The sequence below is a fragment of the Sporosarcina contaminans genome (genome assembly GCF_042679045.1).
Classification (GTDB): domain Bacteria; phylum Bacillota; class Bacilli; order Bacillales_A; family Planococcaceae; genus Sporosarcina; species Sporosarcina contaminans.
Genome location: NZ_JBHTLT010000039.1, coordinates 1 through 96,188, shown reverse-complemented (window position 1 = coordinate 96,188; position 96,188 = coordinate 1). Strand labels below are relative to the sequence as shown.

The window sequence follows — 96,188 nt, the reverse complement described above, 5'->3', positions numbered from 1 at the left end:
AACGGAAAGCGACGGTTGTCAGGGGTTCCCCATTTATTCTCCAACCAGAAAGGGACTATCACAGAAAATCAGTTTTCACTGACTTTCTGGACAGCCCCTTTTTTTATTCACTTCATAGTCTTAGAGGTCTAATTAGTGCATTCTTGCAGGAGATTGGTGCATAACATCAAAACATTGATGCATTTCTACTGAAATAGGTGCGAAATCTCCTATCAACGGTGAATAGATCCTCAAAAACTTAGTCTCAATCTACTTACTCTTGCAAGTCTTCAATTGAATCGATGTCCATATATTCAGGTACGACAAGTCCGATTTTAACACCTTCCATACTAATGCCCAAGTCTTCGAATTTCCCTTCAAACTTGGATGCGTATGTTTCATGCGTTACAGGCAGCCATGCTGCAAGTGATGCATCTGCACTGCCATCAGCGATTGCTGTCCAAAGCGGACCTGCTTCAACCTGTGTCAATGTTACATCATATCCCATATCTTCAAGAACTAATTTCATAACGTTATGGCTTGCAATTTCACTGTCCCATGCAACGTAAACAAGGTTGATTTTATCGCCATCCACTTTATCTACACCATCGGTCCATTCAGCCACTTTATCCTCATTTGCATCAATCCAATTTTGAGCTGCTACCTCTTCTTTTTCTCCATCTTGGATTGCAACCATGATGTCACCCATATCTTGTTCTTCCCATTTGAAGTTGGATAGAATTTGGTGTGCCTCTGGAAGATCTTCAGCAAGCCCTGTTCTTGCGATTGTATGGATTTGCTCCTCACCGCCGTAAACGCCTTTCGGGTCATCCAAATATTTCAGATCAAATTTCGCAAACTTCCAGTGCGGTGTCCAGCCTGTCACGATGATCGGCTCTTCTTTGTCATATGCTTTTTTCAAAGCAGCGGTCATCGCAGCACCTGATCCAGTTGTAAGATCCCATTTATCTAATCCATACTCATTAATCGCTTCTTCAGTCGCCTCCATAATGCCAGCGCCAGGATCGATTCCAGTAATTTTATAATCCACAGACTCGCCGACTGATTTTGTCGAGCTACCGTCCGTTTTTCCTGTATCTTTATCTCCGTCATCATTTCCACAAGCAGCTAACCCAACGGATAGTAGTGCAACTGCTCCTATGCTTAACAATTTCTTTTTCATGTTCATTTTGCAATTCCCCCTTGTTTTTTCTTGCCTGCATGCTGCGTAATTCTGTCTAAGATGATTGCGACGATTACAATGGAGAGGCCTGTTTCAAAGCCGACACCTGTTTTCAGTTGGGTAACCGCCTTATACACTTGCTCGCCAAGACCCGGAGCCCCAACCATTGAAGCAATTACGACCATGGATAAAGAAAGCATAATGCTTTGGTTGACCCCGGCCATAATAGTCGGCTTGGCAAGTGGTATTTGCACTTTAATGAGCCGTTGCCACGTTGTCGAACCGAATGCTTCAGTCGCTTCAATCAAATCCTTTGGAACTTGTTCAATACCTAACATTGTTAATCTAATTGTCGGTGGCATAGAGAAAATAACCGACGCTACAACACCTGGAACGACCCCGATGTTGAAGAAGAAGATTGCTGGCAATAAGTAAACGAATGCAGGCATCGTTTGCATCAAATCCAAAATAGGACTGATCACTTTTTTCACTGACGGTTGCTGAGACCCCCATATGCCTAATGGAATCCCAATAACGAGTGCAATGACGACTGAAGTAATGACGAGAGCCAACATTTGCAGCATTGGATGCCAGTACCCCAAATAATCTATGAACAACAACCCGATCAGTGTAAAGAGTGCTATTTTGCGCGATGAAATAAGCCATGCCAACAATGCAAAAAGCACGGCAAGCACAATGGATGGTACCATATCCAACAACTCAACAGAACCTTCAACAGTTCCTTTCAAAAATCCTGAAATGCCATCGAACACTGAGCCGAAGCTGCTGACTAGCCAATCAATTCCCGTGTCAATCCAATCAGCAAACGGTAAACGTGGTAGCAATTCATTCATTGTGCACTCACCCCGCTTTCTTCCAATTCCACAACATCAATTCCCGGAACGGAAGCGGTGTCATCAAGTTGTTCACCATTATTAATAAATTGTCCATCGCCTGATAAAGCACCAATCAATGCGCCACGGATAATGATTCCCATCAAACGATCTCTCTCATCGACAACTGCAACAGGAATTGCCGTCGTCGACACTACATCAAACAAATCAGTTAAAACCGTATCTGCGGATGTCTTCGGAATGTCCAAAGTAAGAACTTCTTCCAATGACTTCCCTGATTCTGCAGCAGCCGATGCATCTTGTGCAGTTACGGCACCTAATAACCGGTTTCCTTTGTCTACAACATAAATAGAAGAAATCCGCAATCTCTTCATGAGGCGTAATGCTACCCGAGGTCCACGGTCAAGCTGTACAGTGTCTGCTTTTTTCACGATATGGCCTGCCGTTAGCACTTTCGACAAATCGACATCTTCTACAAATCGTTCTACATACTCGTTGGAAGGACTCATTAAAATCTCTTCCGGCGTTCCGATTTGGACAATGTCGCCATCTTTCATCAGTGCGATTCGATCCCCGATTCGCAACGCTTCATCTAAATCATGGGTAATAAATATAATCGTTTTCCCCATATCATGATGCAATTGCAACAATTCATCTTGCATATCTTTTCTAATCAATGGATCGAGCGCACTAAATGCCTCATCCATCAATAAAATATCGGGCCCGTTCGCAAGCGCTCTTGCTAACCCAACACGTTGTTGCATGCCTCCGCTTAATTGGCCGGGATATTGGTCTTCGTAACCTGCAAGGCCGACTAATCTCAATGACTCGCGTGCCTTCTCTTGACGTTCCGCCTTCGCAATCCCTTGGATTTCAAGACCGTATTCGGTATTCTCCAAGATTGTCTTATGCGGGAAAAGGGCAAAGTTTTGGAATACCATACCGATCTTTTTCCGTCTCACTTCACGAAGCTGCTCCTTATTCATCGTTACAATATCTTCGCCATCTAAGCGGATTGAGCCCGTCGTTGGGTCAATCAACCGATTCAACATGCGGACTAATGTCGACTTCCCACTTCCTGAAAGCCCCATAATGACAAAAATTTCACCATCATACACTTCGAAATTTGCATCTTTTACCCCGACTGTAGCGCCAGTCGCCTTCAAAATTTCCTGCTTTGTCTTGCCTTCCTTTAGCAACTGAGCCGCACGTTTGCTATGTTTACCAAAAATCTTACTTGTATTCTTCACTTCAATTTTAATCTTAGGATTATGATCCTCCATGTGTACACTCCTTCATTTTCTTAACCCTAACCTGTAAATTCACATCCTTACACTTTTCTTTGCTCACTCAATTTGCCCAATTCCTAACCAAATCAAGTAGGATCTTTTTAATAGGGTACTAAAACCTACGTTTATTAGTATAACGTAATGAGATTGTAATACAACCGTTTTTACAAAATAAATTGTTTGTACAGAAAAAACCGTACAAATCGATAAATTTCATTGCAATATGAAAATGGGTATAATACGCTTAGGCAAGTGACCGGTAAACACCGGGGCCCATACTTAATTCAGCCGGGGTTTCATTCCAATAAATCATTGACCATCTTTGATTCTGCCGCTAAGATGAAGACGTCCGCTGAATGAAGTTAATTTGAAGAAAGTAGTGGAGGGAACCTTCTATGGACGGTAAAGAAAAACTTGATAAGGCTCGCGAGCGAATCATCGAAACCATCGCGCAAAATATGCACCTATACGGCCTGACCCCTTCAGCTGGCAGACAGTACGGGACGATGTTCTTTCATAATAGACCGCTCACTTTGGATGATATGACAGAGGAACTTGGAATGAGCAAAACGAGTATGAGCACTTCTGTTAGAGCGCTGACTGATTTGAAATTAGTAGAACGCGCCTGGATACGCGGTGTCCGCAAAGATTTATATCAAGTGAGGGACGATTGGTATCAAAACTTCATCGATTTGTTTTCTATTAAATGGCGCCGTTCCATTTCACTCTATTCAGCGGCAATTAGAAAGTCTTTAAACGAGCTACAGAGATTGGAACAGGACCCTACTATAGACGATGAACTGAAAGAAGAAATTGCTATCGACATTGAAAAGCTCATTTATATTCGCGATTACTACGAATGGCTCGACCGCTTAGTCGATGCATTTGAGGATCATGAGATTTTTGATCTCGTCCCACGAAAAGATGAATCTAAAAACGAATAACCGATAGAAAATGAACACGTCATCAATTGGCGTGTTTTTTTGTTGAGGTCGGTCGCACGTCAAATAACCGTCAAGCTTACTCGCGACCATCAATTTACGCTTTCTTCACAAAACTCTCTATGTTTAAATGATAATAAAGAATCTCTAACCAAGAGAGGAGCGTCATTTCAACATGAACAGCAATCTATCAGCCCTTTTTCCATCAATTCAATTCTTTGACTGTTTACCAGAAGACTCACCTTCAGATGAATACATTTTTGAAAATAACAGTGACGGCTATTGGTTTCGAATAAAGAAAAGCGAGGTAACAAATCGGGATTATAATTTATTATCATCTTTATTCACCGAAGTGACTCCCTGTGCCACAAATGGGTCTATTTCCTCTCAATGGCTGCAGTTTCTGGAAGGGAAAGGTGCTGCACCGATTAAAAATGGTGAAAAAGTTCGGGTGATTCAACTTTTATTCGAAGCGAACAACGGAAAAAGAACAGACTTGTTAGAAGCATTCACCGCTTTTTTCGACACAGGGTTCCATTTTATACATATATCCCCAAGACAATCCTTGATTATTGAGTATGAAGCCGATTCTTCCACAGCCTTTCTACTGCGCGTTCATCTGTTCTATGCTGATCTGAAATAACGACTTAGCTCGTACATATTTCCCATTCAATCTCACTTGCAGCCCATTTAATCAATCTGCCCCTCTTATCAGCTATAAAAACGAACGCTCCTTCAATGCAGAGAAAGCTCCCATAAAAGGCAAATTAAATAAGACGTGATATAGTAAATACGTATATCATCAATCAAAAATGGAGGTCATCATAATGGTCAAAAAGCTACAAGATACAACGACTTTACACAATGGTGTAGAAATGCCTTGGCTCGGATTAGGTGTTTTCAAAGTTGAAGACGGTGCTGAAGCTGTCAATGCCGTTAAGGATGCTATCGTAAATGGATACCGCAGCATTGATACAGCTGCAGTTTATCAAAATGAAAAAGGCGTTGGCCAAGGGATTCGAGAAGGTCTTGAAGCAACTGGGCTTAAACGAGAAGATTTATTTGTCACTTCAAAAGTTTGGAATTCCGACTTAGGATACGAATCCACACTCGCGGCCTATGAAGCAAGCCTACAAAAGCTTGGCTTGGATTATTTGGACTTGTATTTGATCCATTGGCCAGTTGAAGGAAAATACAAAGACGCTTGGCGAGCGCTTGAAAAGCTTTACAATGACGGAAAAGTAAGAGCCATCGGCGTCAGCAATTTCCATATTCACCACCTTGAAGATCTGATGAAAGACGCAGAAATCAAACCGATGGTCGACCAAGTTGAATACCATCCGAATTTGACGCAAAAAGAACTTCACGCTTTCTGTAAAGAACAAGGAATCCAGCTTGAAGCTTGGTCACCGCTTATGCAAGGCAAACTTTTGGATCACCCTGTGCTATCGGAAATCGCAGATCGCCATAATAAAACGACTGCACAAGTTATCATCCGCTGGGACCTGCAAAATGGCGTTGTGACAATTCCGAAATCCATTAAAGAAGAGCGAATCAAATCAAACAGCGATGTTTTTGATTTTGAACTATCCAACGAAGAAATGGAAAAAATCGATAACTTGAATCAAAACCTCCGTTGCGGTCCAGATCCGGATAACTTTGATTTTTAATTTAAATACTTAAGATAAGCGAATGAGAACTTTTTGGTTCTCATTTGCTTTTTCAACTGTCTTCGGAAAGATGAAGAAAACTTTTCTTAGCTTTTTAATTGTGAATTATTCGACTTAGTTATGAGGCAATCCATAATTTATTCAGCCAAGACTGTATGTGACTTGCCAATCTATTATTCTGTGCTATAGTGTAGTTGAAAACTGAAAAAAGTTAACCACTGGGGGAGTCTTTGTGAAAGACTGAGACGTGTATCGATATGCGGACCCTTAGAACCTGATCTGGCTCATACCAGCGTAGGGAAGTGGATCGCACGTCTTCTAAAGGTTATCTTACGCCGATATGCGAGCCGCTTCTTCAACAATACGTTGAGTGAAGCGGCTTTTTTGGTTTTCTAAAACGGATAAGGAGTGGTTGGGATGACATTTTGTGAAGAGGTACGGAAAGAATGCAACAACGTTTGGGAGGCTAGTTTTCATCATCCATTTATTACCGCGCTTGCTAACGGTACATTGCCTGAGGATGTATTCAAATACTATGTACTGCAAGACTCGTATTACTTAAAGCACTTTGCAAAAGTGCATGCCATGGCTGCAGTGCAAGCGACAGATATGTTGACTGTACAAAGGTTTGCACAACATGCTGATCGTACTTGCGGTTCAGAAATTTCATTGCATGAAGGTTTCTTCGAACTATTGGACATTACAAATAAAGATCTCGAAAACTTTAAACCTGCGCCGACCGCATATGCCTATACATCACATTTATATCGAGCTGCAATGGAAGGCGACTTGGCAGCGACTTTATCCGCATTGTTACCTTGCTATTGGCTTTATTATGAAATTGGAGAACGGCTGAAAAATGCTAAACCAAATCATCCGATCTATGACAAATGGATTGCCACATACGGCTCTGAATGGTTCGAAAAAGCAACCCTTGAACAGATCGATCGTTTGAACAACTTGACGGAACATCTATCAGATCAAAAACGTGAACAATTGAAAGCACATTTTATGAAAAGCACTCACTACGAATTGCAGTTTTGGGAAATGGCATGGACGAAGCAACAGTGGGAGATTGAAGGAATGGAGGCGCATGCATAATGGCTCCATCTTCTTTGCTGCATGAATTGCGCAACCAAAGTCCGCTGATCCATTGCATTACAAATATTGTCGTAGCAAATTTCCAAGCAAACGGACTGCTGGCATTGGGTGCTTCCCCAATAATGGCCGATTCGATAGAAGAGGCAGCAGAGGTTTCTGCCCTATCTTCAAGCACATTACTTAATATCGGAACGTTGAATGCCAACACGGTCGAGTCGATGATTGCCGCTGGCGGAAGTGCGAATACGTATGGTCGCCCTGTCGTATTAGATCCTGTCGGGGCAGGGGCAACTGCTTTTCGCAAAAGAACGGTGACACGTCTATTAGACGAATTAGATATTGCGCTCATTCGAGGGAATGCGGGAGAAATTGCCGCCATCGCGGGAGTGGAATGGACAGCGAAGGGGGTCGATGCCGGAAACGGATCTGCCAATATTGCCGCTGCTGCAATGGACGTTGCCAATCGTCATCGCTGCCTCGTTGCCATTACTGGAGAAACTGACATTGTAACAGATGGTGACAAACTCATACGAGTTTCTGGAGGGCACCCTATAATGACCCACATTACAGGAATGGGTTGTCTGTTGAGCGCTGTTACAGCCGCCTTCCTTGCGGTTAATGTACACACTCCTATCGATGCTGTAGCATATAGTCTCGCCTTTTACAAAAAAGCTGGCGAAGTTGCGGCAGAACATGCAGCCGGGCCTGGAGATTTCGCTGTTCATTTCTTAAACGCTTTAGGCGGCATAGATGATGAAGCAATCGATGGTGGACAATTTTTTATCGAAGAGGGGGTTAAGGAATGACTTCCATCGCTCTAACAATTGCAGGTTCAGATAGTGGCGGCGGTGCAGGCATTCAAGCCGACTTGAAAACGTTCCAAGAACTTGGAACGTTTGGAACTTCAGCATTGACTGCTGTCACAGCTCAAAATACATTAGGGGTACATGCGGTACAGCCCATTGACACAAGTATTGTCATTGCTCAGCTTGAAGCAATATTGGATGACTTTACGATCGGAGCAGCAAAAACAGGCATGCTGTTTTCCGCTGAAATTATCGAAGCGATCAGCGATACGTTAAGTCGATATCCTACATTTCCTTTCGTCATTGATCCAGTCATGATTGCAAAAGGAGGTGCCTCTCTTCTCCAGCAAGCCGCAATTGTCGCTTTAAAGGAACGGTTAATTCCAATGGCCGCTCTTCTTACGCCAAATATTCCCGAAGCAGAAGTGTTAGCAGAAATGCCGATCACTTCATTATCACATATGGAGATAGCTGCGAAGCGATTATTGGAAATGGGTGCAGGAGCTGTCCTGCTAAAAGGAGGCCATCGGGAAGATACACCTTTCGCAGAGGATTTATTCGTATCAGCGGACGGCGAGCGCTTTATTATGAAAAGCAAACGGATCCAAACGAAAGACACTCATGGAACGGGATGCACATTCGCCGCTGCCATTACAGCGGAGCTTGCGAAAGGAGCACCAATGACGGAAGCAGTCATAACAGCCAAACATTTTATCCATGCTGCAATTGAAGATGGTTTGTCCATTGGCAACGGGCATGGACCTACAAACCATGCTGCCTACAGATTACGAGGCAATAGGGCACGGAAGGATGTGGAGTTGATTGAAAAACGTTGACTACAAGCTTTATTTCATTATGGGTTCTATAAATGCTACAGACCCGTTATCCGTTTTGGAGGACGCTTTGAAAGGCGGCATCACTTGTTTTCAGTTTCGTGAAAAAGGACCGAATGCACTTGCTCGAACGGAAAAGAAAGCATTTGCCCAAAGCTGCCAAAGACTATGTAAGCAATACGGTGTTCCGTTCATTGTCAACGATGACGTTGACCTATCGATTGAAATCGGTGCTGATGGGGTTCATGTCGGACAAGATGACACAGATGCGGCATTCGTTCGAGAAAAGATTGGGGCAGATAAAATAGTAGGAGTTTCCGTCCATTCAGTGGATGAGGCAAAAGCGGCTATTGCGGCCGGGGCAAATTATGTAGGTATCGGACCAGTCTACGAAACAGTATCGAAAGACGATGCAAAGCCTGTTGCTGGAACTGTTTTAATTGAAAAAGTCAGTACTCTTTTTCCTGAGTTGCCAATCGTAGGAATCGGCGGCATTACGGCAACTAATGCCGAACCGGTTTTTAAAGCTGGAGCTCACGGGATTTCCATCATTTCTTCGATTGCTTCCGCGGAGAACCCCGAAATAGCAGCAAAACAGCTAAAACATACGGCAAACCAATGGGCAGTTAAGAGAAGTGCTTTGCAATGACAACACGGAAGCTTGTTCTTATGACCGCCTTTACGGCAATTGCTATTGCAGGTTCCATTTTCGTCTCCTTTCCGGCAGGCATCGCACGCGCCTATCCGATTCAGCATGCTGTCAATGTGATCGCCGCCATACTGTTAGGACCCTTGCCTGCCGTCATTATCGCTTTTATGACTGGACTTGTGCGCGTTTTAACAGGCACTGGCTCCTTGCTCGCTTTCCCGGGAGGCATGATCGGAGCAGCGCTTGCAGGTTTGCTCTATAAACAATCGGGCAAGGCATTGCTTGCAGCATTAGGAGAAATTATCGGAACAGGAATTATTGCATCCCTTTTCGCAGTTCCTTACGCTGCTATTTTAATGGGAACGACCGTCACTGCATTTTTCTTCATGCCGCCTTTCCTCGTTTCAAGCATCAGCGGAGCGGCAATCGGCGTCGTCGTTGCATTACGGCTCCAACGTATGCCTGCAGTGAAAAGAATACAAAGTTACTAAGTTTTTGCCTAGTTGCCTGTATGAAGCATATGTTTCTTGGTAAAATACAGCAGGTAGCCAATTAAACGAAGAATGATTGGCTGCCTGCTTCTTTTTTATACGGTATCGTGTCTCACGCGAGCACTTATGTTCCACAATACGTTTGGTAGGGATCAGTTGAATTAGACGGCGCAATATATACTTCCTGCTTCTCCGAATACGAATAAGGGTCCGATAATGCTGCCAACAGTCTCTCCATCGCACGAAGGTCACCGTTTTCAACCGCAGATTCAAGTGCTTCTTCAACACGATGGTTGCGTGGAATGATTGCAGGGTTGCTTTCTTTCATTAATTGATAGGCTTCCTCTTCTGTTTCGGTTTGTCGAGAAAGCCTGTCTTTCCATTCCTTAAGCCATTGCTGAAATTCAGGGTGATCAAAGAAAGGAAGATTCTCGGCTTTATTTAAAGTGAACGCTCTAAACGTATTCGTATAATCCGCTTTCTGGTCTTGCATAATGCGCAGTAGTTTTTTCACAAGGAGCATATCCTCTTTCTCTTCATTGAAAATGCCTATCTTGCTTCGCATTCCGGCCATCCAATACCTATGAAAACGTTCAGCAAACCCGGAAATTGCTTCCTGTGCAATATTGACCGCCTCGTCTGTATCCTCATGCAATAATGGTAGCAGCGTTTCAGCAAAACGAGACAAATTCCATTCCGTAATGCCCGGCTGATTGCCGTAAGCATACCGTCCTTCCCTGTCAATTGAACTGAATACTGTAGAGGGATCATACGTATCCATAAATGCGCAAGGCCCGTAGTCAATCGTCTCTCCACTAATCGAAACATTGTCCGTATTCATAACGCCGTGGATGAAACCGACAAGCTGCCATTTTGCAACAAGCTCCGCCTGTCGCTCAATGACACTTTTTAAAAATGTATGGTATGGGTTCTTGTCATTTTCGATATGCGGATAATGTCGGTGAATCGCGTAATCGGCCAATGTCCGCAAATCATCAGTCTCCTGACGTGCTGCAGCATACTGAAACGTTCCAACCCGCAAATGGCTTAGCGCCACTCGAGTCAATATTGCACCTGGCAACACTTCCTCTCTATAGACCGGGGCTCCTGTAACTGTAACTGCAAGGCTTCGAGTCGTTGGAATTTTGAGCGCATGCATCGCTTCGCTAATCAAATATTCCCTCAGCATTGGACCAAGTGCCGCACGCCCATCCCCTCCTCGTGAAAAAGGTGTACGCCCCGATCCTTTTAATTGAATATCAACACGCTTGCCGTTAGGCATTATTTGTTCTCCTAATAAAACCGCGCGTCCATCGCCTAACATCGTAAAATGTCCGAACTGGTGGCCCGCATACGCCTGCGCAATCGATTTGCCTCCATCAGGGATCCGATTGCCTGCCAATATTGCAATGCCTTCTTCGCTGTTTAACATTTGCGGGTCCAACCCTAAATCCCCACATAATGATTCGTTCAACATCACAATTTGAGGTGATGGAGAATGCTCCGGTGATGTTTCAGTGAAAAAAGCTTCCGGGAGTTGTGCATAACTATTCTCCAAATGCCATCCATCATTATTTTTCGTCATCATGATCACATCCTTCTTGGTATTTTCGAGCAGTTGTAACAGCGTCTACACACATTTCGGGTCGATAGCTTCTACTCTCGGTCGGTTAAGAGCGAGCAGCTCAAGCTTTCTGGCTCCTCCACAACGGGCAAGCGAAAACGCTGCCTCTATCTTTCCTCTTCATATCCTCTCACGAATATCGCCCTTTATCCTATTTTTTTGCATCAATAAATACTTTTGCGGAATATTCAATCTTATAATTCTCACACTACGGATCTATTTTATAATTACGTAAGTGCCGATTTCGGCGTTTAACTTGCAGTACCAAAAGAATCATTTCCAACCTTTTCAATCCTCATTGAAACCTTTTCCACTTCTCTTTGTATATATTACAAACATATGGGAGGGATTTGTTTGAATAAAATATTGGTTCTTTTAGCGACGACCATTCTATTGACAGCGTGTTCAATACCGGAAAAGTCCACTGACATAGAGGAACAGTCGCAAATGGAGACCGAAACGGATATAGAAAAAAATAACGTTGAAAAGAAGGAAGTAGACGAAAAACAGGTAGAGACAATTGGAGAAGATGACGCGAATGATGGAGACATGTATATAAAAGCAGGGATTTTAACAGTTGGCATTCCGTCGGTCTATAATGATGAAGGCAATTTTGCCAAAAAACATACGATGACTGAATATATGAAAATGGCTGAGGAACAGGGGATTGTTCGCTTCGCAATGGATGACTTTCCGGTGCGGGCCATTGTAAGCGATGATCAGAAGGTCACGAATATAACAAACTTTGCAGATGCCTATATCGACATTACAAATAATGTTGCTTACCAAATCGATAAATCAGAAATTCCGTCGGTCTATAAGCTGTTTCTGTCCGCCCAGCCAGAAGATTTGATAGGAACGCCTGCATCAGACTATCGAACTTGGGAAGAGGCAACAAATTTGGAGAGAGGCATAATGCAAATCGTCATTCTTACAGCGCCGCTATTAAACGATATTGGCTATATTATAGAAAATGAGGAATGGGATCATCCTGTCCTAAACAACGTCCAAAATGATTTCTTTACTCTTGGATCTCCGACTGTTCTATTGCCAGCACCCCAATCAGTAACGGATATGGTGATGTACGACAATATGATGATGATCAGTTCGCTTTGGGAACGGATTGGGAGGTTTGAAAATATAGAAGAAAACAAAGAAGAATTCATTGAAGTGTATCAAAAGCTACGTAGTGAGACGAACAATTTATTTGCACGCATTAACTATGTGTTAACTCAATAATGGATTAAATTGACTATAGAGCTTTTATGGGGACACATTTACCTTCTTCCCTTTTCCGCAAAACAATGTTTTCCCATAGCTGCTCACGCTGTCCATAATAATCTTTCCCAAGTTTGACGCGCGCGTCTATAATAAACATAAGGAAGGGCGTGTATGAGATGGATATGAAAATCTTTATTGTAGAAGATGATCGGGCGATTTTTAATTCACTTAAAGAACGCCTCGGACAATGGTCGCTTCATGTGTCGGGACCAACGAATTTCCATGACGTAATGGGGGCTTTCATTGAAGATAAGCCCCATCTCATCATTTTGGACATTCAGTTGCCTGCATATGACGGATTCCATTGGTGCCGTGAGATTAGGGCTATTTCAAAAGTTCCGATTATCTTTCTGTCGTCGCGGGATCATCCAATGGATATGGTGATGGCCATGAATATGGGAGCAGATGATTATATCCAGAAACCGTTCCACACAGATGTTTTACTTGCAAAAATACAAGCAATACTTCGGAGAACTTATGCGTATACGGATGAAACAGCAGATGTATTAGAATGGAATGGCGCGATGATTGATATGAAGCGCGGCATAATTCGGCTTAATGGCAATGAAGTAGAATTGACGAAAAATGAATTTTTCATATTGGCTGTACTCGTCCAAGCGAAGGATGAGATCGTCTCTCGGGATGAATTAATCCGCAAGCTTTGGGACGATGAACGATTTGTCAACGACAATACACTTACGGTAAATGTGACAAGGCTTCGCCAAAAGCTATCGGATATCGGTCTTGGTGATGCGATTATTACAAAAAAAGGGATGGGCTATATGGCAGTCAGCTTATGAGGTGGAGACGATGTTCATTGCGTACATAAAAGATATGAAAAGCTGGATACTTCTATTTGTATTATCACTTTCATTTACGAATGTCCTTATTTGGATCGATAAAGGGCTTTCTATAAAAATAAGCTCTCTCATCTACTTGGATATGCTACTGATTGCCCTCTTCATTACATTCTTCATGTGGCGTTTTAAAAAAGAGACACAATATGTAAAGGAACTGTTGCATGCAGCAGAAATTCATTCACAAGATTGGCACGAAGGACTTCCTGAACCATTTTTCTCCCGCGACTATACGATCAATGAATTGCTGCGGCAAGTAGCGAATGATCAATTGGAGAAACTATCGGAAATAAAAGCTGCAAATCTTATGGAAAGTGATTATACAGCAGCATGGGTCCATGAAGTGAAAGCCCCGCTTACCTCCATGAAATTAACAATCGATGCAAACAGACAAGATCCTATAATCCGAAAAATCGAATCGGACTGGCTTCGCGTCCATTTGCTCATTGATCGCCAGCTCTATATTTCACGGTTGCCGTCACTTGGAACAGATTATTCATTAAATAAAACCGAAGTGGCACAATTGATTACCCCTGAAGTACGAGAACTTCAATCATGGTGCATTGAGAAAAATATTGGGGTGGATATTGAAGGAGAAGAAATGGAAGTTATTACGGACAGTAAATGGTGCCGATTCATCATCCGACAATTGTTGACAAATGCCGTGAAATATAGCCCCGACGGAGGGATCATTTCCATTAGAACGGATCGTACACAGAGCGGGCACGCCGTTTTATTAATAAAAGACGAAGGATCCGGAATTCCTGCCCATGACCTCCCCCGCATTTTTGACAAAGGTTTTACCGGAGAGACGGGAAGGCTTCATAATGCGGCGACAGGCTTAGGTTTATATATAGCACACCAAGTCGCCTCAAAAATTGGAGTTTCCCTATCGGCGCATTCCAAAATAAATGAAGGAACGACGATGGCAATCACCTTTTCTATTGAAAATGACTTTGATGCAACTCGAACATGACAACAATGTAATGTTGACCGACCTGTTTGTCACATAAATCGTACGACTATATACATGTCGTCATCTACTATAAGGATATAGCAAACAGGGAGGGAACAATGATGGACCAATATAAAACAGTGTTACATGCACAAAACATCCGGAAATCCTATGGCAGCCGGGGCAATGTTCAGCAAGTATTGAAAGGCATTGACCTGCGAGTAATGGAAGGCGAGTTTGTCGGAATCATGGGTGCATCGGGTGCCGGCAAAACGACGCTTTTAAACGTCCTTGCAACGATTGACCGTACGACAGAAGGCACAATCCTTATTGGAGATACGGATATTTCGAAGATGAAAGACCGTGAGTTATCTGCATTTAGGCGCGACCAATTGGGCTTCATCTTTCAAGACTACAATCTGTTAGATACGTTAACAGTGAAAGAGAATATTCTCTTGCCAGTTTCTCTTGGCAAAATGAAAAAGCGGGTTGCGGAAGATCAATTCAATTCAATTGTCGATATTTTAGGAATTAAGGACTTGGCGGATAAATATCCACATGAAATTTCTGGCGGGCAAAAACAACGTACATCCGCCGCAAGGGCTCTCATTAATAAACCATCAATGGTGTTTGCGGATGAACCGACCGGTGCACTGGACTCAAAATCAGCATCCTCCTTATTAGGGACTTTGGAAGACGTCAATAAACAGCGCGGCGTCACGATTATGATGGTGACACATGACCCTGTCGCATCAAGCTACTGTAGCCGAGTCGTTTTTTTGAAAGACGGCAACATCTACTCAGAGCTATATCGCGGCGACCAATCGAGACAAGCCTTCTTCCAGGAAATCCTGAAAGTCCAAGGCATCTTAGGCGGTGACAGCGTTGACGCTCTTTGATCTTGTTGTCCGCAGCATGCGGAAAAACATCAAACATTATTATTTATACTTTTTCGCGCTTATTTTCAGCGTCGTTTTATATTTTGTCTTTGCAACACTGCAACATGATCCATCGGTCGTGGCACAATCTGGCGGAAATATGGGGAAAGCATTTAAAGCTGCAGGTGTTTTGCTGTTATTCATTGCGGGCATCTTCGTCATTTATGCGAATGCGATATTTTTAAAGAGAAGAAGCAGGGAAATCGGACTCTATCAGTTGATCGGACTTACGAAGGGTGCCGTCGCACGGTTGTTAATTATTGAAAATACATTACTGAGCGCAGGTGCTTTAGCTTTCGGTATCGGCACAGGCATATTAGTTTCTCGGATCTTTTTAATGCTACTCATGAAATTAATCGGCTTTGATGGGTTTATCGAGTTATCATTCTCGACTGCTGCCGTTACTCAAACAATCATTGTCTTCTTGGCAATTATTGTCCTAACTTCAATTCAGATGCTCATTGCCGTCTATCGCAACACATTGTTGTCCTTATTCAATGCGGATAAAACCGGCGAGCATCCGAAAAAGCCAAAAGCCTTCCGTTCTGCGTTTTTAGCTCTATTGGGAATTGGCTTAATTGTCTTCGGCTATTGGCTGTCAGGTAATATGCTCAATGCACTGCTCTTCTTCAATATGCTAGCTGTTTTGGCTTCGACGATTCTCGGCACTTATTTATTGTTCCGAGTGACGATCAGTTGGTTGTTTTATCAAATTAGAAAGCAGAAACAAGGCCATCTTGGACTGTATAATAGTTTATCGTTAGCGCCAATCATGCACCGGATGAAAGGCAATGCGAATTCATTGACAATTATTACAGTATTGTCCGCGATGACGTTAACAATGTTAGCCGGAGCATATTCCCTCTATTATTCGACAGAAAAGGAAACCCGCCTAATCTATCCCGTCGATTTTTTGTTTACACCGAATGCAGAAGGAACGGGTGAATCAAAAGCAAAACAATTTATTGAACAACTTGAGCAACAAAAAATCGCATATCAATACTCTCCGATTGATGTATTAAACTTAGAGGGCGAATTTGACGAAAACAGCATCCCTAAATTGATAAACGGAACATTTGGGGTGAATATTGTAAATGAAAAGCAATTACAGCAGGTTGGCATGGATATCGATCTTCCTAAAAACAGAACAGCTTCTTTTTACGATGCATCTTTATATTGGATCATGCAGACTACTGAAGTCCCGGTAAACTTCAAATTGTTTACCCCCCATCAGGAAGTAGACATCTCCGTTTTAAAGATAGAGGAAGGAAATGTATTAAACCCACCGCGAGTTGGTTCTCATTTTGTAGTAAGCGAAGACTTTTATCGGGAAATAGAACAGCTTTCTGCAAATAAAAACGGAAAAAAACCTGTTACAACATACTTTGCAGTTCATATCATAGATAAAGAAAACCTGGCCAAGGCATCGGACATCTATTCAGAAATGACACACCCTAATCAGGCAAAATTTGATTATTATTCGAACTATATATCAAATATGCAAAACAATGGGTTGCTCATCTTCATCTCGGGATTCCTTGGTCTTGTATTCCTCATTTCAACAGGAAGCATTCTATACTTCAAGCAAATGACGGAAGCAGAACAAGAGAGAAATAGTTATATAACATTGCGCCAATTAGGATTTACTGTCCAAGATGTAATGCGTGGTATCGTCCGTAAACAAATATTTGTCTTCGGCTTGCCGCTACTTATCGGACTGTTGCATTCCATCTTTGCGATCAAATCCGCTTCCTTCATATTCATGTCGGATATTACTGTGCCCGCTTCAATTGCAATGGTTATTTACACATTGATCTACTTAATCTTTGCGGTGTTAACTATAAGGTATTATAGAAAGATTGTTCAATCGGCTTTATAAAACGTGGTTTCATCAACACAGATGCTACTTGTGGTTACATGCCACAAGTAGCTTTTTCTAACTAGATTACTTAACCGTCTGAACGAACATCGACAAATTGATTTTCTTTTTCCTCCTTCTCACTATGGTCACAACACCTAAAAAAGTTGGTATGATAAACATCATTGGCATTGCCAAAGTGGTTAATAAATCCATGCTATCGGGAAATCGATAATAGGTTCTGATCGTTCCGAATGCGTAAAGCATCGAGACAATCCCGAAAATAGAAGTTGTTATATATATAATAGATTTCTCCGATAATAAAATCGTAATGACAAATGTGAACGTAGTGCTAATTGTTAGTGCAACGTACACTTTCGCCTCAATCGGTGTATAGTGAATAGGTATTTCAGATGTAATGAAAACATGGTCTGTTAGCGTGAGAAAATACATAAAAACGCTGTAACATGAACTTGCAATGAATAGCACGAAATAGATGAGATCCCTTGTAGTCATAATTGCCTCCCGTTATTTATTGTATTTGTTAACCGTATGACTCCCCTTACTATACGCCACATTCTTTAGAACTCCTTCTGTCCCGCCAAGAACAGTCTATTACGCTACAAAAAAACTGAAACGAATTATTCCTGCTCCCGTATAGTTAATAGAAGACGGATTCCTTTCATTCTGTTACATTTGAATCGGCTATTCTTCATTCAGAAGGAATGGCTGGTTAAAGGAGGGTTTTATTTGAATAAGGAACAAAACGGATTAAAACCTTTTATACAATTAATTTTATCGACGAAAATCCCGAAAGGTGCTCTATTCATCGGGTTATCGGCAAGCATCATTACGACGCTCGCAGGGTTGGTCGTGCCTATATTGACAAAAAATTTGGTTGACGGCTTTTCTGTATCGTCTTTAAGCATGCCGTTGCTCATCGCAATTGGTGTAGCTTTTGTCGTTCAAGCGATTATAAGCGGGATTTCGATTTATTTGCTTGCTGCGGTCGGGCAGAAAATCGTTGCAAGTTTGCGGGAACGGATGTGGCTTAAGCTCGTGCGCTTGCCGGTCGGTTATTACGATCAGACGTCAAGCGGAGAAACCGTGAGCCGCGTCGTCAATGATACGAGTGTCGTTAAAGATTTAATTACCGATCATTTTCCACAATTCATCACCGGTATGATCTCCATCATCGGTGCCGTTACATTGCTCTTCATCATGGATTGGAAGATGACGCTGATCATGCTGATTGCAGTGCCGGTCACTTTAATTGTTATGATTCCATTAGGGAAAAGGATGGCGAAAATATCACGCGGTTTACAAGATGAAACAGCGGCGTTTACAGGAAGTGTTCAGCAAACACTTAGCGAAATCCGCCTTATGAAAGCGTCAACCGCGGAAAAGGATGAAGAAGCAAAAGGGTTGGAAGGCATTGGCAGACTTCTGAAATTCGGGTTGCGTGAAGCGAAAATTTTCGCGTTGGTTGCACCAATTATGCAGTTTGTTGTCATACTTGTCATCGTCATGATCATTGGCTACGGAGGAATGCGTGTTGCGAGCGGGGCGATGTCCACCGGAACGCTCGTCGCTTTCCTGCTTTATTTATTCCAAATCATTATGCCAATTACAACGTTTGCGATGTTCTTTACGCAGTTGCAAAAAGCGAAAGGTGCGACGGAACGGATTATTGAAATTATGGAACTACCGCTTGAAAGTGGGCAGGATGGCGTTGTGAAAGACATTGCCAATCAGCCAATTGTAGTGAAGGATGTATCGTTCTCTTACACAGAGGAAGAGCCGGTGTTGGATAGCATTTCATTCCAAGCGAATCCTGGTGAAATGATCGCTTTTGCAGGACCGAGTGGCGGCGGAAAAACGACTGTGTTTGGTCTAATGGAACGTTTCTATGAACCAACTACAGGAGAAATTCTCGTCGGAGATACACCAATCCAAAATGTTTCACTCGCTTCTTGGCGCAGCCAAATCGGATACGTTGCGCAAGAGAGCGCTATGATGGCTGGCACGATTCGGGAGAATTTGACATACGGTTTGGAAAATCCCCATGAAATAACAGATGACCAATTATGGAAAGTCGCCGAAATGGCGTATGCCGATCAGTTCATTCGTGATTTTCCGAAAGGACTTGATACGGAAGTCGGCGAACGTGGTGTGAAGCTATCCGGCGGTCAACGGCAACGGATCGCAATCGCAAGAGCCTTCCTGCGAGACCCTAAATTGCTCATGATGGACGAAGCGACCGCAAGCCTTGACAGTCAGTCAGAAGGCGTTGTCCAGCAGGCGCTAAGCCGCTTAATGGAAGGACGTACAACATTCGTCATTGCTCATAGATTATCGACGATCGTCCATGCAGATAAAATACTTTTTATCGAAAAAGGGCGCATTACCGGAAGCGGCACACATGAAGAATTGGCCGCAACACATCCGCTATACCGTGAGTTTGCTGAACAGCAATTGGCATAGCATTGTGCTGGTACGATATCGGTGCCTATCGGAATACAAATGGAAGTCCATTTAGTACGGATTGGTTGAGCCTCCATATTTCTTTTTTGTGCAATTGAAATGTATTTTCTGAATTAAACCTTGCACAGGCACCTATTTGTATGTTATTATAGGCCTACATTTTTCGAACGGAGGGTTTTCAAATGGCAACTATCAAATTCCGAGTTTCTTCTCGTAGCTAATTGAATAGCTTAGGAAGGCTTTGCATGTGTGCGAAGTGTTCGGAATCGGTCTGCCTTTTTGTCAAAAATCCATAAACAAACTAAGAGGGAGGTTATTCCCTCTTTTTTTATTTCCTGATAATTGGTTTCCCAATACAGGAATGCTCCTTTTCGTCCGCTTTCATACAAGAAAGCCTTCCTGCAAAACGGATCGTTGAAAGGAGTTTTTTGTTTGGAACAGAAACAATATGAATACCTAGCGGATAATCCAAATGTAAAAGTAATGCCGCTTATGTTATCGCTCATTATTGGAGCTTTCTTTGCAATTTTAAATGAAACATTATTAAATATTGCACTCCTTACTTTAATGGAGGAGTTCTCTATATCATTGCCAACGGTGCAATGGATGGCAACAGGCTTCATGCTTGTCATGGCAGTCGTCATTCCAATTTCAGCGCTGCTTCTGCAATGGTTTACGACTCGTCAACTGTTTTTAGGAACGATGACTGTCTTCACAATCGGAACCATTATTAGCGCCTGCGCACCTACGTTTTCAATTTTATTGGTCGGCCGATTGATTCAGGCTGTTGGAACTGGTTTATTGATGCCAATCATTTTCAACGTATTCTTGCTTATTTTCCCGCCGGAACGTCGAGGCAAAGTGATGGGGTTAGTTGGATTAGTGATCATGTTTGCGCCAGCACTTGGGCCAACGTTATCTGGTATCATTGTTGAATATTTGGGATGGCGTTATCTGTTTATCACAGTAATTCCGTTTGCCGTATTTTCACTCGCTTTTGCTTACAAATACTTAATTAACGTTTCTGAAGTGACAAAGCCAAAGATCGACGTAATCTCGTTAGTCTATTCTACAATTGGATTTGGGTCAATCGTCTACGGTTTTAGTGCGTTCGGTGAGAGCGCCAATGGATTTAGCAGCCCGAATGTATTCATATTTATCATTTTAGGTATCGTTGGGATTGTATTATTTGCGTTAAGGCAATTGAAGTTGGAAGAGCCTGTCATGGACTTACGCGTATTTAAATACCCAATGTACACACATGCGGTCATTATGTTTTTAATTATCATTATGGCCATGTTCGCTTCGGAAATCATCTTGCCGCTCTATATGCAAGGACCGCTCGCTCTTACTGCTGCAGCAGCTGGATTAGTGCTATTGCCCGGCAGTATTTTAAACGGTATCATGTCGCCATTTATGGGTCATCTTTTCGATAAATTTGGGCCGCGCGTGTTAATGATTCCGGCAACGCTCGTTTTAAGCGGAACGATGTTCATGATGAGTCGGTTGACGGTCGATACGCCAGTTTGGGTCGTTGTCGTTGGATACATTTTGATCATGCTTACTGTATCTGCCATTATGATGCCTGCCGAAACGAACGGACTGAATCAGCTTCCGAAGCGACTTTATCCTCATGGCACGGCGGTAATGTCAACGTTGCAGCCTGTCGCCGGAGCAATCGGTGTGTCCGTTTTCATTAGTATTTTAAATGCCAGGAAATTGCATTTCTTAGAAAACTCTGCGACGCCTGATGACCCTGTAACGAACAATTTGGCTATGGTAGCTGGTGTGGAGCTTGTTTATTTCATCTCCTTCGCCATATCCATCGTAGCAATCTTCCTTTCCTTCATTGTATATCGGGCAAAGCCGCAGGAAGATCAAGAAACGGCTACAGAAACTCAAGAATAAAGGAAACGCCGCCTGTAATAGGTGGCGTTCTTAGGTTGCCTTCCTTGACAAGCGTTTTCAAGCCAAGCTGGGCAAACACCTTTCTCATGACTACAAACCTTTAAATGACTGTAGACAAAGTGAAAAGATACTTTTTCTACAGTCTGAAACGCCACCCGCAAAAGGTGGCGTTTTTTATTGTGTCGGTACGTGTGCATGAAACATTTAGGCTGTTTTCTTCATTTTGAAGACGTTGCGCCAGCCAAGCAGAGTGACAGCTAATAGAAGGACGATGTAAATATAAATGCCCACTGTAAATGCACTTGCGATGAAATGCATGATGACAAACGCACCTGCAGCCAAACTAAGCAATATGACTGGGCCAGATCCTTCCGATTGTGCAAACTCGGCCGATTCCGTAAACGGGAATTTTCCCCCTCCAAGCCACTTATACGTCAGCAGCGTCTGTAAAACCGCACCCAATAACACTGCAAATAAATCTGGTGCAATCCGCCACGAGTAGATGGCCATGAGCGCGATGCAAAGCAGTACAAATATCGGTGCGTACAGCTTCACTAAAAACGCTTTCAGCGCGCCGCTATAGGCGATTGCTGGCTGCTCGATCGGCGTTGTTTTGAATAGGAAGCCGCCTTTGTAGTTCGCGGAATACTTCAACATGTTGATGATCGGTGGAATCATCATATTGGCAAAATAAATATACATGTACGATTTTCCTGTTGCGATTTCTGCCCAAGTCTTCGTTTGTAAATCCGTGAAAATGAAGATGAACGGAAATACGATCGAAAGACCGAGGGACGGATACACTTTCAACTTGAAATCTCGCTCCTGTTTCATCATCAAAGAAGCGAAACGGAAGAACATCTTCTCTTCTCGTGACCTGCAACATAGTTGCGCCCAGAAATTCACCCACCATTCCTTTTTTCGCGTCCTGTTTTTCGCGCTGGTCATGAGTTTATCCATATTGCTTTCAAAGGTCGGCATAAGCTTCGTATAGAGAAGCATGGACAGGACTGGCACAAGAACCGAAAGTACAGAGAATAGTATGATCTCCGGAGCATGGTTTTGATTTAAAATCAAATCGAACGGACCGCTAAACCACATCGGCGGAAGGAAAACATGCCACCAGCTAAATGTGTACGTCAGATCCATATCAACTACATTAAAGAGACGGATGACAATTTGGTATCCGATGATGATACCGATCGATAAAAGAATTTGCATATAATTTATGATGTCCCGCAATCTTTCGCCATCAAAAAAGCGTAGCACCGCAATATACAGTAATGTCGTGAAAACGACGATAAAAAGCATTGCAAGAAACAATGTGGCAATGAAGAGCAAAGTAAACAGTATGCCATTTCTAAACAAGCCGACTACAATCGGAACTGCGACGAAAGATCCGGCTATGAAAAACATGTAAATCATAATGTGGATCACTTTTGCTGTATTGACTGTCCTTGAACTGACCGGCTTCGTCTGTAAAATCGTCTTATCACGCACATCAAGCAACACCGAGGAAAAGTCGGAAATCATCGTAGTCGTTAAAATGAAAAGAACCATGCTATATATGATGCTCATTTGGAAAATTGCATTGTCGGCTCCGAAAAACAAGAATGGCACAAGCATGAGTCCATAGATTGCATAGACCCATAATGATTTGAGGAATTGATTGCCCTCTTTCTTTTTCTTCGTATCACTGAAGATCGTTGGTACCCTTCTGCCGTCCATCGTCAGCTTCATGCGCAATATCGTTTCCATCGCATCGTAATCGACGCCAGCCTTGTTGAAGAGCCTTTTGAATTTGGAAAGAAAGACAATCGAACGGAACTCACTCATTCATATCGCCATCCTCAACAATGGAAATGAATTTTGCCGCCCTGCTCTCATGATCCGTAAAGCCTGTCAATTGATTAAAGATATCCGATAGCGAACCTTTCTCGCTCATCGCCTGCAATTCTTCGAAACTGCCATCCGCCACGATGGATCCGTTAAAGAGCAATACGATCCGGTTGCTAATCTTCTCGACGATGTCCATAATATGCGAGGAATAAAAGATCGTTTTCCCTTGAGCGGCAAGCTGAGCAAGCATTTCCCGGATGATCATCATACTGTTGGCATCCAACCCACTAAGCGGCTCATCGTAAAATAACAGATCCGGATTATGCAGCAAGCTCGAAATGATAAGCACTTTCTGTTTCATTCCTTTTGAAAATGAAGAAAGACGTGAGTGCAACACATCCCCTAATTCAAATTCTTCCATAAGCTTTTTCGCTTTTTGTTCCGCAAACGAACGGTCAAGCCCATACAACTCTCCTGTAAATGTCAAATACTCCATCGCTGTCAAGTTATCATACACTTCCGCTTGCTCCGGCACATAGCCAATTCTCCGCTTGTAAGCAGGATTTCCAGATGAAATATCCTCTCCAAACAGGACCACTTGTCCTTTGTAATCTTGAAGTAGACCAAGCATAATCTTTACTGTAGTACTTTTCCCTGCTCCATTCGGACCGATATATCCGATAATTTCTCCATGCCCAACCTCAAGATTTATGCCGTTTAAGACCGTATGATTGCCATACGTCATCGTCAAATTCCTTAGTATCAAAATTTTTTCTTCATTTCCCATTCAAACACCCCATCTCTTCCTCTATTTTACCATTTCTATTTAGTAAAGTATGTATTATTCAGAAGATTTAGCTGTCCTAAAGAACTTATTGAGGATTCATCTAAATAAATCCCTATGACCATGCAGGCACCTTTTTCAAACAATCTGCCGTCCTATTCAGTAAGAATAGACTGAAAGAGTGGATGAGATGAAAAAGAAAATTGTCATAGCTGGAGGCACTGGTTTCATCGGCCAATATTTTGAAAAGAAATTCGTGGATTCAGGATATGAAGTAATTATGATTTCAAGAAATCCACAGCATATCAATTGGCGGAATCACGCGCGAATCGTGGAGGCATTGGAAGGCTCAGAAATGCTCATCAATCTTGCAGGAAAAACGGTCAATTGCCGTTACAACGAAAAGAACAAAAAGGAGATTATGCAATCAAGAACAGAAACTACCGAATTATTGGGGCATGCCCTATCTGTTTGCAGCACCCCTCCACCTCTGTGGATCAATTCAAGCACCGCTACGATTTACAGGCATGCGGAAGATCGTCCAATGACAGAGAGAGACGGAGAAATTGGAAGCGGCTTTTCAGTCGACGTCGCGAAAGCATGGGAGGCATCCCTTTTTGCATTTGACCTGCCGAAGACAAGAAAAGTCGCATTGCGGATCGCCATCGTTTTAGGAAAAGACGGCGGAGTCATGGAGCCTTATATGAATCTTGTCCGTTTCGGCTTGGGTGGCGTACAAGGCACCGGCAGCCAAATGTTCAGCTGGGTCCATATAGAAGATGTGTACCGAATCGTCTTATTTCTAAAGAAAAACGAGCAACTGCAGGGTGTCTTCAACTGTTCAGCGCCATATCCCATTACAAATCGGGAGCTCATGGCACAATTACGCAGCACAATGAATCGAAAGTTCGGCCTCCCCTCCCCTAAATGGATGCTCAAAATAGGCGCAGTTATAATACGTACTGAAACAGAACTAATTTTGAAAAGCCGCTGGGTTGTCCCTGATCGTTTGGAGAAGGAAGGATTTCAATTTAAATATGAGACGATTGATAAAGCTTTACAGCAAATCATACAGTAATGCATAGTAAGAATGCTCATTTACATGATGACAAATTAATATGGTTTAGGCTGCTGTTGCATTCGAGCGGTGAATTGTGAGTTTTTGAGCGGTTGGAGGCCATTTTCAAGCGTTCTGCTTACATATTCGAACGGGCGCGATACTACATCGAGCAATTTACTTCTGGCTTCAAGCGATTGCGAACTGCCTTCGAGCGGCGACGCACTTCTTTCTAGAGAAACAGCTTTTTCTTCGAGCGGTGCACACTTCAAGCGAATCAACTTTTAAGCTTAGCAACTGCATGAAAATCAATTCTGTATTCGTCAACATCCACCGCCATTAAAGTGATTCCATAATGACTGTGACAATTATGCCTAACACGGTTCCTACAAAAAACGTTGCGGTAAATAAAAGAACGCGTCTCAATGCCTCATCCTTTCTATTTATCATTGTTTCAATGTATTAAATCGACGGTGCAGTTATGCTGGACAGGATAAAAAAACACCTGTATCTACGCTTCTGATACAAGTGTTTTTGTTATGTTATAAGCGTTCCTTCGGATCAAGGCGCACTCCACTTAGACTCCAATTGGTCGAGTTGTTTTTCTCTAACTGACCATTGCGTCGAGGATCTTGCGCCATCATCTCTTTCAAACCGTCCGGGCCAATCTTGCTTTGCACTTTCCGAATTTCATCCTCGAAAAATAATGACATGACTTAAACCTCCTGCCCATATTTAGTCACGTCCATCCCTTCATTGTAGAATATGTCAACATCGTATGAGGACAAGAGGTATGCGCACAAATCTTGAAAACATTCTTTTATCCTACTAAAAATCCACCCAGATTTTAATAGCAGTTCCTAAAATGAGCGCTGCTAATAAACCAGTTAATATTTTCGTATTTGTTTTCTGTCCGATTTTTGCCCCGATCGGCGCAGCTACGATGCTTGCAACAACCATAATGAACGCAGGGCCATATAAAACTTGCCCTGTTGCAATCTTTCCAACCGTAGTTCCGATAGAAGAAATAAACGTAATGGCGAGCGAAGTTGCTATCGTCACCCGCGTTGGTATCTTTAAAATCACCAACATGATAGGCACTAAAATAAAAGCGCCCGCGGCCCCTACAATTCCTGCCGCTACCCCAACGACGAATGCCAAAACGGCGGCAAGCCATTTATTGAACGTCAATTGGTCAGCAGAAACATCGTTTAACTCCTTTTTCGGGATGAACATCATAATCGCTGCAACCGTAGCCAAAACCCCATAGATAAGATTGATGGTATTCTCGGAAAGCAAGTCCGATCCATATCCACCGATAAAACTGCCAGCTAAAATCGCTATTCCCATGTAAATGATAAGCGTCTTATTGATGTATCCGCTTTTGCGATACGCCCATACACCAGAAATTGTCGCAAAAAACACTTGGATAGCACTAATGCCAGACACTTCATGTGCAGTGAAGGCCGCCATTCCAAGCAGAGGTGGAATATAGAGCAGCATCGGATATTTAATGATCGATCCTCCGATTCCGACCATTCCAGATAGGAAGGAACCAACGAATCCGATAAGGAAAAGCGTTATTATGAATGCAACATCCATTTTCATCATCCTTTCAAATAAAGAAAGGCATCTAGTAAGATACCCTCAGACTGTAAACAAAGTATCTTTTCACTTTGTCTACAGTCTTTTTAAGGTTTTTAGTCATGAGATAGATGTTTGTCAGCTAAGCTTGAAAACGCTTCATGGAAGACAACTTAAGAACGCCACGTCCTAGAGGTGCCTTAATTTCTCCAAAGAACGTAGAAATTAAGGCAAATCGAACCCTTCGCCGTTCAATTCGCAGTATGCGAGCGTTTGTCAACAAGCTGAGGGCATCTAGTACGATACCCTGTTCATCATCAACCTTTTTGAATCCAAAACAGAAAGACACCATTTTCTTCTGTTTGCTTCAAAAGCTTGTGTCCACCAGATTTGGACCATGCTGCCATATCTGCAACCGACCCTTTATCAGTCGCGTGAATTTCTAAAATCTCTCCTGCTTCCAAGTCTTTCATTGCCTTTCTTGCCCGCACAACTGGCATAGGGCAAGCTAATCCTTTTGCATCCAGTACTTTTTTTACGTCCATTTCATTATCTCTCCTTTTTTATCGTACTGCGCAACGGTTCGGGCCAATTTCCATTTCGCGTTGCGTCTCTTCATCAGGGGTAATATGCCCCATATTCGTTTTCCGGATCTCTTGATAAGCATTTGGCTGCGGCGGCAAATTACCCGTGACCAACTGACGGAAATCCTCTTCCTTTTCAACATTTAGACCATGGTTATTCTTCAACAACACACTAAGTTTTTCGGCAACAGAACCGTTTTCATTCAACTCTTCCATCACCATGAAATGCGCAGGCAGAACGATTAAATCCTCTGATAGATTGCGATATCGTTCATAAAGCGTCTCTCTCAAGTCCCCTACCCAATCTTCTGCAAGACCCGCTAAATCTGGGCGACCTATTGAGTCGATGAACAATATATCGCCAGACATTAAATACGTATCATCAACTATGAAAGAGGTAGAGCCAATCGTATGCCCTGGGGAGTACAAAGGCTGAATTGCAATAACTGAATTTCCGACTGTTATCGTATCTCCATCATGAAGCGGTCTATAGGTGAAAGTCACTTCTTCCGCGTCTTTAGGCGGTAGCCAATACGTCCCGCCCACTTCTTCTGCAATATGTCGGCCACCAGAAATATGATCTGCATGGAGGTGGGTATCTAACACATTTGTAATCTTGACGTTCTTTTCATTCGCAAATTGAATAAAGACATCTGTCATTCTTGTCGCATCGACAATCGCTGCTTCACCATTTGAAATGATCATATAAGATAGACAGCCTTTACCGATACGAACGAACTGGTACAGCTCCCCACCGCCGGTCAAATCGCCAATTTTTATAGGTTCTAAATGCTCGCTCCACGCTTTCATGCCACCCGATAGATAATGAACATTACGCCCCTCTTCCGCTATCATTTCTGCAACCATTACAGAAGAACCTTCCTTCGCACAAACAACAACAATGTCGCGATCCTCTGGAAGTTGGTCCATAATCTCTTCAACTCCGTCCAATAAATCGAAATACGGAATATTAAGGTGTTCAATACTGACACCTTCCACTTTCCAATCCGCAAAAGCATCGGCATTGCGGACATCCAATACGAATAATGGCTTTCTCTCACGTATTTTTCTTGTTAATTCGCTTGCTGTTATTGCTTGTACAGTCATTTTGTTTCCTCCTCTATAGACTTTTCGGTTGGTCCGTTCCATTCACTCATCCCTGGCACAACATTTTTTACATTTGGAAAATCCGCTGCAGCTAATTGTTGGCACGCCATATCGCTTCGGTTTCCTGTCCTGCAAACGACATAAATCGCCTTTTCTTTATCAAGTTGCTCCATCTTGCTTTCCAAATCGCTAATCGGAATCGAAATGGCACCTTTTATATGTTCAAATGCATATTCTGCATATTCACGAACATCGATAATTTGAACATTTTCATCGTTTAAAGCCGTCAATAATTCATCATTTGAAACTACTTGCGGAAACTTTTTTTCACGCAATTCTTCCTCCCCCGATCTACGGATGTAATGTTTAAGCGTGCCATCTGCTTCAACTGTTCCTAAATATTGATTCCCCGAACTTTCTGCCCAAGCCTTCAAATCGGCAGTAGATCCTTTGTCGGTCGCTAACACTTCCAAAACAGTGCCTGGTTGCATTTCTTTTATTGCTTTTTTCGTCTTTATAATCGGCATTGGGCAACTTAGTCCCTTGGCATCAATAACGCGATCTGTTCGAATCAATTCAATCTCTCCTTTTACCCAGGCGGGTATATTTATAAGTAAAAAAATTTATATAAAGAGGTTCACATTGCTGTCTTGAGCATCACCAAGATAAGCTGCAACACCGGCATATTCAATCCCATCTAACAATTCCTCTTGTTGAAGCCCCAATAAATCCATCGTCATCGTGCATGCGACTAATTTAATATCTTGTTCTTCCGCCATCTCAATAAGTTGTGGCAAAGTCATCGCATTATGTTTTTTAATGACATGTTTAATCATTTTGGGACCCATACCTGCAAAGTTCATTTTGGAAATGCCCATTTTATCTGCACCTCGGGGCATCATTTTGCCAAACATTTTTTCCAACCACCCCTTTTTCGTTGGAATCAATTCTTCTTTCCGCAATGCGTTCAATCCCCAAAATGTATGGAATATCGTTACTTCGTGATCGTATGCCGCTGCCCCGTTCGCGATAATATACGCAGCCATTGCTTTATCGTAATCGCCACTAAAAAGAACAATGGTCGTTTTCTTCACCTCAGACATTCAAATCTTCCTTTCTTATTATTACCCTTGGGGGTATATTGTTGATTAAAAAGAAAAGGGCTAACAATTGTCGGCCGCTTTACTTAAATCAATAATATACCCAGGTGGGTAATTTGTCAACAGTGGAGCTTTGCTGTGGCAATGCCTCGTTTGCTCGGTGATGCATGAATTTCATCCCACATACGGTTTTTAGTAAAGTTTGAGGAAAGAAAATTGGCTGTTGTAACGAGGCTTTCCGGATAATCATACAAGTCCAGCAGTTTAATGGCGTTCCGTGTTTCAAAAGGGCCATTATGAATTTTGTAGTCAAAGTGAGTTTCTCCATTATTAATTGTTTCACGAAAATGATAGTTAGTATACAGATGCTATTCTATTTCAGTCAGCTCAATGTCATGTGACGCTATAATGCTCATTCCTTTATTGGCAGAGAGCCATTCCATCATCGCAGCGAAGCAGAATTTCGCTCAATTGTATTCGTACCTTTTAAAATCTCATCTATAAATGAAATACATGGCTTTCCTTGTTCAATCATCCTTGTAATCGGTGATGAAATAACTTTCTCCATCCAGTACATTGTCTTGCACCGCCTTGAAATGGCTATAAAGCTATGCAGTTGATGATCCCCGGTTATGCGATGTCATAATGGCTTTATGCGAGGTTAATTCGCATTATGCGACTTTGCAAATGACTTATGAGGGATTCATTGGCATTATGCAATTTTATTATGATTTATGCGTTTTCGAAGAAAAACCTCACGCGTTATTTGCGTGAGGTTTTGTCTATTCCCTTTTGAGCGGCATCGAGCAGCATCTAAAGGATCCCCCGGATTTAATAATTTCCGAGAAGTCTACTTCGATGACCTCAAATCCTTTGGCTCGCATGGCTTCATTTACTTTTTTGTTTTGCGGTAAGCTGAATACTTTCCGATTGCCAATCGATAATACATTCGTTCCCATTGTAAATTGTTCGTCTGCCGATACTTCGATAAGATCGTACTCGGCTGATAATTTGTCCACTATTTCCTTCGTCAGCGCCTCTGGGAAAATGAGACCGACAGTTGGCGACAAAATGTTAAAAACACAGTCCAAGTGTAAGTACTTTTCGTTGAAAGGAATGCGAATGATGTCGTATTCCGGCAAATCCTTTTGTAAATTGCGGACCGCTTTTTCAGATGTTCTGCTGCTAATGCCAACGTAAACCCGATTGCGGTCGACAATAACATCCCCACCCTCTACCCGATCTATTGTCGTTTGATAAGGAATCTCTTCGTCTTCCAAAAATTCTTCGAGTGCCTCTTCTTCCCCTTTTCGGATGTCGCTTGCCATTTCTGCGACGAACACATCCTCTCCAACTGTAAATCCGATGTCACGAGTAAAAACTTGCTCAGGAAATTGCTCAGAAGCGGGTAGTTTAATGACTTCTACACCATGTGCAATGAGCAGTTTTTCAAATTCCGCATGCTGTTTCATTGCAAGATCGATGTCAATATTCTCATCTTTATATTTTTTTTGAACATCGTTAATTACGTCTTCGATTGCCATAAATTCCGGTTGACATAGGATGACGCGTTTCAACGGTTCATATTCTGTATTACAATTTGTTTGTTGACTTTCTTCCATAGGAAATTTCACGAAATGGCCCCTCCAATTTTTTTCTTCCCGTCTCTTTACCCGTTTATCATTAAATGAAACAGGACGGAATTGTCTTAATGAATTCTCTATTCCAAAACAAACATTGTTATAATAAAATTAGATACTATAAGGGAATCTACATCATTGGAGGGATTCGTCATGAAGAAAATTAGCAGCATTAATAAAGATTATATTGCATCAGCGAATGATACAGAGAAGAAAGTGTTTCCGAAATATACAACGCAGTTAATCAATTTGGCGAATAGCAATGCGCATGGTACGAGACCGAAAGTCGTCGGCTCCATGGCGGATTATTTTCCGCTTTATCTCGAAGAGACAGATGATCCAACTGTAGAAGGATGGAAAAACTGGTATACAAACAAAGAACCTGAGGCAAAAGCACGTGCAAAAGCCCGGATTTTACCTCAGGTGGAACGATTGAAAGAAGCGATTGATTTAATTGATGAGCAGTTGATCGATCAATGGCTTGACGATATTTTGATTGATAAGACATTTAACGGCATGTACTTCCAAAAAGCGATTTTGCAAAAATTAAGCGAGCATTTTGAGCTTCCGTACCGTCCATCATCGGTTGAAGAAGAAAGCAAAGGGATTGACGGTTACATCGGCTCGACACCGATTTCGATTAAGCCAGAAACTTATGAACTGATGAAGCAGTTAGGAGAACAAATTGAAGCATCAATTGTTACATACCGAAAAAACTCAAGCGGTGGAGTTGATATTTTTATTGAAGAGGATTTAAATCCACATGCTTAACAATGATGCCATCCTCAGTTTGTTCAATCGAATCGATTAATGAGAGCTTAATATTCACTTCTTGTCGTGTCTTGACAGGTACGTTTAAATAGTCGTTATCGTACCATTTATCTTTGCCCGCAGCCATTTCTTGAATGACAAACTCCGCATGTCGTTCCACACGATCTGTTACGATTTTGTTTAAGTCGCTTTTCAATAGCAAGGCGTTTTCTGCTACGGTTTTCGATAACAGTGGATCGATTTCTACTCCAAAGCTGTTCCGCTCTGCACACATGGCGGCAAACATGGTCGTGCCAGTTCCGACAAACGGATCTAAAACATAGTCGCCTTTTGTCGAGTACATATTAATGAGCCGGTATGCCAACTCGAATGGATAGGCAGCACTACGCTCTCTTGTGCTAACGACGTTTTTAAATTTCTGTGTCTTCCCTTGAAATTCCCACAGGTCAGAGAACCATTTGTTGCGCTCTTCCCAAAAGAAAGCACTCTCCTGCCTGTTCGGAATTTCATCCTTTTTAAATACACGTTTCCCGCCTTTACGGAAAATTAAAATGTATTCATGCTCATATGTCACGTAAGCTCCTGAAGGCAACATCCCTGAGCCCATGAACTTATTCGGCGCATTTGTCGTTTTTCGCCAAATGATGTCCGGCAACACCGAATAACCCATCGAGACAAATTTCTCGATTATTTTCGAGTGATTCGAATACATTTGAAACTGGCCGTTGATCGTGCGGGTTGCATCCCCGATATTAATGCAAACAAAACCATGTGGTGCTACAGTGCGATCCACTTCCTCCCATATTTCATTCATAACGTCATGCATAAGGTTGAAAGCTTTATAAGACCTGCCTTCGTCTAAATGTGCTTTTATTTCGGGGCGAAGCTCTATGAAAAGCTCATCCCACATTTCAATCATTGGATACGGGGGTGAAGTGACAACCAACGCTACAGATTGGTCAGGTATCCCCTTTAAATCTTTCGCATTTTGATTTAACAGGCGATGCTGTGTCGTTTTCATTTATTCTCATCCTATCTTTATTGCAATACTTCTATTATGGGACTAAACTTTGCAACGTTCAATGGGATGTTTAAATAAAGAACATTGAAGGCACCAACAGCAAAAAGGCGGAATATTCATATTCTGCTTCTCAACTTGTTGACATTTGCTCGCACACCGCCTTGAGACCAGCAGGACACTGGTCGCGCAGTTAATCGAACAACGAATCGAACAACAAAGAGTTCGATTTGCCGTATTTCTGCACCCTCTACGGAAATTAAGGCACTACGATGTCCCGATCATAGACTGCAATCCACGCGGCAAGCGTTTTCAAGCCAAGCGGAAGAAATTCCTTTCTTATTACTTCAATCCCTAAAATGTCGATTTCCCGGGAAATAAATCGAATTATTTCTTGCCGATTCCGTAATACTGCTCCATTTCGGTTTCAGGAACCATACTGCCACCAGTTGCCCAAACGATATGAGTAGCATTTTTTGAATCTGCAAGCGGAGCCGCATGTTGAATCGTTTGAATAGGTCCTGTCATACCAGCCAATGCAGATGGTTCCAGTCGTATCGCCTCCGTGTCTGCAATCATTGTAAGCAAATTAAACATCGTTTCATCTGTAATGGTGAAGCACCCTGCAAGCAAAGACTCCATTTTCCTGCCGACAAAAGCCGATGGCCTTCCGACCGCAAGTCCGTCTGCAGCCGTATGATTGCTCAAACCAAAATCCGCTACGCTCACTGTATCATGCAATCCTGTCATCATTCCGATCACCATACATGGCGAATTAGTTGGCTCTGCAAAGAAGCAATGGACATGATTCCCGAATTGCAACTTCAATCCAAATGCCACTCCTCCAGGTCCACCGCCTACACCACATGGCAAATAGACAAAAAGAGGATGATCTTCATCGACGATTGTTCCCATCTCCTTCAATTGAGCAGCAAGGCGCTCGCCCGCTACCGCATAGCCTAAAAATAAATCCAGCGAGTTTTCATCATCAATAAAATGACAGAGTGGATCTGCTTCTGCTTGCTTTCTACCTTCCTCGACTGCTTTGCTATAATCATCCGCATATTCAATGACGGTTACGCCTTTCTTCCGAAGCAGCTCTTTTTTCCAAGCTTTCGCATCAGCAGACATATGGACGGTCACATTGAACCCTAATTTAGCACTCATAATGCCAATGCTCAATCCTAAATTCCCCGTCGAACCTACTGCTATCTTATGCTTGGCAAATAAATCCAGCATTGCCGGTTCAGCAAATTTTTCATAGTTTTCATCATATGTAATTCGTCCATCTTGGATCGCTAAAGTTTCCGCATGCTTCAAAACTTCATAAATTCCTCCACGTGCTTTTATCGACCCTGAAATCGGAAGTTCGTTATCTTGCTTTAATAATAATTTTCCGGGAATGTCTATGCCATATTCATTTGATAACGCCTCTTTCGCAAAAGGAATTGCTGTTAACGGAGATTCGATCATACCATTTGCAAATGCCGTTTCTGGAAATACTTTCTCAATGTACGGCGCAAATCTTGCCAATCGTTCACTCGCATCCCTCACATCGGCAGCAGTAATGCCCGACTGCTTGATCCCTTCTTCGCTATCCCCATTTCGCGGATTGACCCAAAAAACTTCTTGTTGACTTGTCACTTTTTTAAGTAATGGAAACTTTCTAAACCAATCTGCTCTTTCGTTTTGATTCACACTCTCCGCCCCCCCTTGCTATCTATTTTGAGTATAGCATGTGAGGCCAATCGAATTATTGGTTTAACACGTAGTGGTCAATTAATTTTCTTGTCAGTGCAAAACGCGGAGTATTCGTATCGCCGCCCTCTGCTTCGACGCCAATAACAACTGTAATAATCCTCTTGCCATTGAAAACTCCCGTGCTCGCAAAGCAGGACTCCGCAGCTTCCGTGTAGCCTGTCTTCAATCCATCCATTCCGTCCATTTCATCAGGCATGCCAGGTAACATATGATTCGTACTCCATAAACGGACACCATCACGAGTCGTCACATCGGTCATGCGCGTATAATCGATCACTTCCGGGTACTCCTCAATTAGTGAACGGGCGATCGCCGCCACATCGCGTGCTGTTGCCATATTTGTTTTTTCCTCATCCAATCCAGTGGAATTAACAAAATGAGTATTTTGTAAGCCGAATTTCTTTGCTTGCTCATTCATCCGCTTAACAAATGCCTTTTCACTCCCGCTCACTACCTCAGACAAAGCAATGGCCGCGTCATTTGCCGAAACAACCGTCATCGCTTCAAACAGCTCCCTGACCGTGTACGTTTGTTGCGGGTCCATCCCTAATGTAACGGCATACTTGCTCTGATTCATTGCATTTTCGGATGGCCTGTATTCACTGCCCCACGAAATTTCGCCATCCTTAATTGCTTTAAGAACAAGATATTGCGTCATCAGCTTCGACATACTCGCTATTGGGTATGCATTCCCGCTATTGCTTTCATATAAAATCTTGCCCGTTTCTGCTTCCATTACGAATGCAGCACGCGCTTCAGCTATAATAGGATCTGCCTCTTTCCTCGCATCTTTATCACGTATAATGAATAATACTGCTACACTCGCAATCAACAAGACTGCAACGCTTTTTTTAAACATTCCGCTCACACCTTTACCTTGATAACATCATTATCAACAAAAAAGATGAAGATTCATGCATGATGTTTCTGAAGAATTTATTAAGATGAGCAGAAGTAGGTTTCAAAAATGCTTTCTATAGAGCAATCTGCTTGCTTTACGCTCCAACACAAGCAAGGATTCATTCCACTTCTATTGCAAAGGCATAGAATGCATCACCATTTGATACATTTGCTTCCTTCTCATCCATCCACCAGACACCATAATCATAATAATAAACGCCACTTTGTGTAGGTGCGGTAAATTGATGATCGTCAACAACGATTTCCGTTTTCTCGCCATTAAACATTTGTGTAACATAAGATTTATTTGGCTTTGGTTCATAATCCATGACAAACTTAATCTCTTCACCCGGCTTAACTTTTATCGGTGTTTTTCCCGCCAAAAGCTCAATTGAACCAGCTGTATCAACACATTCACCTATACCGTTTTCCGACCAACAATACGTACCTAACTCAGTCCTATAATTTTCATCGCCAATCTTCACAAAAACTTCAGGCGGCTTCCCCACTTTCGTTTCAACATGATTACACCCCGTTAGAGCGATTATAAAAACTACTGCCGCTATTAATAAATACTTCCTCATGAACTATCCCTCCTCACTATTTGACGGATGTGATCTCATCAAGTTACTACATAAACCGTCCTGACACTGAAACGAACAATCCAAAAGTTTGCTCACGTTGCCGTACACACCCTAACAGACCACCCCGAATAAGATACGGTAAGAACATTTTCATGGTGGTGATCATGGGCATAGTATAGCGGGTCCTAATAAGGCGGGTAAGGAGGTGGTTGTCATCTTAGTGACAATATCTAACCTGTTGAAGGGGATGCGCTATTTTTATTTTGAATACATGCGAGGAAGGTGAACAGCTACTTGCAGCGGATGTATGTTATGCGGGAGATACGAAATGCGTGTTTAGGTTGAGGCAATGAGTCACAACGGTTCGGGGAGGGGTTCCTATTGTCGAGCGGCAAGTCATTCGACAGGTTCATTGCCGACCCGCCTGCATAAGGTGATTGATACGATTAAGAGAAACGCTTCGCCAATTTTTTTGGCGAAGCGTTTAATGCATGCGGCAAGGAAGATATGCGCGGATGAAATAGATTGATGCGACTGATCCAAAGCATTTTTAGCTTTAGAAACGCATAAATGCCGCGGACAAAGCATATACGCTTCTTAAGACGCATAATTCCCTTGAAAAGCGCATAATTAGCCGGGCACACGCATAACTACTTCAAAGAACGCATAAATAGATTGAACGGCGCATAACAGCTGAGGGACAAGCATATTTTTCGCTTAATGGTTGTTAGTGTTATGCGGAGTCGAGAAGGGTTTCGCGCGGATACGGGGCTTTATGCGGGATCCGCAATAGGTTATGTGGGGATGGGAATACGTTTTGCGGTTCTGCTGTACGTTATGCGCGGGCGGGGAAACCGTTTTGCGGTTCTGCAGTGGGTTATGCGCGGGAGGGAAACCGTTTTGCCGGGCTTGCAATGGGTTATGCGCGGGAGGGAAACGTTTTGCGGGCTTGCTGTACGTTATGCGCGGGCGGGGAAACGTTTTGCGGGCTTGCTGTACGTTATGCGCGGGCGGGGAAACCGTTTTGCGAGGTTGATGGGAATAATGAGTTTATGTTTGGTATTATGCTTGTTTATCGTGGTTTATGCGGAGTTTGATAACCGATATGCTTCTTCCGTTAGTTTTTTTGTGCGATCTTGAGGCATTTTATTAGTTTGATGATGCATTTGTAAACCTACCCCGCATTTACTGATGGATAATATATTCATAATTGTGTTAGATATGCATTTCAATAAAATAGAGCTGCCGCACGACAGCTCTTTTCTTCATAATTTTGTTCTGACATCCCACAGCTCAGGAAAGAAGCGGTGGTCTAAGACGGATTTTAAATAATTGACGCCGGAGGAGCCGCCAGTGCCCGTTTTGAAGCCGATGATTCGCTCAACGGTTTTCATATGGCGGAAGCGCCATTGCTGGTGGCTGTCTTCGATATCCACCAACTTCTCTGCCAACTGGTAAAGATCCCAATACTGGTCAACATTGCGGTACACTTCAAGCCAGGCAGCAGCCACAGTCGGATCGCCTTTATATGTAACAGAAAAATCGCGATTAAGGAGCTCCGGGTTAATTGGAAAGCTATTTTTATGTAGCGCATTGATGGCGACATCATAAATGCCTGGAGCATCGTAAGCTGCTTTTAACTCCTTGGCAAGCGCCGGATCCTTTTCATAGATTTTCATAATATGCGGCTGTTTGTAGCCTAAAGCAAATTCGATGAGTCGATTTTGATAGGATTGGAACCCCGATGCGCGTCCTAAATGATCCCGGAATTCCATATATTCCGCTGGCGTAAGTGTGGATAGGACATCCCAAGCCTGAATAATTTGCGTTTGTACTCTTGAAACGCGCGCTAACATTTTAAAGGCTTCTGGCAGTTCATCCTTATCGATCAAATCAATTGCCGTATTCAATTCATGCAATATAAGCTTCATCCACAGTTCACTTACTTGGTGTATGATGATAAACAACATCTCATCATGGTGGCCTGACAGACGCGTCTGGCTCGATAGCACTTGCTCCAAATTCAAATATTCACCATACGTCATATTGTTACGAAAATCAGTATGAATTCCTTTCTCAGTCACGTTGCCACCTCCGGATAACAGCACGCACAGGGCTCCCATCTCCACCCTCAATCGGAAGGGGCAATGCGATTAATTCATAATCCCCTTCTTCAATAGTATGCAAAACGATATTTTCCAAAATAAGCACACCATTATCGTTCAAAGCATGATGCGCTAACAATTCCTTGCTGTCCTCCGGATCGACGGATGGCGTATCAATACCGATCAATTTTACGCCACGCTCTTTCAATAAAGGACCGATATCCGGACTGAGCACCGTGAAGGTATCCGTAAATACTTTCGGATCCGTCCGGCTTTCCGTTTTGAATAAAATCCGTTCAGCTCCCCCGAAATCTAATTGCTCTAATTCCGCCCTTCCAATTGACTGTTTGCCAGTCATATCAATAACACGCGCTTTTCCTATATAAACATCGAGCGATAAATCATGAACCTTTTTGCCATTATTGTCGAAATGGAACGGCGCATCGATATGCGTTCCCATATGTGTACTCGTCGTCAATTTCCCAATATTGACCGACCCTGTATCCGCTTTCAAAAATCGTACTTCGTAGCTGAACGGCGTGTCCCCTGGCCATTCTGCAATATCATTTGTCAACGGCTGTGAAATATCAATCCATTTTTCAGTCATGCGACGACACCCCTTTTGTTTTCGAATTGTTCATATCGTTTCTCTTCCATGATGATGCGCAATTTCTCCACCGTTTGCCACACGTCAACAAATGAATTGTATAGCGCGACCGGTGCCAGACGTATCCCGTTTGGAGCACGGAAATCCGGTACGACACCATCCGCTTTTAATGCTTTGCAAATACGCGCAGCTTCCGGATGCTCCAACAGCAAATGCGCGCCGCGGGATTCATTATCAGGATTTCCGATTGTAAATCCATAATCTGATAGATGCTCACGAATCAATTCCATCATATAATCCGTCAGTTGAAAGGACTTGCTTCGAATTTGATTGATTCCGACTTCTTGGAGCATTTCAAGGGAGCCGATCAATGGCGCTAAGCTAAGCAAATGCGGTGTGCCAATTTGGTAAGCGCCTGCATCCCCTGCAACATCCATCGTATGATTCATGTCAAACTGCGATTGTTTGTTTGAACCAAACCATCCAGCAAGACCTGGCGTTTTTCCAAAATGCCTTTCGTGGATGAACAAACCACCGACAGACCCCGGTCCACCATTCAAGTGTTTATACGTACACCAAAACGCAAAATCAGCACCCCAATCATGTAAGGAATGCTCAATCGCACCAATTGAATGGCATAAATCGAATCCAATCGGTATGCTTCTCTCATTTGCAGCCTCAACCAAACGCTCCATATCCAAAACTTGGCCGCTTCGATATAACACAGCGGGTAAAACGATGAGCGCAACTTCATCCGTCATTGCGTCGATAATATCTGTTTCACGCAAATATCTGCCATCCGCGCTTTTCACTTGGATGAAATGCTCTGCAGGGTCATACCCCTTTAATTGCAGCTGACTTTTTAGCGCATAAATATCCGAAGGAAAATTCAATTCGTCTGCCAATATTTTCGTCTTCTTACCTTTCGGCTTGTAAAAAGTCGATGTCATTTGATGAAGATTTGTCGTTGTAGAACCTGTTGCAATGACTTCGCCTTTCATTCCCCCTACGAGCGGCGCCATCATCTCTCCAATTTGTTCGGACAAATAAAACCACGGACGCTCCCCTTCCGTCCATCCGTCTATGCCTAATACTTTCCAAGAATCCAATAGCTCGTATAGTGTCCGTTCCGCACGCTTAGACAGCAGCCCCAATGAATTGCCGTCCATATAGATTTTACCGTCTGGAATGTAAAACTCTTTCCGATAACCGGCAAGCGCATCGTTTCGGTCAAGCTCTTTTGCACGTAAATCCATCCCTATTTCCCCTTTCATTTTATTAATGAAAGCATAGCATAATTCACTTATGCCAGCCCTTCTCTTTAAAGCGAGAAATTGCCTCAATCCGATTGCCAACGCCTAACTTTTCAAGAATGGTAGAAATATAATTCCTTACAGTGCCCGGCGTCAAATAGAGCTCTCCCGCAATTTCCTTCGTGCTCTTCCCCTCAGCGACAAGCCCCAACACTTGGCTTTCTCGATCTGTCAACGGATTTTCTGTTTCGTCATCCGAGCCGTATGCAATATCCACTAACTCCGGCGCGTAAATTCTTCTTCCGTCTTGAATCGCATGGATGGATGTGACCAATTCCTCAATTGGGCTGTCCTTCAGCAAATATCCGCGCACTCCTGCACGTCTTGCCCGTTCAAAATAGCCAGCTCTTGCAAACGTTGTCAAAATGATTATTTTACAAGTCGATCCAATCAATTCTTCAGCTGCGTCAAGCCCCGTTTTGACCGGCATTTCTATATCCATAATGCAAATATCTGGCGACTGCTCTCGAACGAGCCGGACCGCCTCTTCCCCATTGCGGGCCATACCGACAACTTCCATATCGTCTTCCATATTCAGCAATGAACCAAGCGCGCCCAACATCATGCCTTGGTCCTCTGCAATGACAATCCGAATCATTGCAATCCCTCCTTAACTTTGATGGGTAATGACGACCGGCATCTCGATCGTCAGCTTTGTGCCATTGTCTTCATCTATCCGCAAAGTGCCGTTCACGAATTCAAGCCGTTCACGCATCCCTTTAAGTCCGCTTCCTGGAGCATTCATTCCTTTTAAGCCACTGCCATTATCATGAATAGCAATTGAAATTCTGTCTTCCGACTGTTCGATCGTCACATGACAAACCGTGGCGCCGCTATGCTTGACGACGTTCGTAACAGCCTCCTTGAAACACATTGCCAATACATTCTCGAAATTCGTCGGCACATGGGCAATCACAGATGATCCAGTTACCTTCAACTCAATTTCTGCAGCAGCTAAAATTTGCTGCGCACGCAATAATTCATCGGACAATTTAGTGGAGCGCATATCTGCCAATAGCTCACGCACTTCTTTTAACGCCGTACTTGCAGTTTTACGGATATCCAACAGCTCACGTTCCGCATCTTTCGGACTTTTTGCGATTAATTTTCTTGCCAAATCACTCTTTACACCGATCATTGACAGTTTTTGTCCCAATGTATCATGCAAATCACGCGCAATGCGCTCACGCTCCTCTAACAACTTCAATTCCGAAATCTTTTCCTTTGCGTCTTCTAATTGACCTTCCAAGTTCTCCCGCTTGCCCCGGTTGTACAAATTGAACGGCATTAAAATGACCCCAATTACCGTAATAATTACAAAATGGACTTGCGTCAAAAACAGGTGAATGTCGATGAAAAAACCTGCCACAATTGCCCCGATGGTCAACGCAATATGCAGCCCGTACAAAATAAAGAAGCCGACTGGATTCCGAATGTTGCCGATGAAGAAAGCCGTGAAAATAGAGAAATACACATAACCGAAGAGCAGTGTCATTACGACATTTATGACCATCTCAAAACTGACCCACATATAGACAAGTCCACTTTTAGAGCGGAACGAAAAGAAATAAGAAATGAAAAAGAGCAGAAGCAAACCGATGCCGACTGATATACCAATTGCCGACCATGATCGGAAAATAAAAAAGAAAGGCAGCAAACAAAATATAATCCAAGCGTAGATGCTCAACCAAGGGCTTTTAGGAAAAATACTATACCATTTCTGCATAATCGCCGACCTTTCAAACAGATTTATATTGATTGTATCATTTCAGAAGATTGTATTGGAAAGACTCTCACACTTTAAAGTTTGGCCCACCATTTCGCGGAGTGACGTACCTACCATTAAAGCTTTTCACCTACAAATGAAAAGAAGCCACCCGAAGATGGCCGCTGTCGTAATTATTTTCCTTCAAAGCTTGTGCGCTTCGGTTTTAGCTCTTTCAAATCCAATGTTGCTGTTTTACTAATGCGCTCTTTCACTTCTTTAAAGGTGATGAACGATTTCCGCGCCGGATCGTAAAGCTTGTAGCGCAATGATTCTAAGCTTGTTTTAATTGTAATTGTTGTCGCTTTTTGAAGCGGTGGAGTTGATTCATGGGCTAATTCCAAATTGTAGTTTGGAACGCGCGGCGCCAGATGGTGCACATGATGGAAGCCGATATTGCCCGTCGCCCATTGAAGCACTTTTGGTAGCTTATAATATGAACTTCCTTCCACCGCAGCTTTTACGTAATCCCACTCTGACTCGTCCTCAAAATAGGAGTCCTCGAATGTATGTTGAATGTAGAACAGCCAGATGCCAAGCGCAGCTGATACGAACATAATCGACGCTTGCACGATGAGGAATGCCTGCCACCCTACAAGATACGCCATGAACGCATACAATAATACGATAGCAACATTCGTCAAATACGTATTGAATCGCTCTTTTTTCCGTGCGTCTTTTCGATTAAAACGACCTGAAATCAGCACTAAATAGAGTGGTCCAAGTCCAAACATAACGAATGGGTTCCGATAAAATCGGTAAGCGAGCCGCTGCCATTTTGACGCCCCCATATACTCCTCGACTGTCATTACCCAAATGTCTCCTACACCACGTTTATCCAAATTCGAGCTCGTTGCATGGTGGATCGCATGCTCCCGCTTCCATTTTTCATAAGGAAACAAAGTCAAAATACCTGTAATCGTACCGACAATATTGTTTGCTTTCTTATTTTTGAAAAACGATCCATGCGTGCAATCATGAAAAATAATGAAGGTCCGAACGACGAATCCTGCTGCAACTATGGAAACTGCAAATGTGAGCCAAATTGAAACAGATAAACTCAAATACGCCAAGTACCATAAAATAAAAATAGGCGGCACCGTATTAATGAGCTGGATTATACTTTTCTTCAAATCCGATTTTGCGAAGGGAGCTACATTTTTATGTAGCTGTTTTGTTTTTTCTTTGCTTTCCATCTTGATCCTCCTTTTAAATATGACGATTATTTTTTCTTATACTCATCATAAAAGCAGGACCCATTTTGCAACAGACATGATTGTCATAACTTTTCGTATGATAAGTGTCATGTATTGTGAATGTATTCACAAATACATGAACAAAAACCCTCTTTCCAAATAAGAGAAAGAGGGTGAAAATTACTTTAACATACCGCCATCTACTTCCAATACAGTTCCATTGATGAAGTCAGCCTCCTCGGAGGAAAGGAAAAGATAGGCGCTTGCAATATCTTCCGGTTTGCCCATTCTTGCGGAGGGCGTCAACAGCTTCATTTGCTCCAATACTTTTTCTGGAATTGTTTCAATCATGTCTGTCTCAATAAAGCCTGGTGCTACGGCATTGACGTTGATGCCTTTGCGGCCATACTCTTTTGCCCAAGTCCTTGTCATTCCAATGACCCCCGCTTTTGCAGCCGAATAATTTGTTTGGCCGATATTGCCGCCAGTGCCAGCGATGGAGGATGTATTTACGATCTTACCTTTACCCGCCGCAAGCATCGTAGGGAGAAACGCTTGCGTACAATAAAATACGCCCGTTAGGTTTACGTCAACTACTTGCCGGAAATCATTTGCCTCCATTTTTACGAGCATAGCATCTTTTGTAATTCCTGCGTTGTTAATGAGCACGTCAACTTTTCCAAAATGTTCGAGCACTTTTTGCGCGGCTGACTGCACTTGCTCCTGATCCGCTACATTCGCTTTGAAGAATGCAGCTTCAATCCCTTCGCCATGCAAACTCTTTGCCGTTTCTTCCCCAGCTATCTCATTGAAGTCGATAATCGCAACTTGAGCACCCTCCTTGCCAAAAACGTTTGCAGCTACCGCCCCGATGCCGCTTCCCCCACCTGTAATGACAACAGTTTTGCCTTTCATTCTCACATGCTCTCCCCCAATTGTAAATTTTTAGATATTACTATTTTATCATAATGACAATATAGACACACTTACTGATTTGTGCTCCTAAGTCGCTCAGCAATGTTCTTCTACAGCAGATTTCATGCTTGATTTGCTTATGTCATAATGACTTGCGTACCAAACAGCTTCACCATCTTTTAGTAATAAAACCTGCGGTGTTTCATGACGAACATTGAGATCCTTCTCAATTTCATTGGAAATCGACCGGTTTTTCTGAACGATCAAGTAATACTTTGAAATTGATGTCTCATAATGTTCAAATACATGATGGCCCGAAGCACTAATGGGACATGTTGCGCTATGCTTTAATACAAAAATAGGCGCTTTCCTCGACTGTTCTACAATATTTTTCCATTCTTCCGACGTCTTGATTTCAATCATCTTCGTCAACTCCTTACATTTTTACTTTCTATTTCGCTATTGCCATGATGTCCTTCTTATGAGCAATGCAAATAAGAACGACCAGCAATAGCAGCATAGCAGCCTCATCAAGTCCTCTGCCTAACATCAAAATAGTAAACGGAATGGTTGCGATTGCAGCCAAACCAGCTACAGTAAAATTTTTTATTAGACTGATAAGCACTAAAAAGATGCCTGCCATTATTGCACAAATGAATGGTTCATAAAATAACACCCCACCGAGGAATGTAGAAATCCCTTTGCCTCCATGGAATTTATAAAACACTGGGAATATATGCCCTACTGTCGCTGCAAATAAACAAACCAATAGCATCGTGCCATCATATCCAGCCCAATGAGCAAGCATGACCGCAATTGCACCTTTCGCGCCGTCTCCTAAAAACGTCAAAATGAAGCCAATTTTTCCAAAAACCTTACCCGCATTGCGGGCGCCAGTATTCCCACTCCCTAAAGCACGTATATCCCTCTTGTAAAGCAACTTACCTACAATTACTGCTGTTAAAAAATTACCAATGGTATAACAAGCTATAATCAAAAAAGTCGTTTGCAAAACGATCACTCTTTCTGATAAAAGATGCAGATACATACGCTTTCCTGTAAAATGGAGCGCATGAAAGGGTGAAAATAAATGAGAGAACTTTCTTTGCGCCTGTCGTTTGCACTGCTTTTATGTATTGTATTCGCTGGCATCTTCGCGTATATTGCAACCGGCATCCAAAATGAAACAATTCATCGCTTTGACCATACAATCATTGATATTGTCCAAGGATGGGAAACGCCCGCTTTGACTCCGATTATGAAAGCATTTACATGGATTGGCTCTACAACAGTCGTCATCTGTCTAATTGTAATCGGGTTCGCTTTGCTATTTTGGGTATTTCGCAAACATTCGCAAGCCTACTTCTTTTTCTTTGTCCTTATTGGTACCGGTGCGCTCAACCAAATATTAAAATTCATCTTCCGACGAGAGCGTCCGGACTTTCACAGACTTGTCGACATTAGCGGCTACAGCTTCCCGAGCGGTCATACAATGATGGCATTCAGCTTATATGCTATTTCCGCCTTCATCGCCATAAGAAATTTGAAATCTATAGTGAGTAAAATAGTTGTTTCACTTTTAGCGATCATTATGTTTGCATCGATCGCGATTAGCCGCATCTATCTTGGCGTCCATTATCCGAGTGATGTTGTCGGCGGCATGGCGGCAAGTGCGTTTTGGTTAATAATCGCTACATCTGTCTATAGCTATTATCAAAAAAGGAAAAAGCAACAGCTTGATCGTCGCTTTTCAAGGCAATAAACGAGTTCAAGAGGAAGCGGAAGGTTTCATTCAAACTCCTTCGCCTCCTCTTCGGACAATACACGCGTTTTTAATCCGCCGACTTCCACGTACTCAACTCGATCATCCACAGCGATTTTGAAAATATAAGGATGGGTCGTCAATTTAATTGAATGAATTTCTGCTTTTTGCTCCTCATAAAAATTTTTAATATCCTGCTCAGCCCAAAATGGCAGATCATTATTATTATTTTGTTCTTTTTCCCATCTCTTCTTCGCTTGCTCTTCTTTCCACTTCTTTTCTGATTCGGGATGTAATCTGAAATAAATCTTCTGCAGCAAATCAATCACTTCACCGAATCCGATGACCAATACACCAGTTATGAGATGTGTTGCAATGATTCCAACTGCCCCTAAAAAGGATATACCGTTATACATATCTATATATTGGAGCTCTCCCCATTCATGCATTACATGTCCCTGAGATTGAAATCCAGTTATAAAAAAGAAAAAGGCTTGTAAAACGCCCCATCCGATTATGACAATACCCAAAATTTTAATAGTATACCCAATAATGCTTTGCTTTGAAAATACATCTTTCATTTGTGATCCTCTCCTTCTATTCTATTAGAGTATAGTCCCTTTACGAATATTCTCTCACAAACGTTTCAATTTTTCAGAAATAAAGCGGACCGCAGTTATGTGCGGTCCGCTTTCTACTCATTCAATCTTCGTCAATTCATCATCCGTTACCCATTTATGGTTGACAACTCTTTCTCCGCCATCTGTAGGCGTATAATCGATCATATAAACCGTTGTCTTTACCGCTGAATCAATTTTGCCGATAGCTCCTTTCATCCCTTCCATATGGTCCGCCTCGATCGTCACTTCATCGCCTGTTTGCAGCGGCTCATCATTTGTATCCTTAATCTCATCGTGGATGACCCACTTATGGTTTTCCACTTTCGGTCCTCCTGTTGTTGGTGTATACGAAACCTCATAGGCAGTAGTGTCATAAGCACCGACAATAGTTGCCTCAGCACCTTTCATGCCAGGCATATGATCTGTTTCTATAATCGCCTTGTCTCCAACCGCAAACTTCGGATTTGAAGCTTCTTTTAGATGTTTAGGCACGACACCTGAACGATTATGCTCCATCTCCTCATGTGGTGGCTGTTCGTTCTGCGCTTCGTTACTGGTATCTGTTTTATTGCCGCAGCCCCCAGCTAGTAAAATAGCTACTAATCCAATTGCTAATGAATAATGCTTCATCGTAACACTCCTTTTTATATCTCTTTAGAGTCTTCCCCGATGCCTATATGTATTAAACTTTGACGTACCACACTTTAGGAATAGAAGTATTTTGTGTAAGATGAAAACAATCAATTTCCTAAGAGGAGGATAAAACATTGCTTCCCTTTACAGAAAAAGCCGTCCAAATTATTAAAAACATCCCTGCAGGCTATGTCATGACATACGGCCAAGTTGCCAAAGCAGCAGGAAGCCCCCGCGGTGCAAGGCAAGTTGTAAGGATTCTTCACTCAATGAGCGAAAAACACCATTTGCCTTGGCACCGAATTATCAACGCACAAGGAGGCATCTCTACACCAAATGACCGTGATGAAAAAGGACATTTACAGCGTGATTTATTGGAAGCGGAAGGAGTGGAATTCGGACTTGACGGTAAAGTAGATCTGTCGAAGTATCGTTGGGATCCTACTATTGATCCGATAATTAGTGAACATTAAGTTGAATCATAGATTGCGATTTACTAAAATGAGAAAGAAAAGAATTAAAAATTATCCTGAAAGGGGGATTTCTACATGTGGAAAGATTTTAAGGAATTTGCGTTTAAAGGGAATGTGTTGGACCTCGCAATTGCAGTCGTAATCGGCGGAGCGTTCGGAAAAATCGTTTCATCCTTAGTTGAAAATATTATTACACCTATTATCGTCTTCTTAACAGGGAAAATTGAGTTATCCGATCTTCACCTTAAAATGGGCGGAGTAAACCTTACATACGGCGTTTTTTTACAATCCATCATAGATTTCATCATCATCTCGTTCTCCATCTTCTTATTCGTCCGTTTGCTTATGAAATTCAAACGCAAAAAAGAACCAGAAAAAGCAGAAACACCAGCTATTGATGCAAAAGAGGAACTGCTCAAAGAAATCCGAGATCTTTTAAAAGCGGAAAAGCAATAATCTCATCGCCGACTTGGTCGGCTTTTTTATTGTTACTACTACCCTGTATCGCGTTATGCACTAATCTCGTGGCAAATGCACGAAAGTTTGACGGTTAGGCACTGATCATGACCCAGAGTTAACCAATGTGCCTGCCTTCACTTTCACCCCGCCATTTTTCGACAGAGTCGTGTCGCCCGTTGCCTCGTCCAGCAACTGGTGCTACAATGAAAGATAGGATCATGACTAAAAGGAGTGGAGTCTTCATGTGGTTCATTTACATTATGTACGCGCTTTTCGCATTCATCCTTATTGGAACTGTATTCGGTCTTGTAAGCACTTTTAATCATCATAAATGAGAAGAAGCTGTCTCGAACAGAGACAGCTTTTTCTTATTTACGCAGTGACGTCACGTTTAATGAATGTTGTGTAGCTAATTGCTAAAAATACGACAATGTAAACAGCAACGACAGCGAGTGAAAACGTCAAACTAATACCTGGAATGAAATGCATACCCGTTTCGTATACAGTTAAATCCATATGTGTGAAAAGCAAATATTTAGCAACTTCATATTTTGATAGCATCATTGTAATCGTTGATCCTGTGAAGTAAATGAACAACGACAAACCGATTGCAAGTGAACTTGACCTGAAAACACTTCCTACTGCAAAAGCGAAAGACGCCGTGATGAACACACTTCCAAAAGACAATAGCAACATATATAAGCTTTTGCCCCATACAGAAACTTCCACAACTTCTTTCCCGTTCCAAGCCAATTCCTGACCAGCCCCTGATTTAAATAGGATCATACTAAGTGCAATATACAAGACGTATCCGACAAGGATTAGAAAGATACTAAATAAATTGACAGTAATAAATTTCGACGTAAGGATCTTCCATCTTTTCACTGGACGCGTCAGCAACATCTTAATCGTTCCTTGTGAAAATTCGGAAGCGACAATACCCGCTGCAACGATAACTGTCAATAATAATACTGTCCCGCTAATGCTTGACGGGTTCTTAATCAGTCCTTCTCGGCTGAATTCATCAATTGGTTCAATCGAATTAGCCAATCGATATTCAAGCACTTTTGCATTGCCTTCCAACTCTTTTCGTTCCACTTTTGAAAGGCCTTCTTCACTCAACCGGGCTTGTGTATAAGCCAAATCAGATTCTGCTGATTCCTTCCAACCGCTGTCATCTACGTCCACTTGCACGCTTATAGACGCATCACCTGGCTGGGCTTCCCAATTATTTCTTTGTGTATCAATCCACTTCATGAGGAACAACATCCCTGAAGTAAATATGATCATAAGTCCGACCATCACCCAAGTTCCTTTTTTGTTCCATAGCTTCATCCATTCATTTTGTATGAGATTGAGCAATTTGGCCACCTCCTGTCATTTCCAAAAACTCATCTTCCAATGTTTTCCGTTGCGGCTGAACGGCATACACTTGAAGCCCCTCTGCAATCAATGACTGCACGACGCCTGGGATTTGCTGTTGTTGCGCCTGAACTAAATAGCCCTCTTTCAATGGTGAAACTGCAAATCCTTCATTCACAAGAATCTGTTGCACCTGCTCTTTCGGCGTAGCTTCTATATAATAAAACGATTGCTCTGCGTCCGACATTTCGCGGATGCCGATCAATTTTCCATTTTGAATGACCGCAATCCGATCGCACATCAATTCAATTTCAGAAAGCATATGGCTTGAGACGAAAACGGATACTCCTTCATTTTCTGCAATCCGACGCAAGTAGTTACGGAATTCTCGGATGCCTGCGGGGTCAAGTCCATTCGTCGGTTCATCCAAAATCAAAAACTTCGGTCTGTGCAATAAAGCTTGAGCCAACCCTAATCGTTGGCGCATCCCTAATGAGTACGTACCGACTTTCTCATGAATCCGATTTTGCAACCCGACTTGCCGGACGACATCGTCAATCCGCTCCTTCGTTATACCTTTATGCATCCGCGAAAAATGCAACAAATTTTTATATCCCGACATAAACTTATACATCTCTGGATTCTCAACGATAACGCCAACCTTCGACAGACCCTCCTCAAAATTATCCCTCAAAGAAACACCATCAATAATGACATCACCGCCTGATTGCTTCATCAAGCCTACCATCATTCGGATCGTCGTGGTTTTACCTGCACCATTTGGACCTAAAAACCCTGTAATTTGCCCAGGATACAAAGACAGATTCAAGTCATCAATAATTTTCTTCTTGCCAATGGTCTTCGATAAGTTTTTCAATTCTACTACTGGCTTCATTTTTCCATCTCCCTTTTTGGGTGCTGATCCCGGAATAGCGACACCATATAACTCGTCGCATCCACTCCATATAAATCTCTAATTTCATCTACCGCTCTATGCGCAAGCACCGATCCGCCTTGCATAATGATCATTTCATCCAACAGAGGCTCTACTTCCCGGATCTCATGTGTTGACATAATGACTGTCTGGCGCTCTGGGTCTGTGAATCGGATAAGTCCTTTCGCAATGTCATCGCGCACCATTGGGTCAAGCCCAGAAAAAGGTTCATCAAGCAAATAAGCATCCGCTTCCCTCGCAAGCGTCACAGCAATTTTCACCCTTCCCCGGTTTCCTTTTGACAAGTTTTTCATTTTTGAATGAAGATCAACATTCAAAAACTGAATAATTTCCTTCGCTTTAATAACATCGAAATCTTCAAATTGCGAAGCATAGTAATCAATCAGTTGTTGCACTGTGAAATACAGGTAAAAGGAATCCGTATCGGACATATATGCAATTCGCGAAGCAACCCTCCGTGTAATTGGTTTCCCATCAAAAGTCACACTTCCAGCATTCACCGACACAAGACCAGCCATTATTTTCAGCATTGTCGATTTTCCGCTCCCATTTTCTCCGACTAGTCCAATCACTTTTCCTCTCGGAATGGACAATGTTACATTTTCCAACGCTTTTTTACTCCCATATTTCTTTCCAATATGCTTTAACTCAATCATTCTGTCCCCCCCTCTCTTGCAGACACTTTACTATTTCATCAGTTGTAAAGCCGAAAGCGGCCACGTTTTGAAGAAAGTTTGTCACTAACTGCTCCTTCATTTCATCTCGAAGCGCCGCAATCTTATCTTGATCCTCCGTAACGAACGATCCTTGCCCCCTCTTCGTTTCAGTGATCTCCATTTGCTCCAACTCCTTATATACGCGCTGCATCGTATTGGCATTCACGCCTACTTCCACTGCATATTCACGGACTGAAGGCAACTTCTCCCCAGCCGCTATCGTGCCACGCATAATATCTCCTAAAATCCGGTCGATGAGCTGCTGGTATATTGGCTTATCCGGTAGAAAATCTATGCTCATCGTCAGTACCTCACTTTCTTTTCAAGCAAGGTTGCCCCGCCTGCAAATAATACAATTGAAATAGTGATATACATAAAAGAACTAAATAGAATGCTCTTCGTATCATTAATAGCCGAAAGAATTCCCCACACAACCGATCCGGCAAAAATTAGGGGCATGACGACCAAAATTGCAAGATGGCTAATCTTATATGCTGTAATTTTGTAGATTACCCAAATGAACAGACTGAATGACATGATCAAACAGCTTGACATGAAAAATGTAATAAAAATATGCGTTGCTCCTGGAAGTCCAAACAAATTAAGCTTTACTTCAGAGGCTCCTGTCACGTACGCAACTCCTGCCGACAAGAGACAAATGAGAAGCGATGAACTGTTCAGCACAAATGCCATAACAACTTTAACGCCAAGAAGCTCCCAGATCGAAGCTGGCGAGTGAAACCAAATATCAGGCTGCTCAATATCTTTATGAAGGCTTTGTAGGAATAGGGCTGTGAAAAAAAACATATGTAAAATCAACCACATATTGACAAGACTGCTCATCTCTAACCGAATATTCCCAACCGAACCTACAACTGATGGCGCCAAACTGAACACACTAATTACCAAATTCGTCAATAGATAGCCAACAAACGACCACTTCATAAGCTGCCATTCTTTGCTTAACAACCCTCTATACGTTGTCATAGACGCACCCTCTTCTCAAACAAAGCAATTCCAGCAAGGAAAAGGCCAATAGTCAAAAGCATTGCAAACATAACTTCACCTACATATAAAACTGTTCCATTCAAAGCGAAATAACCATACTCTAATTCGATATGCGGATTTTTAAGTTTCATCAAATCAATTTTGCCAAACCGGACAAATCTCTCGAAGAATGGTGAACTTGTTATTTCACCGTACACCCTAACTGAAACGATAAATAACAGCAATGTGATAACAAGAGAAAACCCTTTTACAAAAGGCTTCAGCACTTGTTCAATTACAATAAAGAAAAAGCCATAAACCATAAACTGAATCGATGAAAGAAATATGATTGCAATTAACAAAGTTCCAAAGAACAACAGCTCATCAAACATGTCTACTGGATGAGATACTGCTGTTACATATCGAAATGCCACGACAATTACAGGCACGGCTATGCATGCAGCGCCCGAAAGAGTAGCCATTAACATTTTGGCCCCGACGAGCTCAGTAGTCGAAGCAGTTGAATGTAGCCATAAATCGGGACTTTTCATATCTTTGTTAAACATCATCAAAAAATGGATGACAGGCACTAAAATACATGCCCCAGCCGCTATAAAGCAAATTACCATCGTTATCTCAAACACCGAAACTTCTTCTACCGCTAACAACCTTGCAAAAGACGGCAAACCTATTAGTGCCGCAGCCATAAACACAATTATAATGAGCAACGATAACCGCCACTGCACCCATTCTTTCCACAGCAGTCCATTCCATTGTTTCATCAGTCTATCCCCTTCTGTACTGGTGTATTAGTTACATAATACACTGTAACTTGCATTAATGTAAAGCGATATATCTTCATGATTTGATGCTTAGATACCACGTTTCTCATGGAAAAGACTTTCACCATACGACGGTTTCACAGCCCTATCCATACACAATTGCCCCATTCAAATCCACTGTATAAAAAACTGAAACCACTTGCTGCCTATAGCCGTAAATAAGGAAAGGAGCGTGTGAGCAATGAGAACGGATATTCATGAACGACAAATGGAATTGACGATGCTTCGCAATGAACGGAATCGGATTAAAAGAAGATTAGAAGGGGCAGAAAGGCAATTATTAGAAGCGACCAAGCTCCGCGACCAGCTGAAAAACCAACTATCAAAAGAACAGCAAGACGTTGTAAAGTTAGGTAAGTTTTCATTTGCAAATAAACTAAAGGAATGGACGGGCAAATGGGACGCCGAAATGGAGAGGGAAATCAATGAGGTGACAGAGGCGGAGCTTAAATATAATGAGGCTGAAAAAACCGTTGCCGATTTAACGGCTGAAACAGAGCGGTTGAAAGAGAAGATGAACCAACCTGACTTTGCCTATATCGAAGAGGATTGGGCCGATTTTTTAAAAGAAAAGGAAGCGTGGATCCGCCAGCACGATACGGCAGCGAATCGTACGTTGCAGCAAATTGCTGATGATCGGGTAAGAGTACGTTCGATGATTCGTGAAATTGATGAAGCATATGAGGCTGGAGGAAAAGCATTGCGAACGCTGGATGCCGCATTGGATAAGTTAGGCAATGCAGAAGGATTGTCGATGTGGGATACGTTTTTAGGCGGAGGTTTGATCGTTTCGGCTCTAAAATATTCGGAAATGAACAGCTCAGATGACCTCGTACACCGTGCACAGCGAGCACTCCGTCATTACGAAACGGAATTGATGGATGTCCAAAGCCTAGCTTCGGAGTCTTTCAAAGTAAATCAAAATGATTTCTTTACGTTTACGGACATCTTTTTCGATAATATTTTCTCCGACTGGACAGTGCATTCCCGCATTACTGATGCAAAAAGCCAATTGAACACTGTTCATCAAGAAGTTCGAAAAACACAAGATCGCTTAAGGAGAAAAAAAGACGAGGCGCTAGAAGAACTGAAAAGATTGGATCAGCAGGAGCAAGATATTATTGTGTCATAATCGATTTCTCTCTGCTTAGGATTTACGATGTTGCTTGAAAAACTACCTTAATAATCTTTGATCTCTTTCCTTAAAATAGCAGTGTTTGGATTCCGCTGTAGTAGTTAAGGATGTTTGCATTTCGTAACTTGTGCACTTCTGCTACATTTAGATAACAGCGGCAAGACACGCATCATGTCTGCCGCTGTATTAATGCTTACACTATAAATATGAACTGCTATTGTTTAAGTCTCGTTTCAGTCAAATTCCAAAAACTCAATCCGATTGCCAAACGGGTCGAAGGTGAAAAAGCGTTCTCTTCCTGAAATCGGCGCCTCATTTGCTATTTCGTATCCTGCCTTCTCCAAGTCGTTCTTTAGCTCGGCAAGTGAACTAACAACAAATCCTGGATGTGCTTTTTTTGCTGGCATGAAACCTTTCTGAATTCCAATATGAACTTCCTGATTCCCACATTGGAACCAGCAGCCGCCCCTTGCTTTTAGATTTTCTGGCTTTGGGATTTCTTTCATTCCTAACAATTCCCCGTAAAAATGTCTTGCCTGTTCCTCCGAACTATCTGGTGCTGCAATCTGAATATGGTCGATCCCCTTAAGATAATCCATTCTGTCCATCACTCCTTCTATATTCAGTGTATCGGAAGTGACTCATAAGTACTATGACGATAATTCTATCAATTTCAATAAGTTTAACTTATACACTATTGGAGATTACCTACAAAGTTTGTCCATATAAAACATTCATGAGCCTCCTCTCCCAACTCACATGAAAACTTCTTTAAAACGCGCATATTCAAACCTTGTTTTCACAGAAAAAAGCCATCCGACATTATCGGACAGCTCCTTCAGAAACAAAATATCAGTGCTTGATCGATCTTCTTAAGCTACGATGCTCCCTCCGTGCCGGGCCCGTTTCAAACAGTCGCTTTTCGGCATCGGTTTCAGGATAAACACCTGGAACTGGTGTTGGCTTATTGTCTGGGCCCATCGCAACCATTGTCAAAAACGATTCAGTCGTTAGTTTTGATTCTCCTGTCAATAAATTCATCGAGCGCACTGTAACGAACACTTCCATAGACGTTCTTCCCGTAGAGCTGACGACCGCTTCAAGTTCCAAAACATCGCCTACTCTTGCAGAGGATAAAAAATCAACAGAGTCGATTGATGCTGTAACGACGGCTGTTTGGGAGTGCTTCATAGCAGTAATTGCCGCAATTTCATCTATATAAGAAAGCACTTGTCCTCCGAAAATCGTTTGTAAATGGTTTGTATCCGGCGGCAATACTAATTTCGTTTGGATAGTACGCGATTGGCTCATTGGTAATTCGTTCATTGTCATCTTCCTCTCTTTCCACCTTTAGTATACATCTAACTTCATGCAAATAACTTTTTCGCGTACTGATCTGTGAAAGAAAATTTCCCTTCCTGCTTTTTACTTTCATCAACAATTTGTCCAGACTTCATTACATATACTCGGTCACATAAATAATTCACGACCCGCAAATCATGTGAAATGAAAAGGATTGCCATCCCCGTATCCTCATTTAATTGGCGAATCATATCGACAATCTCCTTTTGAATTAACCGATCCAAATTTGATACAATTTCATCTCAAATAAGCAACTTAGGCTGCACTAAAATTGACCTTAATACGTTCACCCTTTGCCGTTCGCCTCCGCTTAATTCAGATGGGCGTCGACTAACATGCGATTTGCTCAATTGAACCTTGTCCAACATCTTGAAAATGTATGCATCGCGGTCAGTCCCTTTCATAGATCGAAGCGGTTCGCGCAAAATTTCCATCACTGTCCAAGAAGGATTCAAAGCGGAGGATGCATGCTGGAAAACGATTTGGCAATTCGAATAATACGAATACAAATCGACAGGTCGTTTTCCGTGGAATAAAATCTCCCCTTCATCGCAATGCTCCAATTGCATAATAATGCGGGCCAATGTACTTTTTCCGCTACCACTCTCTCCAACAATACCGACAAGTTCCCCATCGGCTACATTCAAAGATATTTTGCAAAGCACTTCCTTTTTATGTTTTCCACGGCCATAACTTTTTGAGAGTCTCTCAACTTGCAGCATCATCTCACCTCCGCTTTTCACTTTTTTCCATAACAGCCATTGTCAAAACCTGCTATTCAATAAACGCTTCGTATAGCTATCTTCCGGCCGCTCCAATACTTCACTCACAATGCCCGTTTCTACGACTTTCCCTTTATGCATAACGACCATATCATTTGCTGCATTTGCAACGATATCTAAATCATGAGTAATTAGCAGCACAGTCGTGCCATGTTTTTCATTTAATACGCGAAGCTCTTTTAGAAAGTCTTCCCGTACCTCCATATCTAAAGCAGAAGTCGGTTCATCGGCAATCAACAAATCCGGCTCAACGTATAATGCACAGGCAATCATACATCGTTGAAGCATGCCTCCGGATAACTCGTGCGGATATTGATTCAATACGTCATGCGGTAAACGAAGGTCATTCATAATCCTGCCCATTTTCTTCTTAAATTGAATGTTATTATCATTAATCCGCCCAGCGGAAAACGCATATAACTGCCGAGCCATCCTTATAGCTAATTTAAAACTGCTTGATGCGTCTTGAAATATTGTAAAAACTCGGCGCCTTCGCAGCTCTACTATTTCAGTATGAGAAGCCTCGAGCAAATTTTTACCTTCGAATAAAATCGTCCCTTCAACCCGAGCGGCAGGGGGCAATAGCCGTAAAATAGCAGCCACAGTCATACTTTTTCCACTGCCACTCTCACCAATTAGTGCCGTGATCTTTCCTTTGCGAATAAAAAATGAACTGTCCTTAACGATCGGCGTATTTCCAATTTTAATCGTAAGTCCACTCACTAGTTCAGCTTGACGCCTCGCGCTTTTCTTTTTAGCGCAAGCTCACCTGCCACATGCAACATTAACTTCTCCTGCTCAACCGGAGATAACTTCAATTCCATCCACCTCTTTTATATTTGTTTAAGACTTCGGACTAATCGAAATAAAAAAATGATCGTTACCGCCCGTTTTCTCCTACACAAAGAAGAACCAAGACAACTTCTGCTTTTATAAGCTGTTTTTGGAAATTTGATTGCATACGAAATAAAGTTAGGGCCTTGCTATTTTTCCCTAGCTGCTTCTGTTCTATTCACTTTTATATTATTTTAGCATTTTGCATGAACATGCATGTAATGGACAGGTGTCCGTTGATTGGGACCCGGCAAGAGCAGGTCGTTGTGGGGTTGTTGAGGTTTGCTGCTAAGTAATTATATGATATCTGAGATTCATTGGCAACCTCTTTGCAATAAACGAGTTATCTATGAATAAATATCCATCGGCTATATAATGAAGCTTTCTTTTAATTTGCTGAGGTTAACCAATTTATTCACTATAGTTCAAGAGTTGCTGAAACGAAAAATCGCAATAAATAAAGGCCGCCCCTTAGGACGACCCTACTGTTTCCCTCACAGCATCTTGCCGCTTCATCACTTTCTCATCATGCAAATGGCAGGCGACAAAATGTCCCTTCTCCTTCTCCAACCAATTCGGCTTCAACTCCGCACATACCGGCATGGCGTATGGACAACGGGTCCTGAACACACAGCCTGAAGGCGGATTAATAGGACTTGGCAATTCACCTTGCAACAATATCCGTTCACGTGATTCTTCAATGTCCGGATCTGGTATCGGGATTGCTGACAACAACGCTTCCGTATAAGGATGTAGCGGTTTCTCATACAACTGCGCACTAGAAGTAAGTTCTACCATATGTCCCAAATACATGACGCCGATCCGATTGGAAATATATTTTACCATCGACAAATCATGTGCTATGAATAAATATGTCAGCCCCTTTTCACGTTGCAAACGTTGCAGAAGCTTCACCACCTGAGCTTGTACAGACACATCCAAAGCAGAAATCGGCTCATCAGCGATAATAAAATCCGGATCTAATGCTAAGGAACGTGCGATGCCGATCCGTTGCCGCTGACCTCCTGAAAACTCGTGTGGATATCGGTTCGCATGATCTCTATTTAACCCGACATCCTCTAATAATTCATTAACCCTTGCACGCATTTCCTCCGCTGTCTTATACATGCCGTGTATTTGCATTGGCTCAGCAATAATTTCGTAAACCGTCGACCGTGGGTTTAAAGACGCATAAGGATCTTGAAAGATCATTTGCACTTTCTTCAAAAAACGTTGACGTTCCTTATCTGTCATATCATGTACGCTTTGCCCTTCATACAAAACATCGCCGTCCGTCTTATTATACAAACCTAAAATCGTCCGACCGGCAGTCGACTTCCCGCAACCCGACTCTCCAACAAGACCAAACGTCTCTCCACGAACAATATCAAAGCTGATCCCATCCACAGCTTTCAATGTCTGCTTCCGCCCGACTTCAAAATGCCTTTTTAAATCCTTTACGGATAAAATCACTTTATCTGACATATCAATTCCCCTCCGTTCCGTATCTACGAACGCCACAAAGCTCACGCTCCAACTTGGATCCAGCCAACTTCAGCAATTCAATGGACTGGCCTGTCGATGGGGAATGCAAAAGCAAACCATTTCCAAAGTAAAACCCAACATGCCGGACATTTCCTTTCCCTTCATCATTTGCAAAGAACAACAAATCCCCTGTTTCCCATTTCTCCGGCTGCGACAACGGTACCTCTTCCCCGCCCCTCGCTTGATCACCAGCATCACGGGGAATCCAATGCCCGCAAGCCTTTAGCATATTATAAGTGAAGCCTGAACAGTCATAGCCGTACGATGACATACCGCCCCAGAAATAGGGCAGGTCTAAAAATTTCATTCCTTCATAAACCGCATCAGCGGCCGTTTTTTTATCAAACTGATGGACAGAAGGGGCACGTTGTACATCCACTTTGCGAATAAGCGCTTCCCCATCTGGTGTTTCAACAATAAAATGTTCCTTTCTTTCATCTGTTAAAGGCAATATGGCGTTGAATGGAATGATAACTGTCGGATCTCCATCCATACTCCAAAGCTGCGCCTTACCTGATGAAACTCTTACAAATCCCCCAGCTTCCTTCAATTGCTTTGCGCTTTTCAGCTGTGTGAGTGGCACCCATCCCGGATATCCCCGTTCATCCTTTTTCGATGCTTGCCAAACCGCAATCACTTTCGCCCAATCACCAGCCACTTCATCGACGATAATCGGCTCTCCATACAACAGCTGTGTCTGAACTCTATTTCCATTGCATAAATCGAAACGTTCCTTATACGCCAACTTCTCAAGCCATTTCGACAAATGTACCGGATTCGATATACCTTCCGCATCAATTTTCCTCGGTGATTCCGGCGATGTCCAAATCGTCGCTACAGGAACTGCACATACATACATATTCACTGATGGCTCCGTCATTTCTTTGCCTCCTTCAACGCCTGATCCATTTCCTTCCCTATAAGGCCAAGCCCTGGCAAAGGAGAGAAACGGATTGATTTACCTTCGTATTGGATACCGCCCACCACGACATCTTTGGATAACATAAGTGGCGCATCAAAATCGAAACGTGTCACATTCGATTGGCTTGCTGCAAAATGAGCTGCTGCGGTAATGCCCAACTTTGTCTCAATCATGCTGCCAACCATGCATTCAACACCATTCGCTTCTGATAAAGCATTGATCTTCAAAGCTTCATGGATACCACCTGATTTCATCAACTTAATGTTCATCAAATCCGCCGCTCGCATTCCCAAAAGTCGAAGCGCATCTTTCGGGCTAAACACACTTTCATCAGCCATAATCGGCGTTAATGTCCGATCCGTTACATACTTTAGCCCCTCGAGATCATCCGCGGACACTGGCTGTTCAATCAATTCAATGTCAAGTCCTGCATCTTCCATCTTGCCAATCGCAAATACAGCCTCTTTCGGATGCCATCCTTGATTGGCATCAAGCCGAATTTTTACATCCTTGCCGACTTTATTACGAATTGCACGGATGCGGCCAATGTCTTCCGCAATCTCACCAATTCCCACTTTCACCTTCAGCACATCGAATCCTTGAGCGACATACCGCTCAGCATCCTCTGCCATTTCTACCGGATCATTCACACTGACTGTAAAGTCCGTTTCCAATTCGTGTCGATTGCCACCTAAGAACTGATACAGTGGCAAGCCTGCCACTTGGCCAATTAAATCATAAATGGCCATGTCGACAGCCGCCTTTGCACTCGTATTGCGGACGATCGACCTTTTCAATGTACGAAACAATGATTCCCGCTCCCGAATATCAATTCCGATCAGCTGAGGTCCAATTACCTCGGTAATCGCATATTCAATGCTTGCCAGCGTATCACCCGTAATGACATGAGTCGGCGGCGCCTCTCCCCACCCGACTCTGCCATCTTCGTCTGTCAATTTTACAAATACGGAATATGCTGTTGTCACGGTTCGTAAAGCCGTCTTGAAAGGTTTTATGAGCGGAACTGAGACGCGCATCGTTTCAACTTTCCGAATCCGCATCATTCCACCCCCGGCAACAATGTCAAGGAACGTTCGTCAGCATTTAACCGAGCTTCCGCACCTAACGGAATGGCAAAATGCGGTTCGCAATGGCCTATCTTAAACCCTTTCACAACTGGCTTGCCTAATCGGCCTACATAATGATCGAACACCTCATCCAATGTCAACGACTCTTTCCGCTTCTTCGGCTCTGCATCCGAAAAATCACCGATAATGATGCCTGCTGCATCCGTCAATTTATCGGCCATCCGCAGTTGATTCAACAAACCATCCACACGATAAGGTTCTTCACCGACATCTTCAATGAACAGCAATTTCCCTTTTGTCTCCACTTCGTATCTTGTTCCAATTGTATTCGCAAGCAATGATAGATTGCCGCCGACAATTTCCCCCGTAACCACGCCGCCCGATAACGATTCAAGCGGAGAAATGCGTTCATCATAATGGAGCTCCATCGGCTCAAACAACTGCTCAAACATTTTAGCGGATAAAGGGTGAAAGGATTCCTTTCCGACACAGGATGCCAACATTGGCCCATGAAACGTTATAAGATTTGTATAGCGTCCAATCGCCGTATGCAAAAATGTAATATCGCTAAACCCCCAAAATATTTTCGGATTGTCACGAATTAAATCAAAATCAAGTTTGTCCGTATATCGTGCTGAGCCATAGCCACCGCCCGCACAAATAATACCTTTCACTTCTGGATCGGCAAACATAGCATGCAAATCGTCTAAGCGTTCATCATCCTTTCCAGCCAAGTAACCATATTGATCCTTCACATGCTCGCCGAACTTCCACTTCAGTCCAAGGCCCTCCAAAAATGTTAAAGATCGCTCAAGGCTCTCTTGATTGGGCGGGCTTGAAGGCGACACAATCCCAATCATATCTCCACTTCGCAACCTCTCTGGCCGTATCTTCATCTCCCCATCTCCTTAAAACGCATAAATAAAATCCGCATAAATCAAGATAGCATTGCAAAATTGAACTTAAAAACGCATTATTCCATCGAACAAGCGCATAAACTTATAAGAAAACTTATCTACTCCCCCCTCCACGCTTAAACCGACTCAACAACGCATATAAATCCACTTTCCAGCACTTATTAGCGAAACTGTTAATCTATCAAAGGTACCAAGTCGGCACCGTACCAATCCTCCAAACTTGCAAACGATCGGTGACTAAAACTGAAAAAATCGCGGCGCCATGACGGACACCGCGACTGTTCATCAGTTCTTATCAGCGTATTTCAAATCGACATAGCCGACAGGATGACGCAGAATACCGGTTACACCCGGTTTTTCAAGTGTTGTCTGGTTGTAAAAGTATAGTGGGAACACTGGCATTTCTTCCATAAGTAGACGGTCTGCCTCTTGCAACAATTCCCAACGCTTGTTTTCATCTGTTTCATTTTTAATATCCGCAATTAACTTATCGTATTCCGCGTTCGACCAAGTCGTACGGTTCATAGAAGAGTCAGTTATGAAACTCTCAAGCGCATTGACAGGGTCTGCATAGTCATGCAAGAAGGACGAACGGGACATTTGATATTTGAACTCTTTCTGTTCGGATAGGAATACCCCTGCCTCTACATTTTGCAACTCCACATCAACACCTAACACTTCTTTAAATTTTGATTGAAGTGCTATTGCAATGTTTTGGTGCGATTCGCTTGTAGAATACGTAATCGTCACTTTTGGAAGTTCCGTATAACCTTCTTCTTTCATTCCTTCTTCTAACAGCTTTTTCGCTTCATCGGGATTATAGGAAACGAGATCTCCAACCGTGTCACGGAATTCCTTGCCATCAGGGCCTATGAAACCATATGTGACAAAACCATGTGCAGGTTTCTCTCCATTTTTCGTTACATATTCAACAATCTCTTCTTGATTTACCGCAAGACCAAACGCTCTGCGAATCTTCTTATTCGTGAAAGGCTCCATCGAAGTATTGAAGCGGTAGAAATACAAACCTGCTTCATCATCTACGCGCAGCTCATCACTATCTTTCAATTGTTCGGCAATCTCAGCCGGAACTCCTGAAACATCCAACTCATCGGATTGATACATTTGGTATTCAGTAGTTGTATCATTTACCATTGCCCAATGGACTTTATCCAATTTCACAGCGTCTGCATCCCAGTAATGTTCGTTTTTCTCAAATTCGAAACTGACATCGTGATCCCAAGCAGTCAACTTAAATGGTCCATTGCCAACAAACGTCGCTGCATTTGTATGCCAAGTCGGATCTGCTGAAGCGACCTTCTCATTGATCGGGAAGAAGCTTGGATTCGTAATGATGTTCAAGAACGCTTCGTTTGGAGAAGTGAGCTTCACAACAAAAGTTTTTTCATCCGGCGCTTCAATTGCAATATCATCTGCAGATCCCTCACCGTTATTGTACGCCTCAGCTCCTTCGATAAAGTATGCTAAAAACGCTGCCGGAGAAGCTGTTTCCGGATCTAACATATGCTTCCATGCGTAAACGAAATCACCTGCAACGACCGGATCGCCATTCGACCATTTAGCGCTATCACGGATTGTAAAAGTGTACGTTAAACCATCATCGGATACATCAATTTTTTCTGCAGTTGCTTCTACAGCCTGATGATTTTCATCCAAGCGCGTAAGGCCTTCCATAATATTGTTCAATGGACTCCAAGAAACTGCGTTAAATCCAATGGATGGGTCAAACGAAGTCGGTTCCTCTCCATTGTTCAAGTACAAAATCTTTTCTCCAGATGTTGCCTCTCCTGCAGCTTCATCATCTTTTTCCTCATCTGATGGCGTTGCAGAGTCAGTATTCGTGTCTGCTGGCTCCTTCCCTGCATCTTTGTTCGCCGTACATGCCGCCAAGAATAGCGCCAACATTCCAACAACTAAAAAGATCAGCCACTTTTTCAATTCAAAATCCCCCTTTTTTGAACCGCTATTGTGAAAAGCACTTTCGTGCGACAAACCTACAAATAACCCATTCCTCTTCTATACATATGCTCCGAAAAGCTTCTTAGCTCTTTCGTCTTGCAGCCAACAATCCACTTGATGTGTAATTGACAGACTTGTCGTCGCAGGGTAGACTCGTTCGCAAACTTCCATCGCGAAAGGGCATCTAGCAGTAAATGGACAGCCAACAGGTGGAGCAAACAGATCTGGAGGTGTCCCTTCAATCGGTTGCAGCTCCTCTTCTTTTAAATCAAGCCGTGGTACCGAAGAGAGCAGCCCTTTTGTATAAGGATGTTGAGGAGAATAAAATACTTCCCGCTTCTCTCCGATCTCAATGACCTTCCCTGCATACATGACCGCAATTCGATCCGCAATTTTTGCGACAACACCTAAATCATGAGTTATCAAAATGATCGATACACCTGTTCTTTCTTGAATTTCCTCAAATAATTCAAGGATTTGTGCCTGTATCGTAACGTCCAACGCTGTCGTCGGCTCATCTGCAATTAATAGCTCCGGCTCGCATATGAGCGCGATTGCAATAACAATTCGCTGACGCATCCCTCCAGAAAATTGGTGCGGGTATTGTTTCATACGCTCCTCGGGATTTGGAATCCCAACAAAATTCAGCAATTCAATCGCTTTCTTTTTCGCTTCCGTCTTGCTTATTTTTTTATGTGTACGCAACCCTTCCGTCAATTGCTCTCCAATTTTTATAGTCGGATTGAGTGCGGTCATCGGATCTTGGAAAATCATTGATATATCCACGCCTTGCACTTGCCGCATTTCCGATTTTGAAAGACGCGTTAAATCTCTCTCTTTAAATTGAACTTTCCCTTTGTGGATACGAGCTGCTGGTTGGGGGAGTAATCCCATGATCGTATTGGCAGTGACACTTTTTCCACATCCCGATTCCCCAACAATAGCTAATGTCTCCCCTTTAAACAAATCAAATGAAACGCCACGCAGCGCCTGCACTTCACCACCGAACGTCTTGAACGACACGTGCAAATCTTGAACAGATAGAATTATTTCGGAAAACACTTTTCTCCTTTTTTTCGACTTTGCTAACCTCGGATTCGTCGCTATTGCCGTTCCGCCTTGCCCCTCATCCCTCGATGTTCTATTTTGTCCATTCAATTCATTCACCCCCTCAGTTTCGGATCAAGTGCATCCTGCATACCGTCACCGAGGACGTTGAATGCAAACATCGTCATGGAAATAAAAAATGCCGGGAAGAATAAACGCCACCAATGGCCCGATAAGATGACAGGGATGGCATCATTTGCCATTACACCCCAGCTCGCTACCGGAGCTTGAATACCCAATCCTAAGAAACTCAAAAAGGCTTCCGCAAAAATTGCACTCGGAACGGTCAATGTCATTTGGACAATGATCGGTCCCATCGTATTCGGCAATAAATTCTTCCGAATAATCCTCGGTGTCTTTGCACCGAAAGACTTCGATGCCGTTACAAATTCATAGTTTTTTATTTGCAATACTTGTCCCCTGACAATACGAGCCATTCCGACCCAACCGGTAATCGTCAATGCTACGATAATTGTCGTCAAGCTTGGCCCCATTAACACCATCAATAAAATAACTACTAACAAATGAGGAAGACCATAAAGAATTTCGATGATTCTCATCATGACCGTATCTGTTCTTCCACCTTTATAGCCGCTAATGCCTCCATAAATAATACCGATGAAAAAGTCAATTAAGGCTGCCGCTACCCCGACAAATAAAGAAACTCTCGCGCCGTACCAAGTCCGTGTAAAGACGTCCCATCCTTTTTCATCCGTACCGAACCAGTGTTTGGCGCTTGGCGGCTGATTTTGGTTTGCATATTGTGTAACCGTTATATCATGAGGTGAAAAGATTGGTGCGAAAATGGCAAACATCGTCAAGATGATTAAAAATACCAATCCGCTCATCGCCAATTTATTTTTCCGAAGCCTCCTCCAAGCGTCTTTCCAATAAGAAAGCGATGGACGGACAACCGTTTCTGCTTGCTTCCTGCTTTTCTCCTTCGGCTTAAACCACTCATCTGGAACAGGAGTTGGTGACTGATGAGCTACCATCACGCATCCCCCTCCTTCCGATGAAGCTTAATGCGTGGATCAAGGAACCCATACACAATATCAACGAGAAATAACATAAATACTAAAAATGCGCTATAAAAAACTGTCGATCCCATAATGACTGGATAATCTCGGTTATTGATGCTTTCAACGAAATATTTCCCCATACCTGGGATGGCAAAAATCCTTTCAATTACGAATGTACCCGTTAAGATACCTGCAAGCATCGTTCCCATAATTGTCACGACCGGCATGAGAGCATTCCGCAATGCATGACGGACGACAATCCGAAATGGCGATAAACCTTTCGCCCTTGCCATCTTCATATAATCTTGAGTGAGCACTTCCAACATGCTCGACCTTGTCAAACGCGCGATAATCGCTGTCGGGCCAGTTGCCAAAGCCAATGTAGGCAAAATCATATGGAGTGGACTACTCCAAGTTGCTGGTGGCAGCCATTTCAAATTGACAGCAATTTGTTGGATTAACAGAGTTGCCAATACAAAGTTCGGAATCGATATTCCAACGACCGCGAAAGCCATAGCTGAATAATCAAGAATGCCATTATGGCGCAAAGCAGCTAACGTACCTAATACAATGCCGGAAATGACCGCGACCAAAATGGTCACCATTCCTAACTCAAATGAAATCGGAAATCCTCTTGCAAGCAATGTATTTACTGATTCATTCGGTTTTTTAATCGATGGGCCAAAATCAAACGTAACGATTGATTTTAAATAATGAATATATTGAATATGCATTGGCTCATCCAATTTATAAAACTTCTCCAAATTGGCTTGGATCGTTGGATTGGAAGTCCGCTCTTCGTCAAAAGGAGAACCTGGTATTGCGTGCATTAAGAAAAAAGTCAATGTCGCAATAATGAGGATTGTCGCGATCATCATGAAGAATCGTTTTAATATGTAAATCGCCAAGCGCTTTTCCCCCTAACAGTATTTCGTCTGCATTGCCAATTCCACCATGACGAGCATAGCTCGATACGCCTCCAAGATGTCTTTCGCTTCAAATTTTACAATGGTCGTCCCGGGCTCTATTTTGCAACCCGGCATCAGCGCTGCCCATTCTGCCTGACCGTAGTTTGTAAATTCAATTCGCAAAGTCGGATTTTCCGGCGGCAACAAAGGTTGAATGGAATCCCTTTTTGCAATCGCCTCAGCAGTTTTCTCTTCAATTAATGCGTGTGCCTTTGAAGGGTGCAATGTCTTCACAGCCGACCGAGAAATGGTTTCCTTCACAGCTGCAGTTACAATTCCGGGAATCAATTCTTCCGCTTCTTTACAAGCACAATCATCCCCCGCAACCATTATGACCGGTACACCGTAATAGCCCGCTACATACGCATTGAACCCCAATTCCCCGATTTCTACATCATTGATATACATTGTCCGTACGCCAAACGTCATCGAATGGCTCATCACACCAAACTGGCCTGCTCGCGCATGATACCCTGCAAAAATCGCCCCATTAAATGAATCATCGAGCGCTTGAACCATAGAAAACGCTTTCAAATCTCCCGTTATTAAATCTGCAGCTGGATGCAATTCCTCAACTAATAAGTTGTTCATCTTCGAATGGCTATCATTAATCAGCACCTCTTTTGCCCCGTGTCCGATAGCCGCTCGAACAATCGCATTCGCTTCCTCTGTCATAATACGTCGCGCCCGCTCATAATTATGCCTCGATGAATCTACAAACGTATAATCCGGTAACCCCGTAATCCCTTCCATATCAACGGAAACGTAAATTTTCACACCGCACTCCCCCATAATATAACTCTATTAATTGATTAGTAGGTAATTTCAATCCTATCAAATTTTTATGAATATTACAATGTGAAATTAATAAATATACAGTTAACTGCCATAATTGAGACGAGTATCAATGATAATAAAACCACTGCCCAATTAAGGACAGTGGTTATGAAACATTTTTCCAATCTAATTCAATAATACTGATAGCATTACTCAGAAACTGCCCACTTCCACGGACGTGCATTTTCTGAACCTGGTTCTTCTGAATAGTTAACAACACGCTTGTTAACACCTGTTAAGTAGTAACGGTACACAGTAGGTGCAACCGGAACCTCATCAGCCATTAATGCTTGCCATTGCTTGTAAATATCTTTACGGTACTCTGGATCAAATGCTTTTTCAGATGTTCCTGCAGCTAACAGTTCGTCGTTCTTCTCGCTTGTGAAACGTGAATAGTTGAACGCCGATGTTCTGCCATAGATACCTGATGGATCAGGGTCGGAAGCAACGCTCCAAGCACCTTGGAAGATATCAATCTTAGGTTCATCTGCTTTTACCATATCATAGAACGAGTTAAATTCATGTAAACGGCCGTCAAGAAGTTGGACTTTAATACCAACATCTGCCCAGTTTTGCATGTAGTATTGTGCAATCGGTTGAGCTGTTTCTCCACCTGACATTGAAGCGAAGTTTAATACGAATTCATTGCCATCTGGATCTTCACGGAATCCATCACCATCAACATCAACAAATCCTGCTTCATCTAACAAAGCTTTTGCTTTTTCTGGATCATATGATGGCGTTTCAAGATCTGCATCATGGAAGCTTTCAAATACAGGAATAATCAGAGATGTCGCTGGGTAACGTAGACCGTGGTATAGTTCTTTACCAATTGTTTCGTTATCCATTGCGTACCACATTGCTTGACGTACACGTTTGTCAGCAAATTTTGAATTTGGATCCATAATATTTTCTTTCTTTTCCTCATCCCACTTACCAAGCTTAAATCCAATATATGTGTAAGCATAATCAATAGCACCCAAAATCTCGATATTGTCAATGTCTTTCGCATTTAAATATTGATCTGTTGGGATTGAAGCTAGATCTACATCGCCTTTTTTAAGCGATTCAAGAACTGTAGCTGTGCTTACCACTTTCAGAACGATTGACTTAAGAGCCGGCTTGCCTCTCCAATAATCTTCATTTCGTTCGAACAAAACTGATTCACCCGGTACAATTTTTGCAACCTTGTAAGGGCCGAAACCAATTGGATTCATACGGATCTTATCGGAGGATTCAATTTCTTCTATAGTCGTTTCACCAGTCATGATATCTCCTACATAATGTCGTGGAACTGGGTAAGCCCAAATCCCAGACATCAATGAAGGAGTTGCCTCTGTATAAGTAATTGTAATTTCTTTATCATCGTCTGAAACTGTAATCCCGGAAATTTCAGTAGTTTCTCCTGCATGGTACTCAGGCATACCTTCAACGTTTTGAATTAAGAAAGTGTATCTCTCACCGACATAATCAGGGTGTCCAAGCAACTGGTAAGCATACAAAAGGTCACTTGCCTTTACCGGCTCGCCGTCATGCCAGTTAACCCCATCACGGATTTTAATTGTAATTGTTTTCTTGTCATCGGAAAGTTTGTATTCAGCAGCACCTTCGTTTGTGATCAAATAGTCACCGTCAGATGCAAGTAGTCTCTCATCGAAATACTGTAAAATCTCCGCATCATATACACCAGAATAGAAAACACGGTTAAGTGTACCTTCAAATGGAGTATCCGTCACCATTCCAACAGTCATTTCTCCGTCTTCGATAGGCTCCGCATTATTGGAAACCTCTAACGGAAAATCGATATTAGTTGACGACTCTTCCGCCTCTTCTTCGTCCTCCCCTTTTGTTTCTTCTTGCTCTTTTTCCGGTTCTTTGCCCGGTTCTTTTTCTCCGGAGCCTTCTTTGTCTTTGCCGGAGCATGCAGCCAAGAATACGCTGAGAACAAGCAACAGACTAGCTAGTAGCATAAACTGCTTCTTTGCCATTGTAATACCTCCCCTTATTTTTTAGGCTAATCTCTGCCTCGCATCGGACGCACGTTTTACCGCTTGGCCGATATAATTTATACACAACATCATTACTAAAATTAGTAATGCTGCAGGTAACCAAACCCACCACTTATTTTGCACCAAATCAGGATTTCTTGCGAAGCCAATGAGTGTTCCAAGAGATGGCGTTCCATCCGGCAAACCGAAACCTAAGAAAGTAAGCCCTGTTTCCAAGCCGATATTTCCTGCTAATGTAAGTGTCATATTTACAATAACCAACGAACTTATATTTGGAAACATTTCAAAAAGCATGATCTTCCAACTTGGTGTTCCTAAAGTTCTTGAAGCATTAATATAATCAAGCTCTCTTTCTTGTATAGCCCTTGAACGAACTAATCTTGCCTTACCAAACCAATAGAGTAGACTCATAATTAATACAAAAGATAGTACATTATAGTTTGGAATAATCACAACTAATACTATGACAATCATCAAAGTTGGTAAAACCATCAAGAACTCAAGAATACGCATCATAATATTATCGACAACACCACCGAAGTAACCGGAGATCAATCCATATGTGAGCCCGATGGAACCAGCAAATAAAGTTACTAACAGACCGATTGTAAATGAGTTGCGTGTACCTAATAACATTAATGAGAAAACATCCCGACCACCGTCATCCGTTCCTAACCAGTTCTCTGCGGAAGGCGGTTTCCAGTTATTAAAGAAGTTGACCCTTTTCATTTCCACTTGGTCGATAAATAATGGAGATGAATAGGCGACAATCAAAATCACAGTTAAAATGCATAATGAAATTAATGCTACTTTATCGTGGATAATTTCTCTCCAGACCGTCTTGGCAAAGGACGGGTTATTCTTTTTTTCTTGGGCAATGAGCTGTTTACTATCAATAGTAGTTTTTGTAGCCATGTTCTTTTCTCCTTTCCATCTTTATCATTCAATGCGAATACGCGGATCAACGATGCTCAAAATAATATCAGACAACATCGTACCGACAATTATCGCAATTCCCGAAAGCATGACAATCGCGGTAACTACCTGATAGTCACGCAATAAAATGGAATCTAAGAAAAGTCGCCCAAGCCCTGGATAACTATAGATCGATTCGACAAAAATCGAACCGCCAATCAATCCTGTAATTTCAAGACCTAAGAATGCAGCAATCGGCAAAAGTGAATTTCTGAAAATATGGCGTGTATAAACTTTACCTTCTGGAACTCCTTTAGCTCTTGCCGTTTTTACATAATCTTTTACTTTTTGATCAATAATATCATTTCGCAAATATTGAATGGTAGAATATGTGGCAAGTAAAGCAGTTGACATGACAGGCAAAAATAAATGTTTAGCCCTACTTACAATATATTCCCAAGTTCCTGCTTCTATCTTAATATCAACACTTCCCCCTGAAGGGAACCAGTTCAATATAAAACTAAAACAAAATAGCATTAATAGAGCGAAAACGAACAAAGGTGTAGCAAATGAAACATAGTTATAAGTAACAATTAGCTTATCCGCCCATGAATCTGTCCATCGCCCTGCTATGATACCTAACGGCAATGCAATAATGTAAGTTACAATCAAAACGAAGAAATTTAATAAAATTGTGTTTTCTAATCTTCCTGCAATAACGGTAGTTACCGGTTGTTTATGCGTATAAGATTTGCCAAAATCCCCAGTGACCGCGTTTCCAATCCATCGTCCATATTGAACATACCATGGATCGTTTAACCCGTATTTCTCTCTAATCTCTTCCATACGCTCAGGAGTAACATCAGGATTTCCCATAAATGCCCCAGTGACTGCGTCTCCAGGCATTGCCTTCGCAAGCACGAAGATGATCAGGCTCAAAAGAATAAGCTGGGGAATCATGAGCAACGTCCTACGTAAAATGAATTTTAGCATTTCTCATTCTCCCCCTTACTGCATGGCTACGGAATGTGTGTCTGAAAGCTTTTTCAAATCAAACATCCGTCCATCTTTATCGAAATAAGTGTTATATTCTTTTTGATATTCCTGATTGATCGCTTGACGAAGATGCATCTTCTCAAACCGTTTTTCAGGATTCATTTCTGGGATTGCCGCGATCAACCTTTTCGTATAAACATGCTGTGGATTATTGTAAATCTCATCCGCAGTACCTTCCTCTACAAAACGTCCTCGATACATAATGCCAATCCGATCGCACATATGTTGAATAATGCCTAAGTCATGCGAGATGAATAGATAGGTCAAATTAAAATCCTCTTGAATCTCTTGCATGAAGTTCAGTACTTGAGCTTGTACAGAAACGTCAAGCGCTGAAACCGGTTCATCGGCGATGATCAGTTTCGGCCTCAACGCAAGCGCTCTAGCAATGCCGATACGCTGACGCTGCCCTCCGGAAAATTGATGCGGATATTTATAGATAGATTCAGGGCTTAGTCCGACCCTTTCAACTAATTCTTGCACTTTAATAAGCTCTTCTTTGGCTGATAGTCTTTCAAAATTTCTCAGTGGTTCGGCAATAATACTCAAGACATTCTTTCTTCCATTTAAAGAAGAGTATGGATCTTGGAAAATCATTTGAATATCTTTCGTATATTTGCGCCGCTCCGCACGTCTCATTTTGGCAAGGTCTTTGCCTTCAAATAGCATTTCACCAGAGGTTGCTTTATTCAGCCCGATAATCGCTCTCCCCGAAGTTGTTTTGCCGCATCCTGATTCACCGACAAGGCCATACGTCTCGCCAGGTTGCAGTTCGAAACTGATTCCGTCGACCGCCCTTACACTGTCGACGACCCTGCGAAAAAAACCGCCACGGATCGGATAATGTACTTTTAAATCATTAACTTTCAGTAGTGACATATTCTCTCTCTCCTACTCTGTCCTCAGGGAAATAGAACGTTTTGTAGCATGTGCAACGAACGAAATGGTTCGGTTCTGCCTCATGCATTTCCGGTTGTTCTTCATGATCTTGTTCTGGAATCCAATTGATCCGTGGTGCAAAGCGGCATCCTGTCCGATCAAGATTTTGAATTGAAGGGACAATACCGTCAATAACGTGCAGTTTTTCTTTTGCTTCTAAGTTTGAAGGGATTGAATTTAGCAAGGACCTTGTATAAGGGTGCAACGGATTTTGGAATAATTCCTGTACCTCAGCAATTTCCACTACTTCACCCGCATACATGACGACAACACGATCCGCCATTTCAGCAACAACCCCTAAATCATGTGTGATCAGAATGATTCCAGTCTTCATCTGATTTTGCAATTCTTTCATCAGATCCATAATTTGTGCTTGGATCGTGACGTCCAAGGCCGTCGTTGGCTCATCCGCTAAAAGCAAGACCGGGTCGCAAGAAAGCGCAATGGCGATGACGACACGCTGCCTCATCCCTCCCGATAATTCATGCGGATATTGCCCATAGACGCGTTGTTCGTTTTTAATACCGACTCTTCTAAGCAATTCGAGTGTTCGTCTCTTCTTTTCAGCTGCTGACAGCTTCGTATGATAATCCATTGGCTCTTCAATTTGCCTTCCAATCGTCGCAAGAGGGTTTAACGCAGTCATCGGATCTTGAAAAATCATTCCGATATCCTTCCCTCTCACTTTGTTAAGTTTAGAAGGGGAAAGTGTTAATAAATTTTGCCCTCCAAAATTTACCTGCCCCTCCAATTTAGTGTTTTTTAGGTTGTGTAATCCCATGATGGAAAGAGCCAATGCACTTTTACCACAACCCGATTCCCCTACAATAGCGACTACCTCATTTTCATAGACTGTCAAGGATACTCCATCAACCGCAGCATAATAGTCTCCTTTAATACTAAATGAGGTGCGTAGATCCTTGATCTCCAAAACCGGGTTTTTCAATTGAACGTTCCCCCTTATGTATCTCTCTTTAAACGAACACTTTTCAGAATTTGATTAAAGTTCTTGAAATCAATATACTACACAACCTTAACTCTGACAATACTGTTTTTTTAGAATATCTTAATATTAACTTATTTCTAATATGACAAACATATTACAAACGTTGATTTGAAAGCGTTTGCAAATTTACAGAAACGTAAAGAATTTTTCGTTTGATCAACGAATAAAAAAACAGAACTGCTTACCGATTTCCCGGTTCGCACTTCTGTTCGCCTTCATTTTATTTATTAATTATTAGTAGAACTTGTTGTAGAAGATGCTACAAATGCAGCCATTGTAGCTGCCATAACAGCTTGTTGCGCTTGAAGGATCATTTCAACAGATGTAGCAAGACTTACACTGACTTGCCCCGTACTATCATCAGTCAAATGATAGAGCACATAACCGATGGCCACTGACAAAGCCATTTCCCGATTCCACTTGAACGGCTTTGAATGCTCTAACTGCTTTGTTAATTGTACAATGTCATCAATTTTTTCATTATCTACTTGAAAAATGGCAAGAAATCCAACCATTGGATAATGTACTTGCGTCGCCTTCGTTTCCCGCTTTAGCTGCTTAAAAATTTCATCCGCTCTTTCTACATACTGTTCATTATATTCTACATCGATATAAGTCATAATTTGCGACAGCCACTGCAGCTCATTACCTGAACGATAACGTTTCTCCCGGAAAGCATCATAGTATTTCCGCATATTGGCTGCATGCCTTTCAGGGTTTTCACCATTTTTGCTAAGCAGTACAGCATATGCATAATCGTCATCTGAGGTTAAAAAATAATGCTGTTTTTTCATCGCATCGAATAGCATTTTCGCCTTGCGGGCTTCATCCGTATATTCCGATGGATTATCCGTCATAAGAAAAGCCGCCAAAAAGGAATGAATCGTATTGCGAAATCCTTCTCCACGCAAAACCTTTTGCTTTTCAAACAAACGGTCCACCTCTTCATCGATTTTTCTATCGGAATGAGCTAAAAAAGCAGCAATCACTGGCATGAGCTGCCCTCGTATAGGAGAAAACCAACCGGTCCGCGATTTTAATGTTTCCATCGCCCTGTTAAACGCTGCTGCGTCAAATTCCCTTTCAGCGGTGAGATAATATGATGCAATCGTTAAAACGACATTTTTATCGACACTCCACCCTGCCAATGACTTTACTTTTTCATATGTTGTCTCAACGTCATGCCTAATCATATCTGTTCTCATTCCGCACCTCTCCTTTCTTATATGTACGAACGGAGAAGGCAAAAAGTTTCAATAGTTGGACCGTTGAATGGATGCATTGACTAACTGTTGAATCATCCTCCGGTCTTCGCGATAGAAAGCATCCACAATCGCACTACCGACAATCACACCATCTGCTGAATGATTCAATTGCTCAATATGTTCAGGGAAAGATACTCCGAAGCCAGCCAATACGGGGACTGGACTATTTTGCTTAATCCGCTCTAAATAACTGGATAGGTCGCTATCAAAGCCTTTTCGGATTCCCGTAATCCCCTTTACCGTAACCGCGTATATGAATCCTTCCGCATTCTCGGCGATCCGTTTAATTCTCTCGGTAGAGCTTGTCAACGACACCAATTGGATAAGCGCAATATCTTTCTCCTCAAGAACTGCTGCTAATAAAGCCGACTCCTCTAACGGTAAATCCGGAACGATCAAACCGCTTACTCCACTTGCTTGGCATATTTCAACGAACTCTGTTGCACCAATAGAGAGAATCGGGTTTAAATAACTCATGATAATAACAGGAACATGGACTTCCTCTTTGAATGAAGAAAGGGTATATAGCACTTTTCGCAACGTTGTTCCTAAAGCGATAGAACGCTCTCCCGCCTTTTGAATCACTTCTCCATCCGCTACCGGATCTGAAAAAGGAATGCCAATTTCAATTGCCGTTACGCCGATCTCTTGCAAGAAAAGAATCTTTTCGTGTAAACTATCCAACCCTCCATCCCCGGCCATAATATAAGGGATAAAAGCTTTTTTTCCGTCTTCAATACAGCGCCTAATCTCTTGTTCCAATGTTTTCATTTCCCAACACCTCCCAATGCATCGCGAACCGTTTGAACATCCTTATCCCCGCGTCCCGACAAACAAATTACAACAATTTCATCGTGGCTCATTTTCTCAGCCAATTCTGCAGCAAACTGTACTGCATGCGCACTTTCAAGCGCTGGGATAATTCCTTCTGTCTTAGATAGCAATTGTAAGCCGGAGAGCGCCCCTTCATCCGTCACGGATGTATAGTGAACCCTTCCAATCTCATGTAAATGGCAATGCTCGGGACCAACCGCAGGATAATCAAGGCCAGCAGAAATCGACTGGGCTTCCTCTATCATTCCATCTGAATCTTGCAGAACATACATATAGGCACCGTGCAATACTCCTTCTTTTCCTCCGGCAATTGCCGCTGCATGCAATCCGCTTTCAATTCCACTTCCGGCTGCTTCCACCCCGTATAGAGCAACCTGTTCATCTTCAAGAAATGGGTGGAACATACCAATCGCATTGCTTCCGCCACCGATACAGGCTACAACTGCATTAGGCAACCGTCCCTCTTTCTCCAAAATTTGAAGCCTTGTTTCTGCGCCAATTATTCGTTGAAAATCCCTGACGATTTTCGGAAACGGATGGGGCCCTAATGCCGAGCCTAAGATGTAATGCGTATCATCCACATTGGCCACCCAATAGCGTAAAGCTTCGTTTACAGCATCTTTCAATGTGCCGGATCCCTTTTCAACCGAAACAACTTTCGCTCCTAATAACTCCATCCGAAACACATTCAACTCCTGCCTCCGAATGTCTTCCTTTCCCATGAATATTACACATTCCAATCCGAACAAAGCACAAGCTGTAGCAGTCGCCACCCCGTGCTGGCCTGCTCCCGTTTCTGCCACAATCTTTTTTTTGCCCATCCGTACGGCAAGCAAAGCCTGACCGATAGAATTGTTAATCTTATGTGCACCTGTATGATTCAAATCTTCTCGCTTCAAATAAATTTTCGCTCCGCCGATCATCTTCGTTAGACGTTCTGCAAAATACAATGGATTCTCCCGTCCAACATAATCCTTCAAATAATATGAAAGCTCATCTTGAAAAACTGTATCGTTCGTCGCTTCCTCATAAGCCTCCTCTAACTCAATCAATGCTGACATCAACGTTTCAGGCACATATTGGCCACCAAACTTTCCGTATCTCCCCTTGCTCAACTCAACTGCCATCACTCATCTCTCCTGTTCTTTTACTGTTTTGATGAACTCCCGGATTAAATTTGTATCCTTCCTTCGATTTACTTCGACTCCGCTCGACACATCCACCATATACGGATTCACTTGTCTGATTGCCTGCAGGACATTCCCTGTGTGCAGCCCGCCCGCTAATATGAGGCGATTTTTTATAGGGATATCCTCAATAACGCTCCAATCAAACGTTTTTCCGCTTCCACCACGAAAATCGATTCCAGGTGTATCAAATAAAACATAATCCGATTTAAAACAGGTAGTTTTTTTTATTTCTTCATCACCTCGAACTGATACTACTTTAATAGAAGGAAGTGAAATCTTTTGAATAAAATCATCCGTTTCCTCTCCATGATATTGTACGTAATCGAGTGGCACTTCCCGAAATGCATGCAACAAATCCTTCTGCGTTGCATTTACGAAGACTCCAATTTTCAACACATGGGAAGGAACCTCACTGGCAAGTTCCCGTGCCTGCTCCACCGTCACCCGCCGTCTGCTCGGAGCAAATACAAAGCCGACTGCATCCACTCCGGCATCCACTGCCGCTCGAATGTGCTCCTTCTCCATTAGCCCGCATATTTTTACTTTCGTCATACACGAGCACCCACCTTTCGAACTTGCAGCGATCGAATTGCCTCTCCTGCATCACCGCTTCGCATGAGCGATTCACCTACAAGAACAGCCTCTGCCCCATAAGCGGCAACACGCCTCGCGTCATCTGGATGCCAAATGCCGCTCTCGCTAATCAATACATGTTGATCGCCAAACGGAAAACGGCTTGCTATCTCTTCCGTACGCCTTAAATCCACTTCAAATGTCCTTAAATCCCGATTGTTTACACCAACTATTCGAGCGCCAACAGTAATCGCTTGCTCCATTTCATTTCTATCATGCACTTCGACGATCACTTCAAGCCCGAGACGCATTGCATATCTATAAAGCCGTAAAAGTGACTCAGCATTCAATGCCGCAACGATTAGTAAAATAACGGAAGCACCTGCAGCCTTAGCCCTGTCGATTTGCACTTCATGAATGATGAAATCCTTGCACAGTATTGGAATTTGAACCGTTTTAGCTACTGCTGAAAGATCTGCAAATGAGCCTTTGAAAAAAGGTGCGTCTGTTAATACAGAAATGCAAGCCGCCCCGGATTTTTCGTAAATTTGTGCTTGAACGGATGGGTCTACGCCGAAAGCGATCTCTCCTTTCGAAGGAGAGGCTCGTTTAATTTCAGAAATGACTTGTAGTTGTTCTGCGTTTTTCAATGCAGCAAATAAAGTCGGTCTTTCGACAAATGTTTCACGGGAAACATTTTCCACATTCATTAACATTTGCTTCACTTCAAGCCGTTTCGACAACAAAATACGTTCTAAAATTGTCATTTTACTACCACCTCTGCTTCCTTCCGATCACTGAATGCTACAACTGCCTCCAACTTTTCCATTGCATTTCCTGATAAGATGCTTTCAATGGCCATTTCCACGCCTTCCCGAAACGTAACCGCTGCACCTTCCGCAAATAAGGCAATTCCTGCATTGAATACAACAGTATCAAAACGAGGACCTCGTTCTCCACGCAATACCGATCGGACGATTTCAGCATTTTCCTTTGCATTCCCACCACGAATGGCTGATAGTGGTGCATAGGGCAAACCGACATCCTCAGCAGTCAGTGAGAAAGGGATGAAATCTCCTCTATCAATTAATACAAAAGCATTCTGTCCAGCAAGTGATGCCTCATCCATCCCTCCAGCACCAGATACAACGACCGCCCGCTCTCTACCAATCATCCGCAAAACTAATGCATAATCCATAATAAAATCCCTTCTGCTTATCCCAGTGAACTGCGCTTGCAATGGCAAAGGGTTCGTCAAAGGACCAACTAAATTGAAAACGGTCGGTTTGCCGATAAGCTTTCTTGCTTCTCCAATATTCGCCATCTTTGGGTGAAGAGTTGGGGCAAATAAAAATGTTATTCCTACCTCCTCCAACAATTCCATCATTTCCTCTGATGTAAATGTGGAACGAATACCAAGCGCATCTAAAACGTCTTGACTGCCAGCAACACTCGAAATTTTTCGATTGCCATGTTTAGCTACCTTCAATCCTGCTCCAGCTAATACAAAAGCAGCTGTCGTACTAATGTTGAAGGAACCCGAGCCATCCCCTCCAGTGCCGCAATTGTCTATATACCGACCGTCAGGCACTTGCAATGTCGCTGCGTATGACTTCATAACAGATGAAAGAGCCGCAACCTCATATGCCGTCTCCCCTTTTTCCGAAAGTGCAATAAGAAGTTCTGCTATCTCCCGATGATCCGCTTCATCTGAAAACATCTGACGAGCAGCTTCAGTCATCTCCTCATACAACAAATGATGGCCTTGCCTAATTTTTTCAATAAATTGTTTCATCACTCATCTCTCCTCTGCTCTTCTCATCTTTCTCTCTTAAAGTTCTAATAAAGAACGTGCTTTGTTTACCGTCTCTTTAAATTCCAAAGCAGGTACTGAATCCTTTACAATCCCTGCTCCAGCCTGGACATAAGCCTTTTCGTCCTTTACGCACATCGTTCGAATTGCCAAAGCAAAATCAATGTTGCCATTCATCCCTATATATCCAATTGCACCGCCGTAAACTCCACGAGGTTCGTCCTCTAATGACGAAATAATATTCATTGCTGCCTTTTTCGGTGACCCTGTCACTGTTCCAGCGGGCAACGTAGCCCGTATTGCGTCCAATGCATGCATATTTGGCCGTAGCGCTCCTTCCACTTCTGAAACGAGATGCATGACATGCTCATATCGAACCGTTTCCATATCACGCTTTAAACGAATTGACTCTATTTCACAAAATTCGCGAAGCTCCATGCAGCTTAACTTCACTAACATTTCGTGTTCCATCAGCTCTTTTGGATCATTCCGTAATTCTGTCTCTAACTTCGCGTCTTCCGCCTTATCACGGCCTCTTCTACGTGTACCTGCTATTGGATTTGCTATTGCCACACCATTCGTAACTCGCACAAGGCTTTCCGGAGAAGCACCTAACACGGTATGCCCGTCAAATTCCATATAATACATATATGGGGAAGGATTTCGCTTCCTCAATTTTCTGTAAAGTGCAAATGGATCTCCTTTAAAATCAGCGACAAGCCTCCTCGACAAAACAACTTGCTCTACAATTCCTCTTTCAATAAATGCTTGTGCCTGAAGAACACGTTTTTCAAATGCCTCTTGTGATAGGGCACAGTGGTAAGCTGAAACTTCCGCCTTGCCATCTTCTTCGGCCTCTCCCTCCGTAATCATCCGCAAAAGTGCATCTAAATCCGGCTTTCCCCGCTCCGCATCCATCTCAACATGTGTGACAATCACCTCATGTAACAAATGGTCAAAAATAATAACCGTATCATACACATTGAAATACACGTCTGGAAGCTCTTGCCCAATAGAATTAACACGAGCAGCACCATACCCGATATATCCGACAGCCCCGCCCATGAATGGGTAATCTCCTACCTCTGCAATTTGTGGCATCACCCGTTTCAATACAGAAAAAAGCTCTCCCTCATGAATATACGTCTTTCCCGTCGCAAACACATATTCCTCAAGCCGTCGGGCACTTCCCCGATACGCTTTCACCGGGTTCACGCCAATAAACGAATATCGCCCAGCCCCCTCATGCATCACTGAACTCTCCAATAGAAAACGAGAATGGCCGACAAGACGCCTAAAAATCAAAATTGGCGTCAACGAATCCCCCTCAAGCTTCCTCACCGTAACTCTCAAACTCGTCTGTTCCATAAAACCACTCTCCTCTTCTCATCTTTGCAACCATAAAAGAGCATAAACCCTTCGCACCAACGCATGAACACCACGGTATCGTATAAAATACTTTGAAAACGAATAAATTACTTCGAAAAAGCATAATTTTGGATACAGACGCATAAATAATGCCGACAGCGCAGAAATTGGATTGTGAACGCATAAGTCACGATAGCAACGAATAAATCATTTCAAACACGCATAATATCAATCCAAAACGCATACAACAATTCAACAATCCATAAATTCACAGCACCCACGCAAGAAAAGCGTTAATTGGTCAAAAGCATCTACTGCGACGTTTGATTTCCTTCGAATTATTCAGACGTCCCCGATACAGGGTAAGCTGCAAAACGTAAAGATGACGCATCAAAACATAGAACATCCGCAACACAACGTAAACCCGACGCTTCAAAACGTAGAACGGACGCATCCCATCGATCACACTCACAACAAAAAAGCCCTCTGCAAAAGGACAGTAAAGTCCAGTTGCAGAGGACGAAGATCCATTTTATAGGGATCACGCGTTGCCACCTCTATTTGAAGCCACACGAAAACAGCTTCCACTCGGCGCGTCTGAAAAGACGCTTCCCATAACGCGGGAAAAACGTCCGCCTAAAAAGGCAGCTCTCATAAGTCCATTCACATCGGTCGCGAACCAGTTTCCACCACCCACTGACTCTCTATCATCGCTTATCCGATGCTACTATTCTTACTCTACAATTTCTCAGCTATGCTCTTCTTAACTCAGCTCATCTGTTCTTGGGCGGTACCGCTCCCGGCACCTCTACCCGATCCGAACAAAAAAGTTGTACCAACCTTACTATGGATTCGATCAATTGTCAACCTTTCGATAATATATGAAATCACTCATTTTTGTATAACCTTCTTTCAAGCTGTACAATAAAGAAAAGAAATCCCGAAAAAGGTGACATTCAATGCGAATTAATAAATTTTTAAGTGAAGCTGGCATCGTCTCCCGACGCGGCGCTGATAAGTGGATCGAAGATGGCCGCGTTACAATCAACGGACAATTAGCGGAATTAGGCAGTAAAGTTGAACACGGTGATGAAGTTCGCGTTGACGGTAAACCCGTAAAGACCGAGGAACAGCTTGTCTACATCGCACTCAATAAGCCCGTCGGCATTACAAGCACGACGGAACGCCATATCGAAGGCAATGTCGTCGATTTCGTCAACCATCCGCTGCGCATCTTCCATATTGGACGGCTTGACAAAGACTCCGACGGATTGCTGCTTCTTACGAACGACGGCGACATCGTCAATGAAATTCTGCGGGAAGAGCATGGCCATGAAAAGGAATACATTGTTACTGTTGACCGCCCCATTACGAAAGAATTCGTTCAAAACATGGAATCTGGCGTTGAAATTCTCGATACGATAACGAAACCATGCAAAGTGAAACCATTAGGTCCACGAAAATTCAACATTACATTGACACAAGGGTTAAACCGCCAAATCCGCCGCATGTGCTCAGCGTTAGGTTACAATGTAAGACGTCTTCAGCGCACACGGATCATGAACATCCATCTTGGCAATTTGCCGATTGGCCATTGGCGCGACTTAACGGAAAAGGAATTGCATGAAATGTTTCAAATGCTTGATTATAGACCGAAAAGATAACCCTTCAGAAAGTCTAGGCTCCTATCATCAATCATTCAAGGTTAAATTAATAAACCACTCGGTTGTAGCCGAGTGGTCAGAATAATTAAGGCATTATCGATTTACATTACCCATTCGACACGGGCGCCGAATTGAAGGATGGGTAATTTCTTTTTTCTTCGCGAGATTTCTTTTCAAATTTTAATAAACCGCTGATGATGCACACCTATAGCGTTCATAGAATTGCTGTAACCGACTTTCCTTTCTTCACGGCCCTCAGTCTCTAACCCAATCCAGCATAAGCAATTGCTATTAGCAACTCTCCTGATCCAAGCAACATTACGCATTCGGCATATATGCCAATCGCTGGATTGTTCCAACGCTTTCCATAAATTGTGCTCTGCCAATGAAAGATCACTGTTGCCATATTGTTCAGGCTGTCAAATTGCTTTTTCTGCTCTTTCGTTAATCGGTTTCCCGGTCCAACGGCATAAGTTCCGAGTATAGTCGATCAGTTTTCATTGCGCTCATCTGAAGGTGCTCTTCAGCTCAAACTTCAACAAGCTCATCGGCCTTTGCCTCTGTAAAAATCTTACGGTAGCGTTCCTCTGTTCCGAACACTTTCTTTTCAATATCGTCAATGACAATTTTCTCATGCTCTAATATTTTCAAAACCTGGTCCAAAGCTACATCGCGGCGGTAAATATGCAAGTGTCTATCAACTTGTTCCACAGGAACACCCGCTGCAGCAAGCGCCTTTACAGCCTTTTCCGTCTGATCTACAGCAATTTGGTAACGCACTTGCTCAAACTCCGCCATATTTTCTTTTATTAAATTCCCTTTCTTCAGGAATAGGATTGACGATGTCACCCGGTCAATTTCTGCCAAATTATGTGAAGACAATAAGATTGTCGTTCCTTCATCGCGCAGCGCAAGGAGCAACTCACGCACACGAATCGCACTTGTCGGATCGAGACCGTTGAGCGGCTCATCCAAAATCATTAGCTTCGGCTTATTCACGACAGCCATTGCAAGCAGCAAATGCTGTTTCATTCCGAGCGAGTAATTTTTTACCTTTTTATTCAAATAACTCGTAATACCGATACGGTCTGCAGTATTCAACAACTGTTTCTTTGATAATCCTTGCACATCGCAAATGAACTGCAAATGATCGTACCCTGTCAAATATTCGTATAGCACCGTATTATCCTGCATAAATGAAATTTCCCGAAAAATATTCGGGTCATGGTTGTTCTTCCCAAGAACCGTTACTTTCCCTTTATCCGCAGGCAACAAATTCGTAATGATATTGAGCAAAGTTGACTTCCCTGACCCATTCGGCCCAACAAGCGCAATGATCTGAGGCTCCTCGATCTCAAACGTAATTCCCTTCAACACCTGTTCCTTGCCATATGATTTGTACACATCTGTTACGGATAAAATCATGTTTACAACTCCCCCTATCGTTTCATAAAATCCAATTATCTCCATTCTACTATAGTTACAACATAATTTGTTTAAAAATTTTATTTATTTCACAAATTAAAAATCCACCTTACCATCCGCTGTTAAGGTGGATTTTTGATTCAATTCAACTCGATTTTAATAAGTGTTGTGCATACATACAATCCATCAATTCTTTCACAGCGACTTCTCCTGCATGGATCCATCTGTTTTTATCAATAATTTTGCCATCCTGATCAATCGGTTGCTGAAATTGACTGAATCCGGTTGCATCCAATAGTGAACTTTCATCACGGTCAAGGCCAATATGAACAACATGCTTGATAATATACGGTGTACCAAATTTGATGGAAGCTTCATAATGATCAAGCATACCTTCAGTTACGACAAAAGGAATTCGGATATAGATTGTTTCTCCACCTTCCCGACATAAAATGTGATCGAAGCACCCTTGATCATAATCCCAGTTTCCACCCATATGATAACCTAATTCCCGGATGCAATCGCTCACAACACCGAATGAAGCAGTTTGGCCCTCCAGCCCAGTCTCTAATTTCAACATACTTTCTCCTCCTTTAGATTAATTCGCTATACAGCATTCTCAATAGAAGAGAAAGACATACAATCGAAAGTAGCAGATTACCACTCCTTCCGTACGGCTATACTTTGTATAACATCTACATTGGAGGGGAACTGTTTGACGACGATACATAATACGCAAGCACATTCAAATAACAGGGGGACATTTGCGCGTCGAAACCTTTGGTCAGGTATTTTGTTCGGATTAGGCTTTGTTGCATTTCTCGATGAGGCATTATTTCATCAACTTTTACACTGGCATAAGTTTTATGATAAATCGACTGTCGCCGTAGGTCTCATTTCAGATGGCCTGTTTCATGCATTCAGCTATTTTGCAACTGTTGGAGCGTTATTCTTAGTTGCCGACCTACGAAGGCGAAACGCATTGTGGCATAAGATGTGGTGGGGAGGAAAATTGTTAGGTGCCGGAGCTTTTCAGCTTTATGATGGAACAGTCCAGCATAAGATCATGCGCATCCACCAAATTCGATACAATGTCGATCTTTTACCGTATGATCTAGTGTGGAATATTTCTGCAGCGGTCATGATATTGGTCGGTATTGGTTTGGTTGTTAATGCGAGACGTGACCAGCGTGAAGGGAGAGGAGCGTTTGCTAATGCATGATGCTCATTTTCTATTGACTGATCTGCTTTTTGGTAGTTCAGCTCTGCTTGCAATTGGGCTATACATCGGGGCTGTAGTCATTACAAACAGAAGGAGACGACTTCGAAAATGGCCTATGCTCCGGTCAATTTCATTTATAGCAGGTGTGCTCGTTGCTGCGATGGCAATTGTTGGCCCACTCTCACGCCTATCTCATTCCGATTTCACAGCCCATATGGCAGGACATTTACTGTTAGGCATGCTCGCTCCGCTTCTCATTGCAATCGCTGCACCTATGACACTAGTATTGCGCACACTCAACGTACATTTAGCAAGGAAGCTTAGCAGATTGCTGCAAAGTTCGTTTGTTGGATTCTACACCCACCCGATTGTCGCTTCCCTTTTAAACATCGGTGGGTTATGGCTTCTTTATACGACCGATTTATATACAGCGATGCATGCAAACATCTATCTCCACATCATCATTCACATACATGTTTTCCTATCCGGCTATTTATTCACAATCTCTTTGGTTTATATCGATCCAGTCTCCAATCGTTTCAGTTATAAATACAGGACGATTGTCTTCATTATTGCGCTTGCCGGTCATGGGATTCTGTCAAAATTCATCTATGCATATCCACCAGCGGGCGTCCCGGAGGAACAGGCAAGGATCGGTGCCATGCTAATGTATTATGGCGGCGATGCTGTTGATCTATTGTTGATTTTTATCTTATTCAAGCATTGGTATCAATCCGTTCGTCATCGAAAGCTTGTTTCCGTGGTGGGGCGGGGATAGTATTTTTGATTCTAAACGTTTTTTATCAAAAAAGGGTACAGTAAAGGCTATTTTTTAGATCAAATGAAAATGATGACTCTTTATAGTCAAGAATCGCCGACTGTAAATAAGCTCTTTTGAAATGTATGTAGAAATTCCATATTCGAAGCCGATTGTATCAATTGCCTTTACCGAAAGTAAAAGTGTCTATAACTTAAAATTACTTAGCAACGCTTAATAAGTTTTTGGGCATATGTAAGCTTGCTACTTTTTCCACGATCAAGGATAGAATGGATAAGTGTTGGTTACGCTCAAATTCATTCATTTTATACAAACGATGTAATGTAAACACCAAAAAAGTGCATTCAAAAAGGCAGCCCTTCCCAGCTCATTCGGGAAATGGTTGCCTTATGATAATAAGTTTCGGCTTTTCCAATACAAGCTAAAAAGGTCTGTTCTGTTTAGAGCGTAGCCAATATTTCTTTCTTTTTTCGCACCCTATACCTTGACCGCAAATGCAACACTCCATAACCAACACCAACCAATAATACCGATACACCTACAAGCATCAAACACCCATTCAACACCGACACACCTGGATTATTCAATACCGTTGACACTTCCCCATTGATGATCCGGCCGATATCTAAATAGGTGAACGGGGAAAACTGCGCGTAATCGCCTAACTTGTCGCTTAGAATATAACCAAATCCGCAAATTAACCCCGCAAAGCCATATACAACGAACGCCCGTGGAATGAAAATCCCTAACAGATGCACAAGGGCAATCAAAAACAGGAAAATGCAAACGGTTAGCGCCACTCCGCTCAACACATAGTCACCTAACGGCATGAAATCAAAGCCGCCCTCAAGTGCCCTCATTCCCGTATATCCTTCAGCCTCCACCACCTTTTTACTGTTGTAATGAAAGATCGGATAATACCAGTCTCCGAAGCGATTGAATAATGTGCTGACGAGTAGAACGAATGCAAAGATGCCAACTAAGCCGGAAACGCCCACCAAGACCCCCGTAATCACTTTCCCGAAGAAAATTGACCGCATCATAACCGGCTGTGTCTGCAACGTTTGGATTGTTGGACGCTTCCCTTTCTCTCCCGCAAATCCTGCACCTGTGACAACGAGCAACAACAGCACCGGGATGAAATAGACATAGTTGTCAAAGTAGAAATGGAGCGAAAACAGACCGCTGTTATCGACCTTGCGATTCTTCTCAATATGCCATTTTTTCATTTCCTTGTCCGGCCAGCTCTCATACATCGTCGGGATTTCATCACCGGAAATGATCGGTTGAACATTATGCTTCATCAACCATTCCTTCTCAGCCTTGCTTGCTTCCAGCAAGACATAGCTGCGTGGTCCAATTCTCCAGCTCATATATTCATTATGAAATTCCCCGTTTTCCTCCCTGTTGTTAAATAACTGATATCGGTAAAAGGATTGCCAATCACCTTTCTCATATGCTTGTTTACCCATTTCATAATTGGCAAGGATGTCGCCGTAATACGCCATCATCATTTGCCACTGTTTCGGCGCATCCTCCTTGTAATACCTAATCAATGCTTCGTCTCCTGACTTCTCAGCCTCTTTCAGGTCTTCATCAATCGAAGCAAGCCTTTGCTCAGAATCGAGCATGAAATTTTTGTACATTGCTATGCTTTCATCGACCCCTGCAAAATACTCTACTTCCTTCTTCTGTGAAATCTGCCCAAGCAAAAAGAAACCGATCATAGCAAATAGGACCAGAACAACGGCGGACTGTCGCAACAATCCTTGCCGCTTCACCTTCCTCCATTCGAACAGGCTGCTATTCCGCACCCCCCATACATGTAGGGTTTTCCCATTATTAAAGGGCTTTTTCACATCTGACGCGCCTAACAAGCCCCTTTCGCCTTCCGGCAATGCGATGGCTATTGCCAGGATGAGAACACTCCAAACAATGGCACCGGCAGGAAAGACCCAAAATGAGCCACCCACCGTTTCAGCGACGATTTCTGGGATGTTCAATACATAAAAAGGATTCCAGAAAACATGCAAACTTTCATTCATCAGCGTCATCGAATATCCGACCGATCCGACGAATCCCGTTAATACCAAAACTGAAAAAGAGCTTTTTAGTTGCGTGCTCAATAATATGATGAAACTGAATACCAACGCACCTGCGGCAAAAAACAGCACAAAGCTTCGAGCCAAATAAGCCGATGTCGAGATGAATGAGAACACCTCTCCGGATTGGACAAGCTGCGGATAATCAAAACGCCAAGCTTGCTCACCGAACAGATAAGGAATGAGCAAACCGATACAGGCGACCAAGAGAATAAACACAAGTATGACGAAGAGCTTCCCCGCAAACTTCATTAAAATCCGCTGCCTTCTTGGAATCGGCTGCGTTTTCAAGGTAAGCCACGTCTGCTGCTCTTTTTCAGCTGTCAGTGCATTGCCAAAGAACAGCACTAAGAACACAATCGCTCCAGCGCTTAAAAGAATATCCGTACTTTGCTTAAGGACAAGTGCAGGCGCAAGGGGAAATTCGTCGTCCACATAAGGAAGGTCATGCGCAAGAAGCCACTCGTTCTTTTGGATGGCCTTCTCCCTTTCCAGTCCATACAGCGAACTGAACCCGCCCTCCACTTCCTCAAACGCTTCCACGCTTTTCAAAAATTCCTGTTCAATGGAAGGGATCTCATCCCACTTTTCACTGTGAACAATTCCTTTCCAGCGAAAGATGATCGTTCCCATTTCAATAACATGCACTTGCTGTTGCTTCATCTCTTCGTCCAGTCTATCCTTTAATTCGCCATCCTTATAGAAATTATAAAGGCCGTCCACCTCCTCAGAATAAGGTCGGATCACCTCCGAATACCTTTCTTGCATAGCCTCCTTTTTAGAAAAGTTCTGATTAAAGACAAAACCCACACCTAACAGGACAACGACCAGCAACCAAATCAGCTTCTTCTGCCGAAAGATCTTTTTTAGTTCAAATTTTAGTAAACCCATATAACCACACCTTCTTTTAGGTTGTTGCTTCAACTGATTTTCCCTTTCTTCACATACACTCTATTAAGAACCATGATCAAAAAAATAGCTTACAAGTCCTAAGTAACCTTCATACCCGTCATCACTACTATAAAAGTAAAGTCTCGGTGGAATCACCACAAATCGAAGTTCCTCAGTTACCTGCTTACTCTTTTGATAAAGCTCAATCTCCTGCTGGCCTTCGCTCGCCAAAACGAACTGATTTTGAACACCTACAGTTACCGAAAACACTGCAATGAGACTTATAATAAACATGAACGTTTTTCTTCTCATTTTTACACTTCTCGCATATTTAAGAATATAGGCCGATGATTCCGATAATCTAACCAATCCATATTCCACCATGTTTTGCTATTGCATTTTTTATATAATCAAACAATCAAGTTATTGATTAATACAGATTCATCTATGAGTTGCGCAAGTATTGGATGAATTTACCAAAAAACATAAATTAGTATTAAAGACCTTCACTGAAGCAAAAAAACTAATTGGCAAAATTGATTTTAGCAAGCTATTTGATGCTCTGGATGCTTCTATCAAAGCCATTGAGGCCCAATACATTTACATTGTTTTCGCCAACACCTCATTCCCTTTTCTCGTGCCAACCCTAGACCGCAAAATCAACACACCATATCCAACTCCAACTAATAAAACCGCCGCACCTAGAAGCACGAAACACCCATTCAACACCGACACACCCGGATTATTCAGCACTGTCGATACTTCCCCATTGACGATTCGGCCGATATCCAAATAGGTGAACGGGGAAAACTGCGCGTAATCGCCTAGTCCGTCACTCAAGAAATACCCAACTCCACTGATTAACGCGACACTGCTATATACTACAAATGCGCGTGGCATGAAAAGCCCGGCTACATGTACCATCGCAATCAAAAACAGGAAGATGCAGATGGATAGCGCCACTCCGCCCAGCACATATTCACCTAACGGCATAAAATCAAAACCGCCTTCAAACGCCCTCATCCCCGTGTAGCCTTCAGCTTCCACTACCTTTTTGCTGTTGTAATGGAAGATCGGATAATACCAGTCACCGAAGCGATTGAACAGCGTGCCGACGAGTAGGACGAATGCAAAGATGCCAACTAACACGGAAATCCCTACTAAAACCGCCGTAGTCACTTTGCCAAAGAAAACCGACCGCATAGCAACCGGCTGCGTCTGCAGCGTTTGAATCGTAGGACGCTTCCCTTTCTCACCTGCAAATCCTGCACCCAACACGAATAGCAAAGGCACTATTGGAATGAAATAGACATAGTTATCAAAGTACAGATAAAGTGAAAACAGTCCGCTGTTATCGATCTTTCGATTTTGCTCAACATGCGCCTTTTTCTTTTCCTTGTCTGGCCAAATTTCATAAATCGTCGGGATTTCATCACCTGATATGATCGGTTGGACATCATGTTTCATTAGCCATTCCTTCTCTGCTTTGCTCGCTTCGAATATGACATAGCTGTATGGCCCAAGTTCCCAGTGGATACCTTCTGGGACTAATTCCCCGCTCGTCACCATATTATTGAAAAGTTGATATTCATAAAATGATTGCCAATTTCCCTGCTCGTAAGATCTTTTGCCCATTTCATTATTCAATAGAACGTTTTGGTAGAAATTCAGAACTTCTTCTCCTCGCTTAACATCCTCCTTGGAAAATAATATTGTAAGCTCATCGCCTGTAGCTTCGGCTTCTTTCAATTTCTCTTCAGATAATGCAACCCACGTTTCCGCTTCTGGCACTACTACATCTCTATAGCTCACTATTTTTTCATCTAATGCCTTTATATACTCAGCCTCTTTCTTCTGCGAAATCTGCCCAAGCAAAAAGAAACCGATTACGACAAAAAGCACCACCACAATAACGGCCTGCCTCAACAACCCGTGCCGCTTCAACTTCCGCCACTCAAACAAGNCGCCGAATAATCCCCTCTCCCCTTCAGGCAACACCATAGCCGCCACTAACAAAAGCGCACTCCAACAGACCGCCGCTAGTGGATATAGCCAAAATAACGAGCCATCCACCGTTTCAGAGACAATCGTCGTCATGCTCAGTAAATGAAAAGGATTCCAAAACGCCTGCATTCCTTCATTCACCAACGTTGCCGAATAACCTACAGCACCAACAAACCCCGTCAACACCAAAACGGCAAATGTGCTTCTGAAATGCGTACTCAACAGCATGACGAAACTGAAAACCAATGCGCCCACACAGAAAAACAACAAAAAAATCCGAGCCAAAAACACACTTGTTGAAATAAATGTGAATTCCTCTCCATATTGGATAAGTTGCGGATAAGTGAAGTTCCATGCCTGCTCACCGAATGCATAAGGGATCAATAGTCCGACAGATAAAACCATCAATAGAAAAGCAAAAAGTACAATGAGCACCCCTACATACTTCGCCAAGATGCGCTTCCATCTGGCAATCGGCTGTGTTTTCAGCATCAACCAAGTCTGCTGTTCTTTTTCAGACGTCACAACATTTCCAAAGAAAAGGACGAGAAGCAAAATTCCGCCAACACTTAATAAAAGGGTTGAACTTTCCTTTGCTACAAGAGCCGGTGAAAGGGGGTATTCTTCATCCACATAAGGAAGCTCATGCCCAAGAAGCCAATTATTTTTCTGTATGAATTTCTCCCGTTCCAACCCATACAGCGAACCAAATCCACCTTCTGCCTGTTCAAATAACGCTACAGCCTCCACGAAATCTTGTTCAATGACTGGAATTTCACTCCATCCCCCGTTTTGGATGGCCCCTTTCCAACGAAAGAAGATTGTTCCTAATTCAACAATGTGCTCTTGTTGCTTCCGCATCGCTTCATCTTATCTTCGTATTCGAGTCCTTTATAAAAATGGTACCGAGCGTCAACCTCCTCCGAGTACGGGTGAATTGTTTCCAAGGCTCTTTCTTTCACGGACTCCCGCTCGGAAAAGTTCTGAAAAAAGATACCCCCGATACTTAAAAACACGACCAATAACAACCAAACAAGCTTCTTTTGCCGCCAAATCTTCTTCATTTCAAATTTCAATAAACCCTTAACGCTACATCCCTCACATCAGCGTTCATGCCGTTGCTCAATTATTAGGTTCAGTTCTGACAGTACAGTTTCTGAAAACATACAGATTAATATAGCAAAGCCCTTCCCCTTAGCATATTAAAGGAAGGGCACATTCTTACTCGGTTTGCTCGATCAGTTGCCTAGTAGAAGGCATTGGGTAAGGGAGGTCATATCGGTATAGTGTACCAGAGTATCTGTTGAGTCCTGGTTCAACGGAGTAATCAAATTGTAAACATCCCCGGTACGTAACTCCTAAATATTTTGTTTCAAAATATTTGTACGGCATAGCAAAACCGACATCAACTACTGCGTGAGCAATCATTCGTGGATAGTCTTCGACACTATTCGGTTGGAAGTTTGTCGCACCTTAATCCACCGATACCTGACTACCTTGAGCAAAAATCGCAATTGCCATCACCAAACTAAGAAACGCCAACTTTACTAATCTGTCCGTAGTTCCATATTCTTTTTATTTTTACGCTCCTTGTAGCATATTTAAGAATATCGGCGGACAATTCTTATAATTTAATCATTCCATATTCCACCATGTTTGTCCATAACTATTTTTTGCACAAATCAAACAATTAAACTATTGATTAATACTTATTTTCAGTAGTGAGTTGCGCAAATTTCAGACAAACTCCCCCGAAAACTAAAATTAGTAGTAAAAACCATTAATTAAGCAAAAAATAAATTGCTAAGTCATCCTCATTTTATTTAACCTTATCGAACAAATTCGCATCCATAAAACATATTTTACGCAAGCGTAAACCAAGCATAAGAGAGAAAAATATTACGCTTATACAGAGCCTTCAATTTCTTCTAACATTCTTGGCAGCTCTTCGTTACCCTCATTACTTGCTTTGATATCAATTTGATTCGATAAGACAAACACGATTACCAGTAACCCAATACACCACCCCCTCACTCAACTATCTGTCGATAATACTCAACTGCTTTTTTGTACTTACGCTTAGATGCATAGAACTCCGCTAATCTCTTAGAGTAGTGCTTTGTCTGGTTCTTATCCTTCCTTTTCTGAAAATAGCGAACTGCAGTTAAAAGGGACACTTCAATCCGTTCATCATTTTCTTCATATAATGCTTGATACACATCAAATTGAGTTTCAAATCTTTTGCGCATTGGTGCACTCAATTTAGGGAGGATGCGATATCCTTCTTCAAGCCAATGACGAATATCTTTCCGATTCCCTAATTTGGCATGCTCATTTAGAAGAGAAAGCATGGAATAAACTTGCTGCTCCGGTTGCTTTTTGCACGTAATTGCCTGCAGGAAATGCGATATGGCCAAGTCCGTATGGTTGATAGCCGAATATACAGCCCCTATATTTTGATAAATCACTCCAAGGAAAGTTTGCAAATCAAACTGGCGACTCACCTTTTCAGCTAGCTGAAACGTTTCAAGAGCACGATCCATTTGTCCGATCTGTTTATAGGCAACTCCACTAACCAGATAACATTCCACTACTCTACGGCCTACCATTATTGACTGAAAAAAATTCAATGCTTCCTTTGCTTTTTCTAATGCCTCAAATTTCTGCCCATCAGCCATTAATGCAATCGATAAAACATAATAAAAATCGGCTCGTTCAAAATTAGAGAGCGGAAGAATCCCCATTAAGTTTAGTGCTTCTGAAAAACAGTCCAGACACACTTTCAATTCACCCACTCCATAACTAGCCATTCCTTTAATTTGTTGAACGCGGAATGCTTGGATTGGTGTTAAGTCAGTTTCAGTGAACTTGGCTAACGCTTGTAGTATATTTTCTTCTTGCTTATGCAGGACTGATTGCGCTCTTATGAGCATCAACTCCAAGTCAATTCGTAACGCCACTTCAACGGGCACTTTAAGCAACAACATATTTAACTCTTCCATTAGCTGTGCTGCGCCTTTTTGATCCCGTAAATTAATGATTGTTTCGAGACGTTCTTGCAGATGCTCTATTTCCACGTTTTTACTTTCATCATCAACTATCGGCACACCGAGTCTCTCCGAAAGCTTCCGCAATAACTCCTTGCTTGGATCGATTTTCCCGTTTTCAATTCTGCTCAAGTGAGAAATCGAACATATTTCTTTCGCCAAAGTTTCCTGCTTCATATTTTTCCGAAGGCGCTCTGTTTTGATAATCGTTCCGATAGTCATTTGTATCACCCACTTTATATATTTTGTTCTATTCTATCATTTTCAAAAATTTAATAAACTGTTATTCTTTGTAATATATGACAAATAGAATGATGCCTATCTATTATTTCCGTAATTCCGCCCAGACCAATCAAGCTGCTGAAAAGGATTGCAGGTCAAAACAGAACACGCCATCTTTTCACCCCACTCATTCTTTGTAATTGGATATAGAAAAACGGTGATATGTTTAACCTATCACCGTTTCAATAATCATGATTCATTTAAACAAATAAAACTGTAGACAAGTAGACAACAAACGTAACCGTAATTGCGCTTAGAATTGTTGAAAACAAAACAGTTTGCGCAGCCAAGTCCGGGCATATATCATATTCCAAAGCTAGCGTAGAACTATTCCTTGATGTCGGGAAGGAGCTTGCGATGAACAACGATTGAGCAACAACGCCATCGATCCCAAATAGGAAAATAAGTAGTAACGAAACGGCAGGACCAATGATTAACCTTCCGACACTACTTAAAATAATCGTTCGGTTCACAATCGTTTGAAGTTCTATTTGCGCGAGCTGTGCGCCCAATAAAATGAGTGCAATTGCCAAGAAAGCATCAGAAAGATGGCTTATTGGCGCATAGATTGGACCTGGAATCGGTACATGCAGCCAATTCAACAAGGCACCAAGCAGCATGGCGTGTATAATCGGCATTTTTAACAGAGATTTCAATATTTCCAGTCCCGACTTCGTCGCGGAAATTAAATTATATAACCCATATGTATACGTTAAAATATTTTGGAATACCATCACTATAATTTGGATGGATATGCCTAAAGGATTTGCCTGAAACAGCAGTTGACTCACCGGGATGCCGTAGTTCCCTGAATTGATAAGCGAAATGCTGTTTTTAAAGATTGCTGATTCCCCTTTGTCTAACTTGAGCAGCTTTCCCAATAAAATGGTTACAGCAATTAATAATAGGCTGAAGACAATTAAATATCCGATGATTTCCAAAAGGACTTGGACGTCAATTTCTGTCTCATAAAGATTGATAAAAACAGCAGCTGGCATAAGACAATATGTAATCAAATTCGAAATCGCCCGTAAGTTAAATGAAAACTTTCTTTGCAATACTGCTCCGATCATAATCAGAATTAATATTGGTATGATGACATTTAAAAATATTGTTCCTATAAACATAGTGACCTCCCCCTGTTAATAGGTTCATATTCCAACCCTTCTACTCGAGTATACAGGAAAAAATCATCATCGTTACCACAAAAAACGGCAAGATGTTTTGCACAACGATTCATTGTGCGACCACATCGCGCCGTCAATTATGCTCTTATTCATTCTTCAATAGCTTTGTTAAAAATTCCTTGTCACCTTGGTACGTTATTTTTGCAATCCCTTCTGGGCGGACAATCGCAATTCCTTTGATTTCTCCTTCAAGCTTTTCTTCTCCGCCCTTTTCATACTCAACAGTAGCAGTGAAGTTGTAGTTCGTCGGTGTATCTTCGTTTTGTTTGATTTCTATTTTCTTTATGGCTGTTTCGTAGCCATGTTCCTCAGCCGCGAGATGGAACTGTGACACCTGACCTGTTGTCTTGAAATGTTCCAAGCCGCTTTCCGTTAAATAGGTTCCATACGTTTCTTTTAAGAACGATTCATATTCCTCACTTGGCGTCCCATCATCATTTATCTCCAACCATTTCCAAAGCTCATCGTTCGCTTGTATCGCCTCTTCATTCGGTGCAATCAAGTCATACTCTAAAAACGATTCGATCAGCTCGATGTTTTGATCTTTCTGTTCCTCTTGAGAACACCCCACTATTAACATACTTAAAACAATTAATGATAGAGCAATACTTTTCTTTCCATAAAAAACTTTTTTGATAAAAATTGCTATCCCCCGTTGATAATCATTTTCTTTTTACCAATAGCCTCCCTTTCTTCTCCTTCTTATCTTATAGAGGGAAGACAAATATTGAGTTTCAATTTTCAAACAGCCTAAATACCCCTTCAATCCTTCATGCACTTTTTATAAAGCTGATGATAGTCTAAATTTAGGACTCATTGAATTGGGAGAGTTATAATAAACTTATCCAATTGAGCGGAGTGAAAAAGATGAAACGACAATATGATAAAGAATTTAAAATGGATGCAGCTAAGTTAGTTGTGGAAACAGGAAAAACGGCGGCCCAAGTGGCAAGGGACATGGGAATCGCAGAACAGACGC

At 42.4% G+C, this 96,188-nt stretch carries 94 protein-coding genes, 1 pseudogene, 1 riboswitch and 1 other annotated feature; of the genes and pseudogenes, 25 read left to right on the top strand and 70 right to left on the bottom strand.

Annotated features, from left to right (window positions below; genetic code table 11):
• Window positions 1-253: 253 nt before the first annotated feature.
• The 3 genes from ACFQ38_RS08535 to ACFQ38_RS08525 are packed head-to-tail and all read right to left on the bottom strand — an operon-like array spanning window position 254 to window position 3,299.
• Window positions 254-1,162 carry a glycine betaine ABC transporter substrate-binding protein gene (locus ACFQ38_RS08535; protein WP_336825617.1) on the bottom strand — a complete coding sequence of 303 codons (909 nt, stop codon included), beginning with the start codon at window positions 1,160-1,162 and terminating at the stop codon, window positions 254-256.
• A 2-nt stretch (window positions 1,163-1,164) separates the two neighbouring features.
• A complete protein-coding gene (locus ACFQ38_RS08530; RefSeq protein ID WP_336825613.1) occupies window positions 1,165-2,016 on the bottom strand; it encodes an ABC transporter permease in 852 nt (283 codons plus the stop codon).
• Entirely contained in the window at window positions 2,013-3,299 is a 1,287-nt protein-coding gene (locus ACFQ38_RS08525) for a quaternary amine ABC transporter ATP-binding protein (RefSeq protein WP_336825611.1), read from the bottom strand. Before ACFQ38_RS08525 ends, ACFQ38_RS08530 begins: the two co-directional genes overlap by 4 nt.
• Window positions 3,300-3,700: 401 nt before the next feature.
• Here ACFQ38_RS08525 and ACFQ38_RS08520 point away from each other — a divergent pair, with 401 nt between their 5' ends.
• The 8 genes from ACFQ38_RS08520 to thiW all read left to right on the top strand — a co-directional run bounded on the left by ACFQ38_RS08520 (window position 3,701) and on the right by thiW (window position 9,796).
• A complete protein-coding gene (locus ACFQ38_RS08520) occupies window positions 3,701-4,249 on the top strand; it encodes a GbsR/MarR family transcriptional regulator (RefSeq protein WP_336825609.1) in 549 nt (182 codons plus the stop codon).
• A 172-nt stretch (window positions 4,250-4,421) separates the two neighbouring features.
• Window positions 4,422-4,889, top strand: a complete 468-nt coding sequence (locus tag ACFQ38_RS08515; RefSeq protein ID WP_336825607.1) for a hypothetical protein — start codon at window positions 4,422-4,424, stop codon at window positions 4,887-4,889.
• Window positions 4,890-5,073: 184 nt separating this feature from the next.
• Window positions 5,074-5,916, top strand: a complete 843-nt coding sequence (locus ACFQ38_RS08510) for an aldo/keto reductase (RefSeq protein ID WP_381480377.1) — start codon at window positions 5,074-5,076, stop codon at window positions 5,914-5,916.
• Between the two features lie 210 nt (window positions 5,917-6,126).
• Window positions 6,127-6,234: riboswitch (TPP riboswitch) on the top strand.
• 99 nt (window positions 6,235-6,333) lie between these two features.
• Entirely contained in the window at window positions 6,334-7,017 is a 684-nt protein-coding gene (tenA, locus tag ACFQ38_RS08505; protein WP_336824038.1) for a thiaminase II, read from the top strand.
• The gene (gene thiM / locus ACFQ38_RS08500; protein WP_381480376.1) at window positions 7,017-7,823 is read left to right on the top strand and encodes a hydroxyethylthiazole kinase; all 807 of its coding nucleotides are present in this window, start codon (window positions 7,017-7,019) and stop codon (window positions 7,821-7,823) included. Before tenA ends, thiM begins: the two co-directional genes overlap by 1 nt.
• Window positions 7,820-8,659, top strand: coding sequence for a bifunctional hydroxymethylpyrimidine kinase/phosphomethylpyrimidine kinase (gene thiD / locus ACFQ38_RS08495; RefSeq protein WP_336824040.1), 840 nt, complete (start codon window positions 7,820-7,822; stop codon window positions 8,657-8,659). Before thiM ends, thiD begins: the two co-directional genes overlap by 4 nt.
• A complete protein-coding gene (thiE, locus tag ACFQ38_RS08490) occupies window positions 8,646-9,305 on the top strand; it encodes a thiamine phosphate synthase (RefSeq protein WP_381480375.1) in 660 nt (219 codons plus the stop codon). The genes thiD and thiE overlap by 14 nt, the downstream gene beginning before the upstream one ends.
• Window positions 9,302-9,796: an energy coupling factor transporter S component ThiW gene (gene thiW / locus ACFQ38_RS08485; RefSeq protein WP_336824042.1), complete on the top strand. Its 495-nt coding sequence runs from the start codon at window positions 9,302-9,304 to the stop codon at window positions 9,794-9,796. The genes thiE and thiW overlap by 4 nt, the downstream gene beginning before the upstream one ends.
• Window positions 9,797-9,920: 124 nt before the next feature.
• Here the strand turns inward: thiW and ACFQ38_RS08480 are convergent, their stop codons facing one another.
• Window positions 9,921-11,381 (bottom strand): protein adenylyltransferase SelO, encoded by a 1,461-nt coding sequence (locus ACFQ38_RS08480; protein ID WP_336824043.1) that lies wholly within the window; start codon window positions 11,379-11,381, stop codon window positions 9,921-9,923.
• A gap of 393 nt (window positions 11,382-11,774) precedes the next feature.
• On the opposite strand from ACFQ38_RS08480, the gene ACFQ38_RS08475 reads away from it, so the two are divergent.
• The 5 genes from ACFQ38_RS08475 (at window position 11,775) to ACFQ38_RS08455 (ending at window position 17,330) form a co-directional block, all read left to right on the top strand.
• Window positions 11,775-12,659 (top strand): hypothetical protein, encoded by an 885-nt coding sequence (locus ACFQ38_RS08475; RefSeq protein WP_381480374.1) that lies wholly within the window; start codon window positions 11,775-11,777, stop codon window positions 12,657-12,659.
• Between the two features lie 158 nt (window positions 12,660-12,817).
• Window positions 12,818-13,501 (top strand): response regulator transcription factor, encoded by a 684-nt coding sequence (locus ACFQ38_RS08470; protein ID WP_408020204.1) that lies wholly within the window; start codon window positions 12,818-12,820, stop codon window positions 13,499-13,501.
• Between the two features lie 10 nt (window positions 13,502-13,511).
• The gene (locus ACFQ38_RS08465) at window positions 13,512-14,534 is read left to right on the top strand and encodes a sensor histidine kinase (RefSeq protein WP_336824046.1); all 1,023 of its coding nucleotides are present in this window, start codon (window positions 13,512-13,514) and stop codon (window positions 14,532-14,534) included.
• A 101-nt stretch (window positions 14,535-14,635) separates the two neighbouring features.
• Window positions 14,636-15,412 carry an ABC transporter ATP-binding protein gene (locus ACFQ38_RS08460; protein WP_336824047.1) on the top strand — a complete coding sequence of 259 codons (777 nt, stop codon included), beginning with the start codon at window positions 14,636-14,638 and terminating at the stop codon, window positions 15,410-15,412.
• Window positions 15,390-17,330 carry an FtsX-like permease family protein gene (locus ACFQ38_RS08455; RefSeq protein WP_381480372.1) on the top strand — a complete coding sequence of 647 codons (1,941 nt, stop codon included), beginning with the start codon at window positions 15,390-15,392 and terminating at the stop codon, window positions 17,328-17,330. The genes ACFQ38_RS08460 and ACFQ38_RS08455 overlap by 23 nt, the downstream gene beginning before the upstream one ends.
• Before the next feature lie 66 nt (window positions 17,331-17,396).
• On the opposite strand, the gene ACFQ38_RS08450 is transcribed toward ACFQ38_RS08455, so the two are convergent.
• On the bottom strand, window positions 17,397-17,825 hold the full coding sequence (locus ACFQ38_RS08450) for a hypothetical protein (protein WP_381480371.1): 429 nt from the start codon (window positions 17,823-17,825) through the stop codon (window positions 17,397-17,399).
• Between the two features lie 234 nt (window positions 17,826-18,059).
• Between ACFQ38_RS08450 and ACFQ38_RS08445 the strand changes: the two genes are divergently transcribed.
• Together ACFQ38_RS08445 and ACFQ38_RS08440 are read left to right on the top strand one after the other, a co-directional pair.
• Window positions 18,060-19,793 carry an ABC transporter ATP-binding protein gene (locus ACFQ38_RS08445; protein ID WP_381480369.1) on the top strand — a complete coding sequence of 578 codons (1,734 nt, stop codon included), beginning with the start codon at window positions 18,060-18,062 and terminating at the stop codon, window positions 19,791-19,793.
• 483 nt (window positions 19,794-20,276) lie between these two features.
• On the top strand, window positions 20,277-21,701 hold the full coding sequence (locus tag ACFQ38_RS08440) for an MDR family MFS transporter (RefSeq protein ID WP_336824099.1): 1,425 nt from the start codon (window positions 20,277-20,279) through the stop codon (window positions 21,699-21,701).
• Window positions 21,702-21,905: 204 nt separating this feature from the next.
• Here ACFQ38_RS08440 and ACFQ38_RS08435 read toward each other — a convergent pair whose 3' ends face one another.
• The gene (locus tag ACFQ38_RS08435) at window positions 21,906-23,537 is read right to left on the bottom strand and encodes a hypothetical protein (protein WP_381480368.1); all 1,632 of its coding nucleotides are present in this window, start codon (window positions 23,535-23,537) and stop codon (window positions 21,906-21,908) included.
• Window positions 23,530-24,327: an ABC transporter ATP-binding protein gene (locus ACFQ38_RS08430; protein ID WP_381480367.1), complete on the bottom strand. Its 798-nt coding sequence runs from the start codon at window positions 24,325-24,327 to the stop codon at window positions 23,530-23,532. The genes ACFQ38_RS08435 and ACFQ38_RS08430 overlap by 8 nt, the downstream gene beginning before the upstream one ends.
• Before the next feature lie 187 nt (window positions 24,328-24,514).
• Between ACFQ38_RS08430 and ACFQ38_RS08425 the strand changes: the two genes are divergently transcribed.
• On the top strand, window positions 24,515-25,402 hold the full coding sequence (locus ACFQ38_RS08425) for a TIGR01777 family oxidoreductase (protein WP_336824053.1): 888 nt from the start codon (window positions 24,515-24,517) through the stop codon (window positions 25,400-25,402).
• Window positions 25,403-25,923: 521 nt separating this feature from the next.
• Here ACFQ38_RS08425 and ACFQ38_RS08420 read toward each other — a convergent pair.
• The 8 genes from ACFQ38_RS08420 to ACFQ38_RS08385 form a co-directional block, all read right to left on the bottom strand.
• The gene (locus ACFQ38_RS08420) at window positions 25,924-26,094 is read right to left on the bottom strand and encodes a hypothetical protein (protein WP_336824054.1); all 171 of its coding nucleotides are present in this window, start codon (window positions 26,092-26,094) and stop codon (window positions 25,924-25,926) included.
• A 115-nt stretch (window positions 26,095-26,209) separates the two neighbouring features.
• Window positions 26,210-26,983 carry a sulfite exporter TauE/SafE family protein gene (locus ACFQ38_RS08415; protein ID WP_336824055.1) on the bottom strand — a complete coding sequence of 258 codons (774 nt, stop codon included), beginning with the start codon at window positions 26,981-26,983 and terminating at the stop codon, window positions 26,210-26,212.
• 299 nt (window positions 26,984-27,282) lie between these two features.
• The gene (locus tag ACFQ38_RS08410; RefSeq protein ID WP_336824056.1) at window positions 27,283-27,510 is read right to left on the bottom strand and encodes a sulfurtransferase TusA family protein; all 228 of its coding nucleotides are present in this window, start codon (window positions 27,508-27,510) and stop codon (window positions 27,283-27,285) included.
• Between the two features lie 18 nt (window positions 27,511-27,528).
• Complete coding sequence (locus ACFQ38_RS08405) at window positions 27,529-28,656, bottom strand: MBL fold metallo-hydrolase (RefSeq protein ID WP_381480366.1); 1,128 nt, start codon at window positions 28,654-28,656, stop codon at window positions 27,529-27,531.
• A complete protein-coding gene (locus ACFQ38_RS08400; protein ID WP_336824058.1) occupies window positions 28,653-29,231 on the bottom strand; it encodes a sulfurtransferase TusA family protein in 579 nt (192 codons plus the stop codon). Before ACFQ38_RS08400 ends, ACFQ38_RS08405 begins: the two co-directional genes overlap by 4 nt.
• Before the next feature lie 48 nt (window positions 29,232-29,279).
• Entirely contained in the window at window positions 29,280-29,759 is a 480-nt protein-coding gene (locus tag ACFQ38_RS08395) for a DsrE/DsrF/DrsH-like family protein (protein ID WP_381480365.1), read from the bottom strand.
• 439 nt (window positions 29,760-30,198) lie between these two features.
• Window positions 30,199-30,333 (bottom strand): hypothetical protein, encoded by a 135-nt coding sequence (locus tag ACFQ38_RS08390; RefSeq protein WP_381480364.1) that lies wholly within the window; start codon window positions 30,331-30,333, stop codon window positions 30,199-30,201.
• Between the two features lie 205 nt (window positions 30,334-30,538).
• A complete protein-coding gene (locus ACFQ38_RS08385) occupies window positions 30,539-31,378 on the bottom strand; it encodes a dimethylarginine dimethylaminohydrolase family protein (RefSeq protein ID WP_336824100.1) in 840 nt (279 codons plus the stop codon).
• A gap of 171 nt (window positions 31,379-31,549) precedes the next feature.
• Here ACFQ38_RS08385 and ACFQ38_RS08380 point away from each other — a divergent pair, with 171 nt between their 5' ends.
• Window positions 31,550-32,167 carry an MjaI family restriction endonuclease gene (locus ACFQ38_RS08380; RefSeq protein WP_336824061.1) on the top strand — a complete coding sequence of 206 codons (618 nt, stop codon included), beginning with the start codon at window positions 31,550-31,552 and terminating at the stop codon, window positions 32,165-32,167.
• Here the strand turns inward: ACFQ38_RS08380 and ACFQ38_RS08375 are convergent.
• The 13 genes from ACFQ38_RS08375 to ACFQ38_RS08315 form a co-directional block, all read right to left on the bottom strand.
• Entirely contained in the window at window positions 32,136-33,188 is a 1,053-nt protein-coding gene (locus ACFQ38_RS08375; protein ID WP_336824062.1) for a DNA-methyltransferase, read from the bottom strand. The two genes, ACFQ38_RS08380 and ACFQ38_RS08375, sit on opposite strands and share 32 nt — an antisense overlap.
• A gap of 384 nt (window positions 33,189-33,572) precedes the next feature.
• Window positions 33,573-34,883 carry a D-serine ammonia-lyase gene (locus ACFQ38_RS08370; RefSeq protein WP_381480363.1) on the bottom strand — a complete coding sequence of 437 codons (1,311 nt, stop codon included), beginning with the start codon at window positions 34,881-34,883 and terminating at the stop codon, window positions 33,573-33,575.
• A gap of 55 nt (window positions 34,884-34,938) precedes the next feature.
• On the bottom strand, window positions 34,939-35,805 hold the full coding sequence (locus ACFQ38_RS08365; RefSeq protein WP_381480362.1) for a D-alanyl-D-alanine carboxypeptidase family protein: 867 nt from the start codon (window positions 35,803-35,805) through the stop codon (window positions 34,939-34,941).
• 160 nt (window positions 35,806-35,965) lie between these two features.
• Window positions 35,966-36,430, bottom strand: a complete 465-nt coding sequence (locus ACFQ38_RS08360) for a hypothetical protein (RefSeq protein ID WP_336824065.1) — start codon at window positions 36,428-36,430, stop codon at window positions 35,966-35,968.
• Between the two features lie 1,265 nt (window positions 36,431-37,695).
• Window positions 37,696-38,553, bottom strand: a complete 858-nt coding sequence (gene kynA, locus ACFQ38_RS08355; RefSeq protein ID WP_381480361.1) for a tryptophan 2,3-dioxygenase — start codon at window positions 38,551-38,553, stop codon at window positions 37,696-37,698.
• Window positions 38,507-39,142 carry an arylformamidase gene (gene kynB / locus ACFQ38_RS08350; RefSeq protein WP_336824067.1) on the bottom strand — a complete coding sequence of 212 codons (636 nt, stop codon included), beginning with the start codon at window positions 39,140-39,142 and terminating at the stop codon, window positions 38,507-38,509. Before kynB ends, kynA begins: the two co-directional genes overlap by 47 nt.
• A complete protein-coding gene (gene kynU, locus ACFQ38_RS08345) occupies window positions 39,139-40,398 on the bottom strand; it encodes a kynureninase (RefSeq protein ID WP_381480360.1) in 1,260 nt (419 codons plus the stop codon). Before kynU ends, kynB begins: the two co-directional genes overlap by 4 nt.
• A 43-nt stretch (window positions 40,399-40,441) precedes the next feature.
• The gene (locus tag ACFQ38_RS08340) at window positions 40,442-41,053 is read right to left on the bottom strand and encodes a response regulator transcription factor (RefSeq protein ID WP_336824069.1); all 612 of its coding nucleotides are present in this window, start codon (window positions 41,051-41,053) and stop codon (window positions 40,442-40,444) included.
• A gap of 12 nt (window positions 41,054-41,065) precedes the next feature.
• The gene (locus ACFQ38_RS08335; protein ID WP_336824070.1) at window positions 41,066-42,181 is read right to left on the bottom strand and encodes a sensor histidine kinase; all 1,116 of its coding nucleotides are present in this window, start codon (window positions 42,179-42,181) and stop codon (window positions 41,066-41,068) included.
• Between the two features lie 173 nt (window positions 42,182-42,354).
• Window positions 42,355-43,416: a fatty acid desaturase gene (locus tag ACFQ38_RS08330; RefSeq protein WP_336824071.1), complete on the bottom strand. Its 1,062-nt coding sequence runs from the start codon at window positions 43,414-43,416 to the stop codon at window positions 42,355-42,357.
• 180 nt (window positions 43,417-43,596) lie between these two features.
• Window positions 43,597-44,337: a 3-oxoacyl-ACP reductase FabG gene (fabG, locus tag ACFQ38_RS08325; protein ID WP_336824072.1), complete on the bottom strand. Its 741-nt coding sequence runs from the start codon at window positions 44,335-44,337 to the stop codon at window positions 43,597-43,599.
• Window positions 44,338-44,427: 90 nt separating this feature from the next.
• The gene (gene ytxJ, locus ACFQ38_RS08320) at window positions 44,428-44,754 is read right to left on the bottom strand and encodes a bacillithiol system redox-active protein YtxJ (RefSeq protein WP_381480359.1); all 327 of its coding nucleotides are present in this window, start codon (window positions 44,752-44,754) and stop codon (window positions 44,428-44,430) included.
• Between the two features lie 28 nt (window positions 44,755-44,782).
• Window positions 44,783-45,343 (bottom strand): glycerol-3-phosphate acyltransferase, encoded by a 561-nt coding sequence (locus ACFQ38_RS08315; RefSeq protein WP_381480358.1) that lies wholly within the window; start codon window positions 45,341-45,343, stop codon window positions 44,783-44,785.
• Between the two features lie 78 nt (window positions 45,344-45,421).
• Here ACFQ38_RS08315 and ACFQ38_RS08310 point away from each other — a divergent pair, with 78 nt between their 5' ends.
• Window positions 45,422-46,093 (top strand): phosphatase PAP2 family protein, encoded by a 672-nt coding sequence (locus ACFQ38_RS08310; protein ID WP_336824075.1) that lies wholly within the window; start codon window positions 45,422-45,424, stop codon window positions 46,091-46,093.
• A 26-nt stretch (window positions 46,094-46,119) separates the two neighbouring features.
• Here ACFQ38_RS08310 and ACFQ38_RS08305 read toward each other — a convergent pair whose 3' ends face one another.
• Both ACFQ38_RS08305 and ACFQ38_RS08300 read right to left on the bottom strand, forming a co-directional pair.
• Window positions 46,120-46,674: a hypothetical protein gene (locus ACFQ38_RS08305; RefSeq protein WP_381480357.1), complete on the bottom strand. Its 555-nt coding sequence runs from the start codon at window positions 46,672-46,674 to the stop codon at window positions 46,120-46,122.
• Window positions 46,675-46,791: 117 nt separating this feature from the next.
• Window positions 46,792-47,343 carry a YdhK family protein gene (locus tag ACFQ38_RS08300; protein ID WP_336824077.1) on the bottom strand — a complete coding sequence of 184 codons (552 nt, stop codon included), beginning with the start codon at window positions 47,341-47,343 and terminating at the stop codon, window positions 46,792-46,794.
• Window positions 47,344-47,480: 137 nt separating this feature from the next.
• Here ACFQ38_RS08300 and ACFQ38_RS08295 point away from each other — a divergent pair, with 137 nt between their 5' ends.
• Window positions 47,481-47,819: an MGMT family protein gene (locus tag ACFQ38_RS08295; RefSeq protein ID WP_381480356.1), complete on the top strand. Its 339-nt coding sequence runs from the start codon at window positions 47,481-47,483 to the stop codon at window positions 47,817-47,819.
• 75 nt (window positions 47,820-47,894) lie between these two features.
• Complete coding sequence (gene mscL / locus ACFQ38_RS08290; RefSeq protein ID WP_336824079.1) at window positions 47,895-48,275, top strand: large conductance mechanosensitive channel protein MscL; 381 nt, start codon at window positions 47,895-47,897, stop codon at window positions 48,273-48,275.
• Between the two features lie 375 nt (window positions 48,276-48,650).
• On the opposite strand, the gene ACFQ38_RS08285 is transcribed toward mscL, so the two are convergent.
• Genes ACFQ38_RS08285 through ACFQ38_RS08260 form a run of 6 tightly spaced genes read right to left on the bottom strand, consistent with a single transcriptional unit; the run spans window position 48,651 to window position 53,080 of the window.
• Entirely contained in the window at window positions 48,651-49,649 is a 999-nt protein-coding gene (locus ACFQ38_RS08285) for an ABC transporter permease (RefSeq protein WP_381480355.1), read from the bottom strand.
• Window positions 49,618-50,535: an ABC transporter ATP-binding protein gene (locus ACFQ38_RS08280; RefSeq protein WP_381480354.1), complete on the bottom strand. Its 918-nt coding sequence runs from the start codon at window positions 50,533-50,535 to the stop codon at window positions 49,618-49,620. The genes ACFQ38_RS08285 and ACFQ38_RS08280 overlap by 32 nt, the downstream gene beginning before the upstream one ends.
• Window positions 50,532-51,251 carry an ABC transporter ATP-binding protein gene (locus tag ACFQ38_RS08275; protein ID WP_381480353.1) on the bottom strand — a complete coding sequence of 240 codons (720 nt, stop codon included), beginning with the start codon at window positions 51,249-51,251 and terminating at the stop codon, window positions 50,532-50,534. Before ACFQ38_RS08275 ends, ACFQ38_RS08280 begins: the two co-directional genes overlap by 4 nt.
• Complete coding sequence (locus ACFQ38_RS08270) at window positions 51,244-51,612, bottom strand: GntR family transcriptional regulator (protein ID WP_336824083.1); 369 nt, start codon at window positions 51,610-51,612, stop codon at window positions 51,244-51,246. The genes ACFQ38_RS08275 and ACFQ38_RS08270 overlap by 8 nt, the downstream gene beginning before the upstream one ends.
• A gap of 2 nt (window positions 51,613-51,614) precedes the next feature.
• Window positions 51,615-52,298 (bottom strand): hypothetical protein, encoded by a 684-nt coding sequence (locus ACFQ38_RS08265; protein WP_381480352.1) that lies wholly within the window; start codon window positions 52,296-52,298, stop codon window positions 51,615-51,617.
• A complete protein-coding gene (locus ACFQ38_RS08260; RefSeq protein WP_336824085.1) occupies window positions 52,295-53,080 on the bottom strand; it encodes a hypothetical protein in 786 nt (261 codons plus the stop codon). Before ACFQ38_RS08260 ends, ACFQ38_RS08265 begins: the two co-directional genes overlap by 4 nt.
• Before the next feature lie 241 nt (window positions 53,081-53,321).
• On the opposite strand from ACFQ38_RS08260, the gene ACFQ38_RS08255 reads away from it, so the two are divergent.
• Window positions 53,322-54,272, top strand: a complete 951-nt coding sequence (locus tag ACFQ38_RS08255; protein WP_336824086.1) for a hypothetical protein — start codon at window positions 53,322-53,324, stop codon at window positions 54,270-54,272.
• 236 nt (window positions 54,273-54,508) lie between these two features.
• Here ACFQ38_RS08255 and ACFQ38_RS08250 read toward each other — a convergent pair whose 3' ends face one another.
• The 27 genes and pseudogenes from ACFQ38_RS08250 to ACFQ38_RS08120 form a co-directional block, all read right to left on the bottom strand.
• Complete coding sequence (locus ACFQ38_RS08250) at window positions 54,509-54,874, bottom strand: VOC family protein (protein WP_381480351.1); 366 nt, start codon at window positions 54,872-54,874, stop codon at window positions 54,509-54,511.
• 253 nt (window positions 54,875-55,127) lie between these two features.
• The gene (locus ACFQ38_RS08245; protein ID WP_336824088.1) at window positions 55,128-55,607 is read right to left on the bottom strand and encodes an acyl-CoA thioesterase; all 480 of its coding nucleotides are present in this window, start codon (window positions 55,605-55,607) and stop codon (window positions 55,128-55,130) included.
• 35 nt (window positions 55,608-55,642) lie between these two features.
• Entirely contained in the window at window positions 55,643-55,828 is a 186-nt protein-coding gene (locus ACFQ38_RS08240; RefSeq protein WP_381480350.1) for an ATP-binding cassette domain-containing protein, read from the bottom strand.
• Between the two features lie 51 nt (window positions 55,829-55,879).
• Window positions 55,880-56,359 carry an ABC transporter ATP-binding protein gene (locus ACFQ38_RS08235; protein ID WP_381480349.1) on the bottom strand — a complete coding sequence of 160 codons (480 nt, stop codon included), beginning with the start codon at window positions 56,357-56,359 and terminating at the stop codon, window positions 55,880-55,882.
• A gap of 42 nt (window positions 56,360-56,401) precedes the next feature.
• On the bottom strand, window positions 56,402-57,142 hold the full coding sequence (locus tag ACFQ38_RS08230; RefSeq protein WP_381480348.1) for an ATP-binding cassette domain-containing protein: 741 nt from the start codon (window positions 57,140-57,142) through the stop codon (window positions 56,402-56,404).
• Window positions 57,143-57,144: 2 nt separating this feature from the next.
• Window positions 57,145-57,237: pseudogene (locus ACFQ38_RS08225) on the bottom strand (urease subunit gamma); the annotation flags it as partial.
• A 487-nt stretch (window positions 57,238-57,724) separates the two neighbouring features.
• On the bottom strand, window positions 57,725-58,738 hold the full coding sequence (locus ACFQ38_RS08220) for an ABC transporter ATP-binding protein (protein WP_381480347.1): 1,014 nt from the start codon (window positions 58,736-58,738) through the stop codon (window positions 57,725-57,727).
• Between the two features lies 1 nt (window position 58,739).
• Entirely contained in the window at window positions 58,740-59,678 is a 939-nt protein-coding gene (locus tag ACFQ38_RS08215) for a C40 family peptidase (RefSeq protein WP_336824092.1), read from the bottom strand.
• Window positions 59,675-60,781 carry a mandelate racemase/muconate lactonizing enzyme family protein gene (locus tag ACFQ38_RS08210; protein WP_381480346.1) on the bottom strand — a complete coding sequence of 369 codons (1,107 nt, stop codon included), beginning with the start codon at window positions 60,779-60,781 and terminating at the stop codon, window positions 59,675-59,677. Before ACFQ38_RS08210 ends, ACFQ38_RS08215 begins: the two co-directional genes overlap by 4 nt.
• Window positions 60,781-61,704: a S66 peptidase family protein gene (locus tag ACFQ38_RS08205; RefSeq protein ID WP_381480345.1), complete on the bottom strand. Its 924-nt coding sequence runs from the start codon at window positions 61,702-61,704 to the stop codon at window positions 60,781-60,783. The genes ACFQ38_RS08210 and ACFQ38_RS08205 overlap by 1 nt, the downstream gene beginning before the upstream one ends.
• 306 nt (window positions 61,705-62,010) lie before the next feature.
• Entirely contained in the window at window positions 62,011-63,684 is a 1,674-nt protein-coding gene (locus tag ACFQ38_RS08200) for a peptide ABC transporter substrate-binding protein (protein WP_381480344.1), read from the bottom strand.
• A 78-nt stretch (window positions 63,685-63,762) separates the two neighbouring features.
• Window positions 63,763-64,767, bottom strand: coding sequence for an ABC transporter ATP-binding protein (locus ACFQ38_RS08195; protein ID WP_381480380.1), 1,005 nt, complete (start codon window positions 64,765-64,767; stop codon window positions 63,763-63,765).
• A gap of 101 nt (window positions 64,768-64,868) precedes the next feature.
• On the bottom strand, window positions 64,869-65,807 hold the full coding sequence (locus tag ACFQ38_RS08190) for an ABC transporter permease (protein WP_381480343.1): 939 nt from the start codon (window positions 65,805-65,807) through the stop codon (window positions 64,869-64,871).
• Window positions 65,807-66,742: an ABC transporter permease gene (locus tag ACFQ38_RS08185; protein WP_336824097.1), complete on the bottom strand. Its 936-nt coding sequence runs from the start codon at window positions 66,740-66,742 to the stop codon at window positions 65,807-65,809. Before ACFQ38_RS08185 ends, ACFQ38_RS08190 begins: the two co-directional genes overlap by 1 nt.
• 12 nt (window positions 66,743-66,754) lie before the next feature.
• Window positions 66,755-67,579 (bottom strand): M55 family metallopeptidase, encoded by an 825-nt coding sequence (locus ACFQ38_RS08180; protein ID WP_381480342.1) that lies wholly within the window; start codon window positions 67,577-67,579, stop codon window positions 66,755-66,757.
• Between the two features lie 209 nt (window positions 67,580-67,788).
• On the bottom strand, window positions 67,789-69,627 hold the full coding sequence (opp4A, locus tag ACFQ38_RS08175; protein WP_381480341.1) for an oligopeptide ABC transporter substrate-binding protein: 1,839 nt from the start codon (window positions 69,625-69,627) through the stop codon (window positions 67,789-67,791).
• 21 nt (window positions 69,628-69,648) lie between these two features.
• Entirely contained in the window at window positions 69,649-70,563 is a 915-nt protein-coding gene (locus ACFQ38_RS08170) for an ABC transporter permease (RefSeq protein WP_381480340.1), read from the bottom strand.
• 24 nt (window positions 70,564-70,587) lie between these two features.
• Window positions 70,588-71,556 carry an oligopeptide ABC transporter permease gene (gene opp4B, locus ACFQ38_RS08165; RefSeq protein ID WP_381480339.1) on the bottom strand — a complete coding sequence of 323 codons (969 nt, stop codon included), beginning with the start codon at window positions 71,554-71,556 and terminating at the stop codon, window positions 70,588-70,590.
• A gap of 15 nt (window positions 71,557-71,571) precedes the next feature.
• Window positions 71,572-72,498, bottom strand: a complete 927-nt coding sequence (locus tag ACFQ38_RS08160; protein ID WP_381480338.1) for an ABC transporter ATP-binding protein — start codon at window positions 72,496-72,498, stop codon at window positions 71,572-71,574.
• Window positions 72,479-73,504 carry an ABC transporter ATP-binding protein gene (locus ACFQ38_RS08155; RefSeq protein WP_336824910.1) on the bottom strand — a complete coding sequence of 342 codons (1,026 nt, stop codon included), beginning with the start codon at window positions 73,502-73,504 and terminating at the stop codon, window positions 72,479-72,481. Before ACFQ38_RS08155 ends, ACFQ38_RS08160 begins: the two co-directional genes overlap by 20 nt.
• Window positions 73,505-73,791: 287 nt before the next feature.
• Window positions 73,792-74,769, bottom strand: a complete 978-nt coding sequence (locus ACFQ38_RS08150; RefSeq protein ID WP_381480337.1) for a DUF4003 family protein — start codon at window positions 74,767-74,769, stop codon at window positions 73,792-73,794.
• A gap of 48 nt (window positions 74,770-74,817) precedes the next feature.
• Complete coding sequence (trpA, locus tag ACFQ38_RS08145) at window positions 74,818-75,600, bottom strand: tryptophan synthase subunit alpha (RefSeq protein WP_381480336.1); 783 nt, start codon at window positions 75,598-75,600, stop codon at window positions 74,818-74,820.
• Complete coding sequence (gene trpB, locus ACFQ38_RS08140) at window positions 75,597-76,790, bottom strand: tryptophan synthase subunit beta (RefSeq protein WP_336824913.1); 1,194 nt, start codon at window positions 76,788-76,790, stop codon at window positions 75,597-75,599. Before trpB ends, trpA begins: the two co-directional genes overlap by 4 nt.
• Before the next feature lie 3 nt (window positions 76,791-76,793).
• The gene (locus ACFQ38_RS08135) at window positions 76,794-77,405 is read right to left on the bottom strand and encodes a phosphoribosylanthranilate isomerase (protein WP_336824914.1); all 612 of its coding nucleotides are present in this window, start codon (window positions 77,403-77,405) and stop codon (window positions 76,794-76,796) included.
• On the bottom strand, window positions 77,402-78,193 hold the full coding sequence (trpC, locus tag ACFQ38_RS08130; RefSeq protein ID WP_336824915.1) for an indole-3-glycerol phosphate synthase TrpC: 792 nt from the start codon (window positions 78,191-78,193) through the stop codon (window positions 77,402-77,404). Before trpC ends, ACFQ38_RS08135 begins: the two co-directional genes overlap by 4 nt.
• On the bottom strand, window positions 78,190-79,221 hold the full coding sequence (gene trpD, locus ACFQ38_RS08125; protein ID WP_336824916.1) for an anthranilate phosphoribosyltransferase: 1,032 nt from the start codon (window positions 79,219-79,221) through the stop codon (window positions 78,190-78,192). The genes trpC and trpD overlap by 4 nt, the downstream gene beginning before the upstream one ends.
• Window positions 79,222-79,257: 36 nt before the next feature.
• Window positions 79,258-80,607, bottom strand: a complete 1,350-nt coding sequence (locus tag ACFQ38_RS08120) for an anthranilate synthase component I family protein (protein WP_336824917.1) — start codon at window positions 80,605-80,607, stop codon at window positions 79,258-79,260.
• A gap of 512 nt (window positions 80,608-81,119) precedes the next feature.
• Window positions 81,120-81,357, bottom strand: a binding site (T-box leader).
• Between the two features lie 209 nt (window positions 81,358-81,566).
• Here ACFQ38_RS08120 and rluF point away from each other — a divergent pair.
• Window positions 81,567-82,271, top strand: coding sequence for a 23S rRNA pseudouridine(2604) synthase RluF (gene rluF, locus ACFQ38_RS08115; RefSeq protein ID WP_381480334.1), 705 nt, complete (start codon window positions 81,567-81,569; stop codon window positions 82,269-82,271).
• A gap of 528 nt (window positions 82,272-82,799) precedes the next feature.
• Here rluF and ACFQ38_RS08110 read toward each other — a convergent pair.
• Entirely contained in the window at window positions 82,800-83,696 is an 897-nt protein-coding gene (locus ACFQ38_RS08110) for an ABC transporter ATP-binding protein (protein WP_336824919.1), read from the bottom strand.
• A 145-nt stretch (window positions 83,697-83,841) separates the two neighbouring features.
• Entirely contained in the window at window positions 83,842-84,276 is a 435-nt protein-coding gene (locus ACFQ38_RS08105) for a YugN family protein (protein ID WP_336824920.1), read from the bottom strand.
• A gap of 144 nt (window positions 84,277-84,420) precedes the next feature.
• On the opposite strand from ACFQ38_RS08105, the gene ACFQ38_RS08100 reads away from it, so the two are divergent.
• Window positions 84,421-84,918 carry a DUF2243 domain-containing protein gene (locus ACFQ38_RS08100; RefSeq protein WP_336824928.1) on the top strand — a complete coding sequence of 166 codons (498 nt, stop codon included), beginning with the start codon at window positions 84,421-84,423 and terminating at the stop codon, window positions 84,916-84,918.
• The gene (locus tag ACFQ38_RS08095; protein WP_336824921.1) at window positions 84,911-85,696 is read left to right on the top strand and encodes a cytochrome c oxidase assembly protein; all 786 of its coding nucleotides are present in this window, start codon (window positions 84,911-84,913) and stop codon (window positions 85,694-85,696) included. The genes ACFQ38_RS08100 and ACFQ38_RS08095 overlap by 8 nt, the downstream gene beginning before the upstream one ends.
• Before the next feature lie 440 nt (window positions 85,697-86,136).
• Here ACFQ38_RS08095 and ACFQ38_RS08090 read toward each other — a convergent pair whose 3' ends face one another.
• The 5 genes from ACFQ38_RS08090 to ACFQ38_RS08070 all read right to left on the bottom strand — a co-directional run bounded on the left by ACFQ38_RS08090 (window position 86,137) and on the right by ACFQ38_RS08070 (window position 95,780).
• On the bottom strand, window positions 86,137-88,689 hold the full coding sequence (locus ACFQ38_RS08090) for an ABC transporter permease subunit (protein WP_381480333.1): 2,553 nt from the start codon (window positions 88,687-88,689) through the stop codon (window positions 86,137-86,139).
• Between the two features lie 63 nt (window positions 88,690-88,752).
• Window positions 88,753-89,058 (bottom strand): hypothetical protein, encoded by a 306-nt coding sequence (locus ACFQ38_RS08085; RefSeq protein ID WP_336824923.1) that lies wholly within the window; start codon window positions 89,056-89,058, stop codon window positions 88,753-88,755.
• Between the two features lie 3,665 nt (window positions 89,059-92,723).
• Window positions 92,724-93,962, bottom strand: coding sequence for a helix-turn-helix domain-containing protein (locus ACFQ38_RS08080; protein WP_381480332.1), 1,239 nt, complete (start codon window positions 93,960-93,962; stop codon window positions 92,724-92,726).
• A 260-nt stretch (window positions 93,963-94,222) separates the two neighbouring features.
• Window positions 94,223-95,149, bottom strand: coding sequence for an AEC family transporter (locus ACFQ38_RS08075; RefSeq protein WP_381480331.1), 927 nt, complete (start codon window positions 95,147-95,149; stop codon window positions 94,223-94,225).
• 145 nt (window positions 95,150-95,294) lie between these two features.
• A complete protein-coding gene (locus ACFQ38_RS08070) occupies window positions 95,295-95,780 on the bottom strand; it encodes a hypothetical protein (RefSeq protein ID WP_381480330.1) in 486 nt (161 codons plus the stop codon).
• Window positions 95,781-96,076: 296 nt separating this feature from the next.
• Here ACFQ38_RS08070 and ACFQ38_RS08065 point away from each other — a divergent pair.
• The coding region (locus ACFQ38_RS08065; protein ID WP_381480379.1) for a transposase at window positions 96,077-96,188 on the top strand (112 nt) is incomplete at its 3' end.

Excerpts from the sequence above, each read along its gene's own strand:
- ACFQ38_RS08135 (WP_336824914.1), bottom strand. The coding sequence starts at position 77,405 with ATGACGAAAGTAAAAATATGCGGGCTAATGGAGAAGGAGCACATTCGA.
- ACFQ38_RS08435 (WP_381480368.1), bottom strand. The coding sequence starts at position 23,537 with ATGAGTGAGTTCCGTTCGATTGTCTTTCTTTCCAAATTCAAAAGGCTC.
- ACFQ38_RS08305 (WP_381480357.1), bottom strand. The coding sequence starts at position 46,674 with ATGAAAGATGTATTTTCAAAGCAAAGCATTATTGGGTATACTATTAAA.
- ACFQ38_RS08470 (WP_408020204.1), top strand. The coding sequence starts at position 12,818 with ATGGATATGAAAATCTTTATTGTAGAAGATGATCGGGCGATTTTTAAT.
- ACFQ38_RS08275 (WP_381480353.1), bottom strand. The coding sequence starts at position 51,251 with ATGATTGAGTTAAAGCATATTGGAAAGAAATATGGGAGTAAAAAAGCG.
- ACFQ38_RS08535 (WP_336825617.1), bottom strand. The coding sequence starts at position 1,162 with ATGAAAAAGAAATTGTTAAGCATAGGAGCAGTTGCACTACTATCCGTT.
- ACFQ38_RS08510 (WP_381480377.1), top strand. The coding sequence starts at position 5,074 with ATGGTCAAAAAGCTACAAGATACAACGACTTTACACAATGGTGTAGAA.
- ACFQ38_RS08245 (WP_336824088.1), bottom strand. The coding sequence starts at position 55,607 with ATGACAATGAACGAATTACCAATGAGCCAATCGCGTACTATCCAAACG.
- ACFQ38_RS08215 (WP_336824092.1), bottom strand. The coding sequence starts at position 59,678 with ATGACGGAGCCATCAGTGAATATGTATGTATGTGCAGTTCCTGTAGCG.
- ACFQ38_RS08360 (WP_336824065.1), bottom strand. The coding sequence starts at position 36,430 with ATGAGGAAGTATTTATTAATAGCGGCAGTAGTTTTTATAATCGCTCTA.
- ACFQ38_RS08515 (WP_336825607.1), top strand. The coding sequence starts at position 4,422 with ATGAACAGCAATCTATCAGCCCTTTTTCCATCAATTCAATTCTTTGAC.
- ACFQ38_RS08210 (WP_381480346.1), bottom strand. The coding sequence starts at position 60,781 with ATGCGGATTCGGAAAGTTGAAACGATGCGCGTCTCAGTTCCGCTCATA.
- ACFQ38_RS08465 (WP_336824046.1), top strand. The coding sequence starts at position 13,512 with ATGTTCATTGCGTACATAAAAGATATGAAAAGCTGGATACTTCTATTT.
- tenA (WP_336824038.1), top strand. The coding sequence starts at position 6,334 with ATGACATTTTGTGAAGAGGTACGGAAAGAATGCAACAACGTTTGGGAG.
- ACFQ38_RS08250 (WP_381480351.1), bottom strand. The coding sequence starts at position 54,874 with ATGGATTATCTTAAGGGGATCGACCATATTCAGATTGCAGCACCAGAT.
- ACFQ38_RS08410 (WP_336824056.1), bottom strand. The coding sequence starts at position 27,510 with ATGGACGTAAAAAAAGTACTGGATGCAAAAGGATTAGCTTGCCCTATG.
- ACFQ38_RS08240 (WP_381480350.1), bottom strand. The coding sequence starts at position 55,828 with ATGATTCGCCAATTAAATGAGGATACGGGGATGGCAATCCTTTTCATT.
- ACFQ38_RS08330 (WP_336824071.1), bottom strand. The coding sequence starts at position 43,416 with ATGGAAAGCAAAGAAAAAACAAAACAGCTACATAAAAATGTAGCTCCC.
- ACFQ38_RS08120 (WP_336824917.1), bottom strand. The coding sequence starts at position 80,607 with ATGGAACAGACGAGTTTGAGAGTTACGGTGAGGAAGCTTGAGGGGGAT.
- thiM (WP_381480376.1), top strand. The coding sequence starts at position 7,017 with ATGGCTCCATCTTCTTTGCTGCATGAATTGCGCAACCAAAGTCCGCTG.
- kynA (WP_381480361.1), bottom strand. The coding sequence starts at position 38,553 with ATGGGAGCCCTGTGCGTGCTGTTATCCGGAGGTGGCAACGTGACTGAG.
- ACFQ38_RS08220 (WP_381480347.1), bottom strand. The coding sequence starts at position 58,738 with ATGTCAGATAAAGTGATTTTATCCGTAAAGGATTTAAAAAGGCATTTT.
- ACFQ38_RS08190 (WP_381480343.1), bottom strand. The coding sequence starts at position 65,807 with ATGGTAGCTCATCAGTCACCAACTCCTGTTCCAGATGAGTGGTTTAAG.
- ACFQ38_RS08090 (WP_381480333.1), bottom strand. The coding sequence starts at position 88,689 with ATGGGTTTACTAAAATTTGAACTAAAAAAGATCTTTCGGCAGAAGAAG.
- ACFQ38_RS08280 (WP_381480354.1), bottom strand. The coding sequence starts at position 50,535 with ATGAAGCCAGTAGTAGAATTGAAAAACTTATCGAAGACCATTGGCAAG.
- ACFQ38_RS08450 (WP_381480371.1), bottom strand. The coding sequence starts at position 17,825 with ATGACTACAAGGGATCTCATCTATTTCGTGCTATTCATTGCAAGTTCA.
- ACFQ38_RS08385 (WP_336824100.1), bottom strand. The coding sequence starts at position 31,378 with ATGGAAGAAAGTCAACAAACAAATTGTAATACAGAATATGAACCGTTG.
- kynB (WP_336824067.1), bottom strand. The coding sequence starts at position 39,142 with ATGACTGAAAAATGGATTGATATTTCACAGCCGTTGACAAATGATATT.
- ACFQ38_RS08420 (WP_336824054.1), bottom strand. The coding sequence starts at position 26,094 with ATGTCATTATTTTTCGAGGATGAAATTCGGAAAGTGCAAAGCAAGATT.
- ACFQ38_RS08170 (WP_381480340.1), bottom strand. The coding sequence starts at position 70,563 with ATGGCTACAAAAACTACTATTGATAGTAAACAGCTCATTGCCCAAGAA.
- ACFQ38_RS08520 (WP_336825609.1), top strand. The coding sequence starts at position 3,701 with ATGGACGGTAAAGAAAAACTTGATAAGGCTCGCGAGCGAATCATCGAA.
- ACFQ38_RS08335 (WP_336824070.1), bottom strand. The coding sequence starts at position 42,181 with ATGCAGAAATGGTATAGTATTTTTCCTAAAAGCCCTTGGTTGAGCATC.
- ACFQ38_RS08460 (WP_336824047.1), top strand. The coding sequence starts at position 14,636 with ATGGACCAATATAAAACAGTGTTACATGCACAAAACATCCGGAAATCC.
- trpA (WP_381480336.1), bottom strand. The coding sequence starts at position 75,600 with ATGAAAACATTGGAACAAGAGATTAGGCGCTGTATTGAAGACGGAAAA.
- ACFQ38_RS08095 (WP_336824921.1), top strand. The coding sequence starts at position 84,911 with ATGCATGATGCTCATTTTCTATTGACTGATCTGCTTTTTGGTAGTTCA.
- ACFQ38_RS08080 (WP_381480332.1), bottom strand. The coding sequence starts at position 93,962 with ATGACTATCGGAACGATTATCAAAACAGAGCGCCTTCGGAAAAATATG.
- ACFQ38_RS08235 (WP_381480349.1), bottom strand. The coding sequence starts at position 56,359 with ATGCTGCAAGTTGAGAGACTCTCAAAAAGTTATGGCCGTGGAAAACAT.
- kynU (WP_381480360.1), bottom strand. The coding sequence starts at position 40,398 with ATGGATTTACGTGCAAAAGAGCTTGACCGAAACGATGCGCTTGCCGGT.
- ACFQ38_RS08405 (WP_381480366.1), bottom strand. The coding sequence starts at position 28,656 with ATGACTGTACAAGCAATAACAGCAAGCGAATTAACAAGAAAAATACGT.
- ytxJ (WP_381480359.1), bottom strand. The coding sequence starts at position 44,754 with ATGATTGAAATCAAGACGTCGGAAGAATGGAAAAATATTGTAGAACAG.
- ACFQ38_RS08480 (WP_336824043.1), bottom strand. The coding sequence starts at position 11,381 with ATGACGAAAAATAATGATGGATGGCATTTGGAGAATAGTTATGCACAA.
- ACFQ38_RS08255 (WP_336824086.1), top strand. The coding sequence starts at position 53,322 with ATGAGAACGGATATTCATGAACGACAAATGGAATTGACGATGCTTCGC.
- ACFQ38_RS08375 (WP_336824062.1), bottom strand. The coding sequence starts at position 33,188 with ATGAAAACGACACAGCATCGCCTGTTAAATCAAAATGCGAAAGATTTA.
- ACFQ38_RS08415 (WP_336824055.1), bottom strand. The coding sequence starts at position 26,983 with ATGGATGTTGCATTCATAATAACGCTTTTCCTTATCGGATTCGTTGGT.
- ACFQ38_RS08530 (WP_336825613.1), bottom strand. The coding sequence starts at position 2,016 with ATGAATGAATTGCTACCACGTTTACCGTTTGCTGATTGGATTGACACG.
- ACFQ38_RS08260 (WP_336824085.1), bottom strand. The coding sequence starts at position 53,080 with ATGAAACAATGGAATGGACTGCTGTGGAAAGAATGGGTGCAGTGGCGG.
- opp4A (WP_381480341.1), bottom strand. The coding sequence starts at position 69,627 with ATGGCAAAGAAGCAGTTTATGCTACTAGCTAGTCTGTTGCTTGTTCTC.
- ACFQ38_RS08430 (WP_381480367.1), bottom strand. The coding sequence starts at position 24,327 with ATGGGAAATGAAGAAAAAATTTTGATACTAAGGAATTTGACGATGACG.
- ACFQ38_RS08440 (WP_336824099.1), top strand. The coding sequence starts at position 20,277 with ATGCCGCTTATGTTATCGCTCATTATTGGAGCTTTCTTTGCAATTTTA.
- ACFQ38_RS08110 (WP_336824919.1), bottom strand. The coding sequence starts at position 83,696 with ATGATTTTATCCGTAACAGATGTGTACAAATCATATGGCAAGGAACAG.
- ACFQ38_RS08390 (WP_381480364.1), bottom strand. The coding sequence starts at position 30,333 with ATGTACTGGATGGAGAAAGTTATTTCATCACCGATTACAAGGATGATT.
- ACFQ38_RS08425 (WP_336824053.1), top strand. The coding sequence starts at position 24,515 with ATGAAAAAGAAAATTGTCATAGCTGGAGGCACTGGTTTCATCGGCCAA.
- ACFQ38_RS08075 (WP_381480331.1), bottom strand. The coding sequence starts at position 95,149 with ATGTTTATAGGAACAATATTTTTAAATGTCATCATACCAATATTAATT.
- thiW (WP_336824042.1), top strand. The coding sequence starts at position 9,302 with ATGACAACACGGAAGCTTGTTCTTATGACCGCCTTTACGGCAATTGCT.
- ACFQ38_RS08300 (WP_336824077.1), bottom strand. The coding sequence starts at position 47,343 with ATGAAGCATTATTCATTAGCAATTGGATTAGTAGCTATTTTACTAGCT.
- ACFQ38_RS08160 (WP_381480338.1), bottom strand. The coding sequence starts at position 72,498 with ATGTCACTACTGAAAGTTAATGATTTAAAAGTACATTATCCGATCCGT.
- ACFQ38_RS08395 (WP_381480365.1), bottom strand. The coding sequence starts at position 29,759 with ATGTCTGAGGTGAAGAAAACGACCATTGTTCTTTTTAGTGGCGATTAC.
- ACFQ38_RS08270 (WP_336824083.1), bottom strand. The coding sequence starts at position 51,612 with ATGAGCATAGATTTTCTACCGGATAAGCCAATATACCAGCAGCTCATC.
- ACFQ38_RS08265 (WP_381480352.1), bottom strand. The coding sequence starts at position 52,298 with ATGACAACGTATAGAGGGTTGTTAAGCAAAGAATGGCAGCTTATGAAG.
- ACFQ38_RS08150 (WP_381480337.1), bottom strand. The coding sequence starts at position 74,769 with ATGAGAACAGATATGATTAGGCATGACGTTGAGACAACATATGAAAAA.
- ACFQ38_RS08105 (WP_336824920.1), bottom strand. The coding sequence starts at position 84,276 with ATGTTGAAATTAGAGACTGGGCTGGAGGGCCAAACTGCTTCATTCGGT.
- ACFQ38_RS08365 (WP_381480362.1), bottom strand. The coding sequence starts at position 35,805 with ATGTTTAAAAAAAGCGTTGCAGTCTTGTTGATTGCGAGTGTAGCAGTA.
- trpD (WP_336824916.1), bottom strand. The coding sequence starts at position 79,221 with ATGAAACAATTTATTGAAAAAATTAGGCAAGGCCATCATTTGTTGTAT.
- mscL (WP_336824079.1), top strand. The coding sequence starts at position 47,895 with ATGTGGAAAGATTTTAAGGAATTTGCGTTTAAAGGGAATGTGTTGGAC.
- opp4B (WP_381480339.1), bottom strand. The coding sequence starts at position 71,556 with ATGCTAAAATTCATTTTACGTAGGACGTTGCTCATGATTCCCCAGCTT.
- trpC (WP_336824915.1), bottom strand. The coding sequence starts at position 78,193 with ATGACAATTTTAGAACGTATTTTGTTGTCGAAACGGCTTGAAGTGAAG.
- ACFQ38_RS08340 (WP_336824069.1), bottom strand. The coding sequence starts at position 41,053 with ATGATTCGGATTGTCATTGCAGAGGACCAAGGCATGATGTTGGGCGCG.
- ACFQ38_RS08380 (WP_336824061.1), top strand. The coding sequence starts at position 31,550 with ATGAAGAAAATTAGCAGCATTAATAAAGATTATATTGCATCAGCGAAT.
- ACFQ38_RS08310 (WP_336824075.1), top strand. The coding sequence starts at position 45,422 with ATGAGAGAACTTTCTTTGCGCCTGTCGTTTGCACTGCTTTTATGTATT.
- thiD (WP_336824040.1), top strand. The coding sequence starts at position 7,820 with ATGACTTCCATCGCTCTAACAATTGCAGGTTCAGATAGTGGCGGCGGT.
- ACFQ38_RS08525 (WP_336825611.1), bottom strand. The coding sequence starts at position 3,299 with ATGGAGGATCATAATCCTAAGATTAAAATTGAAGTGAAGAATACAAGT.
- ACFQ38_RS08205 (WP_381480345.1), bottom strand. The coding sequence starts at position 61,704 with ATGAAGATACGGCCAGAGAGGTTGCGAAGTGGAGATATGATTGGGATT.
- trpB (WP_336824913.1), bottom strand. The coding sequence starts at position 76,790 with ATGGCAGTTGAGTTGAGCAAGGGGAGATACGGAAAGTTTGGTGGCCAA.
- rluF (WP_381480334.1), top strand. The coding sequence starts at position 81,567 with ATGCGAATTAATAAATTTTTAAGTGAAGCTGGCATCGTCTCCCGACGC.